This is a genomic window from Rothia nasimurium (genome assembly GCF_928391935.1).
Taxonomy (GTDB): Bacteria; Actinomycetota; Actinomycetes; order Actinomycetales; family Micrococcaceae; genus Rothia; species Rothia nasimurium_D.
In genome coordinates, this window is record NZ_CAKMTD010000009.1 from 1 (window position 1) to 87,289 (window position 87,289).

The 87,289-nt window shown below is 58.7% G+C and carries 70 protein-coding genes, 1 tRNA gene and 1 pseudogene; 44 read left to right on the top strand and 28 right to left on the bottom strand.

Features of this window, described 5'->3' with window-relative positions:
• Positions 1-269 precede the first annotated feature (269 nt).
• Entirely contained in the window at positions 270-785 is a 516-nt protein-coding gene (locus tag L7A15_RS08845; protein ID WP_237208462.1) for a DUF805 domain-containing protein, read from the bottom strand.
• A 70-nt stretch (positions 786-855) separates the two neighbouring features.
• Here L7A15_RS08845 and L7A15_RS08850 point away from each other — a divergent pair, with 70 nt between their 5' ends.
• Positions 856-1,293, top strand: coding sequence for an NAD-binding protein (locus L7A15_RS08850; protein ID WP_272879182.1), 438 nt, complete (start codon positions 856-858; stop codon positions 1,291-1,293).
• A 102-nt stretch (positions 1,294-1,395) separates the two neighbouring features.
• Here L7A15_RS08850 and L7A15_RS08855 read toward each other — a convergent pair whose 3' ends face one another.
• Positions 1,396-4,716, bottom strand: coding sequence for a type I restriction endonuclease subunit R (locus L7A15_RS08855; protein ID WP_237208460.1), 3,321 nt, complete (start codon positions 4,714-4,716; stop codon positions 1,396-1,398).
• 227 nt (positions 4,717-4,943) lie between these two features.
• Here L7A15_RS08855 and L7A15_RS08860 point away from each other — a divergent pair, with 227 nt between their 5' ends.
• Complete coding sequence (locus L7A15_RS08860; protein WP_237208459.1) at positions 4,944-5,840, top strand: type IV toxin-antitoxin system AbiEi family antitoxin domain-containing protein; 897 nt, start codon at positions 4,944-4,946, stop codon at positions 5,838-5,840.
• Positions 5,841-5,923: 83 nt separating this feature from the next.
• Here L7A15_RS08860 and L7A15_RS08865 read toward each other — a convergent pair whose 3' ends face one another.
• Positions 5,924-6,328, bottom strand: coding sequence for a hypothetical protein (locus L7A15_RS08865; protein WP_237208458.1), 405 nt, complete (start codon positions 6,326-6,328; stop codon positions 5,924-5,926).
• Positions 6,329-6,641: 313 nt separating this feature from the next.
• Here L7A15_RS08865 and L7A15_RS08870 point away from each other — a divergent pair, with 313 nt between their 5' ends.
• The 3 genes from L7A15_RS08870 (at position 6,642) to L7A15_RS08880 (ending at position 9,692) form a co-directional block, all read left to right on the top strand.
• Positions 6,642-7,703 carry an ImmA/IrrE family metallo-endopeptidase gene (locus tag L7A15_RS08870; protein ID WP_237208457.1) on the top strand — a complete coding sequence of 354 codons (1,062 nt, stop codon included), beginning with the start codon at positions 6,642-6,644 and terminating at the stop codon, positions 7,701-7,703.
• On the top strand, positions 7,703-8,179 hold the full coding sequence (locus tag L7A15_RS08875; RefSeq protein ID WP_237208456.1) for a DUF4411 family protein: 477 nt from the start codon (positions 7,703-7,705) through the stop codon (positions 8,177-8,179). The genes L7A15_RS08870 and L7A15_RS08875 overlap by 1 nt, the downstream gene beginning before the upstream one ends.
• A gap of 208 nt (positions 8,180-8,387) precedes the next feature.
• On the top strand, positions 8,388-9,692 hold the full coding sequence (locus L7A15_RS08880) for a hypothetical protein (protein WP_237208455.1): 1,305 nt from the start codon (positions 8,388-8,390) through the stop codon (positions 9,690-9,692).
• Between the two features lie 50 nt (positions 9,693-9,742).
• On the opposite strand, the gene L7A15_RS08885 is transcribed toward L7A15_RS08880, so the two are convergent.
• The 8 genes from L7A15_RS08885 to L7A15_RS08920 form a co-directional block, all read right to left on the bottom strand.
• The gene (locus tag L7A15_RS08885) at positions 9,743-11,680 is read right to left on the bottom strand and encodes an ATP-binding protein (protein ID WP_237208454.1); all 1,938 of its coding nucleotides are present in this window, start codon (positions 11,678-11,680) and stop codon (positions 9,743-9,745) included.
• Positions 11,670-12,746, bottom strand: a complete 1,077-nt coding sequence (locus L7A15_RS08890) for an SIR2 family protein (RefSeq protein ID WP_237208453.1) — start codon at positions 12,744-12,746, stop codon at positions 11,670-11,672. The genes L7A15_RS08885 and L7A15_RS08890 overlap by 11 nt, the downstream gene beginning before the upstream one ends.
• A gap of 2 nt (positions 12,747-12,748) precedes the next feature.
• Entirely contained in the window at positions 12,749-13,870 is a 1,122-nt protein-coding gene (locus L7A15_RS08895; RefSeq protein ID WP_237208452.1) for a restriction endonuclease subunit S, read from the bottom strand.
• Between the two features lie 2 nt (positions 13,871-13,872).
• Positions 13,873-15,582, bottom strand: coding sequence for a type I restriction-modification system subunit M (locus L7A15_RS08900; RefSeq protein WP_237208451.1), 1,710 nt, complete (start codon positions 15,580-15,582; stop codon positions 13,873-13,875).
• A gap of 105 nt (positions 15,583-15,687) precedes the next feature.
• Positions 15,688-17,808: a hypothetical protein gene (locus tag L7A15_RS08905; protein ID WP_237212437.1), complete on the bottom strand. Its 2,121-nt coding sequence runs from the start codon at positions 17,806-17,808 to the stop codon at positions 15,688-15,690.
• Positions 17,809-17,858: 50 nt separating this feature from the next.
• Entirely contained in the window at positions 17,859-19,562 is a 1,704-nt protein-coding gene (locus L7A15_RS08910) for a DUF5635 domain-containing protein (protein ID WP_237208449.1), read from the bottom strand.
• Between the two features lie 338 nt (positions 19,563-19,900).
• A complete protein-coding gene (locus L7A15_RS08915) occupies positions 19,901-20,389 on the bottom strand; it encodes a hypothetical protein (RefSeq protein WP_237208448.1) in 489 nt (162 codons plus the stop codon).
• A gap of 41 nt (positions 20,390-20,430) precedes the next feature.
• Positions 20,431-21,669: an MFS transporter gene (locus tag L7A15_RS08920; protein WP_237208447.1), complete on the bottom strand. Its 1,239-nt coding sequence runs from the start codon at positions 21,667-21,669 to the stop codon at positions 20,431-20,433.
• A gap of 274 nt (positions 21,670-21,943) precedes the next feature.
• Here L7A15_RS08920 and L7A15_RS08925 point away from each other — a divergent pair, with 274 nt between their 5' ends.
• Entirely contained in the window at positions 21,944-22,705 is a 762-nt protein-coding gene (locus L7A15_RS08925; protein WP_237208446.1) for a LamB/YcsF family protein, read from the top strand.
• 95 nt (positions 22,706-22,800) lie between these two features.
• Here L7A15_RS08925 and L7A15_RS08930 read toward each other — a convergent pair whose 3' ends face one another.
• Positions 22,801-23,340: a DUF559 domain-containing protein gene (locus tag L7A15_RS08930; protein ID WP_237208445.1), complete on the bottom strand. Its 540-nt coding sequence runs from the start codon at positions 23,338-23,340 to the stop codon at positions 22,801-22,803.
• Positions 23,341-24,143: 803 nt separating this feature from the next.
• Between L7A15_RS08930 and L7A15_RS08935 the strand changes: the two genes are divergently transcribed.
• The 3 genes from L7A15_RS08935 (at position 24,144) to L7A15_RS08945 (ending at position 28,685) form a co-directional block, all read left to right on the top strand.
• Entirely contained in the window at positions 24,144-25,898 is a 1,755-nt protein-coding gene (locus L7A15_RS08935) for an urea amidolyase family protein (RefSeq protein WP_237208444.1), read from the top strand.
• An 8-nt stretch (positions 25,899-25,906) separates the two neighbouring features.
• Positions 25,907-27,661, top strand: a complete 1,755-nt coding sequence (locus L7A15_RS08940; protein WP_237208443.1) for an acetyl/propionyl/methylcrotonyl-CoA carboxylase subunit alpha — start codon at positions 25,907-25,909, stop codon at positions 27,659-27,661.
• A 292-nt stretch (positions 27,662-27,953) separates the two neighbouring features.
• Positions 27,954-28,685 carry a GntR family transcriptional regulator gene (locus L7A15_RS08945; protein ID WP_237208442.1) on the top strand — a complete coding sequence of 244 codons (732 nt, stop codon included), beginning with the start codon at positions 27,954-27,956 and terminating at the stop codon, positions 28,683-28,685.
• Between the two features lie 92 nt (positions 28,686-28,777).
• On the opposite strand, the gene L7A15_RS08950 is transcribed toward L7A15_RS08945, so the two are convergent.
• Positions 28,778-30,007, bottom strand: a complete 1,230-nt coding sequence (locus L7A15_RS08950; protein WP_237208441.1) for an NRAMP family divalent metal transporter — start codon at positions 30,005-30,007, stop codon at positions 28,778-28,780.
• Positions 30,008-30,239: 232 nt separating this feature from the next.
• Positions 30,240-33,083: a choice-of-anchor M domain-containing protein gene (locus L7A15_RS08955; protein WP_237208440.1), complete on the bottom strand. Its 2,844-nt coding sequence runs from the start codon at positions 33,081-33,083 to the stop codon at positions 30,240-30,242.
• A 166-nt stretch (positions 33,084-33,249) separates the two neighbouring features.
• Between L7A15_RS08955 and L7A15_RS08960 the strand changes: the two genes are divergently transcribed.
• From L7A15_RS08960 to L7A15_RS08990, 7 genes are all read left to right on the top strand, one after another.
• Positions 33,250-35,358 carry a TIGR03773 family transporter-associated surface protein gene (locus L7A15_RS08960; RefSeq protein WP_237208439.1) on the top strand — a complete coding sequence of 703 codons (2,109 nt, stop codon included), beginning with the start codon at positions 33,250-33,252 and terminating at the stop codon, positions 35,356-35,358.
• A 3-nt stretch (positions 35,359-35,361) separates the two neighbouring features.
• A complete protein-coding gene (locus tag L7A15_RS08965; RefSeq protein ID WP_237208438.1) occupies positions 35,362-36,975 on the top strand; it encodes an anchored repeat ABC transporter, substrate-binding protein in 1,614 nt (537 codons plus the stop codon).
• Positions 36,976-36,980: 5 nt separating this feature from the next.
• A complete protein-coding gene (locus L7A15_RS08970) occupies positions 36,981-38,033 on the top strand; it encodes a choice-of-anchor M domain-containing protein (protein WP_237201421.1) in 1,053 nt (350 codons plus the stop codon).
• Positions 38,033-38,767, top strand: a complete 735-nt coding sequence (locus L7A15_RS08975; protein ID WP_237201420.1) for an anchored repeat-type ABC transporter ATP-binding subunit — start codon at positions 38,033-38,035, stop codon at positions 38,765-38,767. Before L7A15_RS08970 ends, L7A15_RS08975 begins: the two co-directional genes overlap by 1 nt.
• Positions 38,764-39,621: an anchored repeat-type ABC transporter permease subunit gene (locus tag L7A15_RS08980; RefSeq protein WP_237201419.1), complete on the top strand. Its 858-nt coding sequence runs from the start codon at positions 38,764-38,766 to the stop codon at positions 39,619-39,621. The genes L7A15_RS08975 and L7A15_RS08980 overlap by 4 nt, the downstream gene beginning before the upstream one ends.
• A gap of 206 nt (positions 39,622-39,827) precedes the next feature.
• Complete coding sequence (locus L7A15_RS08985; RefSeq protein WP_237201418.1) at positions 39,828-40,148, top strand: putative quinol monooxygenase; 321 nt, start codon at positions 39,828-39,830, stop codon at positions 40,146-40,148.
• A gap of 183 nt (positions 40,149-40,331) precedes the next feature.
• Entirely contained in the window at positions 40,332-41,165 is an 834-nt protein-coding gene (locus L7A15_RS08990; RefSeq protein ID WP_237208436.1) for an NUDIX hydrolase, read from the top strand.
• 105 nt (positions 41,166-41,270) lie between these two features.
• On the opposite strand, the gene L7A15_RS08995 is transcribed toward L7A15_RS08990, so the two are convergent.
• From L7A15_RS08995 to L7A15_RS09010, 4 genes are all read right to left on the bottom strand, one after another.
• Entirely contained in the window at positions 41,271-42,386 is a 1,116-nt protein-coding gene (locus L7A15_RS08995; protein WP_237208435.1) for a thermonuclease family protein, read from the bottom strand.
• A gap of 190 nt (positions 42,387-42,576) precedes the next feature.
• Complete coding sequence (locus L7A15_RS09000) at positions 42,577-43,209, bottom strand: superoxide dismutase (protein WP_135012588.1); 633 nt, start codon at positions 43,207-43,209, stop codon at positions 42,577-42,579.
• Between the two features lie 699 nt (positions 43,210-43,908).
• Entirely contained in the window at positions 43,909-45,222 is a 1,314-nt protein-coding gene (locus tag L7A15_RS09005; protein ID WP_237208434.1) for a polysaccharide deacetylase family protein, read from the bottom strand.
• A gap of 135 nt (positions 45,223-45,357) precedes the next feature.
• On the bottom strand, positions 45,358-45,888 hold the full coding sequence (locus L7A15_RS09010; RefSeq protein WP_237188782.1) for a MarR family winged helix-turn-helix transcriptional regulator: 531 nt from the start codon (positions 45,886-45,888) through the stop codon (positions 45,358-45,360).
• A 366-nt stretch (positions 45,889-46,254) separates the two neighbouring features.
• Between L7A15_RS09010 and nhaA (L7A15_RS09015) the strand changes: the two genes are divergently transcribed.
• From nhaA (L7A15_RS09015) to L7A15_RS09055, 9 genes are all read left to right on the top strand, one after another.
• The gene (gene nhaA / locus L7A15_RS09015; RefSeq protein ID WP_237188781.1) at positions 46,255-47,604 is read left to right on the top strand and encodes a Na+/H+ antiporter NhaA; all 1,350 of its coding nucleotides are present in this window, start codon (positions 46,255-46,257) and stop codon (positions 47,602-47,604) included.
• Positions 47,605-47,819: 215 nt separating this feature from the next.
• On the top strand, positions 47,820-49,178 hold the full coding sequence (gene nhaA / locus L7A15_RS09020; protein WP_237208433.1) for a Na+/H+ antiporter NhaA: 1,359 nt from the start codon (positions 47,820-47,822) through the stop codon (positions 49,176-49,178).
• Between the two features lie 304 nt (positions 49,179-49,482).
• Positions 49,483-51,033, top strand: a complete 1,551-nt coding sequence (locus tag L7A15_RS09025) for an alanine/glycine:cation symporter family protein (protein WP_237208432.1) — start codon at positions 49,483-49,485, stop codon at positions 51,031-51,033.
• Between the two features lie 235 nt (positions 51,034-51,268).
• Complete coding sequence (locus L7A15_RS09030; RefSeq protein ID WP_237208431.1) at positions 51,269-52,771, top strand: APC family permease; 1,503 nt, start codon at positions 51,269-51,271, stop codon at positions 52,769-52,771.
• 473 nt (positions 52,772-53,244) lie between these two features.
• Positions 53,245-53,718 (top strand): hypothetical protein, encoded by a 474-nt coding sequence (locus L7A15_RS09035; RefSeq protein ID WP_237208430.1) that lies wholly within the window; start codon positions 53,245-53,247, stop codon positions 53,716-53,718.
• Between the two features lie 161 nt (positions 53,719-53,879).
• Positions 53,880-56,303 carry a 5'-nucleotidase C-terminal domain-containing protein gene (locus L7A15_RS09040; protein ID WP_237208429.1) on the top strand — a complete coding sequence of 808 codons (2,424 nt, stop codon included), beginning with the start codon at positions 53,880-53,882 and terminating at the stop codon, positions 56,301-56,303.
• Between the two features lie 103 nt (positions 56,304-56,406).
• Entirely contained in the window at positions 56,407-56,700 is a 294-nt protein-coding gene (locus L7A15_RS09045; RefSeq protein WP_237201405.1) for a PLDc N-terminal domain-containing protein, read from the top strand.
• 37 nt (positions 56,701-56,737) lie between these two features.
• Positions 56,738-57,814, top strand: coding sequence for an NAD(P)-dependent alcohol dehydrogenase (locus tag L7A15_RS09050; RefSeq protein WP_237208428.1), 1,077 nt, complete (start codon positions 56,738-56,740; stop codon positions 57,812-57,814).
• A gap of 142 nt (positions 57,815-57,956) precedes the next feature.
• On the top strand, positions 57,957-58,886 hold the full coding sequence (locus L7A15_RS09055) for a DUF808 domain-containing protein (RefSeq protein WP_237208427.1): 930 nt from the start codon (positions 57,957-57,959) through the stop codon (positions 58,884-58,886).
• 85 nt (positions 58,887-58,971) lie between these two features.
• Here L7A15_RS09055 and L7A15_RS09060 read toward each other — a convergent pair whose 3' ends face one another.
• The 3 genes from L7A15_RS09060 to L7A15_RS09070 all read right to left on the bottom strand — a co-directional run bounded on the left by L7A15_RS09060 (position 58,972) and on the right by L7A15_RS09070 (position 63,437).
• A complete protein-coding gene (locus L7A15_RS09060; RefSeq protein WP_237208426.1) occupies positions 58,972-61,266 on the bottom strand; it encodes an exo-alpha-sialidase in 2,295 nt (764 codons plus the stop codon).
• Positions 61,267-61,638: 372 nt separating this feature from the next.
• Positions 61,639-62,784, bottom strand: a complete 1,146-nt coding sequence (locus L7A15_RS09065; protein ID WP_237212439.1) for a tyrosine-type recombinase/integrase — start codon at positions 62,782-62,784, stop codon at positions 61,639-61,641.
• Between the two features lie 2 nt (positions 62,785-62,786).
• Positions 62,787-63,437 carry a helix-turn-helix domain-containing protein gene (locus L7A15_RS09070; RefSeq protein WP_237212441.1) on the bottom strand — a complete coding sequence of 217 codons (651 nt, stop codon included), beginning with the start codon at positions 63,435-63,437 and terminating at the stop codon, positions 62,787-62,789.
• Between the two features lie 99 nt (positions 63,438-63,536).
• On the opposite strand from L7A15_RS09070, the gene L7A15_RS09075 reads away from it, so the two are divergent.
• The 9 genes and pseudogenes from L7A15_RS09075 (at position 63,537) to L7A15_RS09110 (ending at position 68,832) form a co-directional block, all read left to right on the top strand.
• Positions 63,537-63,773, top strand: a complete 237-nt coding sequence (locus L7A15_RS09075; RefSeq protein WP_237212443.1) for a helix-turn-helix transcriptional regulator — start codon at positions 63,537-63,539, stop codon at positions 63,771-63,773.
• A gap of 117 nt (positions 63,774-63,890) precedes the next feature.
• Complete coding sequence (locus L7A15_RS09080) at positions 63,891-64,169, top strand: hypothetical protein (RefSeq protein ID WP_237212445.1); 279 nt, start codon at positions 63,891-63,893, stop codon at positions 64,167-64,169.
• A complete protein-coding gene (locus tag L7A15_RS09085) occupies positions 64,169-64,441 on the top strand; it encodes a hypothetical protein (RefSeq protein WP_237212447.1) in 273 nt (90 codons plus the stop codon). The genes L7A15_RS09080 and L7A15_RS09085 overlap by 1 nt, the downstream gene beginning before the upstream one ends.
• Positions 64,442-64,457: 16 nt before the next feature.
• Complete coding sequence (locus L7A15_RS09090; protein WP_237212449.1) at positions 64,458-64,817, top strand: hypothetical protein; 360 nt, start codon at positions 64,458-64,460, stop codon at positions 64,815-64,817.
• A 59-nt stretch (positions 64,818-64,876) separates the two neighbouring features.
• A complete protein-coding gene (locus L7A15_RS09095; protein WP_237212451.1) occupies positions 64,877-65,596 on the top strand; it encodes a hypothetical protein in 720 nt (239 codons plus the stop codon).
• A 335-nt stretch (positions 65,597-65,931) separates the two neighbouring features.
• On the top strand, positions 65,932-66,387 hold the full coding sequence (locus L7A15_RS09100) for a hypothetical protein (protein ID WP_237212453.1): 456 nt from the start codon (positions 65,932-65,934) through the stop codon (positions 66,385-66,387).
• A gap of 191 nt (positions 66,388-66,578) precedes the next feature.
• Positions 66,579-66,755, top strand: a pseudogene (locus L7A15_RS10800) (helix-turn-helix domain-containing protein); the annotation flags it as partial.
• Between the two features lie 24 nt (positions 66,756-66,779).
• Positions 66,780-67,271: a hypothetical protein gene (locus tag L7A15_RS09105; protein WP_237212456.1), complete on the top strand. Its 492-nt coding sequence runs from the start codon at positions 66,780-66,782 to the stop codon at positions 67,269-67,271.
• Between the two features lie 1,003 nt (positions 67,272-68,274).
• Positions 68,275-68,832, top strand: a complete 558-nt coding sequence (locus L7A15_RS09110; RefSeq protein ID WP_237212459.1) for a hypothetical protein — start codon at positions 68,275-68,277, stop codon at positions 68,830-68,832.
• A 2,195-nt stretch (positions 68,833-71,027) separates the two neighbouring features.
• Here the strand turns inward: L7A15_RS09110 and L7A15_RS09115 are convergent.
• Positions 71,028-71,111 (bottom strand) — tRNA-Leu (locus L7A15_RS09115).
• A gap of 335 nt (positions 71,112-71,446) precedes the next feature.
• Between L7A15_RS09115 and L7A15_RS09120 the strand changes: the two genes are divergently transcribed.
• Genes L7A15_RS09120 through pknB form a run of 7 tightly spaced genes read left to right on the top strand, consistent with a single transcriptional unit; the run spans position 71,447 to position 81,234 of the window.
• Positions 71,447-72,259, top strand: coding sequence for an FhaA domain-containing protein (locus L7A15_RS09120; protein ID WP_237208425.1), 813 nt, complete (start codon positions 71,447-71,449; stop codon positions 72,257-72,259).
• A 3-nt stretch (positions 72,260-72,262) separates the two neighbouring features.
• Positions 72,263-72,748: an FHA domain-containing protein FhaB/FipA gene (locus tag L7A15_RS09125; protein WP_237188762.1), complete on the top strand. Its 486-nt coding sequence runs from the start codon at positions 72,263-72,265 to the stop codon at positions 72,746-72,748.
• 3 nt (positions 72,749-72,751) lie between these two features.
• Positions 72,752-74,506 carry a PP2C family protein-serine/threonine phosphatase gene (locus L7A15_RS09130; RefSeq protein ID WP_237208424.1) on the top strand — a complete coding sequence of 585 codons (1,755 nt, stop codon included), beginning with the start codon at positions 72,752-72,754 and terminating at the stop codon, positions 74,504-74,506.
• Positions 74,503-75,945, top strand: a complete 1,443-nt coding sequence (locus L7A15_RS09135; RefSeq protein WP_237208423.1) for an FtsW/RodA/SpoVE family cell cycle protein — start codon at positions 74,503-74,505, stop codon at positions 75,943-75,945. The genes L7A15_RS09130 and L7A15_RS09135 overlap by 4 nt, the downstream gene beginning before the upstream one ends.
• On the top strand, positions 75,938-77,380 hold the full coding sequence (locus L7A15_RS09140; RefSeq protein ID WP_237208422.1) for a peptidoglycan D,D-transpeptidase FtsI family protein: 1,443 nt from the start codon (positions 75,938-75,940) through the stop codon (positions 77,378-77,380). The genes L7A15_RS09135 and L7A15_RS09140 overlap by 8 nt, the downstream gene beginning before the upstream one ends.
• On the top strand, positions 77,377-79,134 hold the full coding sequence (locus L7A15_RS09145) for a protein kinase domain-containing protein (protein ID WP_237208421.1): 1,758 nt from the start codon (positions 77,377-77,379) through the stop codon (positions 79,132-79,134). The genes L7A15_RS09140 and L7A15_RS09145 overlap by 4 nt, the downstream gene beginning before the upstream one ends.
• 30 nt (positions 79,135-79,164) lie before the next feature.
• Positions 79,165-81,234, top strand: coding sequence for a Stk1 family PASTA domain-containing Ser/Thr kinase (gene pknB, locus L7A15_RS09150; RefSeq protein WP_237212461.1), 2,070 nt, complete (start codon positions 79,165-79,167; stop codon positions 81,232-81,234).
• A 119-nt stretch (positions 81,235-81,353) separates the two neighbouring features.
• On the opposite strand, the gene L7A15_RS09155 is transcribed toward pknB, so the two are convergent.
• The 3 genes from L7A15_RS09155 to L7A15_RS09165 are packed head-to-tail and all read right to left on the bottom strand — an operon-like array spanning position 81,354 to position 82,996.
• Positions 81,354-81,995 carry an aminodeoxychorismate/anthranilate synthase component II gene (locus tag L7A15_RS09155; RefSeq protein ID WP_237208419.1) on the bottom strand — a complete coding sequence of 214 codons (642 nt, stop codon included), beginning with the start codon at positions 81,993-81,995 and terminating at the stop codon, positions 81,354-81,356.
• A gap of 10 nt (positions 81,996-82,005) precedes the next feature.
• A complete protein-coding gene (locus tag L7A15_RS09160) occupies positions 82,006-82,167 on the bottom strand; it encodes a hypothetical protein (RefSeq protein ID WP_237189906.1) in 162 nt (53 codons plus the stop codon).
• Positions 82,168-82,192: 25 nt separating this feature from the next.
• On the bottom strand, positions 82,193-82,996 hold the full coding sequence (locus L7A15_RS09165; RefSeq protein WP_237201395.1) for a class E sortase: 804 nt from the start codon (positions 82,994-82,996) through the stop codon (positions 82,193-82,195).
• A 141-nt stretch (positions 82,997-83,137) separates the two neighbouring features.
• On the opposite strand from L7A15_RS09165, the gene L7A15_RS09170 reads away from it, so the two are divergent.
• A complete protein-coding gene (locus L7A15_RS09170) occupies positions 83,138-83,413 on the top strand; it encodes a cell division protein CrgA (RefSeq protein ID WP_237189670.1) in 276 nt (91 codons plus the stop codon).
• A 13-nt stretch (positions 83,414-83,426) separates the two neighbouring features.
• Positions 83,427-83,612: a hypothetical protein gene (locus L7A15_RS09175; RefSeq protein ID WP_237208418.1), complete on the top strand. Its 186-nt coding sequence runs from the start codon at positions 83,427-83,429 to the stop codon at positions 83,610-83,612.
• Positions 83,613-83,711: 99 nt separating this feature from the next.
• Here the strand turns inward: L7A15_RS09175 and L7A15_RS09180 are convergent, their stop codons facing one another.
• Both L7A15_RS09180 and L7A15_RS09185 read right to left on the bottom strand, forming a co-directional pair.
• A complete protein-coding gene (locus L7A15_RS09180) occupies positions 83,712-84,251 on the bottom strand; it encodes a YceI family protein (protein ID WP_237189677.1) in 540 nt (179 codons plus the stop codon).
• 122 nt (positions 84,252-84,373) lie between these two features.
• Positions 84,374-85,288 (bottom strand): LysR family transcriptional regulator ArgP, encoded by a 915-nt coding sequence (locus L7A15_RS09185; RefSeq protein WP_237208417.1) that lies wholly within the window; start codon positions 85,286-85,288, stop codon positions 84,374-84,376.
• A gap of 70 nt (positions 85,289-85,358) precedes the next feature.
• On the opposite strand from L7A15_RS09185, the gene L7A15_RS09190 reads away from it, so the two are divergent.
• Positions 85,359-85,982: a LysE/ArgO family amino acid transporter gene (locus tag L7A15_RS09190; protein ID WP_237208416.1), complete on the top strand. Its 624-nt coding sequence runs from the start codon at positions 85,359-85,361 to the stop codon at positions 85,980-85,982.
• 321 nt (positions 85,983-86,303) lie between these two features.
• On the opposite strand, the gene L7A15_RS10695 is transcribed toward L7A15_RS09190, so the two are convergent.
• Positions 86,304-87,289: MucBP domain-containing protein (locus L7A15_RS10695; RefSeq protein WP_272879361.1), on the bottom strand; the 986-nt coding region annotated here is incomplete at its 5' end.

The window sequence follows — 87,289 nt, forward strand, 5'->3', positions numbered from 1 at the left end:
GGGGGGGGGGGGGGGCTGGGGGGGGGGGGGGGGTGGGGGGGGTTCTCGCTCATGGCTATACCTTTCACAGGGGAAATGTGATGTATGTTATCCACCAGTGTAGTGATAAAGACCCCATTTGGAGCCGATTGGGTGGGCAAATTCTGACAAATTCATACCAGGGTATGAGCATGCCTCCCCCTTAAGTTCGAGCGCCCACCTTTCTTTCGAAAATCTGCACATTGTACGGGCGTTCGAAAGAGAGGTGGGCACTTGGCGGGGTGGGCTCCCTAGCGGTCGAAGCGGGCCCCCTTGGGGTTTGAGGGCAGGACGCAGGCGGCCAGGGTTCCGACGCCACCGAGGACGGGGACGGCGTTGAGCCAGAGCCAGTGGCCGGAGAGGTTGATGTCGTGCATGCGACGCACCCACAGGGACATGCTGGGGGCGCTGACTGCCAGCATGAGGGGTGCTGACGCGGCGAGGGCAGTGAGTTCAGCGCGTTTCAGGTGCTTCTTGCGGGCCGCTTTTTGTTCTGGGGTTTCTTCTTCCCCGGGTTGGGGGGAGTCTACCAGGGGGTAGATGGTCATGAGTTTGCCGGGGCGGGTGTAGGCCTCGGGGTGTTTTGCCTTGTCGTAGTGGCGGGCGGCGAGGTCGCAGGCCACAGCGGCCGCGCCGAAGATGAGGGTGGGCCACCAGAACTCGCTGCGGGAGGCCCGTCCGGAGTAGTCAAAGGTCTGGGCGAACATGCGACGGGTAGCCTCCAGGGGCCCTGCGGGGACAGGGCCGGGGGTACGGGGATCAGTCATGGCAACCTCCTAGGTTTAGTTTGTGCTTGGCACCACATTATCAGGGTCAGGACGCCCGTCCCACCCCCCGGTGCCGGGGGTTGGGGCCAAGCCGGGGCGGGGCGTCCTGGGGGCTCGTATGACCGGCAGCGGCTTCGGGGGATCAACAATTGCTTTGGTTCGAGAGAAATCCGGTGGATCTATCGCTGCAGCTGGTGAAGCTCTTGCACTTGCAGATTCCATGGGCCTGGATGTTGAGCAGTGCCACCAGGTACTCAACACAGGGGCAGCTCACTCCTTCATGTTCAATGACCGCGGAACCCGAATGGTCACCGAAGATTTCGACAATGTACGCTCAGCCCTTGATATTTTCGTTAAGGATATGGGTCTGGTGACCGATGCGGCCCGTCAGGTCGCTCAGCCTGTTCCCCTAGCCTCTGCTGCCGAACAACTTTATGTACGCGGACGCCGTGAGGGTCTGGGACGCAAAGATGACTCCATTGTCTATCAGCTGCTCAAAGACCAGTAGCCGGCATTTTTGCCCCACCTTTTAACGAGAGAAAGCGAGCCCCTTCGGCTCGCTTTTCTCAAACACACACACATTTCTCGCGGCCCTCACGGGCGGGAGGGTCTATTCGCTCTGCTTTCTGCTTCTTTCCTCCGCGATGATTTCCATTTGTTCTAGGACGCGGCGGCGAGCTTCGTCTTGACCTTCCGGCGGATACTTGTGCTTGCGAAGCAGGCGTTTGACAACCTTGCGCAGTTTGGCACGCTGAGTGGGCTGAGAGAGCCAGTCCCGGTGCGAGCCCTGGATGGCTTTTGCGATTCCCCGGGCGATATCTGCTAGGGCGTCTGCAGAATATTCCAGTTCAGCTCGGTCGCAAGCTTCGAGGGTGTCGTAGAAAATCATTTCATCGTAGGTAAGCCCCAGCTCCTCGCCGCGCATTGCTTCTTGCTTAAGCTCTTTACCCAGTTCGATGATGTGCTCCATAATTTCGATGAAGCTTAGCTGCGAGTTGTTGTATTTTGTGACGAGGTCCTGCAGTTTTTCGCCGTAGTAGGCCTGGCGGGTCTGGTTGTGCCCAACGGTGTCTCGCATTTGTCGTTGCATTGCCTTACGCAATGCTTCCAGGGCTAACGGTTCACTGGAATTTTCGGCTGCCTGACGGGCGAAGTCTAAGTTGAGTTCATTAAGATCAGGGGCGGGAATTCCTGCGAGCTGGTGGAGGTCTTTCACTTCACCGGTTTCGATGAGTCCTTCGGTGTAGTTTTCTAGCAGGCGCTTGATGTCTTCGGGCACAGGCAGGCCACGGCTAGCCCGGTCTTCGGCTAGGTTCTTGGCTGCGGCTACGCGTACTTCTTCGAAGAACTGCACATAGACCGTTTTCTGTTTAAGTTCTTTGACTTTGTCGTTTTCATGGGTAGAAGCAACAAAGTTGTACAGCCTAGTGAGCTGGGCACTGCGTTCTACAAACTTGCTGTAGATGCTCTTCTCTGTTTTTTGGGGACGGTGTGGTGCTCCGTCAATAGAGTCCGAATCCTTAACGACGGGTTCGGTTACCTGGCGGTTGCTGAGCAGGAATCCCATAACCATGCGCAGGGCTGCAATACGGTCTGCTGGGCTAGGGCGATGGCTACCTTCACCGAGAATTTTCTCTTTCCAGCCCTGTACAGGTTGCAGCAGGTATTCAATTTCGGTGATGAGGTTGAGAGCGTTTTCCGCAGCGGTTTGCATATCGTGCTCACCGGGTGCACCTACAGTATGGCTACTCGCATAGATGCCAAGGGCCTCACGCAAATTATCGATAATGGGCGCGTAACCAACGAGCAGGGCTTCCTGTTTTTCTTTGTAGGTTCGGTTGACGCGGGCAAGGGCCTGCATGAGCAGGGCGCCCTTGAGAGGGCGGTCAAGGTACATGGTGTGGAGTGCTGGTGCGTCAAACCCTGTGAGGAGCATTGACTGCACGATGATGAGCTCGAGCGGGTCATTGGGATTCTTCAGACGGGCCTGGAGCGTCTTTGACGCCTGGCCGTTACGGGCAAATCGGGCAATCTCTTCTTCGTCTGAGGCGGATCCGGTGTAGAGCACCTGGATTTTTCCGTCGTTGATACCGGTTCCCGCCCAGTCTGGGCGGAGCTCAATGATGTGGTCATAGAGGTCAGCACAAACCTGCCTAGTCACACCAACGATCATGCCTTTACCGGGTACTCCGATGAGCTGCTTCATGGAACCACTGCGGGTTTCCCAGTGTTCTACGAGGTCGGCAGCTAGTTTCTTGAGGCGGTTTGGTGAACCGTACATGGTGTTCATGCGGAGCACCGCCTGTTCGGTCTTCCTGCGCTCTGCTTCGTCGAGTTCTTCAGTCATGCGCTCGGCAACATCGTTGATGTTTTCGATGGTTTCGCCGTCTGGCAGTTCGAGGGGGATATAGCGGGACTCGTATTTGACGGGTACGGTGGCACCGTCTTTGACCGCGCGGGTGAGGTCGTAGATATCGATGTAGTCACCAAAGACTGCTTGGGTGTTGGTTTCTAGCTTTTCGATGGGGGTGCCGGTGAAGGCGATGAAGCTGGCTTTGGGTAGCGCGTCGCGGATGTTGCGGGCAAAACCGTCGAGATTGTCGTAGTGGGAGCGGTGTGCTTCGTCCACCATGATGATGATGTTTGAGCGGTCTGAGAGCATTTGGTGGCTGAGACCGGCGTCTTTTTCGTCTTTGGTTTTGGCGAATTTTTGGAGGGTGGTGAAGTAGATGCCACCCTGCTGACGTCCCTGCAGTTCGCTGCGGAGTTCAGCGATACTTTCAATTTCATAGGGGGTTTCTGGCAAGAAATCTAGGGTGGATGAGAAGGTATTAAAAAGCTGGTCGTCGAGATCGGTGCGGTCGGTAACGACGATGGTGGTGGGGTTGTTGAGGTGTTGGTGGCGCATGACGATGTTGTCATAGAAGACCATTTCAAGGGATTTACCTGATCCCTGGGTATGCCAGACAACGCCGATTTGGCGGTTGCCGGTGACTGCTCGCATGGTTTCGGTGACAGCGCGGCTTACGGCGAAGTATTGGTGGGGTTTGGCGATGATTTTGGTGGTTTGGACGCCACCCTGTTCGTTGGGAACGCTGGTGAACACAATGTAGTTGTTGAGCAGGTCAAGGAAGCGTTCTTGGTTGGCAACACCGAAGAGGAGGGCCTCGAGGGCGGTTTGGGATTCGTAGTCTGAGAGGTCTGGTGCTTCTGCGGTGAAGTCGATGAGTTTTCCGTCGTCGTCCACGTTCCAGACGGACATGTGAGTGTAGGGGGTGAAGGGGGTTCCGTAGCGGGCGGTGATGCCGTCGCTGATGATGGTGAGGACGTTGTAACGGAAGGCTAGGGGGAAGTCGTGCAGGTATTGGTTGATTTGGTTGTGGGCGCCGCGGAGGTCTGCGTTGGGGTCGCCTGCGCGTTTGAGTTCGATGATGCCGACGGGTAGGCCGTTGCAGTAGAGCACGATGTCGAAGCGGCGTTTTTTGTCGAGGGTTTTGAGGGTGACTTGTTGGACGGCGAGCCAGCGGTTTTCGTCGGGGTTGCGGCTGATGATGCGTACGGTGGGGTTGTATTCGCTGCCGTCGTGGCGTTTGATGGTGAGGCCTTTGTAGCCTGCGGTGATGTATTTGTGGGCTTCGCGGTTTTCGGCTTTGGGGTCAGCTGACGCGGCGGTGAGGACGTTTTCGGCGACGGTTCGTACGTCTTCTGGGGTGAGTTCGGGGTTGAGGCGGGCGATGGCTTCGCGGAGCATGCCGGGGATTTCGAGGGCGTCGTTTTTCTCGCGGAGGTGCTCGTAGGGGAGCTTGCCGTTGATGTCGTCCTCGCCTCTGGCGTTAGGGGCGATTTGTGCGCCCTTGAGGGGTTGCCAGCTGAGTTCGCCAAGGATTTCGAGGGCGAAGCTTTCCCATTCCGATTCGTCGATGAATGCCATGGTGCTGTTCCTTTGCTAGGGGGTCTTATCTGTTCTTAGCTTATGCAGGGGAAACGGTTGGGAGAAGTATGGCAGTGATAATGGGGCGTATCAGCTGGGTGATTCTTGAGATTTCTAGCTAGCTTCGCCATCTTCTTCTACTTCAATTGTTCTGCTTTTCGGAACAATTGAAGTAGTAGCTAAGCATTTTCTACTTCATTTGTTTCTATATATGCAACAATTGAAGTATGTCTTTTGATGATCTTCGCGGTCTGGCGAGTAACCAGTTTGGTCTTTTTACTACGGCACAGGCAACCAAGCTTGAAGTTGGTCGCTCAAAGCTTCACAGCATGCTTCAGAAGAATGAGCTTCGGCTGGTGCGTCGGGGTGTTTATGCGTTTGATATTTTTGCGCCTGATGCCAATGAGGAGCTACGGGCTGCGTGGCTTTCGCTTGATCCCAGCAAAACGGTTGCTGAGAGGCTGCGGGATGATCAATGCGCGGTAGTGGCGACAACGTCAGCCGCTTACCTTCATGGTCTTGGCAATTTCATGACTTATTCCCATGAGTTTTTTGTGCCCATTCGCAAGCAGTCGAGGGCTGAAGATGTACACATTAGGAAGCGAGTTCTTCCCTCATCAGATGTTGAGGTAGTTGAAGGACTGAAGGTAACTTCAGTAACCCGCACTGCTCTAGATTTGCTGGCTGATGGCGAGGAGATTGAGCATATCAGTGACTTTCTTGCCGATGCAACGCGCAAGAAGAAGAGCGTTGATTGGAAGAGAATCAAGGGAGAAAGCGCCAAGTACCAGAAGGTCTATGGTCTAACTGGAGAGAAGATTTTCAATCAGCTATCAGATATTCAAGGTGTTTCGCTGGACGACCGGATAGCGTACCGCGCTGCCATCAATAGCGCGACTGATTATGAGTGGCTTACACCCTTTCAAGAACAGATAAGCAATACTTTGCGAGAGCTTGATTTCTTACCTAGTGTTCAGACGACTATCTCAAGTAGCTTTGCCCCGCTTAGGGAAGAGGTTCAAAAAATACTGCGAGATGCCTTGGAACCCACGCTGGCTGAGATAAGGAAAATACAGGCAATCAGCACCACTCGAGAGGAAGCTAAAGATGAGCAGTCCGACTAGGAACTACGCTAGAGACTCGGCAGGTTCCTTGATGAGTGTCTCGAGGATTTGGTGGCTTTCTGGACGCTCTTCTATTATTGGTGTCACCGGACCGTCTGGCCAAGGTTTTTTGCGAGGTTGAGCAGGGTCAGAGCCTTAAAATGAACCGCGGGGCTCTTAGAGAGGTAGAGCACTTTGCCGGCGCTGAAATTAGAGCTGGACGCTACCGCTACCCTGTCGTAGACGAGGGAGAGTTCTGCGGCTCGCTCATAGTGTGTTGCTGAGGTTCGGTATTCACCGAGTAGGTCTTTGAAGTGCCCCAGACTCAAGTACTTGAAGGCGAGTGCCTTATCTGAGGGGTTGGCTTCTTCGGAAACGACTGGGAGAAGTGTGACAGTGATAATGGGGCGTATTAGATGCTCCCTTGATGTTTGGGCGGGCACCCGCTGCACCCCCTTCCAGCAGCAATAAACTGAAAGATTGTACAGTGACTGTACAATCTTTTGCACACTCACTGTACAATCTTTTGGGCTTCCAACCGCTTGCCAAGGAGCGTGTTCTGAACTCTCAGTCGTGCCCAGTGCGAGGTATTCATCGCGCTATGGTTCAGCTAGCGTTGGAACCGCAGGTGGCTTATCTCTATAGAACCGGCGCCGGGAACATGCCATGCTTTTCTTCACTTTTGTGTAGCGCGGGTTTACATCAATAGATTAAATTTAGAGAGTACAGTCCCCTCATACCGCTAAGAGGTCTAGTCTCAAGCTACCTCGGTCATGTCTATAGGGGGCGTTTTCTGAAGCAGTTTTTGTGAGGGGGTGCAGTGTGAGCGTTCGGGTCCCGGTGAAACCCGCTTTGATTTCTTGGGCTTTGGAACAAGCTAGTGTTGAGCCTGGTGATTTGCGACTGGGCGACAAGGTGGTGGGTTGGCTTGAAGGCTCATTGCAGCCGACTTTAAAGCAGCTACAGGATTTTGCGAAGAGCACTCATGTTCCCTTTGGCTACTTGATGATGAGTGAGCCACCAGCACTTGAGAAGCCTCTGCCTGATTTTCGCAGGCGTGATGGGCGCAGTAGCCGTTATTCTCAGGAACTAACCGATGAGATTTACGCACAGCAGCGTAAGCAGGTTTGGTTCCGCGATTATGCGCTCGATCAGGGTCTGGACATTGTGGATTGGGTTGGTAGTGCCAGCTTAAGTGACGCACCTGAGACTGTGGCAATGCGTTTACGTGAGCAGTGGAATTTTTCTACTGCCAGCAAGGCACAGAGCTATGTTGAGTCTCGCAAGGAGGTTTTTACTTTCCTTGAGAATCAGGGTGTTCTTGTAAGCGTGGCTGGCTATTTTGGCTCCACCCGTAGGCCTTTTGATCCCCAAGAGTTCAGTGGCTTTTCTCTTTCTGATGAGTACGCTCCGCTTATTTTTGTGAATGGCAAAGAGTCTCATGCTGCTCAGGTTTTCACGATGTTCCATGAAGTGGGGCATTTGGTTCTGGGTCAGTCTGGTGTGTCTGATGATGCCGAAGAGAGCGGAAGCTCGAATCGTTCTGAGCGCTGGTGTGATGAGTTTGCGTCGGCCTTTCTCATGCCCGCAGGTGAGGTGAGCAGGCTTGCTCCGCTCTCCTTGAGTGAGGATGCGGTGTTGCCTGTGGCTTACCCTGAGTTTGAGGCTCGGGCTTTCGAGGTTCTGCGGCAGAATACCGAGAAGAGGTCTTCTGGTGGCAAGTTTTATGAGTTGCACCCTTTTGTAGTGGGACCACGTTTTGCGCGCGCTGTTTATCGTGACGCTCGTAGCGGTAGAACTTCGTATCCTGATGCTCACCGACTCTTAGGTATTAAGCAGACGAGTACTTTTGAGAACTTTGCTCATGAAGTAGGTGCTTGGTGATGTTCCTGGTAGATACCAATATTTTGGTTGAGGCTTACCGTCGCTACTATGCTTTTGACCTTGTGCCGAGCTTCTGGGAGTTCCTGGATCGGAATTTTGATGCTGGGAACCTGGTAAGTATTAAACCTGTGTTGGATGAGCTCAAGGAGGGCAACGATGCTCTGACTGAGTGGGCAAAGAACAGTTCTCGTTTCTTCAGGGATATTGCTGATGGTGCAACCATTCAGGCGATGAGTAAGGTTGCGGACTGGGTAAAGCAGCAAGGTTATAGGCAGTCAGCGGTAGATGAGTTTTTGGGAATTGCTGATTACTTTCTAGTGGCCTACGCTGCAGCGCATGGTTTGACGGTTTTGACTCATGAACTGCCGAGCCCTGAGTCTAAGAAGCGCATTCTGATTCCAGATGTTTGCCGTGCTTTCGGTGTAGATTACGCTGATACATTCACGATGATGCGTATTCTCGAAGCCCGCTTCTAACCCTTCGAACGGTTAATAGCTTCTACCTTTTCACCTCACGCCACTTTAAGTGGCAGTCAAACTGACGGGGGTCACCCCCTCATCTTATTGATTAAGTCATACTTTCATTGGCAACCTCAGCTACTCTTTCTTTGAAGCTCTTTTGGTGCATAAATAACAAATCAATTCGTAGCCTACGCAGCTACCGCGTGTTGAGGAGATTCCCTTGGTGAAAAGAAAGTTAGAACCTGGTTTTCAGGCTTTTGGGCATGTCTATGGTATAGCTGATGTTGTGCTTCCCGGGCATTATGAAATTGATACCGAGGGAAAGGCGCTACTTACCATTTTGGAAATAAGTGGCGATTTATCTTCTATAGTCAGGGAAGGTATAGAGGTAGCTACACCTGAGCTCTTGCAATTTAGAGGTCTTGATTTGTCAGCCGCTTTTTCTGAGCTGCGCTCCATAGGTCGTGCGATTAATTTTAGTAGTCGGAACACGGAGCTGAGGTTTACAGTTGGCAGAACGGTGGCAACATCCGCAGACTTGAGCTACGAAGAAGTCAATGGCGTTTCCTCAACTTTGGAAGGCTTTCCTGGCTGGGCAGAGGTTACGGCAATTGAGCAGAATCTTATTCTGTCAGACGATGGTACAGAACCTCCTACTGTATGTCTGAAGGCTCAGGCGAAAGATTTAGTGGATATTGGCACCAGGTTCAACGTATCTGCAACTACTGGATTTACGGCTCCTAAGCTAGATCCTTACCAGCTGGAGTACGTGTATAGAAACCGCACAGCTCTTCGTACTGAAACTTCTGAGTTGGTGACTTGGAATGAGCATATGCAGGTCCATCGTATGATGCAGGATTTGCTGTGCTTGGTTTATAACTATCCGTGTGAGCTAAGTTTGTCGGATGCTTACAGAAAAGATGACCAGCCAGAGTTGGACACCGTGAGCGAGGAAGTCTATCTGTGGCATGAGGTGCACTATAAAAATTTTGGACGTACTAGGCATGTTGAGCCCCGTAAAGATTTCAGTAAGGCTAAGCCTCTGTTTTTGTTATCTGATACTGCTGATGGCGCAGTTGCGACTTGGCTGGACGAGTTTGAGAAGTGGTCACGCCCTACATGGATTGCTGTTGAAACTATTTTTCAGCCCTATCTGGCAGCAGAGAGCCGTTTGATACAGATAGGTGTTGCTCTTGAGGCGCTGGGCTATGCGATTTGGCTTTATGAAGAGAACGGCGGTGTTATGCCGGCAGGCAGGAGACCAAGTGCCAGTGGGTACTTTAGGCGTGTTGCTGAAAAGTTGCCGTTCTCTGACCTCGATATTTCTAGCGAACGGACAGCGAAGGATTGGGCTGAAGCTTTTAACGAAACCTACATAGGCTGTAAGCATGCAGACAACCCCCTACCTGATGGGCTAGAAGCTCACCGCAGAGCTGAGCAGGGGCTAGCTGTTATCAGGGGGTGGCTAGCCAAAAAGTTAGATATCTCAGATGAAATACTCATCATGAACAAAAATTCCCTGATTTGAACAATATGCTCCTGAAAAATCAGGAGCACACTGTCTTATAGTGATCCTCATCAGTCAAAGTCAAAGTCAAAGGTTTCGCCTTCACTCTTGAGGCTCCAAATATAGCTACCGCCTTCCTCAACCTGAACCAGACATAAATCATCAGATTCTGGACGAATTTCGCTATGTGGAATTTTCACAAACACAGGAACAGGAATACCGTTACCAGCAATTAAGACCTCACCCTTACCCAAGGAAGGTATCTTTGCAAAAGCACCCCTATCCATAGTTGGAACAGAATTTTGTATAGCCTGCAAATCTTTATCATTCACTAACCGGTGAATAAAATTATTATGTAGCTGGCTAATAATAGTTGTCGAAATATCAAAAGGCCGCTGTGAAGCCAGAGTTATAAAGAAACCGAATTTTCGCCCTTCCTTTATAATCTCTTCAAAGACATACAACCTGTAATCCTGAAGTGCATCACCAGAACCAGAGTCAGCAGAACTTAAAATATTATGAGCCTCATCTATAATGAGATGTGTTGAGGAATCATGACTTGAACATCTATCTTTCTGCATCTGATAGTACATTCGAGAAAGCAACATAGGTACAAGTCTTTTCATCTCAAGATTAGCATTTTTAAGAGATACTATATATAAACCATTAGACTCGTCTATAGAATCTACAATTTTAATAGATTTAGATAAATCTCTTGTTGTAGATTCCATACGTAAGAATAAAGGATTCAAAAATTCCAGATTTCCTGATTTGAAATATCGCTGGTAACTCTTTTGAAATTCTGCAATCATAAAGAATCTCTCAAGAGGTTCTGGAGTTTCTAAATATTTTACCACTAATTTTTGGGATAATCTATTGAACCCAGTAGCTTCCCAAAAACTCGGGTTGGATGTATCAATCAGACTTTCCAATTGATAGGTGTAATTTTTATTTCCATAGCTGACTTTAAAACTCAGGTTTTCAAAATTAAATTGACCAGTTTCAAATGGTAAATACTTCCGAACAGAAGAAAACCATTCTGAAACCAAGTCAAGCTTATTTTCTCCACTTTTAAGAACATACCGTGTAGAACCAGATATAAACGACTCTATTTTTTTAAATTCTTCACTCCCAGTTTTCTCATCATCTGAAATATCTCTTAATATTCTCAGACACTCTTCAGTTTCATTAAATATCTCTATTGTTTTTACTAAAAATGGAGCCTGAACTCCAGAACGAGCACTAAAAAGTTTAATCAATGTTGTAGAATCAAAGAAAAAATTGCTTGATACCTCTACCTTGCCGCCAGAGTCATGGTAGGAATTAATTTGTACTGTATTTTTTGAACCATCCTCCACATTAAATGAATTATTAGCAGTATATTCACCATTAAAATCAATAAGAATAACCCTACTTTTTTTAAGCACAGAATATTTTTCTAAAAGCTTCAGATAAAGATAATGTAGCGTATTCGATTTTCCAGAACCAGTGTTTCCAAAAATTCCGATATGAGATGCGAAAATTTTATTGATATCTATCTTTACCGGCAATCCTTCCAAAAGGCTCTCACCAATTTCCAATGAAGATTTTTCATCAGAAGATGTAACGCCGTAAATTAAATCAAGTTCCTGCTGCGTAGTAGCATGGACTTCATTGCCAACCATTGGAACATATTTACTTGTAACACTAAATTTTCCATCGAGAATAACACCTTTAGTCTTAAGCTGAATAACCCTATTAATGCTATTTGGATTATACCTGTTATCAAACTCTTTATTATTAATAGAGTTTTGCTGATCTGATACTTTTTCAGAAAAAACAGAAGCAATAATTTTTACATCATATTGAAAAATAGTGACATAAGAACCCACTTTTGGTCCCGGAAGAATGTCACCGTTCCAAATCATTTGTGGATCATTTGTCAAATTATAAAGACCGATAGTAGCGATGTCTGATTCAACACCGGTAACAACACCCAACCTGGGGCCCTTTGAAATATCAACTAACATGATAATCTCCAATTTTAAAGATGACGTTATTCAGACGCTCTAAATCTAGACCATCACTCGAATTAGGGTTATCTAAAATATCTTCCGGCCCAAGAATCTTTAGATTTTTTACGCCTTCTTTTGCTTTAAGATTATTCTTAATTTTTTGCTTGTCAGAATTTGAATAGCTAAAAACATAAACCATTATTTGAGGATTACTCAATGCCCTCTGAACCATTTTTGCAATATGTTTATCACCAAACGAAAAACCAAAAACAATAAGAACAGACTCAGGTTTAGAAAGTTCCACCTGAAAAACTCGAAGCATTTCATAGTAATGGTTTTGAACATAGGTGTTCTCATCTTCATGACCATCTGGAGGTACTACCACAGGCTCACCGACGATTTTATTCCTAATAAATATATCTGAGTCTTCGGCTCCATTACCAAACTCCCAATTCACAGACCCATGTGGCTTAAGAATAGATATAGAAGGTATTTCTTCATTGATACTTATACTATCAAACTGATTTTTATATGAAATACTTCTGTCAAAGTTATAACTATCAAGCTTTCTATCAAAGTATCCGTTTGCCCCATCGTTAAAAAACAAATTAGGGTTCTTATGAATACTTGATTCTACAGCTTTTTCAATAAATAAATCATAATTAGTAGTAAATATATTTATATTTTTGCGTGAGTTTCTGGAGTTAGATTTATTTAATATAGATACCACATTACTAATAAATTCCTCATAGTGGGAAGATACTGATTCAATATTGTTTTTCAAAGCTGCAGGAACTTCATATTTTCCAGCTGAAGTTTCTGATTCTCTAATATCACCCTGAAATTCATCTTCTGTAGATGTAAATAATTCAGGTCTTATAGTTATCCAAGAAACATTTTTTACATGGTCTCTTAAAGCATCAGTATTATAGGTCTTTCCGGTAACATGCTTTTCTTCTTCTGATAGCTCAAAGGAACTCATCAATTTTATTGCGGGTAGTGAGGCTCCTGAACCAATTAAAAAATTAACACGTTTTCGCACCAGTAGTTGTTTGATTTCTTCAACAATTTTTTTAGTCATTTTTATCCAATCAGCTTGCGGATTAACAGATTTCGGGTCTTTGCCAGCGCTAGGTTTTCCTGAGTCAGACTAAGAATAAACTGCTCAATGTCCTCGAACTCCTCAAAGTTATCCAAAACCGGAACTTGAAGGTTTTGCACCTGCTTGCGGTTAATAGAGCTAAATACTGTACCTTCACCCTCATACGGAGACCAAAGACTAGGTATGTTCTTCAACAGATAGAACAGCTGGGCAGTATTGCCGTTCTTAGCTCGAATAGCAGCAACACCACGACCCACGCAGCATTCTTCGTCAGTACGGTTTAAGTCTCCAACAGGAGCTCGAACACTCAGCAAGATATCTCCTGGCTCCGCGACGCGAGTCGGAGCAGAAGTAAACACACGCGGGGTCGGATAACGAAAACCAAAATCTCGGCGACCCTGATAAAAAATCAGACCTTCGCTGTCTTCGTTAAGAGTTGCACCAGCCGGTGATTGCCCCATCACAACTTCGGCAACCTCAGATAGTTGGCAGGTCTCAGAAGCATCATTTATTTTCTGAAGGATTAATGCATTGCCCAACTCATCCAGAGAATTCAGCAAAGCATTATTCGCCTCAATCTTGTCATCTAAAGACCCCAAGACTTCAGCGATTTTGTCTTGCTGTACTCTCGGTGGAATCTGAACCTCAAGGCTTTCTAGAAGCTTTTTACTCACAATAGGGGTAGCACTACCAGACGCCATCGATATAAGAGCGTCGCGACAAGTGCTGAGTTTATAGTAAAGATATAGACCATTAGTATCTGTTTTGGCGATAACGCTGTTAATCTGCTGATTAGTTACAGTGGGCTCTTTAATCCAGGAAATCTTCCCGATAGTTGCACCAATACAGGTGAGAGCTGCCGCCCCCGCAGGAACCATTTTCTTCGCAAAACCTTCAGCTCCTTCCTCAGAAAGGAAACGCTCAGTAGCAGAAAGACGAACACCAAATTGCTGGTCACTTGGGGTAAGGAAAGGAACCTCCTCTCCCCAATACTCAGGATTACTTTTTGAGGGAGTTCCGCCAGTAACGACTCGTGCAATATCTCCGAGCTTCTGCACAGTCCAGCCAGCTTTGACCTGCTCTTCTGTCAGCTCCAGCGCCATCCCTACTTCACCTCGCCCTCTGCAACCTCAGCTGCGGCGTCCTGCCCCAGCCCATCGTCCTCGCTATCAGCAGGCACCGGCGGCAAATCCAAACCCGCCAGATTCTTCTGCACCACCTCAGCAAGACGCTGCGACTCCGCAAATTGCACACTCAACTTCTCACGCAAACGAGCAATACGAACCTCCACCGGCTCGCCATCCTCAACTACAGCCGCAGAACCCACAAAACGTCCCGGAGTCAAAGCCCAATCTTCAGCCTCAACATCCTTCACAGATACCGACCGGGTGAAACCAGCAACATCCTCGTACTCACCCGTATTCAGCTCCGAATCAGTACCGCGCCAGCGATGCCAAGTACCCGCAATCTTCGCAACGTCCTCATCAGAAAACACCCGAGTCGTCCGGTCCACCATATGGCCCATATCGCGGGCATCAATCATCAAAATCTCGCCCTTGCGGTCATTCTTGCCGCGCTTACCAGCACCCTTATCCTTGGCAAGAACCCACACACACACCGGAATCGCAGTACCCAAGAAGAGATTGGCAGGCAGGGCAATCATCGCCGCCACGGCGTCCCCCCGCACCATCTCCTCACGAATAGTATTCTCACCACCCGTATTAGAGCTCATCGAACCATTCGCCAGCACCACAGCCGCAGAACCGCCCGCATTCAACTTGCTCCAAATATGCTGCAACCAGGCATAATTCGCATTACGCACCGGCGGAACACCAAAATTCCAGCGCGGATCATCAGTACGACGGTCCCAATCCTTCAAGTTAAAAGGCGGGTTAGCCAGCACATAGTCAAAATTCGTGCCCGCATGCTTATCCTCGGTGAAGGTATCAGCCCAACGATCACCCAACTCACCAAAAATACCGTGAATCGCAAGATTCAAACGCGCAAGGCGCCAGGTTTGATCATTAAGCTCCTGACCATAAACCATCAGAGCAGGCTCATAGCCCTTCTCCTGCTTAAAGTAGGCACCGTGCTGCTCCACAAACTTCTCAGACTGCACAAACATGCCACCTGAACCACAGCAGGGGTCATAGAGCTTGCCATCCACCGGCTCCAAAATATCAACCAACGTTCGCACCACAGACCTCGGAGTATAAAACTCGCCACCACGCTGGCCCTGCTTGGCCGCAAACTTCCCCAAGAAGTACTCGTAAACCTCACCCAACACGTCCTGAGAAGAACGGCCAGTCTGCTCACGAATACCCTTAAAATCAGCGTTAGAGAACAAATCAATCAAGCCAGCAAGACGGCGCTGATCCACATTCTCCTTGTTATAAATCTCGCTCAGCGCACCACGCAAACGATCATTCTGCTCCATAATCTCGCGCATGGCCGCATCCAGCACCTCACCAATACTGTCAGTCTTAGCAAAGTTAGTGATGTAACCCCAGCGAGCCTTCTCAGGCACAAAATAGACACCCTCACTATAGAAAGAATCAGGATCCTGAAGGGAGACCTCTAGCTCTTCGTCGAGCGCTTCCCCCTCATAGCCATCATCGATCAGCTCCTGCTTAATCTGCTGTGCACAAGCGTCAAAACTATCGCTCACGTACTTAAGGAAAATCAGGCCCAGCACAAAGTTCATGTAGTCCGCCGCGTTCATCGAACCACGCAACTTATCGGCGGCAGCCCACATCATATCGCGCAGTTCCTCAGGGGTAGAGGCAGAGGACTTAGCCTTCTTCACAGTAGCCATCACATTTCACCTTTCGTTAAAAGCTTTGGTGCAAGACTACCAGCCCCGAATTTACCTACGCATCAACATGCAGTGATACGGAAGCGTATCAATAAAAATTATCCTTTATGAAAATTTGAGTGACCCCTCAGCCAATCCCTCAAAAGTATCCTTCTCAAGAGACTCCAAAGCCAGCAACTGCTCCCGCAAAAACAGCTTCTGCTCTCGCACCTTCTTCAACTGCTGGTCCAACCGATCCACCTGCTCATTAGATACATCGCTCAACACAGCGTTCAACAGATCATCCGAAATACGCGCTCTCAGCCAGCTCACCTTTGAAACCCCATCCCGCACCTGAATATCAAGCGCAGCCTGCACTAACCCAGCAAAAACATCCAAACGAAAATCAGGCTGCACCCTACCCGGCAAGTTCCGCCTCACAATAAAAACCGGAGATTTAGCCACCATCAGACCACCATGAACCGCAAAAACAACCGGTTGAGGGCCCTCATACACCAAGAGATCACCATCCTGTGCAATCTCCAAATTCAGCACATCCATTGCACTCAAAGCATCATAGTCAGCAGGTAAAACACCCATCTGGCTGTAATGCTCCATAGCCTCAACATCAACAACCCGAATAGTACCCTCGCCAGAAGAACCCACAGCAAGCTCAGCCAGCTTCTGCGCAGTCACGCCAGCAACACGCTTCAACCTACCGTCCTCACGAGCACCCCCAAGCGTCCTCGGCGAGACACCAGAAACAGAACCTACCCGCCATTCCAAAGAAAACGAAGGGTAGGAAGCACTGTTAACACACTCAACAGCCCGCTCAATATCCGGCACTACTTGCGAAACGTCAAAGGCCCGTAATTGAAACTCTGCCACAGCGTCAAAACCAGACTCCCTAATGTCCTCCCACCGTGCACGCGCGCCGTTCACTAGGCGATGCTCGCCAGAAACACTCCAGACCGCTGATTGGCGGCTCTCCACCACTAAAGACTCAATATCATGCAGAGCCTCTTCCCGGGCTTCCCCCTGGAAGGCATCGAACTTTTCAGCAAGATCAATCAAACCAACAAGAGGCTTCTGCCCAGAACCTCCCCTCCTGCGATTCTCAAAAACACCTATCATCAGCCGAGCACCCGACTCGTTCACTAACTGCCTCTGACCACAATTCACCAAAGCCAGCAAATGCCCAGCCTCCAGCACAGCCTGACGCGGTAAATTATCGTCCGCTCTGAAAGCCGAACCCAGAACCTCAGACCTCCCCAGCACCACAACAGGAACGCCAAGGGGAGCGTCCAACAATAGATCCTCAATTTCAGACCACTGCTGCAGATCATCAACCGCAGATTTGGCCAGGGGTAACACCGCAATAATCAAAGCGGGCTCCCGCCCAGGCCTACCATTCTCAGGCACCAGCAGGAGCTCTTCATCTGCCAAAAAATTCAGAACCCTAGCAAAATCACTGTCCCCAGCTATCCCTGTACTGGAAAGGTGCAGATTCCGCCGGGTGTCCTGGGTCAGTTCCATACTCTGTGCCGCCTGCACAGTCAAAGCCGAGTCCACACCAGAAGCAAAATGCAACCTCACGTCACCAGCAAAACGTGCACTGATACTCCGTAAGAATTCACCCAACTCAACAGAAAACTGCTCGCCCAGCTTCTGGCGAGCCATCACCAAAGAAGAGAAAAGTTGCACGCCTCCCAACACATCTCTAGAGAACCGAGCCAGTGCATACGCAAGGCACATCAAAAGAGCTAAATCTTCTGAATCAACTTTCAGCATAAAAGGCCGTATATTCCCCGCAGTAAAGGGCGAGGCCTCCGCATAGCGGCGGAGCAGGGCTACTGGGCGTTCCTCTGCGATAGGCTCAACCACACGGAAAACCAACACCAAAGTTGCTAACGACTGAATGAGATGCTGCAACTCAAGGTTCTTCTCAAGAGCCGGTGCCACGCTACCCTCAACAGCAGCCTGTACCAACATCTCATCAAAAGATCGCTTTGCCTGCTTACGGTTCGAAGCCCATACAACAAAATCAAAAGCATCATAGAGTGTCTCACGTGATGCAAGTCCCTGCTCTACAGAACGCGGAAAATCGTTATGCCGTAAAGCCCAAGTAGAAATTACTGGCCGTTTCACACCAGCAACCCGAGCCGCCTGCGACGCATTCAATCTCAAACCGGAAAAAAGAGAACGAAGCTGCCCCATATTATGCTGCTCAACAGTGCTAAATGTCATGCATCGATTCTACTCATGGGGGGGTCAGACAGGCCCCAACAGAAAACTAACTACTCGTAACGCGTCGTCCGCCCCTGGCCAACAAGCACCATGGTGCCTTCTTCGCGAAGCTCCTCGAGAACTGACTTAGCGGTACCAACAGCAACCCGGCACATTTCGGCCATATCACCGGATGTAACAGCACCAAAGTTCTCTCGCCAGTCCAAGGCAACTCGCTTCATCTTCCCCCTGTCCTTCAATAGGTATGGAACTAGAGGAGAGAAATCTCTTCCTACGTTACCGGCAAGGAACCGCCCAACCTTCTTACCCAGAATCCAGGTCTCCTTGTAGGCCTGAATCAACGGTTCCCCTTCAAAGGTGCTTTGCAAAGTAGCCCTCAATGCCAGCTCCCCCTCTGCTTCAGAACACTGAAGTGCCTCAGCAACCGACGCAACCGAAACAAAAGCATGCCGCATCAACAGGTCAAGCACCATTGTCACCTTAAGGTCATACCGTCTCGGTTCGGGGAGGATAGACTCAAATAATTCCAGCACAGCCATGGTGGGCTGCCCGCCAATCAGCAGGCACTCCACATATGCGCCTTCAACGTCATAGATCTCAGGGCGCCTCAAACCCAGCATCATCATGGACTGGTACATACGGTCCACGCCCACGCCCTGTTTTTCAACCAAGCCAATAGCGCGAAATAGGTCAGAGAGAGCCGGGTAACGGGCTTCCCGATTACTCAAAACATTGCTTGCATTCACAGACCCAAAAAACCCACCAGGACTTCTCACAAGCAAAGAAAAGTCAAGGTCAACCCATCGAATCTCCGTGGGCTCAGATCTATTCCAATCTCGATGAACCACCCCGTTAAGTAACGCCTCACGCACAGCAGACTGAGGAATGCGTCTATACCCTTGACGCATAAGACCCACGGTCAATTCCGTTTGGGTATTGAAATTTTTAATGGTTTCCTCAATAAAATTGATTTGCTCAAGGAGAGAGTACCCAAGGGGTGCCTCAACTCGATTGAGGATAGACCCACCGGTCACATCGAAGGCAGTGAAGTTAAGATAGCTTCTCTCTGCAGCACACAATAAAAGTCGACCAGCCTCCGAGAGATAACCGTCTGAGCGAAGCGCACCAATCTTCCGCAAAATTTGATCGAGGCTCTCGGCATCTTCGCTGCCCAGAAGACTCCTTAGAAGACGCTCTGTACCCGTACCTACGTCCTGAGGGCCAGCTGCGCTTTTCTCTGCCATGGTATCTACAGTTCGTGTGGAATCAATATACTGCCACCATTCCGCACGATCGATGGGGCTACAACTGTCGCCCACCCTCCAACGGAGTCTATCTCTGGTATCCGCAACAGGCTCACGCGCCTGAGCAACATATATAACAAGCAAACGAATACCAGAAATAGTATGCACAACGATATCCGGAGCTACCTGAACCGCATTGTTGATGCGCTGACGCAACCAATCAACATCAAGTTCAGTGCCAATTAGCTTGCCAGTTCCATCTTCCACCCCCAGTATGAGTGCACCACCACCAGGTGAATTTGCAAGACAGGCCACTTCATCAGCTAACTTTGTTGCTGCCTCAGGGTTCTCAGCATTACCTGGAAGTATTTCTCGGCCATTACGGCGTCCTGCTTCTTCCTTGAAATCAATAGTCTGGCTCTCCCGGGTCTTTGTTAGATACCCCTGCTGGTAAGATGCAAAGATACCTTCGACAGCTTCCTCTAGCTGAATACGGGCTGAGTGTTTCATGCCTGCCTCCGTGTAAGGTTCTCAAGTTTCTATCAGTTTAAGCCTACTTATAAGAATTTTGATAGATTGAAGGGGTATCTAATCTATCAAAATTTCGTCAACCTGGGAAATTTTGACAGATTAACAGACTGACTAATCTGTCAAAATTTCACAAAGGTGGAATATTTTGACAGATTAGCCACCGCTCCCCACACCCACCCCACAAACCACCCAGTTTTCCAATGGAGCCACGGAACCTGTTGTGTAGGCCCAAACTTTAACAAGAGAAAGCGAGCCAGTCGGCTCGCTTTTCTCAAACACACACACATTTCTCGCGGCCCTCACGGGCGGGGGAAACCCTATGCGAAGAAAGACTTCCCCTTCTGCACCTGCGAAGCCTCAAGAATAGCCGCCTGCTGCTCCGGAGTATAGGTAGCATCAACAGTCCGAATGGCCTCACCCAGGTCGTAGGCGTCCTGCTCGGCCAGCAGCTGGGCAGAATCAGCCAGCACATCAGCTACCCGGGCCTTCAAATCAGCCGCACTCGCCAAGCCGTCCTCCTGCAGCACCAACTGCTCACCGGCGTCCGCACCGGTCTCAGAGCCCGGCTCCGCGGCGTCCTCAAGCTCAAAGAGGGCGAAGCCGTAGCGGCGTTCGTCCCCGATATAAAAAATGTTGAGGAGCAGAGTAAAGACGCGGCCGGTCAGATCGATGTAGGTCTTCTCAAGTTCGGCGGTCTCCAGCCACAGGCCATCAACCTCAGCCGGGGCGTCGTACTCAAAGTCATAGCCGAAATCGGTAGCCAGGGCGTGGGCCAGAGGGCCAATACCGTAGTCGGGGCGAGCCATAGGGGTTCCTTAGAGTAGTAGGGTGGACGGACGCCGGGCGGCTAGTCCATATCACGGCAGGCGGTTTCAGGTACCGCAGCGCGTGTGAAGGTAATCAAGCCGACGCCGATGACGGCAAAGACCGCAAACGTCATACCCAAGCCAAGGGCGGCCACCATCTGCGGAAAGAACAGGGAAACCGTAAAGTTAGCGATCCAGGAGACAAAGGTAGCTACACCCATGCCAGCACCACGCACGCGGGCCGGGAAGACTTCACTCATCAACACCCAGGTCACCGGAGATACAGCACCCTGCTGGAAAACCAAGAAAATGATAGAGATAAGGAGGGTAGCCCAGGGGCGGGCGGCGGCATCAAGCACCTGTGACGTTATCGCCAGCATAGCCAGGGAGAAGGTGGTGCCCACCAAGCCGACGGTCAGCACCAGGCGACGAGGGAAGCGTCCTACAAACCAGAGGCCCACGGCAGCCCCCAGCACCGACAGCACACCGTTTGAAATATTGGCGGTCAGAGCAGCATCGGTAGAAAAACCCGCCTCGCGCAGCACCTGGGTGCCGTAGTACATCAGGGCATTGACGCCGGTTGCCTGCTGCACGATACCAATAGCCGCAGCCAGCAGCAGGGTGGTGCGAAGGGCCGGGTCGCGCCAGAGCAGCTTCAGGGCACCACGCTCGGCAGCAGCTTCCCGCTTGTAGCCCGGCGACTCGGGCACCAAGAACATACCCACAAAAAGCACCAGCGCAGGAATAATCGAGATAGCGAACATAACCCGCCAAATCATCACCTGATGAGCAAAAATATTGCCAATCATCGCATTGACCACGTAGGCGGTGAGCTGACCAAAAACAATCATGAACTGGTTGCGGGTGACAATCGCCCCGCGACGGTTAGCAGGAGAAATCTCCGCCAGATAAATCGGCACAACCGCCGAGGCAGCACCAACCGCTAAACCCACCAGCACACGGAAGACAATAAAAATGCCCAGGTTAGGGGCAGCGGTAAGCCCCAGGGAGCTGGCCGCAAAAACCAAAGCCAGCACGAAGAGCACGCGACGGCGTCCGAACCGGTCAATCAGCTGCCCGGCAAGGAGCGCACCAAAAGCCGCACCCAGGGTCAACGCGGACGTCGCCACCCCCTCCGCCGCAGGTGACAGAGTAAAGTCCTGCTGCAAGAAGGGAAGGGCGCCGTTAATAATTCCGGTGTCATAGCCGAAGAGAAAGCCGCCCACCGAGATAATCCAAGTGTAGAGAGTGACCCTGCGGGGGTCGGTAGCGTATGTCATGCGCACTCCTTTGTAGACCTCAGCAATTCTAGCCCCCATCGCTCCGCCAGAACACACCAGGCAAATGCGTCCTACCCCTTAAACTGAGAAAAGCGAGCCCTTTGGCTCGCGTTTCTCAATCACATACATTGTTTGGTGCGGCCCTCACGGGCGGCTTCATCAGCTCTGGGTAGCTATCCCAGCGGCTGATATATCCAGTATGGTCCGCCTACCTTTGCGGCTACCTATGCCAAGCTATGCGTAAGCTGTGGGTCTGTGCGGGTACCCTGGTGCTATGACTACACGCGTACTTGACCTCAATTCTGATTCTGGGGAGTCCTTTGGCTCCTGGACCATGGGCGACGACGCTGCAATGATGCAGATCGTCTCGTCAGCCAACATTGCCTGCGGCTTCCACGCCGGTGACCCGTCAGTGGCGCGGTCGACGGTGCGGGCTGCCCGCGAGAACGGCGTCACCGTCGGCGCCCACGTTTCCTACCCCGACCTGGGTGGCTTCGGCCGCCGCTTCATGGACATGACCGCCACCGAACTCACCGACTCGGTGATTTACCAGGCCGGGGCCCTGCAAGCCATCGCCCGCATTGAGGGCACCGAGGTACGCTACTGCAAGCCCCACGGCGGGCTCTATAACGCGATCGTCCACCATACCGTACAGGCCCAGGCAGTGGCCCAAGCCCTGCATGAGCTGGGGGATCTGCCGATTCTCTGCCTACCCGGCTCGGAGGTAGCCCGCGCCGCCGACGCCCTGGGCGTCCCCGTCTTCTACGAGGCTTTTGCCGACCGCGGCTACACCCCCGAAGGCACCCTAGTCTCCCGGCGTGAACCCGGCGCCGTCATCCATGATCCACAGGCGGTGGCCGAGCGCGTCGTCCGCATGGCCGTGGACGGGGAGGTCGTGGCAGTAGACGGCTCAGTAGTTCCCCTGCAGGCCGCTAGCGTCTGCGTCCACGGTGATACCCCCGGCGCCGTCGCCATTGCCGCCCAGGTGCGTGTAGCCCTTGAGGACGCCGGGGTCCAGCTCCGCGCCTTCGCCTAGGTAGGCGGGAGGCGGCGTCCTACCCCCACTGCCCTGCCGAATGCGACGTGTTTTCCCGAGCGGGTGTTGCTTTAACGCCCGCCTGGGAATTCAAGTCACATTCGACGACGCGGGCCTTCACAAATTCCAGCCCTCGCCAACTTTGCACGCAGACGCTCAGGGTGCACCACAATGTCTTCCCATAAAGCACGCACCACGGTATACCCCATGCTCTCTAATTCGTGCTGACGACGGCGCTCGTTCTGGACCACGTCCTCTACAGCCTCACCAAAAGTACCCGCATACTTGACCTTGCCATCAACTTCCAAAATGACCCGCTCTTTCTCCCACAAAAAGTCAGGTCTCAAAGTTCTTCCACCAACCCATAAAGGCACCTGCTCCGCAGGCGGCACAAGACCCCACATCAGAATCCAATACCGAGCAACAGTCTCCAGCGGTGACTCCGCCTTCGCACTCATCAAACGAGCCACCTCACGCGCAGTACAAACACCACGGCCGCTTAACTCCCTCAAGCACTGGGCTAAAACCTCATAATCCACCAGTCGGCAATGCAAAAAGTAATCGGCAATGCAGAGGGCATCAATGATCGGAAGCGTCCGTGCACAATCGATAACCGTCTGCAGCGGCGACGTCACACGGGCTCCCCGATGGAACACTGCACTGTCGCATTCCTTCTGCCGGTTGCGGCTGACCTGCACCCGCCCCCGAGATTTGACTGAATCGTGCGGATGGCTCACCCATATTTTGTGCGGTAACCGCAGCACAGGGGCACCCCACCAGAGAGCAGCAGACACATGGCTCAACACATACCCCCGATTTGTTTTCATGAAAGCCACATGCCCGGCTAGACACCTATCGGTATTGCTCAGTGAGTCCCATAAAGCTGTCTTTATATAGGCATTATGACCGATTTTAAAGAGTTCTCCCCTGGTGTACTCACGGCTTACACCGGAAGTGCTCTTACCCAGGTGTCTAAGCTCAACCGAAGTTTTGACAGTCTCAAACAAGTGTTCCATGGGTTAAAAATGCCCTATATAGTGCGCTTCTACTAGCCGTTTTCTACCATCTGTGGATAACTTTGAAGCCTAACTGCGGAGGTTTGCTCAGGGCGAGAAGTATGACGTCAGTGCGTCAAAGTTTTCCACAAAGATAGAGCCGCTGAACAGCGTCTGTCCCGGCACAGAGCATTCCAAAAATGGCTTCACCACCGAATGTGACTCATCTTCCCGAAGGGACGTTAGAACAACACCCGCTCGGGAAAACAAGTCACATTCGCCAAAGGGAACAGCTATAGCAAGAGCGCAGCTTGCGTGCGCCCCGCCACATCTGCCAAAATTGTTGAACAATCATAGGGGGAAGGGCGTATGCCAGGCTCCAGCCCGGCACCGGGCTACATGAGGCTCCGTCGCCACCCAAGAAGCTAGCAGAGAGGGGCGCTATGACCACCGCACATCCAGGCCGCGGGCTCACCAGGATTTACACCGCCAAGCCCTTTGGTGCCCTCGCCGTCCTGGTCGACTGCCGCACCCTGGAAAACGCCCTCTACCTGCACGAACACCTCAAGCAGAACCCGGCCGCAGGGCAGACTGAGCTGGTCCCGGCGGCCCAAACCGTGCTCGTCCGCTTTGACGACCCCACCCTGGCGGCGACCTTTCTGCAGGCCCCCCACTTCCCTGAGGCGTCCGGTGGGGTTCGCACACATGGCCGCACCGTCACTATTCCGGTCGTTTACGACGGCCAGGATCTTGCCGACGTCGCCACCCACCTGGGCATGAGCGAGCAGGCGGTCATTTACGCCCACACGACCGGCCACTGGTCGGTTGCTTTTGCGGGCTTCGCCCCGGGCTTCTTTTACCTGCACCGGCACGATAATGTGCTGGACGTTCCGCGCCGCCCTACCCCGCGCACTTCGGTTCCTGCCGGGGCGGTGGGTCTGGCCGGTGATTTTTCGGGTATTTACCCGCGTACCTCCCCCGGCGGTTGGCAACTCATTGGCCACACGAATGCGCCCCTCTGGGACCTCAGCCAGAACCCGCCCGCCCTGCTAGAGCCCGGTATGCAGGTGCAGTTTGAGGCAGTGCGTGAGCTGATTTCTGCAGGTCAGGCAGGGGTTCAGGACGCCCCCGCCCCGGCCCAGCAGCCCCAGGCAGGTTCGCGTCCGGTCGGATCGCACCCGATTGACTCCGAGCAGGCGGACGGCCCCGCCCCGGCTCCCTGCCAGGTGCTGGAGGTTAACAGCCCCGGCCTGCTGACCCTCTTCCAGGATTCGGGCCGGGCTGGTCTGACCCACTGGGGTGTCTCTCCTTCCGGCCCGGCCGACCGGGAGGCAGCAGCCGAAGCTAACCGTTTGGTCGGTAATTCGGCGGAGGATACCGTGCTTGAGAACCTGGCTGGCGGGCTGAAACTAACCGCCCTGGCCGATGTTGAGCTGGCCCTGACCGGGGCAGATACCCCGGCTACTCTCACTGACCCCGCCCAGGAGCCCCCACTCAACCTGGCCGTTCGCCCCTCAACCCCCTTTGCCCTGATGCCCGGGCAGACCCTGACCCTGGGGGCACCGGCCCGGGGCTTGCGGTCCTACCTGGCCCTGCGCGGCGGGTTTGCTGCCCCGCATGAGGCCACCAGCGCCTCCCGCGATACCCTGGCGGGGCTAGGCCCGAAGCCGCTGGCTCCCGGCGATCGCCTGGTGCGGGCCCGGGCCAGCTCGGCCGTCGTCGCCCACCCGGCGCCCGTCCTGCCGCTACCTGAGCCGGGCACAGTACTGGAGGTCCGCGCCCTGCCCGGCCCCCGCGACGACTGGTTTACGCCCGAGTCTCTGGGCCGTTTTGCCGAGGTGACCTGGGAGGTTTCCCAGTCCAGTGACCGCATTGGGGTCAGGCTCCTGCTGGCAGATACCCCAGCCGACGGGGGCGCAGGCACCCCGCCCACTAACATCCAGCCCACCGACGTCCTCACCCGGGCCGTGACCCGGGAGCTGCCCAGCGAAGGCATGGTGGCCGGGGCAGTCCAGGTGCCGCCGAGCGGTGAGCCCGTGGTCTTCCTGGCCGACCACCCGGTCACCGGCGGCTACCCCGTGATTGCCACGGTTCACCCGGCTGACCTGCGCCTGCTCGCCCAGGCCCCGCCCGGAACCCGCCTGCGCTTCACCCTGCTACCCCCACACCAGACCACCCCTACCCCGACCGAAAAGTGAGCCCCCACATGCGTAAAGTTCTCGTTGCCAACCGTGGCGAAATTGCCGTCCGTATTATTGGCGCCTGCGCCGCCCAGGGTATCGCGTCGGTGGCGGTCTACGCCGATTCGGACGCCGAGGCCCTGCACACCGCCCTGGCCGATGAGGCCTACGCCCTGGAGGGCACCGGCCCGGCCGAAACCTACCTGGATATGGAGAAAGTCCTGGCGGTTGCGGTGGCCTCGGGGGCTACCGATGTTCACCCCGGCTACGGTTTTTTGGCGGAGAACGCTGATTTTGCCCGGGCAGTAATGGCCGCTGGTCTAACCTGGATTGGCCCTGCCCCCGAAACTATCGAGGCCCTGGGCGATAAGGTTAAGGCCCGCGAGCTGGCCCAGTCGGTGGGTGCCCCGCTGGCGCCGGGGTCGGACGGCCCTGTGGCCTCCCCCGAGGAGGCCCGTGCCTTTGCTCAGGAGCACGGCTTGCCCTCTATTATTAAGGCCGCCCACGGTGGTGGCGGGCGCGGTATGCGTATCGTGCGGGAGCTGGGCGAGGTGGAGGACGCCTTCATCTCGGCTTCGCGGGAGGCTGTAGCTGCTTTCGGCAACGGGGAGTGCTTCATTGAGCGTTTCCTAGAGAAGCCCCGCCACGTGGAGGCCCAGGTGGCAGCTGATTCCTACGGCAATGTGGTGGTGGTGGGAACCCGCGATTGCTCTCTGCAGCGTCGTAATCAGAAGCTGATTGAGGAGGCTCCTGCCCCCTTCCTCACCGAAGAGCAGCGGGCTCAGATTGAGCGGGCGTCCGCTGAGATTTTCCGGGCTGCCGGGTACGTGGGTGTGGGTACTGCCGAGTTTATGGTGGCCCTTGATGGCACCATTTCCTTCCTGGAGGTCAACACCCGCATTCAGGTGGAGCACCCGGTCACTGAGGAAGTCACCGGCGTTGACCTGGTAGCCATGCAGCTTGATATCGCAGCGGGCAAGCCCCTGCCCTTTACCGAGACTCCTGAGCCGGTTGGCCATGCCTTTGAGTTCCGCATCAATGCCGAGGATCCGGCTCGGGGCTTCCTGCCCGCAGCTGGCCGTCTTGAGTCCATCACCGTGCCCTCTGGCCCCGGAATCCGCTGGGACGCCGGGGTGCGTCCGGGCTCTGTGGTCAGCGGTGAGTTTGACTCTATGCTGGCTAAGCTGATTGTCACCGGCCCGACCCGCGAGGTGGCCCTGCGCCGGGCCCGCTTCGCCCTGGCCCAGATGGATATCGCCGGGGTGGCGACCGTCCTGCCCTTTGACCGACAGGTGCTTGAGGCCCCGGCCTTTACCGCCGAGAACGGGGACTTTGGGGTCTACACGACCTGGATTGAGGATTCTTTCCTGGCGTCCGAACCTGCCCAGGGCTACCGTCAGCCCCTGCTGCCGGTGGGTGCCAGTGTCTTCCCGGGCACCGGCGTCACCCGCTTCACCCTGGAAATTGACGGCACCCCGCACAGGGTGGGTCTGCCCGATTCAGTGTTTGCTTCTTTGGGGTCGGGCGCGGACGCCGTCGCCCCAGCCAGCGGGCAGGGGCAGGCGGGTGCCGGGCAGGTTCTGGCGCCTATGGGCGGGGCCCTGCTCAAGTACACCGTTGCTGTGGGCGATGAGGTAGCCTCCGGTGACCAGGTGGCCCTACTGGAGGCCATGAAGACTGAGGTTCCGGTGCTAGCTGAAACTGCCGGTACCGTTGCTGAGCTCCCCGCCCAGGCAGGCGAGCGCCTGACCGCAGGCCAGGTGCTGGTGGTTTTTGAGTAGGATTTCGACAAAAACGAGTGCACGGGGGTAATCAGTGTATTGACACCCCACCCTTGAATTTAGCGCTACTTTTCGAGATACTGTAAGCAGTAGAGTTAGCCCTGGTGCTTATAGCATCACAGCAACTCGACCCCCACTGTGGCTACGGCAGGTGGGGGTCACCTTTTTAAAATTCATACACTCGAGCTATGTCGCTCAGATACTTCTCAAAATAGTGAGCTGTCATATCGCTATGGGTTCGGGCACGCCGGTAAGCCATACATATAGCCTCAGAGACAAGATAACAATTTGTGTGGCTCACGCCCTTTTTGAGATTGTCACAACTACACTTGAAACGGTGAACCCCGAGACCACTACCATTGACCTCGCCCCTTCTCTGGCTGAGATTGCCCGCACCCGGCCGAGTCATGCCCAGACCACTGATTGGGCGGCGGATACCCTGCGTACCGCGATGGACGCCGGGGCCCTGACCCCCGGGTCTAAGCTCACTGAGGAGCACCTGGCGGGCACCCTGGGTGTTTCCCGGAATACCCTGCGGGCGGCCTTTACCCTCTTGGAGGCCCAGAACCTGGTGGAGCGTATCCCTAACCGGGGGGTGTTTGTGGCTAAGCCCGGCCCGGAACAGGTTGCCGATTTATTTATTGAGCGCTGGGCAATTCAGGCGGCTGCCCTGGATATTGCACCGGCAGGCCCTATCCCCCAGGCCCACCGGGCCCTGGCGCGGGCTCAGGAGGCCCGGGTGCGCGGGTCGGTGACGGGTATGGCGAGCGCTAACCAGGATTTTCACCGGGCCCTGGTTGATCATGCCGGATCTGCCCGCCTGACTCAGGCGATGTCACGGATCCTGGCCGAAATGCGTCTGCTCTTCTTTTCTCAGGTGACGGTGCCGGGTTTCCACGCCCCCTATGTGGAGCGCAACGCCCACCTCCTTGCCCTCATTGAATCTGGCCAGAAGGAGGCCGCCCGCGCCTACCTGCGGGAGTACCTGGTGGAGTCCCGCAACTACTTCACGCAAGGGTTTTAAAGCGTCAAGGACGCCCCCGCCCCGCCTTTCGTGGTGAAAGGTGGGGCGGGTGCGTCCTTGTGTACTACCGGTCTAGGTGGCAGGGGCGGGGTTTAGCCGGCCCAGAGGGCGGCGATACCGCTGAGGGACTTGTAGCCCAGGTAGATGGTGAGCAGCCAGGAGATCCAGCCGATGGCGATGAGCCAGACGGGGTAGGCGTAACCCTTGAGCAGGGTCTTGGCGCGGAAGGTTGCCACAAACAGCAGAACCGCAAAACCGACCGGCAGGATCAGACCGTTGACGGCACCGGCAACGATCAGCAAGGTGGCGGGGGCCTTACCGGCGATAACGAAGACGATGGTTGAGACGACGATGAAGCCGATGGTCAGGGCGTTTTTGACGGTCACGGAGGTCTTGGAGGAGGTCAGGAAGGACACCGAGGTGAAGGCGGCGCCGATAACGGAGGAGATCGCTGCGCCCCAGAGGATGAGGCCGAAGAGGCGGGTGCCCATTTCACCGGCGGCGACGCCGAAGGCCTGGCCTGCGATGGACTTTTCGGTGTCGAAGGCGTAGCCGGTGGCTACCACGCCGAGGATGGCGAGGAAGAGGAGGAAGCGCATGATACCGGTGATGATAATGCCGGTGACGGAGGAGCGGGAGATGTCCTTGACGTATTCGGTGCCTGAGATTCCGGCGTCGAGCATGCGGTGGGCACCGGCGTAGGTGATGTAGCCGCCCACGGTGCCGCCAACCAGGGTGGTAATAACAGTGAAGTTCACTTCACTGGGAATGACGGTATTTTTGAGGGCTTCACCGACGGGCGGGTTGGAGACAATCGCGACGTAGAGGGTTGCCAGGATCATGACGGCGCCGAGGGCGACAACAATGCGGTCCAGGGCTACACCGGCTCGTTTGGAGAGGAAGACGCCGATGGCCAGGACGGCGGTGACGATACCGCCGGTGGTGGCGTCCAGGCCGAGCATGGAGTTCAGACCCAGGCCACCGCCTGCGACGTTGCCGACGTTGAAGACGAAGCCGCCGAGGGCGACGAGGACGGCGAGGAAGATTCCGAGGCCGGGTAGGACGGAGTTGGCGAGTTCTTGGGCTTTCATGCCGGAGACGCCGATGACGCGCCAGACGTTGAGCTGGACGGCGATGTCGATGAGGATGGAGACCAGGATGGCGAAGGCGAAGGCTGCGCCCATCTGGTAGGTGAATTGGCCGGTCTGGGTGATGAAGCCGGGGCCGATGGCGCTGGTGGCCATGAGGAAGAGGGCGCCGAGGAGGGCGGTGCGGCGGCCTTTCTCGGCCTGTTCCTTGGGGATGATGAGGGCGTCAGCCATGTGTGTTACTCCCTGTCTCTGGAGGACGCTACGGGCGGCCGACCCTCTTGAGGGGGCGCCGGTGCGTTCTAGGTCATAGAGATAGATTACACAATTGTTGAACAATCGCAAGATGTTTCTCAAGCCCTGCCCCCGAGAGGCCCTCAAAGACAGGACCGCCCGGCAGTCAACTCAGGATACTTCCGGGGCCTAACTGCCGGGCGGTAGATTCACCCGCACGGGGTTGTGGGGCCTAGCGCTGGCGGCGGCGCAGGGTCAGGACGCCAGCCGTCAGGGCTGCGAGTCCAGCTAGGCCAAGACCGGCCACCTGGGCACCGGTGGAGGCAAGCACCCCGCCACTTGCAGCAGGCTGGCTACCTGCAGGCTGGGCGGCAGGCTGGAAGCCCTGCTGGGTTCCGGCACCACCGTTCGGGGTATCCGCCTGGACGCCGGGGGTTGCGGACTGGCTTGCCCCTGAAGTGGCGCCGGGGGTGGGATCAGGCTGGCTGCTGGTGCTAGGGGCAGGGGCCGGCTGGGGCGCAAAGACGGGCAGGCTGCTGGGGTCGGCACTCGGCACAGGGCTGGGCTGACCGGTCGGCTCGACGCTGGGTTCAACACTGGGTTCTACAGTCGGTTCAACACTGGGTTCGACGCTGGGCTCCACAGTCGGCTCGGCACTAGGTTCGACGCTGGGCTCAACAGTCGGTTCAGCACTGGGTTCTACAGTCGGCTCAACAGTCGGTTCAGGGCTGGGCTCTGCAACTGCGGTGAGGCAGTCGTCGATGGCCTGCTGGCCGACGGCAAATACGGTCTGCTGGGTTTCGCTGCGGGCGGTAGTGCCGTCCGGCAGCGGGGCGCTGTAGTAGACGTCGAAGGCGTAGGTGCCGGGGGTGGTGAAGACCCAGTTGGCGTGGGCGTGGGTGGCGAAGTCAATGCTGATGGCGGTCTTGGCCTGCTCTAGGGCGGCCCCGCCGACGGCGTGGAGGGTCACTGCACCTGCGAAGTCCTGTTCGTAGACCCCGTAGGAGGCCCCCTGGGGCAGGGTCTTGGGGACCAGGTGCAGGGTGACGGGCCCGGTCAGCTGGCTGTAGTCGACGTCCTGGGTGTTCCAGCCGGGCCAGATGATTCCGGGTTGCTGGGTTTGGGGCAGGCCGTAGAATTCGCTTCCTGCTGGGCCGAGGAAGTCTAGTTCGGGGGCCATGAGCTGGGGGGTGCGGGTGAAGCGGGCTGCCTCGGCCACCCCGAAAGCGACCTCGTTGAGGGAGCGTTCGGTGGTGTCGGTGGTGATTTGTCGGGTTTCGTCCTTGAGGGCCAGGGCCAGGGCACCCCCGGCGAGGGTGGCCTTGATGTCGACGTGCCCGTCGGTGAGCAGGTAGCGGCCGGCCAGGTCAGGGGCCTGGCACTGCTGGGCGGGCAGGGCCGGGGACGGGGCCGGGGTCGGCTCGATGCTGGGGGCCGGGCTGGGCTCCGGTGAAGGAGTCGGGCTGGGTTCAGGGCTCGGTTCCGGGCTAGGCTCGGGGCTGGGGGTCGGCTGCTGGACGGGCTCGGTAAGGGTCAGGCTGTCTGCTGTGGTGTAGCCCTGCCCGGGCTGGTATTCGCTGGTGACGGTATGCCGGGCGGTGCGGGCGTCCATGTCAGGGTGGGGGGTGATAGCCAGGATCAGGTGGTGGTTTTTGAGCCAGCTGGCGGCGCTGAGGTAGCAGCTGGCGGTCCCGTTATCGACGAAGGTGTAGCAGTTGGCTGAGCCTGAGGCTGAGTCTGCGTTGCGGTACATGCCTGCGTGGAGGTAGGCCCTGACGGTGGGGTCGGCGAACTTAACCTGGACCAGGTTGTAGCCTTCCTTGTCGGAGGGGGCGACGCTGACGGTGTAGTCGCCGCTGGTTAGCTGGTGGTGGCCGGTGGGCAGGACGGTGTTGCGGGGGTCGTTGACGGGGGTAGGCCAGGTGCCTTCCCCTGCAGCTGAGCGGACGGAGACGGTCCCGCCGGTCGTGTAGGTGAGGGCGGGGGTGACCCACTTGGCGGCTGTGGCGCCGGGGGCTGCGGCGGCGCCGTCCGGAATGAAGACGCCCTGGATCTGGGAATCTAGGGAACCTAGCATTTCTGACCAGGTGGCCTTGCCGCCCTCAACGCGCACGTCGGTGAGGAAGTAGCCCTGGTTGTAGAGGGTGAGGGTGCCGGAGACGTCGGTGCGGCCGGCGTCGAAGCTGATGTCGGTGAGGTGCTGGTCGCCGTCCTTTTCGTGGACGGCCTTGGGGGCCAGGGTCAGGCTGTAGTTTTCCCTGGTGAGGGGGGTGGTGAGGGCCTTGTTATAGGTGTCAATCAGGGGGGCTTCGGTTGCGATCCCCTCACCGTCCACGGGGCGGCTGCCGCCCACCTGCCAGACGGCGGTGGTGGGCTTGGATTCGATGGTCTGGCCGTCAAGCCCGCGGGCGACGGTGCGGTAGGTGACCTCGTAGCGGCCGGGGCGGGAGAAGGTAGTGAAGTTGTGGGTGTGGGCGCCGGGGGTGAGCACGGCCGACTGGAAGTCGGGGTCGGTGGAGCTGAGCATACGGCGCACATCGTTGGGGAAGTAGTTGGAGCGGTAGGTGAACATCTCCATGACACCGGGGCCCTTGACGTTGAGCAAATCCAGGGTGAAGGTTCCGTCGCGGAAGTTTTCAATGGGGATGTCGGTGTCTGCCCCGAAGCCGATCCAGGCTGGGTTGTGGTTGCCGTAGGGCAGGGAGGGGGCCATGTAGAGTTGCTGGCCGGGTTCGCCCAGGAAGCGGGCGTTGGGGGAATCAGGCACGGTGAAGATGTACTGGTTGGTGGCAGATTCGCGGGCTGAGTAGCCCTTGCCGATCCAGAGGACGGACTTGTCAAAGGGGACGAGGGCGTCGTTCTTGTCACCGTGGGGCATTTTGCCGTAGAGGCTGAAGCTGTTGTTTTCCCAGACGGTTTGGGGGGCGTCGATGTGGGCTTGGGTGCCGACGATTTTGCCGTCGTCGGGGCCTGCAATTGCGGGCATGGAAGACCCGATGAGGGCGGCGATGGCGAGGGCTGAGAGGGTCAGGGCGGGGGTTTTTCGGACGCGGACGCCGGGGGCTGGTTGGTGCATGGTGTGTGCTTTCTCGGTGGTGGGGTTGGGTGGTTCGGCAGTGACCCACCCAAGGAGTTGAGAATGATTATCATTAAAGATAGAGTGGGTGCCAGAGAAAAGCAAACAGGGCACACTGCTGTGCCCTCAACACACACCTGCACGAGCACTAGAAAGTACCCCTCCTATGCAGTTTCCCCTCCGTCCCTTTTCCGTTGCCGCCCTGGCCCTAGGCCTCTCCCTGGGCCCCCTGGCCGTCAACCCCAGCGTCGCCACGGAGGCCACCCAGACCCCCGAGGCAAGCGTCACAGCAACCACCAGCCCCGAGGCTGCCCCCGTCACCGTCCTGCGTACCGAACACACTGACGCCGTCGCCCTGGCCCTGGTCAATGGCCAACTAGACCTCTTCACCTACGCCGACCTGCCCGGAGCCCCCCGCACCCGCCTGGATCCTGCCACCACCGTCTTCAACCTGGAAGATAAGGGGGAAACCCGCGTCCAGGTCCCGGCAGGCTTTGACTTCCTGGGCCAGGAGGGCCAAACCATCTGGCTGGCCCCCCAAACCCAGGTTGCAAACGTCATCTGGCCGGGCTGGAACACCGAAGATATCCGCCCCGGCTCCCTGGCTGGAGACGCCCTGACCCTAGAACTGGTGGGGGCTAAAACCCCGGACGGCGGTGCCGTCGAGGTCTTCCAATCCTCCCCCTTTGGCACCTCCCGGGTCTTCAGCTCCCGCGAGAAGCTCCCTGCCCTCACCCAGCCTGTGGGGGCCCACGTCCACGCCAACTGGGCCTTCACCGCCCTGGGCACCTACGAACTGACCTTCAAAGCCAGCGCCACCCTGGCCGACGGCACCCCCGTCTCTTCCGAGCAGACCTACACCTTTGTGGTGGGTCAGGCCCCCTCCCCGGAGGGCACCCCCGCCCCCGAAGCAAGCGAACCGGCCCCGCAAACCCCCGAGGCACCAGCCCCCACCACCCCGGCACCGAGTGAGCCCACAACCGGCGAAACAGCGCCGGGTCATTCTGAGACCGACCAGCCCGCCCCGTCAGAGCCCACCTACCCGGAGTTTGTGAACGCTCCAGCCCCGGCCGCCCCGGCCCCCACCACTCCGGCAGGCCGCGCCCCTGAAGCCCCCAGCCAGCAGGCAGGCCAGCAGCACGCAGCCCCGGCTGCCCCGGCCCCCCAGCAGCAGGTAGCAGGCGCCCCAGCAGGGTCATCAGCCCCTGCCCAGTGCCTAGCTACTGAAGAAGTCATCAAGACCGCCGACCAGGCTGCCGCTCAAGCTGCGGGCCAGGAGGCCAGCACCCCAACCGCCAACCGGGCGTCCTTCACCGAACTGCCCGCCAAGCCCCGGTTTAGCATTGTCACCGCAACCAACACCGGGTCCGACCGGGCCACCAGCGGCCACTTCGACTTTGGAGCCGTCCTGAATGGTGGGGCCCTGAGTGCCCAGGTTAAGGACGACCGCACCTCCCCCGCCGTCTGGAAGCAGCCCGGGGCCCTCACCTTCATCCTGGGTGATGCCGCCAAGACCAAACTCCCGGCAGGCATGGACCATATCGCCCCGGCAGGGAGCGAGGTCTACCTCATCGGAGCTACCCAGCAGGCCAACGTCCCCTGGGTAGGCTGGAACACCCAGAACCCCGCCCTTGTCGACCAGGCGGCAGGCCCCGTCACCCTGACCCTGAGCGACCTCCAGGGCCCGGGCCGTCTCTCCGTCTTCCTCTCGGGCAACTTCGGCGGTGCGGGCACCCCCGTCTTCAACGGGGTGGGGGACTCCTTCTCCGTACCGCTCAACACCCACCAGCACGGCAACTGGGTCTTCACCGCCCCCGGTATCTACACCGCGACCCTGACCTGGTCAGCCAAACTCAAGGACGGCTCCACCCAGACCGCCACCGGAACCCTCCGCTTTGAAGTAGGCGACGTGAGTGCCGCCCAAGCCCCCCGCGGTGACAAGGCCCAAGCCCCCGCCGCCCAGGCCCCCACCACCGCACCTGGTTCCTCCCAGGAGAACCAGCAGGGCCCCAGGCCCGGTAGCGTCGACCAGGCCACCGGCATTGTCACCCGCCCCGACGGCAGCCAGGTGCGGATCGTCGGGAAGACCGCCAGCGGCGCTGATTGCGACCTAACCGCCAGCCAGCTGGCTGAAGCCCAGCAGGCCTCTGCCCGTGGGGAGCTGGCCTACACCGGTTCCTCAGCCATCTCCGCCCTCACTCTTGGCGGCCTGCTCGCCCTGGTGGCCGGTGGCCTGGCCCTGGTAGCTGCCCGCCGCCGCACCCGGGGAGCTTAACCCGTGGCGACCCGCATCCTCAAGGGTCTAGCCACCCTCGCCTACACCCTGGTTCTGGCCGCCTGTTCTGCGGCCGGGGCCGGGGTGCCCGGCAGCTCCACCGATACGGCCGACTCCCGTTTAAAGGTGGTGACCTCAACCCCCATCCTGGCTGATTTAGCGTCAGCTGTAGCGGGCGACCGGGCCCAGGCAACCTCCCTGGTCCCGGCAGGGGCAGACCCCCACACCTACGAGCCCTCCCTGCGGGATGTGCGCGATGTTGCCTACGCTGATCTCGCCTTCACCAATGGCCTGCTGCTGGAGCAGCAAAAACTGGTTCGCACGGTGGAGTCCAATCTTCCGGCAGGGGCGGTGTCTGTAGCGGTGGCCGAAGAGATTGAAGGCTACGGGGGCACCCTAATCCCTATCGTTGAGGACGCAGCCCTGGATTCAATCTGGCTGGGCCTTCGCACCTCGGGCGCCCCCCGGGACCGCGAGCTAGCCCGGGATTCATCGGTGGTTTTCCGGGCCACCCGGGCTGAGGGCCCGGGCCAGCTAGCGGCCTTTATCACCGGCACCTTTGGGGCCGTTGAGATGGTGGCAGATTCCCAGGCGGACGGGGGCCAGGCGGCTGGTTCCCTGGGCTCAACAGAGTTGCCCCTCCAGGCACATACCCACCTGTCCTGGGCATATACCCAACCCGGTATATACCAGTTGGAGCTTGAAGCCCAGGCACTCACCCCCGATGGGCACCCCCTAGAGGGGCTCCACCCCGTCCCAGCCACCACCGTCCACTTTGCGGTCGGAACCGCCCCCGACGAGCTTGCCACCCGCCTAGAGCAAAAGACCGGCCAGCCCGTCACCATCCTGGACGCAGGCCACGCCGACCTCACCGCCCAGCTCGACACCGGCCGCCTGGTCATCCGCACAGACTCTGGTGGGCAGGTCACCGAATATGACCCGGCCACCACCGTCATTGCGGTTCCCTCCCGCACCCTGCAGGAACTGCCCGCCGGGCCCCAGTACCGCTTCCTCGGCAAGCCCGGCAGCCAAATCTACCTGCTGGCCCAGGCCGTGCTAGGCAAGCACGTCCACGGGGAAATCGACCCCCACATCTGGCACTCGGTTCCCAACGCCATGGCCGCCGCCCAGCTCATGCGTGACACCTTCACCGCCGCCGACCCGGCCGGGGCCGCCACCTACCGGGCCAACACCGCCACCCTCATGGAGGAGCTCACCCGCACCGACCAAGAGCTCCACTCCATCTACGGGCGGCTGAGCGACAGCCAGAAAAACCTCATCACCACCCACGACGGCTACCGCTACCTGGCAGCCACCTACGGGCTGACCATCGCCGGGTACGTCTCCCCCGGCGCCGGGGTAGAACCCAGCATCCAGCAGCGCGAGCGCCTGCGCCGCACCATCGACGACCTGGCAGTGCCCGCCCTCTACGGCGAGCGCGGCTCCATGGCCCGGACGCCCGTGCTCAAGCAGGTGGGCGAAGAGGTGGGGGTGCGGGTGTGCGAGCTCTACTCTGATTCCCTCGACGCCGAGGCCCCCACCTATGCCCAGATGATGGTGACTAACGCGCAGACCATCGCTACCTGCGCCGCCCCAGCTTCCACGACCAGAAAGTAATACCTATGCCTACTCTTTTCCGAACCCGTTCTGCCCTGGCCCTGGCGGCCCTCCTCTTGACTGGCCCTACCCTCCTTGCCCCCGGCCCTGCGGCCTTTGCGACGGAGGAGAATAAGAGCGCCGAAGAGCGTGCCCTGGAGCAGACCCTTTCGCCCGATGAGCCTGTGGTGACCGGCCAGCATGAGATTGCTGCCGGGCATGTGGATATGGGCCCGGCCTTTGTGGAGGGCTCCTGGGAGCTGATGTTCCGTGATGATTCGACGGCCGAGCCGGTCTGGCGTGACCCTGCTGACGTGGTGCTGCGCGGTGACGATACTGCCCTGATGGCTGTGCCGGATGATTCCCGTTATTCCTTTGTGCAGGCGGCCCCCGGGGAGCAGGTCTATGTGATTCCCCAGACCGAGATGGCCGGGGTGGTTTGGCCTGGCTGGAACACCCAGAATCCCCAGGTGGTGGAGCGCCTGGGCCGGGGTGTTACCTTTACCCTTGAGGGAGTTGAGGGCCCCGGCGGGTTCTCCATGTACCTAGAGAACGGCACCTTTGGGGCGCCGGAGGTGCTCTGGACTTCTGACACCACCGACCCGCAGGACATCTTTGTTGACCCCAATGTGCACACCCACGCCAACTGGGTCTTCACCGCCCCCGGTGCCTACTACCTGACGGTGCGTGCCCACGCTGAGCTGGCCGATGGAACTGCCGTTAGTGACACTGCCCGTCTGCTCTTTGCGGTGGGTTCTTCGGTCACCAATGAGGAGGTCTTCGCTGGGGCCGCCGCCCTGGGTTCACCCGAGAGCGCCGAGGGCGGGCAGGACGCTACCGCCCCGGCCAGCCAGGACCCTGCAGCAACCGGGGAAGCCGCTGCCCCTGCGTCCGCCCCTGCCTCTTCCGCAAGCCAGGCTGCCTCTGATTCCGGGCAGGATTCTTCCACCCTGGGCACCCTCATGGTGGTGGGTGGAATTCTCCTGGTTGCGGGTGCCGGGCTGGGGGCTGTGCTCATGACCCGCCGCTCATCGGCCGCAAAGGCCCGGGCCTTCAAGCACTCCGGCGGGGGCCAGTAGTGACCTCCCCTGTTCTTTCTGTTGACCGGCTTACGGCAGGGTACCCGGGGCGGCCCGTCCTCACCGACCTTTCCTTGACCCTAGAGGCGGGTGAGTTTGTGGGGCTTATCGGGGCCAACGGGGCTGGTAAAACCACCCTGCTACGCTCCATTTTGGGCCTTGTTCCCACCAGTGGCGGGCGTATTGAGGTGCTGGGGGCGCCCCCGGCTAAGGCCCGGGGTCGCATTGGCTATGTGCCCCAGAAGCACCTCTTCCAGTGGGACTTCCCCATTACTGTTGAGCAGGCTGTTATGAGCGGACGCACCCGCGCCATCGGCTGGTTCCGCCGCCCCCGCCAGGCCGACTGGGAGGCCGTCTACTCCGCCCTAGCCCGCGCCGAACTGACCGGCCTCAAGGACCGGGTCGTCGGCGAACTATCCGGCGGGCAGAAGCAGCGGGTTCTTCTTGCCCGGGCCCTGGCGTCCAATCCGCAGCTGCTCCTGCTCGATGAGCCTTTTACCGGTGTGGACGCCCCCACCCAGGATCTTTTGAACACCCTCTACCGGTCCCTCACCACTGACGGGCTCACTATCCTCATGTCGACCCACGACATGATTGCCGCCCGCGCCTGGTGTACCCGCATTGTGGGCGTCCGCGGCAACCTGGCCGTAGATGCCCCCGCCCAACAACACAGCGTCGAAGAACTCTACGCCTTCCTGCACGGCCAGCATGAAGGGTGTGAGCGAGCCCTATGATCACTCCTTACGAATTCATCCAAGACCTTTTCAACCCCAACCTGGCTTTTCTGGCGCGGGCCCTGGGGGCTGTTGTGATTGCCTCGATTATTACCGGGGTGGTGGGCTGCCATGTGGTCATGCGCGGCATGGTTTTCATCGGCGACGCTGTTGCCCACTCGGTCTTTCCCGGCCTGGCGGTGGCCTTTGTGGTCGGGGGGTCCTTGGTGGTGGGCGGCCTCGTGGCCGGGGTGATCACCGCGATTCTGGTGGCAATTTTTAGCCAGAACCAGAAACTCAAGGAGGATGCGGTGATCGGTATTTTCTTTGCCGGGTCCTTTGCCCTGGGTATCACCATCATTTCCCTGGCGCCGGGGTATTCGGGGTCGGTGCAGGATTTCCTCTTCGGCTCTATTGTTGGTATTTCATCGGCGGACGTTGCCCAGGCTGCGGTGATTGCGGCGGTGCTACTTCTTGTGCTGGGCCTTTTCCATAAGGAGATTGTGGCTGTTTCCCTGGATAAGGAGAGCGCCAAGGCGGCGGGCCTGCCGGTGCTGGCCCTGGATATCCTGCTCTATGTGGTGGTGACGATTTCGGTGGTGATTTCCTTGCAGACCCTGGGTAATGTGCTGGTGCTGGCCTTGATTGTGGTTCCGGCAGCCAGTGCCCGCCTGGTCTGCCCTACCCTGGGGCGCATGATGGTTTTTGCCCCGGTCTTTGGGGCGGTGACCTCCACGGTGGGGCTGTACCTGTCCTGGGCCTTTAACCTGCCCACTGGTGGCGTTATTGTGCTGACCATGATTGCCGGGTTCCTGCTGACCTGGGCGGTCAGCCGGGTGCGGGCGGGTACCAGGCGCCCTGCCCTGGCCCCTTAAAGCCGACAAGCCCCCGTCCTTGCTTTCCCCCAGCCAGGTGGCCGGGGTGGGAAGGGGCGGGGGCAGATGGTTTAGCTCTTATGCGCGGGAGATAACGACCTTTACAGCCTTGTGGTCGGCTGCGTTGGCCTTGTAGGTGGCGGGTCAGGGTGGGCCCCGCCTATGATGGACATACACAAAAATGCATTTCTGCAAGGAGTATTCCCATGATTTTTATCGTTGTGAAGTACCAGATCAAGGACGGCGACCGCGAGGGCTTCCTCGCCGCCACCCGCGAGTTCACCGAGGCCACCCGCGCCGAGCCGGGCAACAAGTGGTTTGAATGGTCCCTAAGCGTCGAGGACCCCAACGAGGTCGTCCTGGTCGAAGCCTTTGACGACGACGCCGCAGCCGCCCACGTCAACTCCGACCACTTCGCCCAGGGCCTGGAGGCCATGCGTCCTTGGCTGACCGCCACCCCCAAGATTGTCTCCCGCGTCATTGACGGCGACGACTGGGACAAGATGGGCGAACTCCAGATCGACTAACACCGCTCACCAGTCTGTACTTAGTCCCACCGGTAGGTACCTCAGCACCTACTTTTGGGTCTAAGTACAGACTGTCGCGTTTTGTCCTGCGGACGACACCAAAGTCCGCCCAGCTAGCCGTCTAGAATAGTAGGGAGCCTTTCGGGGCAGTTTGACTTTATCTTGCACTAGACGGGGAGCCACATGACCAGCCACCACACCGGCCACGACCACCACGACGCGCACCTGGACGCCGACCACGCCTCCGTTTCCCTGGCGGTTTCCACGGTGATCCTGGCCCTGCGTCGCAAGGAGGGCCAGGCCCATCACTCCCTCTGGCTCCCCCTCGTCCGTCGCCTCCGCGAACCCTATAAGGGCCAGTGGGCCCTACCCGGTGGACCCCTCCAGCCCGACATGTCCCTCGAAGAAGCAGCTGGTTACACCCTCCAGCGGGCAACCGGGCTCGTCCCGGGCTACCTGGAACAGCTCTACGCTTTTGGCGACGTGCACCGCACCCCGGACTACAAAATCATGCGTGAGGGTGGCTCCCTGCCCGTCCCCACCGAGGAAGACACCCACGAGCGGGTAGTGTCAGTGATTTACTGGGCCTCCATTCCGCAGACCGAGGTGAACCGCACCCGCGTCCACGAGAACATCCGCTGGTTCCCCATCGACGAGCTGCCTATCCTGGCCTTTGACCACAACGAAATCGTGGAATACGCCCTCTACCGCCTGCAGAACAAGGTGGAGTACTCCCGCATTGCCCACTCCTTCCTGGGTGAAGAGTTCACCCTGGCCCAGCTGCGGGAGGTCTACGAGGCGATTCTGGGGCGCACCCTGGACCCGGCTAACTTCCGCCGCCAGATTGCAGCGTCCAAGTCCATTATCGACACCGGCCGCCGGGTTGAGGGCACCCGCCACCGCCCGCCCCGCCTCTACCGCTACAACCACTCTCAGGCTTTCGCCGACCAGGGCCCGCTGGGCATGTACCGAGAGGCAGCCTACCGGGCTGAAACTTCCCACACTGACCAGCCTTAATACCTTCTAAGTATGCACGCAGGGGCCGCTCCCACCAACCGGTGGGGCGGCCCCTCATATTTGTGCGGACGTCCGGCCCCGCCCCAGCTTGACAGGGGGACGGTTTTAGCCGTTACTGGATGATTCGCCTTGGCCGTCCCCGGGGGCAGGCTCGGCGGGGTTAGATGCCCCGGTGTCGCCCTGGCTTGGGTTGACCGATTCGCGGGTAGCTTCTTCAGTCGGGGCTGGCGGGGTCGTGGGTTCTGGCTGGGCCGACGTCGGGGCGGGGGCCTCTTCAGTGGCGGGCTGCTGCGGTTCTTCGACTACTGCCTCGTGAGGCTGTTCCTCAGCGGCGCCGTCCTGCCCCTCCCCTTCGGGCTGCTTGTTGTCTTGTTCTTGTTTCTCGCGCTCTTCGCGTTCGCGGCGTTCCTTGTCGGCTTCTTCTGCGAGGTCAAAGACTATTTTCTTGCTGTCAACAAGCCTGTTGAGGGTGTCAACCTGGTTTTTGACGGAGTGGGTTCCGGCGATGACGGCCAGGAGGGGCTCGTCAGCGTTGCCTTCGTAGCTCTTGAGTTTGTCGGTGAGTTCTCGGGCGGCGTCCAGGGGGCCTTTCAGGTCGAGGCCCTGGGCGGTGTTGAGGTCTTTGGTGATGCGGTCGAGGCGGGCAGGGATGGTGCAGTCGACGGTGCGGCTGTAGAGGCCGGCTTGTTGGTGGTCGGCTTCTGTGTGGGCTGCGCTGATGGCTTCTTGGTCGAGCCCGCTGACGGCGGTGGAGGGCACGGCGTATCCGGCGCGGGCCATCTCGGCTGCGAGGATGGACCCGTCCGCGAGGGTGACGCTGGCGGTGACCTGTATGGGGGCCTTGTCGTCGGTCTCTTCGCCGGTGCCTATGGCTGGGTCGTAGGTGAGGATGACGGGGGCTCCAACGGGCAGGAGCTTAACCATATGCCCCTTGGCTTCTGGGTACAGGCATTTTTGTTCGTCGCTACCCTCGAATTCTTGCGGGGTGATGGCACCGAGCAGGTCTACCTGGACGGTCTTGCCGTAGCGGTCGACTTCTACGGTGTTGGAGTCGACGACGCGGATGACTCGGGCGGCGTCGGTGCCTTTACTGCTGGTGGTAGTGGTGGATGTTGAGGTGGGGGTTTCGGCGGCGTCGTCGCCACCGAAGAGGCCGCAGCCGCTGAGGGCTAGGGTACCTGCCATGAGGGTGGCGACGAGGGGTGTGCGGGATGGGCGCATAGGGGGTGCTCCTTGGTTGTCTGCACATCATCATAGCCAGTTTGGGGGGCAGGGTCACAGTGTTTCGTGGTGCTTTACGGCTAGTTGTGGCGCCGAGGTGGGGTGGGTACGGCAAAGCCGGGCAGGTGCCCTGAGTGGTGTCAGGACGCCCTACCCGGCTTACGTCTGCGAGATCAGGTGGGTGTGAGGTTTATGCCTCGGGGATGATCAGGCCCTTGGTCTGGGAGACTGCGCGGTCGAAGCGGGCTGCGACGTCTTCCCAGTTAACGATGTTCCAGAAGGCCTTGACGTAGTCGCCCTTGACGTTCTGGTAGTCCAGGTAGAAGGCGTGCTCCCACATGTCCAGCTGCAGGACGGGGATCAGGGCGACGGAGATGTTGCCCTGCTGGTCGTAGAGCTGCTCGATGACGAGGCGCTTACCGACGGTGTCCCAGGCCAGGATGGCCCAGCCGGAGCCCTGGATGGTGAGGGCTACGTTTTCGAAGTGGGCGCGGAAGCCGTCGAAGGAGCCGAAGTCGTTGTCGATTGCTGCTGCCAGTTCACCGACGGGCTTGTCGCCGCCCTCGGGTGAGAGGTTCTTCCAGAAGATGGAGTGGTTGGTGTGGCCGCCGAGGTTGAAGGCGAGGTCCTTGGAGAGCTTGCCGATGTTGGCGAAGTCGCCCTTTTCGCGGGCTTCTTCCATCTTTTCGAGGGCAGTGTTGGCGCCGCCGACGTAGGTGGCGTGGTGCTTGGAGTGGTGCAGCTCCATGATGCGGGCTGAGATGTGGGGTTCAAGTGCTGCGTAGTCGTAGTCGAGTTCCGGCAGAACGTACTTTTCTGACATGGTTAGTCCTTTCGTTGAAGGCCCCGTCTTCGGGTCTTTCTGGGTTTAACTCTACACACTGGGGCGCATCAGGTCACGGGAGGTTACCTGATAAGTCCCCTTGTTTTGCCACGGGCAAAACGGGGTGGGTGGGTAGGGTCAGGACGCCCCCGCCCCGGGTTATGCACAGCTTTCCACTTAAACCTTGGGAAAGTTATCCACAGGTGGGGATAAATCTGGGGATATTCGAATTACACGGGTGGGAGTTTCGAGTCTAGCCCCTGGTGTGCCCCCGATAATGAAGCTCTTTTCGATGGGGAGGTTCGAAAATACACGGGTGTTGTTCGAAAATAACACGGGTGTCACTTATCCACCGCTGTGGATAAAACCTGTGGATAAGCCCCTTTAAAGGGGGTAATCCACCTATCTTGAAGCTCTTTTCAGGCAGTTTACCCACACCCACCCCATCTTTTCCCCGCTTTAAGTGGAAATTGTTCACAGAGTTATCCACAGGTGAGGATAAACCCGCAGTCAGCCCCACCGCCGAAGCCCTTGAAAGCCGAGTATGGGCGTCCTGACCCCCCATTTTGACCGCCAGATAAGCCCACATGCGCTCATGCACCGCTTTTGGCACCTGTCTTTAAAAGAAACAGGACTTATCCACGCTGTGGATAAGTCCTGTGCATAACTCCTGTGTATCGCCCCAAGAAGACTCAGGTCTTAATGGGAGTGCTTCTGGTGGCCCCTCAGGCTGGGACGGTTGTAATCCACCACCTGGGTAACGTCCATGAACTCGTTCAAGAGGGTTTCCTTGCCGTCCAGGGCGTACTTGAAGCGGATGCCATCCAAATTGATGCGGGCCTGGCGGTGGTATTCAGGGTAGAGCTGGGCCCAACCGATCGTGGAGGCATCCACGTTAAAGAAGGTGTTGAAACCGTAGCTTGAGAGGGTCTGCCACTTAGGGCCTTCGTACTTGCCCAGCCCTGCAATGTCTGACCCGAAGGGGTAAATCAGCAGGTTGGTGTCACCGACGATAGGGCGGACCTCGGCGTCCCACTTGCGGGCGTCCTCAGCAAGGTCTGCGGGGGTGATTTCACCGTAGGCGGGGTGACCCCAGGAGTGGGAGGCGATGCGCCAGCCGTCGGCCTTGAGGGCGTCAGCGACCTCGGTTGCTTTCTGAATATCAGCTTCACGGGTCTTGGAATCGGGGTATTCGAGGGCGCTGGTGCGGTAGCCGAAGACCCCGTTGTAGCCGGTCACTGCCAGAATCCCCTTAGACCCCTTGTAGGAGAAGTCGGGGTTTTCTGCAACGAACCGGTCAACGATGGGAACCATATCGAAGTCGCCGACTTCCTCGCGGCCGTCGGGGTGCTTGTAGGTGGCCTTAACCTCGCCGTTCTCATTGAGGGTGAGGTTGGTGGCGAAGCCGTCCCCTTCCATGAATTCGTAGTAGTTGGGGTCGTCCTGGGAGAGCACGAGGGGCTTCTTACCGGCGGGCAGGTAGATGTCCTGGTAGGTCATGACCCCGTTGACGGGGGCTGAAATGTATTCGGGGTTGATGAGGACGTAGCCCCTAGCGTGCAGCTGTTCGAGGATTGCTTCGAACTCTTCGACGCTGACCATGTAGTCGTCGTAACCGGCTTCGGTGTATTCGCCGTCGTAGGCAAGAGAGGTATCGACGATGAGGGAGTGGACGAAGACGTGGGCGATCTTTGAGTTGTCTTCCCAGAGGACGGCGGAGTCCTTGGCTTTCTGGATGGTGGCGCGGGCGGTGTCGACGGCTTCGCCGGTGAGACCGTCTAGCTTTTTGAGGGCGCCGGTGTAGTCGTAGGAGGCGGCTAGGGCGTTTGCTTCTTCGACGGCGATGTCTTCGGGGCTGCGGGTGGGGGTGGGGCTTGCGCTGGCCGTAGCGTCGGGGGGTGAGGTCTCGGAGGCCGTATTAGCGGGGGCGCCGCACCCTGCCAGGACGGCGAGGGTGAGGGTTGATAGGGCAAGGGCTGTGGTGGTGCGGGCAGCAAAAGCTCGGAGTTTCATAGATGGTACCTGGTGGTTAAGTGCAAAGTGTGTCCTACCAGGCTACTAAAATGCTACAGGCTTAGCTATGTTGTTTTGCAGGGTGGGCCCGCGCAGGGAGATGTTTTATCCCCTGCCTTACCCAGGCAGGGCGTCCTATGAAGAGGTAGCGGGGGCGTCGTCTTCGAGGGTGGCGTGGGAGACGGTGATGATGGAGCTGGGTTTGTCACCGAGCACGGATTCGCCAATTTTGGCCAGGGAAGTGACCTGGCGGGTGTTGAGGTGGTCGAAGATGATGTTGCGGACGGCTTCGACGTGGCCGGGGGCGGCTTCTTGGACCTTTTCGAGACCGGCGGGGAGCAGGTGGCAGATGGAGACGCGGCGGTCCTTGGCCCAGACGGAGCGTTCAACATATTCGTCTTGTTCGAGGCGGGTGACGACGCGGGAGAGACGCGGCAGGAGGGTGTTGGTTTGGCGAGCCAGCTCTGTCATGGTGAGCTTCTGCTCGGGGGCTTCGGAGAGCATGGCGAGCACCATGTATTCGACGAAGCTGAGGTTTGAGTCCCTGTTGAGCTGGCCTTCAAGCTGGCCGGGCAGGTTGAACATGATGGATGAGATGAAGAGCCAGGCTTCGCGTTCGGTTTCGTTCAGCCAGCGGGGTTCGGAATGTGCGGGGGTGGGGCTCATGGTGTGTGCTCGTGGTTCTCTATGGGACTAGGTTCGAGGATAGGAGTGGTGAAAGCCTGTGCGACGGGCTCCTTCTCCACCTCCCTATTCTATGCCCTTGAGAAGTTGATATGTAAATAGTTTCCGTCCTACCTGTTGAGAATGTCGGGAACATGCCCCCTTGGGCCCACCTGTACTAGAATTCCACCCCACCCATTTGATAAGCTGGGTTACTAAGGTGTGCCGGGAAGTCTGGTCGGCCCGCCAACCCAACCCCGCATCTACCGGCTGGCACCGGGTAGCCGACGCGAGCGCGTCCGGCCCCTCAGCCCCCATGCGGTCAGGCGGGTGGCGGTTACGCAAGAAACACGACCCCGAAGGCCTCGAATGTCCTCAAACAACACCGTCCTGTCGCGCGGATCCTACAAGGAATCCCAGCGCATCTCCGAAATCCTTTCCAAGGAATCAACCGGTGGCATCATCCTGCTAGTTGCTACGGTTGCCGCCCTCATCTTCGCCAACTCAGCTGCCGCCGAGCACTACTTCGGCCTGCGCGACACCTACCTGGGAACCTACATCGGCGATCTGAAGCTGAAACTTTCCATCGGGCATTGGGCTGCGGACGGCCTACTGGCGGTTTTCTTCTTCCTGGTAGGGCTTGAGCTGAAGAAGGAATTTGTTGAGGGTGACCTGCGGAATCCCGGCAAGGCCCTGGTGCCTATTGTGGCTGCCGCTGGTGGCGTGGCCCTGCCCGCGATTATTTACACCGTCGTGAACCTTTCCGGGAGTGCTGAGGCCCGCGGGGGCTGGGCTATCCCCGCAGCTACCGACATTGCCTTCGCGGTGGCCGTCCTCGCCGTCATTGGCTCCCACCTGCCCAGCGCCCTACGCACCTTCTTGCTGACCCTGGCTGTGGTTGATGACCTAATCGCGATTACCATCATTGCCCTCTTCTACACCACTGATTTGAAGGTCGGCTACCTGGCGCTCTCCCTTATCCCGATTGCCCTCTACGCCCTGGTGGCCCGCAAGGGGGAGAAGCTCTTCCACCTCTCCCCCGCCGCGGCCTGGTTCATCCTGCTGCCTATTGGTTTTGTGGTTTGGGCCTTGTTCCTTAACTCCGGTATTCACGCCACTATCGCGGGCGTCATTCTGGCCTTTATGATTCCAGTGCGTAAGAATAAGCGCACTGAGGCAGCTGATGCCCACCACGGCCTGGCTGAGGTCATGGAGCACCGGATCCGTCCTTTCTCTGCCGGTTTCTGCGTGCCCGTTTTTGCTTTCTTCTCAGCCGGTGTTGCTATCGGCGGTGTCCAGGGCTTTATTGACGCGGTGACTGAGCCGATTGCTTACGGCATTATTGCGGCGCTTATTTTCGGCAAGATGATCGGCATTACTGCTTCTACCTGGCTGGTGACCCGTCTGCGTCACGCCAATCTTGACCCTGATATTAAGTGGATTGACGTTGTGGGTGTGGCCACCCTGGCCGGTATCGGTTTCACGGTTTCCCTGCTGATTGCTGAGCTGTCTTTCGGCCTGGGGTCTGATTACAATGACGCGGCTAAGGTTGCTATTTTGACGGCGTCGGTGAGTGCGGCGCTGCTGGGTGCTGTGATTCTCTCGGTCCGCAATAAGCACTACAAGGCTGTTGCTCTCAAGGAATCTGTGGACGAGAACGCCGACGGGATCCCCGACGTCTTCACGGACAATACGGACGCACCCCGCCCCGGCGTCTAGCGTCCCCGGCAGGTACCATTTAAATCGGAAAAACCCACCTGACTGGTGGGTTTTTCCGATTTAAATGGTACCTACTCCTTTTGCTGGCCGGACGGACGTCAGCGGCACCCTTCCGCATACCAGGTGAGATAAGCAGGGCTAAAGCAAATCTAAAGGAGCATAATGGGAACTAAAGAAGAGAAAACACTCGACCTCTACAACCTATAAGGAGGGGCATGTCCACCGAGCCTCACCAGGAAGCCCTCTTTTCCCGCGGATCCTACGCTGAAACCAGCCGCATATCAGAAATTATGCGAAAGGAATCAGTTGGTGGTTTCATCCTGCTCGTCGCCACCGTAGCAGCCATCGTCCTAGCTAACACCCAGGCGGCCCACTTCTACGAGGGTATTCGAGATACCGAACTCGGGTTCAACATCCCTGGCTTTAGCCACCTGATGATGAACGTCCACCTCTGGGCGGCCGACGGTCTGCTCACCCTCTTTTTCTTCCTCACAGGCCTGGAGCTGAAGAAAGAATTCGTGGTGGGCGACCTACGCGACCCCGGCAAGGCCATTGTGCCTGTCGCAGCTGCTTTCGGCGGCGCCATGACCCCGGCCATCATCTACTTCGCCATCAACCACGGCAACGAAACAGCAGTCCACGGCTGGGCTATCCCCGCCGCCACCGATATCGCCTTTGCGGTGGCCGTCCTGGCCGGTGTTGGCACCTTCCTACCCGCCGCCCTGCGCACCTTCCTGCTCACCCTGGCCGTCGTCGATGACCTGATTGCCATCGTCATTATCGCCCTCTTCTACACCAGCAACTTCCACGCCTGGTACCTCATCTTCTCAATTATTCCCATTGGGCTATATTTCTGGTTGACCCACAAGCACGAACGTTTCTTCCACGAGAAAAAATGGGCCGCCTGGGTCATCCTGCTGCCCCTGGGCCTCATCACCTGGGCCCTCTTCCTCGAATCCGGTATCCACGCCACTATCGCCGGCGTCATTCTGGGCTTCTGCGTGCCCGTCCGCATGACAGCCCAGGCCAAGCAGGCCGACGCCCACGCCTCCCTCGCCGAGACCCTGGAACACCGCCTGCGTCCGCTCTCTACCGGCTTCTGCGTCCCCGTCTTTGCCTTCTTCTCCGCTGGCGTCGCCATCGGCGGCTGGGACGGCCTCAAGACAGCCCTCGCCGACTCGGTTGCTATCGGCATTATGGTCGGCCTGGTGCTGGGCAAGACCATCGGCATTACCGGCACCACCTGGCTCATCACCCGCTTCCGCGGCGTCAACCTTGACCCTGACATCAAGTGGATCGACGTCATCGGCCTGGCTGTCACCGGCGGTATCGGCTTCACCGTCTCCATGCTGGTTGCCGAGCTCTCCTTTGAAACCGGCTCCCTGCACACCGAAGACGCCAAAATCGGCATTATGATCGGTTCCCTACTGGCAGCGATTCTCGGCGCAATCATCCTCTCCGCCCGCAATAAGCACTACAAGGCTGTTGCCATCAAGGAATCTGTGGACGAGAACGCCGACGGGATCCCCGACGTCTTCACCGACAACACGGACGCACCCCGCCCCGGCATCTAACGTCCGCCCCCCGCTCCCGGAAAGGACCATTTAAATCGGAAAAACCCACCTGACTGGTGGGTTTTTCCGATTTAGATGGTACCTATCCCCTTAAAGCAGCCAAGAAAATCAAAATCACAGTGCCTAAACTTTGCACCACAGCAACCAAGCTGTGACAATTACCCCTATGTGTTCACCGCCCCCATACCGGTGACCCCACGCCCCATCTGCCTACCGTGCCGCAGACCAGGGGCCCACCAAGCGCAGCCGACACCCACCCCCAACCCCGGGAATCGACCTGCCCTTTCAACGATTTGGAGCACGCATGGATTTTCTGCTCAACGCAGTGCACTGGATTAACGAATCCACCGCCGGGGCAACCGAGATCGTCACCGGCATCTCAGACTTCCTCTGGGCCAACTTCCTCATGTACGCCCTGGTAGCCGTAGGCCTAGGCATCACCATCGCCACCCGCGGCGTCCAGTTCCGCCTCATCGGCGAAATGTTCCGCACCCTCAAGGACCCGGCAGGCACCGAGTACAACGGCAAGAAGAGCATCTCCGCCTTCCGCGCCTTCACCGTCTCCGCCGCCTCCCGCGTCGGCGTCGGCAACATCGTTGGCGTCGCCATGGCCATCACCATGGGCGGCCCCGGCGCCGTCTTCTGGATGTGGGTTATCGCCTCCGTCGGCGCCGCATCCGCCTTCGCAGAATCCCTGCTCGGCCAGCTCTACAAGCGCAAGGGTGAAGACTCCTACATCGGCGGCCCCGCCTACTACATGTCACGCGGCCTGAACGCCCGCTGGCTAGGCCTCATCTTCGTCGCCTTCATCGTCATCACCTACGCCTTCGTCTTCGTCGCCGTACAAACCAACGCTATCGTCGGCGCAACCGCCACCTCCTTCGGCATTGACGCCTCAGACCCCAGCGCCATGGGCTTCCGCGTCGCCATCGGCGTTGTCATCGCAGTGATTTCAGCCTTCATCATCTTCGGCGGCATCCGCACCATCTCCTCCGTCACCGAAATCATGGTGCCCTTCATGGCCGTGCTCTACCTGATCCTGGGCCTGATTATCGTCGTCATGAACCTGGGTGCTATCCCCGGCGTCCTGGCAGACATCTTCGCAGGTGCCTTCGGCATCCGTGAATTCGTCACCGGTACCCTGATCGGCGTCATCACCCAGGGTATGCGCCGCGGCCTGCTCTCCAACGAGGCAGGTATGGGTACCGCCCCCAACGCCGGTGCGACTGCGTCCGTCTCCCACCCCGCCAAGCAGGGCTTCGTGCAGGCTCTGGGTGTCTACTTCGACACCATGCTGGTCTGCTCCGTTACCGCCTTCATCGTGCTGGTAGCCGGCGACGTCCCCTACGGCGACAAGAGCTCCGCAGGTACCCTCACCCAGGTTGCGCTCTCAAGCCAGCTGGGCCCCTGGGCGGTTCACTTCCTGACCGTAGCTATCGCCCTCTTCGCCTTCTCCTCCATCATCGGCAACTACTACTACGGTGAGTCCAACATCCGGTTCGTCACCGAGAAGCACCTGCCCATGAACATCTTCCGCGCCATCGTGATCCTGTTCGTGTTCTTCGGTGCTATTGCCTCCATCGACCTGCTGTGGAACCTGGCCGACCTACTCAACGGCGGCATGGTCATCGTCAACCTGGCAGCTGTCTGCCTGCTCATGCCGCAGGTGATGAAGGTGCTCCGCAACTACGAGGCCCAGCGCAAGGCCGGCCTCGAACCGGTTTTCCAGGCCGCCGACCTACCCGAAATCAAGAACCTGGACGCCTGGGACGGCACCGACGAGCTGACCCAGCGCTCCTACTGGGAGGATTTCGACCGCGAGCAGGCTGAAAAGCGTGCCGCCCGCGGTAAGTAACCCCTACCCTTCAGGTAGAAATACTTCCAGGACGCCCCCGCCCCGGCTTCTCACAGTCAGGGCGGGGGCGTCCTTTTTCATGCAGAGGAAAGGCAGGCCTATACTGAAAGCTGTTCTTAACCACCACCCGAGGTGCTCTAGCTGCCCCCTGCCACTCAATCTGCGCCCCCCTCCCCTGGGCCGGGGCGCCGAAGGGGCGCGAGCGCCTCACCGCAGAGGATGATCTTTAGCGACAATGACCAACGACTTCCGCCACAAAGGCCTCGCCGAAGGGCGCCTGGGGCTGGCTTCTTCAACCGTCATCGGGGTAGCGTCAACCGCCCCCATGTATTCACTGGCTGCCTCAATCGGCTTTATTGTCATAGCCGTGGGCTACCAAGCCCCTATCGCCCTGATTTTGGGTTTTATTCCTATGTTGTTGACGGCCCTCTCCTATAAGGAGTTGAATGAGGCGGTGCCGGATTCGGGTACGGTCTTCACCTGGGGCGCTAAGGCTTTTGGGCCGAAGACCGGCTGGATTTCTGGCTGGGGCGTTATTGTGGCGGGTGTGATTGCTATGGCTAATCAGACCCAGATTGCGGCGATCTATTTCTGGTTGCTGCTGGGGCAGGACGACCTGGCCCACAACAAGCACGTTATTGTGGCAACCGGGGTTCTGGTGATTGCCCTAACCACCTGGATTTCCTACCGCAATATTGAGGCTGGTTCGCTAACCCAATGGCTGCTGGTCGGTATTCAGTACGTGGCGATTGTGCTGCTGGCGCTGGGCGTTTTTAACTCCCTGGCGTCGGGGGCTGTAACCGGCTTTGAGTTTGAGGCCAGCTGGTTTAACCCCTTTGAGGCGAGTTTTGACGGCATGATTCAGGCCGTGCTGATTGCTATTTTCATCTACTGGGGCTGGGATACCTGCCTGGCGATTGCCGAGGAAACCAAGGATCCGCACCGCACCCCGGGCCGCGCGGCCGTCCTTTCTAGCTCTATTTTGGTGGTCACCTATGTGTTTGTGACCGTGGTGGCCCTAATGTATGCAGGTGCCGGTTCGGGTGGGATTGGCCTGGCTAATCCCGATAATTCGGACGACGTCTTCACCCCCTTTAAGGACGCCGCCTTGGGCTCCTGGGGTTGGGTTATTATTCTGGCGGTGGCTGTGTCTGCCCTGGCGACCTGCCAGACTACGATCCTGCCGTCCTCCCGCGGTATTTTCGCTATGGCGATTTATAAGTCAATCCCGGCTAAGTTTGGCGACGTTCACCCCAAGTTCAAGACCCCTAGGACCTCCACTGTTTATATGGGTGTCTGCTCGGCTCTTTTCTACGCGGGCATGACCTATATCAGCGAAAATATGCTGGCCGATACGATTGAGGCGGCCAGTGTGGCTGTGGCCCTGTACTACGCGGTGACGTCCTTCGCCTGCATCAAGTACTACCGGGGCGATATTTTCACGAGCGCCCGCAATGTGGTGTTCCGCCTTGTCATTCCGGCAACGGGCGGTATTATGATGACCGCTATTTTGGTTATTTCGCTCTACAACATGGCTGACCCTGAGTACGGTTACACCCAGATGCTGGGCACCAGTGGTGTCTTTGTGACGGCGGTGGCCTCCTTCGTGATTGGCTTCGGCCTGATGGCCCTGCTGATGGGGCAGAAGGAGTTCAAGCCCTTCTTCCGGGGGGAGACTCTGAACATGGATACCCGGGTGAAGGTTCCTGAGTCTGCCGACTTGGACGAACTGGCCTAGTCTAGTTTTTTCCAACAATTTTCTGAATATTCATTCAAAGAACCCCACCTCCCTGTTTATGCAGGTCAAGGTGGGGTTCTTCGCGAAAGGGTGAGATGACATGCCCAAATACCCAGCCCTGGAGCTGCTCTCGCATAGAAATTTCTCAGCCTAAACTGGCATACTATACAGAGCAGGTGCAACAAAGTTTGGGTTGTTGGCCTGCGATTTTCAGAGTATGAGTGTGTTTCAATTTTTATTTCGTCTCTGATAGCTACCCGCAGGGGTGTGGGTAGCGTTTTGAAATGGAGGTAGGCCCCCTGGGAAGGGCCGGCCTCCATTTCGCTTTTAACAGCCCCGGCGCTTATGTGCCGGAAACCTTCATATGTGTGGGCTTTGCCGTTACATATGAAGGTTTCCGGAACATGTTCCGGATATGCCGGTTGTGTGGGGCGGGTACAGTAGAGGGGTATACCCGGCGTCCGAGGAGAATCATGGCTATCGACCCCCAGAACACCCAGATCAAGGAAACCGCTTTTGCCCTGGCCCGTAAGTTCGGGTGGGCCCTCGAATACAACGGCGGTTTAGAGCTTGACGGGGAGTTCCTCGACGACGCCGACCTCTCGCTAGAGCGCACAGAGGACGGGGTGCAGGTCGAGTACGTCCTCAACATCAGCTACGCAGACACCACCGCCTACGGCTACACCCTAACCCGGGAGGCCTCAGCGGCCCCTCAGTTTGGTGGCACGTTCAGCGCCGGGAACGCCTTGGGCACCCTGGGGCAGGACGGCGCCGCCCCGGCCCCGGCACCTGCCGGGAGTTCATTTGGGTTGGGTTCCTTCTCCACCGGGGGGCTGCCGGGTGAAAACGCGGTGACCCTGGCTGAAAAGTACTACATCACCACCCTGGCTGACCTCATTGAGGCAGTAGAAGCCAAGCTGACCGCCGTCCTGAATGTAGGTAGTTAGCCCCAGAAGTAGGTGTCTCAGCACCTACCGGTGGGACTAAGTACCGCCCCTTACCGGCGGGAATCTTTCACCTCAAAGTCACTGTAAAGAAAGCCAAGGGCCACCCTGACGGGATATTCTGGTGTGTGGAACGCCCCATCAGTACACACGAAAGAACGAGCATGACCACTCCCCTGTCACGCCGTCTTGCGGGTATTACCGCAACCGGTGCCACCGTCCTGGCTCTCGTCGTCGCCCCTATTCCCGGGGCTGGCGCAGCCGGGTCCACCACGCTGACCCTCCTGAACATCAATGACTTCCACGGCCGCATTTCATCCAGCATTGCTATGGGCCTGGCTAACACCATTCAAACTGAACGCGCTGCTGCCCCCGGTGGGTCTTTGCTGTTGTCAGCGGGCGATAACGTCGGTGCTTCCCTGTATGTCTCAAGTGTGCAGAAGGACGCCCCCACCCTGGCTTACCTGAACGCTTTGGGGTTGGCTGCGAGCGCCGTCGGTAACCATGAGTTCGATGCTGGTTTGGACGACCTGACCAACCGCATTATTCCTGGCTCTTCTTTCGCTTACCTGGGTGCGAACGTCGTCAAGGCTGACGGCACCCCGGCCCTGCAGCCCTATTACACCACTGAGGTTGACGGTGTCACCGTTGCTGTGATTGGTGCCGTGACCACCGAAACCCCGCAGCTGACTGATCCCTCCCAGCTGGCGTCAGTAACTTTCACCGATCCGGTGGAGGCTGTGAATAAGTACGCCGCGCAGCTGTCTGATGGTGACGCTACCAATGGTGAAGCTGATGTGATTATCGCTGAGTACCACGAGGGTGTTGATACGGCGAATCCGGCCTCTGATGCGCTTGTCAGCAAGACCAGTGCCGCTGTTGACGTGATTTTCACCGGCCACACCCACGCTGAGTACACCCTGGACGGCGCTGTTCCCGGCCAGCCCGGCAAGACCCGCCCGGTTGTGCAGACCGGTAACTACGGTAATAACCTGGGTAAGGTGCAGTTGACCGTGGACGCAAACGGTGAGGTTACTGCCTACACCTCGTCTCTGGTGCCCCGTATGAGTGCCCCGACCGATGAGCAGATTGCGGCTGATCCCGTGTTGGCTAAGGTTAACACCATCGTTAACGATGCTAATGCGTATGCAACTGAGCAGGGTTCTGTTGTGGTTGGTGAGATTACCGGCCCTATTACTACTGGTTGGGATTCTGCGAAGGAGTCCCAGGGTGGTTTCGATAACCGTAATTTTGAGTCCACCTTGGGCCACCTGGTGGCTGACATGTACCTGGCTGCAGCTAATTCAACCGGCCGTACTCCTGCTGATATTGGTATTGTGAACCCCGGTGGTCTGCGCGATGAGCTGCCTGGTGGCCTGCGCACCAGCCTCGATTTGGCGGCTAATAAAAACGTGCGGGTAATGGATATCGTCAACACCGCCCCCTTCGCTAATAACCTGTGGACTACTGAACTGACCGGTGCCCAGCTTAAGGCTGTTTTGGAGGAGCAGTGGCAGGTTACTTCAAGCGGTGAGATTGCTTCCCGCCCCTACCTACAGCTGGGGTTCTCGTCGAATGTCACCTACACCTACACTGGTTCTGCTGATGCTGAGGGTCACGCTACCCGGGGCTCTAATATCAGGGACGTCTTCGTGAACGGCAAGAAGGTCGCTGATACCGATACCTTCACGGTGGCGATTCCTAGCTTCCTGCTGGGTGGTGGCGATAATTTCGGCACCCTGGCTCAGGGCGCTAACGCTAAGGACACCGCCCTGGTTGATTCCGACGCTTTCATCACTTATTTCCGTGATGCCCAGGTGGTTAAGCCTAACTACGCCAAGCAGGCGGTGCGGGTTGCTGATTTGGCTCCGTCCTACGATGTGAACGGCACCTTGGCTTTCACCCTGTCTGATTTGAACGTCAAGAGCTTCGGCGCTCCTGCCTTGGCTTCTCTGACCGTGAAGGTTGGCGAGGTTGAGGTTGGCACCGTTGAGGTGAAGGACGGCGTGGCTGCGGTTTCTCTGGACCTGGCTGGTCAGGGTATTGCTAACGGCCAGCATGAGATTACTCTGGTTGATCCTAGCGGTAACACTGGCACTGTTGTTCGTCTGAGCGCTGAGTTCACCGGTGCTGCTGCGACTGCTGAGCCTACTGCAACACCGACTGCTGAGCCCACTGCGGCTCCTTCTGCTGAGCCGACTGTTGAGCCTTCAGCGGGTGCGACTGCCGAGCCTACTGGTGCCCCGTCTGAGTCTGCGGTAGCTGCCCCTAGCGCGTCCGCTACCCCCTTTGAGTACAAGAACTGTGCGGCTGTCTGGGAGGATTTGGGCCGACCCATTAAGTCTGATGAGAAGGGCTTCCATCAGGGCCTGGACGCTAATAACAATGGTGTGGGTTGCGAGTCTGATCCCAACTACACCAATAAGGCTGAGGATGGCAGCAAGATTTCTGCTTCCTCTGGCTCTTCTACCCGTGGCCCCCTTCACCTGGCTGAGACCGGTACTGCTATAGGTGTGGTTGCTGGTGCCGGTGCGCTGGCCCTGGTTGCTGGTGGCCTGGCCTTGGTTGCCCGTCGCCGCAAGGCATAGCCGGTAGCGCATATAGGCTAGTTAGCTCATTGTTAGAGGGCGGGTGCCCCTCCTGTGCTGGAGGGGCACCCGCCCTTGTTCGTCCTCGCTTAGGATGGTAGGTATGACTTTTCTTTTCTCGGGTTCAGTGGCTTCGGACGCAGCTGTCCTCCTTGCTGAGGCGGGACAGGCGGGTGGGGCGTCGACGTCCTTGTTTGGCTGGTTTTTTTACCCGGTGCTTTTCGTGTCCTTGGGTTTGGCCCTGTACTGTGTGTTGACGATTCACCGTCAGGCCCACCTGACTGAGGTTCAGAAGCTCAAGTGGCTGCTGTTTACGCTTTTTGTGCCGGTGGTGGGCCCGGTGGCCTACTGGCTGCGACTGCGGGCTGACCGCAAGGAGCGATCAGGCGTAGAGTAGGGGGTACACAGACCCCTATGAACCCGAGGAGAAACCAGTGAGCTACACCGTCAAGGCCCTGCAGAAGTTTGGCCCCGACCAGCATTTCAAGGTCACTGAGATTGAGCGCCGTGACCCGCGTGAAGATGATGTGGTGATTAAGATTGAGGCGGCAGGTATCTGCCATTCTGATCTTCACACGATTCATAACGAGTGGGGCCCGGCTAAGTTCCCCCTGGCGGTGGGCCATGAGATTGCGGGCACGGTGGAGGCTGTTGGCTCGGCTGTCACCAAGTTCGCTGTGGGTGACCGCGTGGGTGTTGGCTGCCTGGTCAATTCCTGCCGGGAGTGTGAGCAGTGCGCCGCCGGTTTTGAGAATAACTGCCTGAACGGGGCGGTGGGCACCTACAATTCCCTGGACCGTGACGGCACCGTCACCCAGGGCGGGTACTCGCAGAAAATTACCGTCAATGAGAACTTTGTGGTGCGGATTCCGGACGCCTTGGAGTTTGATGTGGCCGCTCCCCTGCTGTGCGCCGGTATCACCACCTACTCGCCCCTGGCCCGCTGGGGCGTGAAGCCCGGTATGAAGGTAGCCGTCATGGGCCTGGGCGGCCTGGGGCACATGGGCGTGCAGATCGCTGCCGCCATGGGCGCTGAGGTCACGGTGCTTTCCCGCAGCCTAAAGAAGGCGGACGCCGCCGCCCAGCTGGGTGCCGTCCGCACCCTGGCCACCACCGAGGAGGGCTTCTTTGAGGCCCACCGGGGTGAGTTTGACCTGATCCTCAATACTATTTCAGCCCCGATTGACCTGGATTCTTACCTGACCCTGCTCAAGCCCCGAGGGATTCTCTCCGTGGTGGGCCTGCCCCCGGAGGCCCTGGAGATCCACATGAACCGTCTGATTGGTGGCGGTAAGGTCCTGACCGGTAACAACATCGGCGGTATTCCCGAGACCCAGGAGATGCTGGACTTCTGCGCTGAGCACGGCATTGCGGCAGTCATTGAAAAGATTGGGGTGGACGAGGTGGACGCCGCCTACGAGCGTGTTGTGGCCGGGGACGTCCAGTTCCGCGTGGTCATTGATACCTCAACCTTCGACACCGCCGAGGTCACCGCCGAGGTCACCGCCTAAGCCGCCCCGGCCCCCGTCCTCACCTCCCTGAGCCCCGCCTTAGACCCCGCCTGCCAAAGTGTGCGCGGGGTCTACGCGCCAGAGAGGGGCGGGGGCAGTATTCTTAGGAAGAAACACAACCCTTTTCCTTGAGGAGATTTCTATGGCCGGTGGTTTAGCGGCTCTACTGGATGACGTTGCGGCTCTAGCCAAGCTGGCAGCGGCAAGTACTGATGATATTGCGGCTGCGGCAGGCCGGGCGAGCGTCAAGGCTGCCGGTGTGGTCGTGGACGACGCTGCCGTCACCCCCCAGTATGTTCAGGGTATTGAGCCCAAGCGGGAACTTCCCATCATTAAGAAAATTGCGGTGGGCTCCCTGCGGAATAAGCTGCTTTTCATCCTGCCGGCGGCCCTGCTGCTGAGCCAGTACCTGCCCTGGATGCTGACCCCCCTGCTCATGCTGGGCGGCACCTACCTCTGCTTTGAGGGGGCCGAGAAGGTCCTGGAGCTGTTCTCCAAGAACAAGCACGAGGAGCATGACACCCCGGCTGTGATTGAGGGTGAGGACGCCGAGAAGAAGGTAGTCTCTGGGGCTGTTCGTACCGACTTCATTTTGAGTGCCGAAATCATGGTGATTGCCCTGAATGAGGTTGCCTCTGAGGGTTTCTGGTCGCGGGCTATCATCCTGGCCGTGGTGGGTATCGGTATCACCGTGCTGGTGTACGGGGCTGTGGGCCTGCTGGTCAAGATGGATGATATTGGCCTGGCGATGGCCCGTCGGGAATCTGCCGGGGCTCAGAAGTTCGGCCTGGGCTTGGTCAAGGCCATGCCTGTGGTGATGAACGTGATTTCTGTGGTGGGTACTTTCGCCATGCTCTGGGTGGGTGGCCACATTATTCTGGTGGGCCTGTATGACATGCACTGGTGGACTGCACCGTACGCCTTTGTTCACCATCTGGAGCACTATGTTGAGCACCTGGGTGGTTTTGTGACCTGGCTGGTCAATACCTTCTGCTCTATGGTGGTGGGCCTGATTTGGGGTGGCGTTATTGCAACCGCTGTTCATTTCCTGCCCGGCAAGAAGCACCACTAGGTTTTTCTGGTCTGAGGACGCACGCCGCCCCTCTCCTTGTGAGAGGGGCGGCGTTTTTCGTGGGCTGGTTGCTGGCCAGCCGGGGTTAGGGCAGGGGGATTCTTTGCCCCTCAAGGGTGACGCGCACCGGGGTTCCTGAGCCGCTGGTTTCAAAGGTGGCTGAGGGCTGGAAGTAGCCGCGGTCGAGGTCGGCCTGGGTGATGGTGTGGGTGGCGGTACGGCAGGTGTAGCGGGCCCCGGCGGCCAGCCCGCGCCAGCGGCAGTTGGGGGAGGACGTCGTGAAGAAGCCGGTTTCAAGGCTTCCCTCTACCGGGGTGACTGTGAAGGCTCTAGAGCCGGTGTTGGCGATGGTGAAGCTGTAGCTGATCCGGTCACCGGGTGCGTAGTTAGTGGCGGGGTTGGTGTGGTAACCGGTGACGGTGATGGGGCCGGTAACCTCTTTGAGTTTGATGGGTTCACCCTCGTAGGTGCTTGTTCCGACCTTGGTGCGGTCCAGGGTGGATACTGCCTCCATTATCAAGCGGGGGTAGAAGTAGCCGCGGTCGAGGTCGGCCTGGGTGATGGTGTGGGTGGCGGTGCGGCAGGTGTAGCGGGCCCCGGAGTCCAGTCCGCGCCAGCGGCAGTTGGCGGTGCTGGTGGTGAGGAAGCCGGTGTCGAAGGTGCTCTCGCGAGGGATGACGTCCACGGTTTCGCCGGTCGTGTTAGTGACGCGGAAGGTGTAGGTAAGCTTGTCGCCGACCCGGTAGGGGTTGGTGGTGATGTTGCGGGCGGGGGCGGTGCCATCGCTGATGGTGACGGCGAAGGGGACGTCCTGGCTCGTGCGGGTTGCGGGGATCAGGGCGCGGGATTGTTTGCCGTCGGTGGCGGTGAAGACTGCTTCAGCTTCCCCCTGGGTCATGGTTGAGCTGGCGCTGACCTGGATTTTAACGGTGGCGCTGCTGCCCGGGGCGATGGTGGGGACGGGAACGGTCGGTGCGGTGAAGCCTGCGGCGTCGTTGATGGTGAGGGTGCCGCTGATGGGGGTGGCTTCTTGGTTGGTGATGGTGACGGGCACGGTTTGGGTGCTCTGGTTGGCCCCGTAGCTGATGGCGGGGGCTGTCATGGGGGCGCAGACGGTGTTGAGCCAGGTGGTGTCGAAGGTGGCGTAGCGGATGTCTGCCCCATAGTTGACCTCGTAGAGGACGCCGTAGCGTCCGTTGCCGAGGGCGGTTCCGCTGGAGTAGGCTGCGGTGCCGCTGCGGATTTGGCGGATTCCGGGCCAGGTTTCCCCGTTGTCGCAGGAGACGCGGGCGGTGAGGTTGACGCGGTCGGTGTTGGCCTTGTTGTTGGTGTTGGTGAAGATGAGTTTTTTGGCGTCGGCGCTTCCGGCGGGGGCGTCGGGGTACATGCGGAAGATGGAGGCGTTGTTTTTGGGGTCGGCGAGTTCGGTGTCGAGGGTTACCGGGCCGTAGGTGACGCCGCCGTCGGTGGAGATGGCGGTTTTGCGGGCTCCTGAGAAGGTGGCATCGCGGGAGTTGAGCATGACCCGGCCGTCGGAGAGCTCTACGACCTTGTTTTCGTCCATTTTTGTGCCGGTGTAGGCGCCGCGTTTCCAGGTGGTGCCGTGGTCGTCGGAGTAGAGGGCGTAGGCCTGGGTGGTTTCGGTGCCGTCGGCCTGTTTGACCCTGCCGGTGAACTGCTGGATCAGGCGGCCCTTGTGGGTGCCGTAGCGTAGCTGGATTCCTTCGCCGGAGGTGGCAAACATGCCGCGGACGTCCCCGGGTTGGGGGTTGGTTTTGTTGCTGCCGGGTTTGGCGATGGGGGTGATGTCGCGGGGGGCGCTCCAGGTGAGGCCGCCGTCGGTGGATTGGGTGATGACGGCACCGATGATGGTGCGGTCGGTGGCGGTGGAGTTGCCGTAGGTGCTGCTGACGTATCCGGCGTCCTGGGAGTAGACCAGGAAGGCGAAGAGGGTGCCGGTTTCACGGTCGTAGACGAAGGAGGGGTCTGAGTAGCCGTATCGGGGGCTGGTGGCGGTGGCTAGCTGGCCGCGGGCAATGTAGGTGACGGGCCCCCAGGTAGCGCCATTGTCGGTGGAGCGGCGCATGACGACGGAGTTGGGGTTGGGGGCGTCGATGGCCCCGTTGGGGCGGGAGTCCCAGGCGGCCACGAGGACGCCCTTACCGAGGTTGGTCAGGGCTGGGATCCGGTTGCTTTTGGCCCCGTCGATGAGCTGGTTGGCGATGTTTTGTTCGGTGTAGCTGCCGGGGGCGCTGGTGGCGTTCAGGACGGGGGCGGGGGCAGCGTCTGCCTCGGGCAGGACGGTGAGGCCGAGGGTAGCTAGGGGGAGGGCTACCAGTAGGGCTGCTGCTTTTTTCAAAGAGGTGTATGAAGTTTTCATGTGTGTGTTTCCTGGTGGGGGCGGTTGTGGGGGCAACCGTTTGTGTCCGGTCAACAAGCCTACCCCGCCCCGGCTGGGCCGTCCACATGCCGGCCAGCACCTGCTCGCCCAAGAACATCTCCCGGGGTGGGACACACTTTTTGTCCTATAACCCGGTATTTACGTGGCGGGGCCGTTTTCAGGCACGAAAAAACCCGCCCCCTCTAGCTCTCACTAGGGGAAACGGGTTTTTCTCCACTGTGCGCAAGGGGGGACTTGAACCCCTGTAAGCCCCCTAGTCAGACCCCAATAAACTGCCCTGACTAGGAATAATGATTGCAAGGGTTTACACAAAATTACTGCATTTTGGTGCCTATTTTTGTCAGATTTTTGTCAAGAAAGACCAAGGCCACCCGGGGCCGCAGCCGCCCTATAAGCCGCGTCCATAGCGTCCGCCACGCTATCCACCTGTTCCTCGAACAAGTCCGCGTACACATCAAGGGTCATAGCCGCAGACTTGTGCCCCAACATTCTTTGAACCAGGGGCACCGGCGCACCCGAAGCCACCGCGAAAGACGCAGCAGAGTGCCGCAAATCGTGCGGGGTAATCTTCTTCTCAACACCTGCCGCAGCCAGAGCGCGGACGAACCAGCCGTTATAACTGTGGGGGTGCTTTAGATACCCGCCGCCGTGCTTATGGGTGAACACACTAGCCTCTCCCACCTTGTCCTTACACGCTGCCCGCAGATGGGGGGCAATGAATTGGGGGAATGGCACCAGCCGCGCTTTACCGCTTTTAGGGGCCTTATCCTCGTAGCGTCCACCGTCCTCAACTAGGTTGCGTTCAATACTCAACCGGCACCGCTCGAAGTCCACATGTTTTACCTGTAGCCCCACAGCTTCGCCCCACCGTATGCCGGTATAGGCCAGCACATAGACGAGTTCAGGATACTCAGCATGTTTTGCAAGGGCCGCTACTTCCTCATGGGTTAGGTAGACGTTTCGCCGTGGCTGTTTTCGCGGGAGCTTCACACCCCGGGCCGGGTTGGTGAGTAGTCGCTTGTCTTTCACCGCGTCATCTAGAACCCCGGCCAGAATCTCATGACACCGTATCGTGATAGACGCGCCCACCGCTGGCCGCCCGGTTGTCGTGGTGCCGTTTTGCAGGTCTGATACCCACATCTCAACCTCTGTAGGGAGGATAGTTTTTAGGACGCGATCACCCCACACGGGGGCCACATGAATACGCCACGCTGATTCTAGTTTGCGGTAGGAGCTAGCGGCGAGCGCAGTTTCTTTTTTACTCAGCCACGCCGGGGCCAGTTCGCCTACCTTGGCGCGGGAGTCTGAGGGGGTCACATACTCGTTGCGAGAAACGGCGACCTCAACACCGCTCATGAACTGTTGGGCTTCTGCCTTGGTCTTGAACCCTGCCTTGCTCGTCCACTTGTCTTTGTCGTTCTTGTAGTAGACGCGCCACCGGGTGCGCTGCCGCTCTGTGCCTTTCCCCTCTGCTAGGTATTTATGAATCGAAGCCATGATTACACCTCTGGCCCCTCATGCGAGTTTGTTTCTGAAACAAGAGGGGGAAACAGCTGGCTATCACGCCCCACAGCACGAACGCCCCATAGCAGTTCTAGCAGTTCCGCCTCTGTTATCTGGGATATGTCATCAAGGTTCACTGCGCCGCTATCTACAAGCGCGTAGTTCTCGCCCGCTTCAAACCAACGCCGCCCCGCCTGGGCAAGAACCTCAGAAATCTCATGGCTTTTCAGTGAAAGCGCTGTAAGGGTAGGTACTTTTAATCTGGAGTCTCTGGCAGACGTATACAAATATCTCGCCGCCCAATATGCGCTTAGATACTCATGCAGGCCGTTTGAAATCTCGTTAGCTCTAGAGGTTAAGACTAGTAAGGCGTTTTCCAAGTCCTCAACATAGCCACTTTCGTAGAAAGCTCCCTGCAAGCGGGTTACGTTAATACCAAAAAGCTGAGACAGCATAACCGCTTCATCAAATTTGAGAGAGCGCTTGCCCTCTTCTATCCGCTTTATTGTCATTGCATGAAAAGCGCTCCCGTCCCCACCGGCCACGTCATTTAGCCGCCTGGCAAGCTCATTCTGCGACCAGTCTTTTGACTGCCTTAAAGCTCGTATGCGCTCACCTGTTCGTGCTGCAAAATCTTCCCTATCCATACCACCAGGTTACAACCTCTTGCACACAATGCAAACGTCATGTATGTTGTGAATAGATACAGAATGTTATGGACTTTGTAACATGAGGTGAAAGCAATTATGGCCCACAACCCGAACACCCCAAACCTGGACACCCCTGCCCTTGCTCAACGCCTAGGGGTAACAGTTTCAGCAATCACCACTCGCCGCAGCAAGGGCGGCGACTTGCCCCCGTCATTCAAGGTGGGCCGCAATATCCGCTATCGGCTCGAAGATGTAGAGCGCTGGGAGCGGGAACAGGTAGAGAAAGAAACCGCCCGCCGTGCCGCAGCAGCCCAGCAGACGGCCACCGCTTAAAAGAATTGCCCCGACCGCTCACCAAAGAGCAGCCGGGGCAGGAAGAAAAAGACCGCGCTACCAGCTCGACCAAAAGCGAGCGCGGCAACCAGAAACACGAAAGGAAGAAAGCCCGTCATGCCTAGCGTTACTCAGTCTATCACCGGCCCGCACATCTTCACCGGCCTACTTGAAGAGCCACCCGGCCCGCGCCGTCTGTTGCACTACTACAGCCCTAAAGCGCCGTTTGCCCCGGCCCTTTGTGGTGAGAGCGCCCCGGCTGGTAGCTGGGCTTCTGTCCCGAACGGTGACGCTGTGACCGTGGCCGGTTATCCGCTCTATGAGGTGTGCCCCGCCTGTCAGGTGCGCTTCTCTGCCCTGACCTCTGGCTCTATTCAGGACGGGGGCGCTCGATAATGCCCGCCGTTGCACATCTAGCCGCGCTCGCAGACCCCCCGGCTCAACAGTCCCGCCGTAAAAGGCCCACCCGCAGGGCAGACACCGCCCGGTTCTACTCCCCCGACCAGCTGCACGAACTCACCGGAATACCAAAGGGCACCCTAGCCCAGTGGCGACACAAAAAGTTCATGTTCGACTACCACCGCATAGGGAGCCACGTTCTCTACGACCGGGAGCATGTGGAGCAGGTTCTAGCCCAGCACATCATCACCGCTAACGCCGACTACTAGAAAGGACACCCGGCCTATGACCCTTACCCGTGATACTCCCACCAGCACCGCAGCCGACACCTATGCGGCCCGCTGGTTCCGCGAAATGAAAATAGCCGCCCTAGAAAAGTTGCTCAGTGGCGAACCTCTGACAGCTGACCACCTGCACACCGTGGGCTTAGAGCCGCCCAGCCGCTTTTATTGGGGCGCGGTGATGAAGCAACCAGAGATAAGGGCCGTAGCTCGCCCAGCTTTTGCGGGTTGGGTGCAGTCCCCTCGCACTGGTGGGACGGTGCGGGTGTGGGAGCTGAAACCCGGCAAGAGCCAGGACGCGGCCCAGATACTCAAGGCCCTGAAAGAGTCCCGCACCGCAGGCGAGCAGGCGAACGCCGTATAAGTCGCCTAGGCCCAGTTGGACGAACCCGAAGCCAGCAACTAATTAAGGAGAACCCCAAAATGACCACCACAGCCCTGACCCCTGACACCCTCGACAACCTAACCGCGCTCGCAGGCACCGAACCCACAACCAGCTACCTTGCTTATGAGGTTCACCCGGACGGCGGCGTGTTTATCCCGCAGCAGATAGCCCTAGAGGTGCCGCGCCCCCTCTTTGAGTCCCTAGCCCTGAATATCCACCGGGGCACCCTCGAAGCCCGGCCCGCAGCAGAAGAGAGCGACTACTACGAGCAGTACACCCTAGCCGCCGATAAGGTACCGGGGAACTTTGAAAGCGAGCTGCACCATGACCGGGACACCAACACTGTGACCGCAACCTACACCGTTCATGCGCCTATGTACCTGACCGGGGAGGCGGTGAGCGAGTACCTGAAAATGCTTCATCAGGTGATTGACCGTATGGACGCGCTGACAGACCGTGACCGCCCGGTGAACGCAGCGGCTCACCTGCTGGAAGCTGCCGACCGTATCGAAGAGTACGCCGTCAAAACAGACTCAGAGAACTGGGCAGATGTTGCCGCGCACCTGTTCGCCCAGTACCTCGTTATCTTCTCAGCCCGGGAGTACGAGTGCGATTACACCCCTGTGGAGCACCTGGAGGACGCGTTGTTATCTGAGGACGATTACACGGCCTTAGAGGACGCGGGGGTTATCGCGCCGGGGCGTGATGATTCGGGAAACCTCTCGTCCTACCACCTGAGCTTGTTCGCCGGGGACTAACCGCCCGGCCCCAATAAGAGATGTGCCCCGTCCCCTGTAGCGTCTGGACAACGAAAACTACAGCAGGGGCCGGGGCAGAAGATATACACGAAAGCCAGCGAGAGCCGACACCGGCCCCAACTGGATAAAGGCCCCACCCCCTGTATGAGCCTGGAAAACTGAAGCAGGGGCCGGGGCAAGGATATACACGAAAGCCAGCGAGCGCCGACACCGGCCCCAACTGGATAAAGGCCCCACCCCCTGCACGGTCTGGAAAACTAACGCAGGGGCCGGGGCGGTAAATATACACGAAAGCCAGCGAGCGCCCCCCTCAACCAGTAAGGAGAAAACCCACCATGACCACCACCGAACACCCTGCCCCCTTGCCTGCGGGCTACCGCCTGAAAAATGCCAGTCCCGCAGCAGAGGACGCGCTTCATGTAGCTAATCACTGGGAATCTGATTATCTCACCGCTTGGATCTACCGTTCCCCTTACTCACCAGCAGGTGCGCCTACCACTGACATGGCCTATATCGACATAGCTGCCGACGAGTACACCCTCGAAGAGGTACGCGCCCTTGTCGATGAACTCACCAGCTGGTTGCACGCCGTAGAGTCAGGCGAACGCTACCCAGAGATACGCGGCTATGACCCCGCCCAGGTTATCCACCTAACCCGCCCCACCCCTAGAGCGCCCTTATGTGGTGCTGTGCTACCTGCTGATTACCGCATAAACCGCGCCGCCCCCGTGTGCCCTAGCTGCCAGGATATGCACGCCCCTGCCCCAACAGGCCAGCCCACCAACGCCTAACCCCCACTTGTTGCCCCCCCTTGCCCTCATTGGCCCGTTTGTTGTGGGGGCGCTCGCCGCCCGGTGGTCAGCAAGGGCGCGGCTGGAATGATTGAACTGAGAGAACGGATAAGGCCCCCATGTACAGAGAGCAAGTTCTGGAGAAGTACGAGAAAGACCCAAACGAAGTAATCTTCAGTCCCTATTACCGCATGACGCTTGCTCGGGCTGTGCGCTCACTGACCGGCGTTGAAAAGACGGTGCTCAGTTTCATTGTTGAGTCAAGCGACCCATATAAAGGCGGGGCTAGTTGGCTCTCACAGAGCAAAATAGCAAGGGAGATAGGGGCAAGCCGTGCCACGGTGAACAGTGCTTATAAAAAGTTCCTTGCACGGGGTCTTATTAGCGACAGTATGGGCGATTTAGCTGAGATGTATCGTCAAGCGCCAACCCGTGGGGAATCATCATCAACATGTTTGGTCTATCTGAACTTCTACGCCTTGATAGAGCAGAGTGCCCCCGACTGGTGCGAGATACCCGCCGCCCCTGCTGTGCTTACTGACCCGGTAGCAGATAATGGAGCAGACGATACAGTGTACTCAGGTGAGGTTATCGACCCGACCCCGCAGCCACCCGCCGCCCCTGCTGGTCTTGGTGCCACCCAACCGGCTCTAACTGCCCCGCCCCTAGCTCACCTACGCACTACCCCCGCAGACGAAGAGCAAGCCGGGAGCACTCAGCCCGCCCCTGCTGCTCACCTGGCCCTTGCAGGCCCCACCAGCACGGCGAGCGCCACCAAGGAAAGCCCCACACGTTCGAAGTGGGCAAGCCAGAATGAGGAAGAGAACAGGCAACAGCAGCTTGCCCGGTTAGAAGAGATAATGAAAGCGGAGCAGTCCGCCTAGCCCCCCCTTTTTTTCGTGCTCTCTGGTGGATAAAGCGCCCCTGCTGGTGACGGTGTGGGGCGCTTTGTGCTGCCCTCTTATGGCTGGCCGGTGTGCCCATACCCGCCGGGCACCAGTACGCCGCCTAGCACCTGCGCCCACCAGTTACCCGCGCCCTCGTTTACAGGTTCTCAGGTATGCCGCCGCGCTCGCTGCCCGGCGTTGGTGGGGCTATCATCTGGTGTCAGGTTTTGCGCTACACTTTCGCCCGATGTGTCAGCAAAAACCCGCGCCCCTGTATTGAAACAAGACAGGGGGGTGTATTGAAATTAGACACCCCCTGTACTGAAATTAGACACCCCCTGTATCGGTTCGATACACCCCCTGTACTGAAATTAGACACCCCCGCCATTTTGAGAGGTGTCAGTTTTGCACCCTGTATTGAAACGAGACACCCCCTGTATCGGTTCGATACACCCCCTGTACTGAAATTAGACACCCCCTGTATCGAAACAAGACAGGGGGGTGTATTGAAACGATACACAATAGAGAAAGATTAAAGAGAAGAGAAAGAGAAGAGAAAGAACATCTGATAGAGCCGCCCGCAAGCGGTCGGGCACAACCGGCGGCGAGCAAGCGCACCACCGGCCAGCACCGCAGCAGCTACCGCGCCTACCGGCCAGCACCACACGCCCCACTTCCACAACGAAAGGGCCTTAGACGATGAAGAGCGCCACCAGCTCCACATCTACCGGCCAGCACCGCACACCCTGGCTTATCGAACGCACAGACACCGGCCCACAGCTACCCCGCACCTCTCGACCAGTCACCAGCACCGCAGAGGGGAACCGTATGGACACCACACCCACCAGCAGCACAGACCCGGAATTTAACGCCGCCCTAGAGAAAGTCCTTGAAGAGCTGGCCGGGGTAAACGCTATCCTTGCCGACCAGTAGAGCCACCTAGCCCAGCCGGTACCATGACCGGAACACAAGACCGCCCACCCCTGTTAATCTGGGAACCATGAGCACCACCAGCCAGCAGACCCCACCGGCCCCGGCTCTGACCGATACCGAACTAACCCACCTCGCTACCGCCCTGACCGGCTACACCACCAGCGCCCACCCTGCCTACCGCGCCGCAGCTGCCCGTACCGCTCTAGACGCTCTAGCTTCTATCAAGGCCCACATCTGGGAGTCAGCAGCAGCCCACCTAGAATGTACGCAGCACCTCGAAGCCGCCGCCCTCTTATGGAGCGCCCAACCCTACTACGCACCCCGCCACACACCCGCCACCCTAGAACAGATAAGAGCTGTGTTAGCCCACCACCAGCCAGCACCGGCCCCGCAGCAGGATAAGACCACCACCCTACGCGCTGCCCTGGACACCCTCACCAATACGCCCTTAGAGTCCATTACCGCAGCTATCCAACTGACCGATAGTGACCGCGCCGCGCTCGCCGCCCTTGCCGCTGCCCGCCTTGATACTTGCCCTGTCTGTGCTGACCTCGTACCAGAGAATAGCCCTGGCCCGTTCTGCTCCATCTTCTGCCAGCAGCAACACGGCGACACCAGCGCCTAACCCTACCCCGGGGGGGTGCCCCCCCTCCCCCACCTGTCACCCCCTACGGGTATAGTGACATCCCCTCACAGGTGTTTCTAACGCGTCTCACAGTCTCACACGCCAGCCCCAGCGCCCCGCCTACGAGCCAGAATTAACGCCCACAGCCCCGAACACAACACCCACGGGTGAACGAACCACCCACCCTATTCCAGTCCCGCAGAAGAGCACGCAGCACCGGGAGCCGAAAGCCAACACACAGGCGGCGAGCGCCACCCACCACCAGCCCAGTACCGGGAACCGTGGGCACCGGCCCAACACCAGCAGCCCGCACCCCTCGACCTCATAAGCACCCACCACCGCCACCGGGTAACCCCGCACCTCTGGATACCGCAGCAAACCAACCGGCCCCGCAGCCTACACGCTACCCTCGCCCGTACGCCCAGCAGCACTAACCCGCCGCCTATGCGCCCCACCCCGCACGCCGTGCCCGCGCTCGCCGCCCGCTGCACACTCGCACCCGTGCCCGGCGCTCACTGGCCCCGCCACCCTGGCCGCAGCCCTCGACACCGTGACAAGCTCACCAGCCCCGCCGCTACACCAGCCACACCGGCCAGCAACCCCGCCCGTGCTGACCTCGCAGCACCTCGACACCTACCGGCGACAGTCCCGCGCCTGTCCACCGCACCGCGTACCGCCCGGCGCACTCTGACACCACCAGCCAGCCACCCGAACCAAATTCAGGGAACACAGGGCAAACAAAAAGACCCCCAAAAGCGGGGGCCTATGCTGGCAACGTTCTGGTAACCAGCCCGTTGTAACTGCAACGATACAGGCCGCACTATAGGTTAATCAACCACTTACCACCCACCACACCGTAAGCCAGCCCGCCCCCTCGACATCGCACCAACCCCACAGGCCACACCGTCCACATCAGCTACACCAGCCAGCAGCCCCCGCCCGCGCTCGCCGCCCGCTGCACACTCGCACCCGTGCCCGGCGCTCACTGGCCCCGCCACCCTGGCCGCAGCCCTCAACACTGCAACAAGCCCACCAACCTCACCGCCCGCACACGCCTACGGCCCAGCACTGCCACCCCCACCAAGCCCGCAGCCCTAGACGTTACCCGCCTCATCTATGCCAACTACACAGCAGAAGATAGCCCCGACCCCTTGGCCCATGCACCCGCGCCCCACCTCGCACACCTTGCCCGCGCTCGCCGCCCGCTGCACACTCGCACCTGTGCCCGGCGCTCACTGGCCCCGTCACCCTGGCCGCAGCCCTCGATACCGCAGCAACCCTACAGGCCACACCGTCCACATCAGCTACACCGGCCAGCAATCCGGCCCGCACTGACCTCGCAGCAGAAGATAACCCCGGCCCCCATTCTGTGCTTCATCTACTGCCATCAGATAAGCCCACCAGCCGCGCACCCCATACATGAAGCAAAATTAACCCCCACAGCCCCGAACACAACACCCACAGATAAACGGGACACCCGGGGTATTCAGACCCCGCATAAGAGCACGCAGCACCGGGAGCCGGGAGCCAGCACGCAGGCGGCGAGCGCTCCACTGAATACCCTTACCTGCCGCCGGGCCTAGCACCCCCAGGGGGGCGGTAAAATCTCTAGCACCGCAGCCCGTGGACACTACCCGGGGCGTTCCTATCCTCTCCCCCCGCTCTCTTACCCGGGGGTCGCGCATGCGCGATTATAGTGCATACTTATGCGATTTATGCAGATTTACCCAACAGGCTACTGGCCACACGCCCCACCGCAGCCAGCCACCCACACCGCCCAGCAACCCGCACCCCCTGACCTCATGGACACCCACCACCCCAAGGGGCAACCTGCTACCGGGCACACCCCAAGCCGACCCCGCCACCGGCCACCGGCCACCGGCACCCCGTAGCCGTCCACTGACACCATAGGCCCAGCAGTATTAGGCACCAATACCACCGGCCAACTACCCCGCCATTTATCCGCGTCCGCCCCACCTCGCACACCGTGCCCGCGCTCGCTGACACTCTCCCAGCCCCGGCCCGCACCTCGAAGCCCTGCCCGCAACGTCACGCAGCAGCCACGCAAACTAGCCACCCGCACCGGTACGTTGCTCAACATCTTTTTGTCAGATTTTTGTCAAGCAACCTTTTTCAGACACGAAAAAACCCGCCCCCTCTAGCTCTCACTAAGGGAAACGGGTTTTTCTTCGCTGTGCGCAAGGGGGGACTTGAACCCCCACGATCTTGCGATCACTGGCACCTGAAGCCAGCGCGTCTGCCAATTCCGCCACTTGCGCATTATTCATTTTTTTACGTTGCTGAATGAGCAACGAAGATTACTATACACACACCGTAAAGGGTTTGTCCAACCGAGCCGAAGTGTCTCCCATCACTTTATGCAGTCAGGGTGGGTAGGGGCCCTCACTCAGTCCTGCATTTTCTGGGGTTACCGGGAGGTCTTTACCAGGTTTTCTAAGGGAGTTTTTACGGTTATCCACTAGACTAGAACCTTAGGCTACCGGCAGACCATGCCCGGGAGCCTGGCATTCACACCGCCGCAGATAGAGGGCGTTCGTGACATGCCACCAGACTTTGATGCTAGTCCAGGGTTTTGATGATGAAGGAGGCAGGCATGGGGTTCATCAACAGGCTAGAGCAGGGCCTCGAAAAAGCTGTGCGTAGCACCTTCAGTAAGTCCGGCACCTTCGAGCCGGTTGATATCGCCAACCGTATCCGCACTGAGATGGACGATAAGGCCTACGCTGTTGCGTCCGGTCGTACCCTGGCCCCCAATGTTTTTACCGTTGAATTTTCGGCCCCTGACTTCCACCGCGCCCAGCAGTGGGGGGTGCCTCTCGCTGAGGAGCTGTGCGACGTCGTCGTCCGCCATGGCCGCGCCCAGGGCTACTCCCTGCGGGGCACTGTGCGCGTCACCTTCGCTGTCGCACACGATCTTGAGCCTGGCGATTTTATCGTCACGGGTTCCCTCGTCAAGCTGCAGGGCCCTGAGGACGCTGCCGCCCCGGCCCCTTACGCCCCGGCAGCAGGCGGGCACCCGGGCTCCGCGACGGATTCCCTGCCGACCCGCATTACCCGTCCGGCGCGGCCTGCTGCCGCCCCGGCCCCTCCCTATCAGGCACCGCAGCAGCCCAAGCCGCAGGTCGTCCTCGACATCAACGGCGAGCGCGTGATGGTGCGGTCCCTGCCGGTGACCCTGGGCCGGGGGTCTAATGCTGATATCACCCTGGATGATTCTGGGGTGTCCCGCCGTCACCTTGAAATTGTGGAGCAGGATGGCACCTACCTGGCTGTTGATCTCGGCTCAACGAACGGTTCTTACGTCAATGGCCAGCGGCTCCATGGCCGGGCTGAAATTAAGAGTGGAACTGTCCTTGAGATGGGGAGTGCCCGTATCGTGTTCCGACTGATGGTTCGAAAGGGGTAGCCTGTGGCCTCTGAGATTACTGTAACGGTGTTGCGCTTTGCGTTTTTGATGTTGCTGTGGCTTTTTGTCTTTATGGTGCTGGCTTCGGCTCGTCGTGATCTTGGTATCGGCCGTAATGTGCGTACTGCCCCCTATCAGGCTGAGGCTTCTCTTGCTCCGCCGACTCCGGCGCATCCGGCTCCGGCTCCCCTGCCTGCGCGGGCGTCGCAGCTCATGATTGTTGAGGGTGCCCAGGCGGGTGCTGTCATGCGTCTGGGGGATGACCCGGTTTTTATTGGCCGGGCCACCGATATTGAGGTTTCCCTTCAGGATGATTACGCCTCGGGCCGTCATGCCCGTCTTTTCCCGCAGGGTTCCCGGTGGTTCCTTGAGGATCTCGGTTCGACGAACGGTACTTTTGTGGACGAAAACCGTCTGACCCGGGCCACCCCGGTTGAGGTGGGTCAGCCCTTCCGTGTGGGCCGCACCGTCTTGCAGCTGAAGGCCTAGTGCATGAATATTGCTTTTCGTTTTGCTGCCCGCTCTGATGTGGGTAGGGTGCGCTCAAAAAATGATGATTCTGGTTATGCGGGCCATTACCTGGCGGTAGTTGCTGACGGCATGGGTGGTCATGTGGGTGGCGACGTTGCGTCGGCGACGACCGTGCTTGATTTGACGCCGCTTGACCGCACTGGTTTCGATGGTCATGCCAGTATTTATCTGGCTGATGAGATTGTGAATGCCAACCTCATTATGAATGAGTTGGTGGGGCTTAATCCGCGTCTGGCTGGTATGGGTACGACCTGCACTGCCCTGCTGGTGGATGGCGACCGGATTGAGTTGGCCCATATTGGTGATTCCCGCGCTTACCGCCTGCGGGATGGGGTTTTTGAGCAGATTACTACTGATCATACCTTTGTGCAGCGCCTCTTGCAGGAGGGGCGGATTTCCCCTGAGGAGGCTGAGGCCCACCCCCATAAGAATGTGATTATGCGGGTCTTGGGGGACGTTGATGCTTCCCCTGAGTTGGAGTTACGCACCCTGGATGCTGTGGTGGGTGAGAAGTGGGTTTTGAGCTCTGACGGTTTGGACGCCGTGGTTCAGGTCAGTGAGATCGAGGCTGTGATGCGCTCGACCGGTGACCTGCAGCAGGTTGTCGATATTTTGACTGAGATGACCTTGGAGCGGGGGGCCCCTGATAACGTCACTGTTGTGGCCCTGTCTGTTATTGAGGCTGATTCCCTGTCTGCTGCTATTACCGCCCCCCAGCCTATTATTCCCGTGCGTAAGTACGGTGAGGATGGCAAGTTTGTGGGGGTGTGGCCTTCTGAGGTTGAGGGTCAGGACGCTGCCCCTGAGGGTGAGCGTGAGGGGGGTGCCCCGGCAGAGCCTGCTGATCAGGAAGGGCATCATTTCCCCTGGCGACGCCGCCTGCCCCAGCACGCTAAGGTGCGTCATGCCCTGCGCCATGGGAAGTGGCGGGGTGAGTCTTTTAGCGACGGTGTTCTGAACACGATGACTGTTCGGGCTGGTGTTGATTCGAGCCCTCACCCTGCTGATGGGGAGGGTGAGGATTCTGAGCCGACGCCGGCGTCCGTCCTGCGTCAAGAGCTTGCTGAGCGGCCTCACGCCCTGGTGGGTTCAGCGGTGAATGCTACCCAGACCGGCATGATTCCTGCTGTGACTGCCCGTACAGCCCAGACTCTGGCGACCCTTCCGGCGACCCCGGCTGAGAATACTCTCGAACCGGCTGAGCTTCCTGAAGAGTACCGGGTGGCTCTCAGTAGCCAGGTGCCTCCGTCGCCGCACCGCTGGCCCATGCGGGTGTTTGTGGCGGCTTTGACCTTGAGCGTGGCGGCGGCCTCTATGATGAGCCTGATTTCTTGGGGTAAGTCCCAGTATTTTGTGGGTGTTGAGAATGACCGGGTGACTGTTTATAACGGTTTGAACCAGCATATTGGGCCTGTTCACCTGCATACCGTGGTGGAGCAGACGGACATTGAGGCTGCTGATTTGCCGGAGTTCTCCCAGTCCCTGCTGCGTAGCACCTTGCGGGCGGGGAGTATGGAGGAGGCCCAGCAGATTGTGCAGAACCTCAGGGAGCAGCTTCCTGAGCAGGGGGCTGAGGGGCAGGACGGTAGCGTCCAGCCCGGCAGTGTTTCCACTGCTAGCCCCACGTCGTCGGCCAGCCCGTCGGCCAGCCCGGCCCCGTCCGCTGGTCCTACCCATTCTTCGTCCCCGGCAACCGAGCAAGGAGGTAACCCATGAGTCCCTCTCAGACGACCGAGCTACCCCGCTCCCGCCGTATTACCGAGCTGCTGCTGATCCTGGTGGCCCTCGCCCTGGGCCCTTCTGCCATGTACCTGGTAGACCCTGAAACCGCGATTGAAAACGGGTTCTGGTTGCAGGCCCTGGTGGTTCAGGGTGTGTGCGCCCTCCTCTTGCACGGTGTGATGTATGCGCGGGCCCGGTATGCCGATCCCTTTATCTTGCCGATTGCTCTGGCCCTCAACGGTATTGGCCTGGCCATGATTTACCGGATTGATTTGACCACCACCGCGAACGCTGGTGGGGCTCAGCTCATGTGGACCGGCCTGGCCATGGTTGCTGCTACGGTGGTGCTTTTCTTCTTGCGTGACCACCGGGTTCTACGCCGGGTTATTTATATATCGCTCGTGGCATCTATTGTCCTCCTGCTCCTGCCGCTCCTGCCCTTTGTCGGGGTGGAGATCAATGGTGCCCGCATCTGGATTTCACTGGGTGGCCGCACCTTCCAGCCTGGTGAAATCGCTAAAATCACCCTGGCTATATTCTTCGCTGGCTATCTTTCAACCCACCGGGATCTCATCATGCTGGCGGGTAAGAAGATTGGGCCCGTCCGCCTGCCCCGCTTCAAAGACCTGGCCCCCATGTTCATCGCCTGGTTCGTCTCCCTGGCGGTCCTGGTCTTCCAGCGTGACCTAGGGTCAGCCATCCTCTTCTTCGGCATCTTCCTGGCCATGCTCTTCCTGGCTACCGGTAGCCTGACCTGGGTAGCCCTCGGCCTGCTCTTTGTAAGTGCTGGCGGCGTCCTGGCCTACAACTACATCTCCCACGTCTACTACCGCATCAACTCCTGGGTTCATGCCTTTGACCCTGAAATCTACAACCAGCCCCTCGGCGGCTCGGGCCAGATTGTGCAGGGCCTCTTTGGCCTGGCCTCCGGCGGCCTGTTCGGACGCGGGTGGGGCAACGGCCGTCCGGATCTAGTCTCATATTCCAATTCAGACATGATTATCACCGCCCTGGGTGAAGAACTGGGCCTGCTGGGCCTGAGTGCCATCCTCATGCTCTACCTCCTGCTCGTTTCCCGCGGCTTCCGCGCCGCCCTGGGCACCCGGGATGCCTTCGGCAAACTCCTCGCCGCCGGCTTCTCCGCCCTCATGGTGATCCAGCTCTTCGTCGTCATCGGCGGCGTCACCCGCCTGATCCCCCTCACCGGCCTCACCACCCCCTTCATGTCAGCAGGTGGCTCATCCCTCCTCTCCAACTGGGTTATTGTCGCAATCCTGCTCGCTATCTCCCACACGGCCCGGGCCCCCCACGTCGTCGAAGAATTCGACGTCACCGACAGCATCGACGCCGACGGCTACGAAGCCGAAGGGGCAACGTCCGTCATTTCCCGACTCACCGAAACCAACCGGGCAGGAGGTGCCACCCGTGAATAGGGCCATCCGCAGAGCCTGGATTGCTGCAGCCTGTGTCTTCGTGATGCTGCTCGGCACCCTCACCTACATCCAGTTCTTTGACGCAAAAAATCTCCAGGCCAACTCATGGAACTCCCGCACCCTCTACGAAAGCTACGGATCCCAACGCGGCTCCATCGTCGTCGACGGGGTCGAAATCGCGTCCTCCGTCGAATCCAACAACGGTTACGCCTTCCAGCGCCACTACTCCCAGCCCTACCTCTACGCTGGGATTACCGGCTACTTCTCGTCCATCTACGGGGCTACCGGCCTGGAATCCGTCATGAACGACCAGCTCTCTGGCAACTCTGACGCCCAGTTCTACGACCGCCTTGCCCAAATGTTTACCGGCAACACGGCCCAGGGTGCCAGCGTCGAACTCACCATCAACGGGCAGCTCCAGCAGCTGGCCTACAGCCTCCTGGAAGGTCACAAGGGTGCCATCGTCGCCCTCAACCCCAAAACCGGTGAGATTCTGGCTATGGCCTCCACCCCCTCCTACGACCCCAACGAGCTGTCGTCCCACAACACCGAGTCCGTCCTGGGCCGCTACGAGGCCCTCAACAGCGACCCCAACCGGCCGCTCTTTAACCGGGCTATCGCAGGTGATACCTACGCCCCCGGCTCAACCTTCAAAATCATTGACGCTGTAGCCGCCCTCGAATCCGGCAAGTACAACGCCGACTCGGTAATCCCCAACCCCCAGAACCTTCCCCTACCCAACTCCGGTAGCGTCCTGCCCAACTACATCGGCGGCCAGTGCTCCACCCGCACGTCCGCCACCATCGAGTGGGCCCTGGCGCAGTCCTGCAATACCCCCTTCGCGCAGATTGCTATGGACCTGGGTGAAGAAACCATCGCCCAGACAGCCAGCAACTTCGGCTACGGGCAAGACCTTCAGATTCCCCTGACCGTGTCGCAGTCGGTCTTCCCGACCAACATGGAAGACAGCCAGCTAGCACAGGCGTCTATTGGTCAGTACGATGTGAAGACCACCCCTTTGCAGGTTGCCATGATGAGCGCAGCAATCGCTAACGACGGCGTGCAGATGAAGCCCAACCTGGTGCGGTCGGTCAAGTCGCACAACCTGAGCTCCCTCTACGAGTTCTCGGCTGAAGAGCTGAGGCGTTCTACCTCCGCAGAGATCGCCCATCAGGTGAGGGATTGGATGGTAACCGGTGTCAACGAAGGTATCGCCTCGCGAGCAGCGATCCCGGGAATACAGGTGGCCGGTAAAACCGGCACAGCAGAGATTGGTGATTCAGGATTAAACAACTCCTGGTTCACAGGTTTTGCACCAGCAGACGACCCGCAAGTAGCTATCGCGGTAGTCTATGAAGGTGTAGACGTTACGACAGGGGCGCAGCTTGCTGCTCCCGCAGCTAAACAACTTTTTGAGGCGGTGTTGAACAAGTGAGGCCTTCAGTAGATGTGACCCTTGGCGGTCGCTACACCCTGACCGAACGTATCGCAATTGGCGGTATGGGTGAGGTCTGGAAGGCGCGCGATAAGGTCCTGGGCCGTACCGTCGCCGTAAAGATTCTGAAAGAGGAATATACCGGCGACCCCGGCTTCCTGGAACGTTTCCGCGCCGAAGCCCGCCACACCGCCCTGCTCAGCCACCCCGGCGTCGCCAACGTCTTTGACTACGGTGAAGAGGACGGCTCTGCCTACCTGGTGATGGAACTCGTCCCCGGTGAGCCGCTCTCCAACATCATCGAGCGTGACAAGCAGCTCCCGGCTGACCGCATCCTCAATATCATGGCGCAATCCGCCCGCGCCCTGGCTGCGGCCCACGCCCAGGGGCTGGTTCACCGTGACGTCAAGCCCGGCAACCTGATTATCACCCCGGACGAGCGGGTGAAGGTCACCGACTTCGGTATTGCCCGCCTGGCCGATCAGGTTCCCCTGACAGCCACCGGCCAGGTCATGGGTACCGCCCAGTACCTGGCCCCCGAGCAGGCTACCGGCCAGCAGGCTACCCCGTCCTCAGATATGTACTCTCTGGGTATCATCGGCTACGAGTGCCTAGCCGGTAAGCGCCCCTTCACCGGCGAATCCCAGATCGCCATCGCCCTGGCGCAGGTCAACGACCCGCCGCCGCCTCTCCCCAAGGACGTCCCCGCCCCCGCAGCGGCACTGATTATGTGCCTGCTCTCCAAGGACCCGGCAGACCGGCCCAGCACCGCAACGGCCCTGGCCTCAGCAATCGATGCGATCCGCCGCCGCGACCTCCCTGCTGCCCTCAAGGCCGTCCCCTCCCTCAGCAACTTCCTGCCCCAGGGGGCAGACACCGCCGCAACTGCGGCTATCACCGCCCCCACCACGGTGACCCCAGCGGCCTCCCGCTTCGGCTCCGGGGCCAGGTTCGAGCCCGAACCCACCACGGCCCGCGTCCCCAACGCAGCACCCCCCGCCGCCTACCCGGCCTCGCCGACCCCCCAGAAGAAGAAAAACCCCTGGGGTTGGGTCTCCCTCGTGCTCGCCCTGCTCCTGATTGCAGCCGTCGCCTGGTTTATTCTGACCGGTAATACCCGCAAGGCAGAGAACACCTCCCCCAGCCCGACCGCCTCCGGCACCGTCTCCACGGTGAGCTCACCGCCCACCACCGAAGCCGTCGCCGAGGAAACCGAAACCACCGCCAAACGGGTCGATATCCGCTCCTCCCAGTTCGAAGGCCGCCCCCTGGATGAGGTCGTCAACGAACTCACCAGCCTGGGCCTCTCCCCCCGCACCTCCGGGGTATCCTCAGACCAGCCGATCGACACCGTCCTCTCCGTTTCCCCCACCGGAAGCCTAGAAGTGGGCGAAACCATTACCGTTCAATACTCAACTGGACCCAAATCTGTGACTCTACCCAGTAATCTGGAGGGTACAGACTCTGAAGAAGCCATCCAAGCGATTACCGCCCTCGGCGTCAACGTGCAGATTCACTTTGAAGAAAGCAACAGCGCCACCGAGGGAACTATTCTGCGGACTTCACCTACCTCAGGCTCGCGGGTTGAGGTAGGAAGCAGCGTTGATGTCTACGTGGCCAGGGCCCCCCGACAGGAGCCTGCGCCATCATCGGCACCAGCCAGCAGCGCTGCCGCCAGTGAAGAACCGGCTCCTGAAACAGAAACCACGCCAGCCCCAGCCTCAAGTCCGAGTGCTGAAGAAACCGGCAACTAATTACTCCACCGACTCATGATGGGTGAATACATGGACCAGCAGGTTCCTGAAACTATCGATCAGCGTTACGCAGTCGGAGCTGTTATCGGCTCCGGCGCTATGGCGACCGTCTACGAGGCTACTGACACCCGACTGGGTCGCAAGGTAGCTCTCAAGGTGCTCCGCGCCGAGCACGCCCAAGATGCTATCTTTCGTGCCCGTTTCCAGCGCGAAGCTGAATCAGTAGCGGCCCTCAACCACCGCTCCATCGTTGGTGTCTACGACACCGGCTCCTTCGATATTCAGGCGGGAAGCACTAACGTTTCAGTACCCTTCATGGTCATGGAACTCGTCCAGGGAACAACCCTGCGCGAGGCCCTGGACAAGGGCCAGGTCACCCAGGATGACGCTATCTCCTACGGCGTTCAGATTCTTGAAGCCCTGGATTACAGCCACAGTGCAGGCATTATCCACCGCGATATCAAGCCCGCCAATGTGATGATCCTGGACCAGTCCGCTGAGGATAAGCAGCACGGCGAAGCCACCCAGATTAAGGTCATGGACTTCGGTATTGCCCGCGCCGCTGAAGAAGCTGGCGAGGACATCACCAAAGCGAACACCGTCATGGGCACCGCCCGTTACATCTCCCCTGAGCAGGCCCGGGGGGAGAACGTCGACGCCCGGAGTGACGTCTACTCGGCCGCTTGCGTTATCTACGAGATGATCGCGGGCCGTTCCCCCTTCGACGCTGCAACCAACGTTGAGCTTGCTGGTAAGCACCTGAGCGAGACCCCCCAGGCCCCCAGCGTCTTTGCTGCTGAAGCTGTGGCGCCTGCCCTGGACGCGGCCGTCCTGAAGGGCCTGGCTAAGAACCCTGCTGACCGCTACCAGAGCGCCGGGCAGTTTGCCACCGCCCTGAAGAATGCTGGCGACGGCATGTACGCAGGTCAGAACGATGATTTGACTGAAGCGACCACCGCTTTTGCAGTAGCTGGACTTGCCTCAGCTGGGGGCAACCGGGAAACCGAAGAAGCCAACATTGGCAGCTTCTTTGACTCGGCCCAGTCCGAATACACCGATGAAGAACTCTACGGCTACGGCTACGGCTACGGCCAGGACGCCGACATGGCCCGCAAAAAGCGCCGCCGCAGCGCCTGGGGCAAGGCCCTCACCACCATGCTGATCCTGCTCCTGGCAGCCTTCGGCGTCGGTTCTGTGCTCTACTACCAGGCCGAGCTTAACAGGGTCCCCACCCACATCGTGCCCGCCGTCCAGGGCATGTCCAAGGACGAAGCTGAGACTGAGCTCCGCAACCGCAACTTCCTCCTCAAGTACCAGGAAGAGTTCTCAGACGACGTCCCCAAGGGTTCAGTTGTTAAGACCTCCCCTGCCACCGGCATTGAGGCTGAAGAAGGTACCGAGATTATCGTGACCCTGTCGTCTGGTCCGTCCGTCCTGACCATCCCCAATAATCTGGAAGGCCAGTCAGAGCAGTACGTCCGTGAGGCCCTCACAGCCGCTGGTTTCGTGCCCGGTCGCACCACCAGCGTCAATAACCCGACTGTTCCCTCCGGCATGGTTGTCAGCGTCAACCCCGGCCCCGGCCAGAAGGTCGATGCAGGGTCAACCGTTGACATCATCCTGTCCAACGGTAAGGTTGAGGTTCCCAACCTGGTTGGTTTGAACCGTGATGCTGCGATTGCCGCCCTGACCGCGTCAGATACCCTGCTGAACACCAATATCGAGACTGTTACTACCGCTTCAGAGCCTGCTGGCACCGTGATCTCTCAGAGCATCCCCGCTGGCACCCAGGCTGCACAGGGTAGCACCGTGACGATCCGGGTGGCTGTTGCTCCGGTATCCACCCAGGCCCCGAGCACTACCCGGACCCAGGCTCCGGCTCCTACCCAGGCCCCGGCCCCTACCCAGGCCGCTGAGCCGACCCAGGCTCCGGCCCCCGTCCAGACCCAGGCGGCTGAGCCGACCCAGGCTCCTACCCAGGCTCCGGCTCCTACCCAGGCTCCTTCATCTGACGCCAATAACAACGCAGCGGCTACGACAACTACAGATACCGCTCCGGCTAACGCTGAACCGGCTGCTGCTTCGTCTACCGGCCAGTAGCACTTTCCGGCTATAGAAAATGCCGTCTCTTCCTTGTGGGAAGGGACGGCATTTTTTGTGGGCTGGCCCGCTTGGCCCTGTGGGCTGGCCCGGCTGGCCCGGCTAGTCTGGCCCGGGGTTTATTTCCCGGCGTCGATGAGTGGGGAGAGGGTGGTTCCGAGGGCTGCGGCGCCTTCTAGGCCTACTTCTTCGAGCCAGTTGCCGAGCATGAGGTAGCCGCCTTCAGTGAGCACGGATTCGGGGTGGAATTGGACGCCGTGCATGGGGGCGGTTTTGTGTTTGAGGCCCATGATGATGTCGTTGTCGGTGCGGGAGGTGACTTCGAGTTCTGCCGGGAGGGTGTCGGGCTCAACCGCGAGGGAGTGGTAGCGGGTGGCGGTGAAGGGGCTGGGCAGGTTTTTGAAGACGGAGTCGTTGGTGTGGACCAGCTGGGAGGTTTTGCCGTGCATGAGTTCGGGGGCGTGGCTGACGAGGCCGCCGAAGGCTTCTGCGATGGCCTGGTGGCCGAGGCAGACGCCGAGGAGGGGTTTGTGGGTGGTGGCGGCCCAGCGGATGGTGTCGATGATGACGCCGGCGTCGGCGGGGGCGCCGGGGCCGGGTGAGATGAGGACGCCGTCGTGGTCGGCGGCGAGTTCTAGGGTTTGGTCGAGGGTGAGTTCGTCGTTGCGGATGACGGTGGTTTCTGCGCCGAGCTGTTGGAGGTAGCCGACGAGGGTGAAGACGAAGCTGTCGTAGTTGTCGATGACGAGGATCTTGGTCATGGTGGTGTCCTTATTGCCCGATGGTGACGTCGGTGTTGAAGGGGCTGTATTCCTCAAAGTAGGGGAAGACGAATTCCATGAGGAGGTATACAGTTGCTGCGATGAGCAGGAGGGAGATGATGATTCGTACCCAGAGGGGGCCTGGGAGGTGGCGGAAGATCCACGCGTACATGTTGGGTCCTTTGCTGGTTCTGGGTTTAGGAGGCAGATGCTAGGTGGGCGATTTCTGCGGGGGCACCGGCTTCGTTGGGTTGCCAGCCGACGAATTCGGCGTGGACGATGTAGCGTTCGGTGTCGCCGTAGCGGGGGTGGCAGCTGGTGAGGGTGAGGAGGCGGCGGGTGGCTTCTTCGAGGGGGGCTTCGGGGGCGTCGGGGTTGGGGGCGATGACTTCTACCTGGGTGGGGAGGACGATTTTGTGTTCGTAGACGCGGTAGGTGAAGAAGCCTTCTTTGGTTTGGATGTAGATGTTGTCGCCGGCTTGGAGTTCGTCGATGCGGTCGAGTACAGCGCCGTTGGTTTGGCGGTGGCCTGCGAGCGCGAAGTTGCCTTTTTCGCCGGGCATTTGGGTGTCGGGGTAGTGTCCGAGGCCGAGGGTGTCGAGGACGTCGGTGCCGACTCCTTCTGCGAGGGGGCGGTAGTAGTTTTCGCCGAGGCGGGGGATGTAGACGATGCCGTAGGCTTGGCCGTAGGCGGGAGGTGTGACTACGGGTGGGTTCTGGGGGTCGTAGTCGGGGACGACGGGGGCTGTGTTGTTGTCTTGGTTGTTGGTGGCGGGTGCCGCTGCGGGGACTTTGAATTCTTGGATGAGGCTGTCGACGGCGGCTTTTTGGGTGTTGTTGGCGGCGATGTTGGTCCACCAGAGTTGCCAGACGACGAAGAGGAGTAGGACGATGCCGACGGTTATGAGGAGTTCACCGAAAACACCTACAGCGATGTTGAAATAGTTTTTGCGGCCGGGTGTGGTTGGGGTTCCGGTTGCCGGGAGGGTGGTTGCTGTCAAAAGGTATTCCTCGGTCTGTTGGGTGGAGTGTGCGGTATCTGTACTTTTAAATGTTAGAACTTTATTGGCTATAACGGCTAAAATCGTATCTGACCATTTACTAAGAACTGCCGGGGCGTTGTCTGCTCCACTGGAGGAATTGTGGCTGATTCAAAGTCGATCCGTGATGAGGATCTTAGCGAGGAGGAGCTGCGCCGGGTGGCTGAGGCTATGTATAGCGATGATGATTTCGCTTCGCCGACGCCGCTGTGGTACCGGGTGCTGATGTTTGCGCTGATGCTTCTGGGTGTTGCGTGGATTATTACTTTCTATATTTCCCAGTCTTTGTTCCCGATTCCTGCGATTGGTAACTGGAATATCGCGATTGGTGTCGGTTTGATGATGGCTGGCTTGGTGATGACAACTCGCTGGCAGTAGCTGGTGGTTTGTTATGTCTGAGCGGAAGCCTGAGACGACGAATCCGTCGAATCTAGCGCCGGTTGATCCGTATGAGAAGTTTGAGGATCGGGCCGATATTAAGCATGCTCGTTTTGAGACGAAGTTGCGCCGTTGGGCCTTGTTTGGGTTTGTTGCGGCTGTAGCGATTTATTTTGTCTGGCAGGCTTTTGCTGGCTAGTTGAGGTATTGATATAAGTCTGGCCCCCATCTACTTGAGGTAGGTGGGGGCCAGCTTGTATCGCACCGGGTTTCCGGCAGTGGTGCCGGACGTTTTGGGTTAGGCTTCGGGGGCGGTGAAGGCTACGTCGAGGTTGATGACGACCTTGTCGGAGACCATGACGCCGCCGGCTTCGATGGCTGCGTTCCAGGTGATGCCGAAGTCTTTGCGGGAGATGGTGGCGGTGAGGGAGGCGCCTGCGCGGGTTGCGCCGAAGGCGTCGACGACGGCGCCGGTGAATTCGCCGTTGAAGGTGACGGGGCGGGTTTCACCCTTGATGGTGAGGTTGCCTGCTACGGTGAGGTCTTCGCCGTCGAGTTCGAAGCTGGTGGATTCGAAGGTCATCTCGGGGTGGGTGTCGGCGTCGAAGAAGTCGCCGCTGCGGAGGTGGCCGTCGCGGTCTGCGTTGTTGGTGCTGACGGAGGCGATCTGGGCGGTTGCCTTGACGGTGGAGTCGGCGATGTTTTCGGCGATGACGAGCTGGGCGTCTACCTGTTCGAAGGTGCCGCGGACCTTGGTGATGCCTGCGTGGCGGACGGTGAAGCCTACTTCTGAGTGGGCTGCATCGTAGTTCCAGGTGCCGGTGGTGAGTTCTGCCATGATGGTGCCTTTCGAGCGGTTGGTTTCGTTTTCAACAGTTATTACTTTACGAGTAAAGTTTTCAAAAGGCAAGCTCCTGGGTAAAAAATTTTACACAGAAAATTTTTTGGCCCCTCTAGCCCCTATCTCAGTACCCCCTCCCCTGCCGCAGCGGCGTAAACCCGCTCGCTGAGGCGGGTGAGGACGGGGGAGCTGAGGTTCCAGTGCTGCCAGTAGAGGGGTACGTCCACCGGGTCGGTAGCCAGTTCCACCAGGTCGCCGGAGGTCAGGGCGTCGTGGGCCTGCACCTCGGGCAGGATCCCCCAGGCGATTCCGTCCAGGACGGCCCGGGCATAGTCTGGGGAGCTGGGCAGGTAGATGGTGGGCGAGGAGCTCCACAGGTCAGGATCCACCCCGAATCGTTCCAACAGTAGGCCCCGGGCGGAGGCCAGGCCGAAGTCCTTGCGGTCAAATTCCACTACGGGGGCGAGCGCCAGCTGTTCGGCGGTGACCTGGGGGTAGTCGGGGAAGTAGCGGGCCAGGTAATCACGGGAGGCCACTACCCGGTAGCGGATGTCGCCTAGCTTCTCTACAGAACAGCCTGCGATGGGTTCAGGCTGGGAGGTCAGGGCGGCCATAACCTCGCCGGAGCGGAGCAGGGCGGACGAGTGATACTCAGCCTCTCGACGCACGTCGCAGAAGATGCGGTCATGAGCTGCCAGCTCAGCAACAGCCGAGAGGAACCAGGTGGCGAGGGAGTCAGCATTGACGGCCACAGCCACGTTTTGGCCTCCCCCTCCCCCGCCGAGTTCGCGTTCCATTTCGGCGTGGAGGAATTCGCTTTGGCGGGCGATGCGGAGGACGCTCTGGCCCGATTCTGTGGGGGCGACGGGGTTGGTGCGTTTGATGAGGACCCGTCCGGCGATCTGCTCCATGGCCTTGATGCGTTGGGAGATGGCTGAGGCGCTGACGCCTAGGATGTCGGCGGCGGCGTCGAAGGTGCCGTATTCGATGACGGTGACGAAGGTTTGGAGCTGGTCGGTGGTAAAGCGAATCATAAGTTTATCTTATGCTATTGAAGTTTCATTAGATAGCTTTATTTTATCTGGTCACCTACGATAGTCTCTCGTGACTACAGCAGAGATCCTCCCCCACGTCCTTTTTGGTATTGGCACCTCGCTCTCCCTCATCGTGGCGATTGGCGCCCAGAATGCCTATGTGCTCAAGCAGGGCATTATTGGCAAGTTCATCTGGCCTATCGCTATCTTCTGTATTCTCTCTGACGCCTTCCTGATTGGCCTGGGCGTCCTCGGAATCGGGGCCCTGGTGGATTCCGCCGCCTGGGTTCTTGAGATCCTGCGCTGGGGTGGGGGTGCCTTCCTGGTGATTTATGGTTCCATGGCTGCCAAGCGGGCCCTGCGTCCGTCGGCTATGAAGGTCAGCAGTAAGGACAGCGGCCCGCAGACCCTGGGCAAGGCCCTGCTGATTGCTGCTGCCATGACCTACCTGAACCCCCACACCTACCTTGATACTTTTGTGCTGATTGGGGGCATTGCTGCCCAGCAGGGGGAATACCGGTGGCTTTTTTATGCGGGGACGGTCGCCGGTAGCCTGATTTGGTTTACCCTGCTGGCCTCCTGTAGCCGCTTTTTGCGTCCTATTTTCGCTAACCCCCGGGCCTGGCGCGTCCTTGACGCCGGTATTGCCGCCCTCATGTTCTTCTTGGCCTACAAGGTCATGTTTGGCCACTAGGGGTAAGCCTCCGTCTTTCGTGAGGATGCAGAACTGCCCCCATCCTGACCCGTAGCGGGTTGGGATGGGGGCAGTTTTGTGTTGGTGCTGAGGCAGCGGGCTGGGCAGGAGCCGGGGTGGTGGGCTGTTCCGGAACGGTAGGCTCACCGGGAGTGGTGGGTTCAGGCCCCGGGCTCAGGGGGAGCTGTTGGAGCAGGGTGGGTGTTGCGGGTGTAAGGGTGGGTGTGGTGGGTGTAGGAAGGCCCCCTTCCCGAGTGATCGGGAAGGGGGCCTTCTCTATTTACCTGACCCGGTGTGGGTTAGGTGGTTGCCGTAGCTGTCTTAGGCTGCCTTGCGGCGGCGGACGACGACTACTGCACCTGCTACCAGCATGAGGGCGCCGAGGCCTGCGAGCAGAGCTACGTCTGCACCGGTGTTGGCCAGGCTACCGCCGGTCTTGCTGCCCTTGACGGGTGCAGGAGCGGGGGTCTGCTTGGGGGCAGGGGTGTTGCCGCCGGTGGTGCCGGGGGCAACGGGCTGAGCAGGCTTGGTGGGCTCACCGGGGGTGGTGGGCTCAGCAGGCTTGGAAGGCTCAGCCGGGGTGGTGGGCTCAGCAGGAACGCTGGGCTCAGCCGGGGTGGTGGGCTCACCGGGAGTGGTGGGCTCAGCCGGGGTGGTGGGCTCAGCCGGGGTGGTGGGCTCAGCCGGGGTGGTGGGCTCACCAGGGGTGGAGGGATCTACCGGCGGTTCAGTAGGTTCAGTCGGCTTGACAGGAACGTACGGAATCGGGGTGTCCACACCGGGGGTCTCAGGTACCGGGGGTACGTAGCCCTTGTTCGGGTCCTCAGGGTCAACGGGCTTCAGGGGCTCGTTGGTCTTGGGGTCGACAGGGGTGTAGCCGGGTACGTGAGGAACGACCTTGCCGGGAGTGTTAGGATCTACCGGCTGGTTGGGGTTGGTCGGATCGAAGGGGTAGGGGATCTTGGGCAGGTCTTCGGTGGGTACACCGGGGATCTGCGGGATCCAGTTTGCGACCTTCTGGTAAACGTAGGTTACCTCGGTGTCGCCTTCGACGACGGTGCCGTTTTCATTGCCCTTGGTCTTTGAGGGGACCAGGACGTAGCGTGAGCCGTCCTCGGCAATGAATTCGGTGATCTTCTTGTCGGTGGTGTCGTAGGGAGTGCCTACGGGTGCACCGGAGAGATCGGTTACGGTCTTGGGACCGATGGGGTTGCCGTTTTCGTCAACGTAGTTAACGATGACGTTACCGGTCTTGGGTTCCTCAACGGGCTTTTCAACCTTCTTGAGGATGTAGGTAACGGTGGTCT

Bases quoted from the DNA above. Each gene is read 5' to 3' on its own strand.
- L7A15_RS08845 (WP_237208462.1), bottom strand. From the start codon at position 785: ATGACTGATCCCCGTACCCCCGGCCCTGTCCCCGCAGGGCCCCTGGAG.
- L7A15_RS08855 (WP_237208460.1), bottom strand. From the start codon at position 4,716: ATGGCATTCATCGACGAATCGGAATGGGAAAGCTTCGCCCTCGAAATC.
- L7A15_RS08860 (WP_237208459.1), top strand. From the start codon at position 4,944: ATGTCTTTTGATGATCTTCGCGGTCTGGCGAGTAACCAGTTTGGTCTT.
- L7A15_RS08875 (WP_237208456.1), top strand. From the start codon at position 7,703: ATGTTCCTGGTAGATACCAATATTTTGGTTGAGGCTTACCGTCGCTAC.
- L7A15_RS08885 (WP_237208454.1), bottom strand. From the start codon at position 11,680: ATGTTAGTTGATATTTCAAAGGGCCCCAGGTTGGGTGTTGTTACCGGT.
- L7A15_RS08890 (WP_237208453.1), bottom strand. From the start codon at position 12,746: ATGACTAAAAAAATTGTTGAAGAAATCAAACAACTACTGGTGCGAAAA.
- L7A15_RS08895 (WP_237208452.1), bottom strand. From the start codon at position 13,870: ATGGCGCTGGAGCTGACAGAAGAGCAGGTCAAAGCTGGCTGGACTGTG.
- L7A15_RS08900 (WP_237208451.1), bottom strand. From the start codon at position 15,582: ATGGCTACTGTGAAGAAGGCTAAGTCCTCTGCCTCTACCCCTGAGGAA.
- L7A15_RS08905 (WP_237212437.1), bottom strand. From the start codon at position 17,808: ATGACATTTAGCACTGTTGAGCAGCATAATATGGGGCAGCTTCGTTCT.
- L7A15_RS08910 (WP_237208449.1), bottom strand. From the start codon at position 19,562: ATGAAACACTCAGCCCGTATTCAGCTAGAGGAAGCTGTCGAAGGTATC.
- L7A15_RS08915 (WP_237208448.1), bottom strand. From the start codon at position 20,389: ATGGCTCGCCCCGACTACGGTATTGGCCCTCTGGCCCACGCCCTGGCT.
- L7A15_RS08920 (WP_237208447.1), bottom strand. From the start codon at position 21,669: ATGACATACGCTACCGACCCCCGCAGGGTCACTCTCTACACTTGGATT.
- L7A15_RS08925 (WP_237208446.1), top strand. From the start codon at position 21,944: ATGACTACACGCGTACTTGACCTCAATTCTGATTCTGGGGAGTCCTTT.
- L7A15_RS08935 (WP_237208444.1), top strand. From the start codon at position 24,144: ATGACCACCGCACATCCAGGCCGCGGGCTCACCAGGATTTACACCGCC.
- L7A15_RS08940 (WP_237208443.1), top strand. From the start codon at position 25,907: ATGCGTAAAGTTCTCGTTGCCAACCGTGGCGAAATTGCCGTCCGTATT.
- L7A15_RS08950 (WP_237208441.1), bottom strand. From the start codon at position 30,007: ATGGCTGACGCCCTCATCATCCCCAAGGAACAGGCCGAGAAAGGCCGC.
- L7A15_RS08955 (WP_237208440.1), bottom strand. From the start codon at position 33,083: ATGCACCAACCAGCCCCCGGCGTCCGCGTCCGAAAAACCCCCGCCCTG.
- L7A15_RS08960 (WP_237208439.1), top strand. From the start codon at position 33,250: ATGCAGTTTCCCCTCCGTCCCTTTTCCGTTGCCGCCCTGGCCCTAGGC.
- L7A15_RS08970 (WP_237201421.1), top strand. From the start codon at position 36,981: ATGCCTACTCTTTTCCGAACCCGTTCTGCCCTGGCCCTGGCGGCCCTC.
- L7A15_RS08980 (WP_237201419.1), top strand. From the start codon at position 38,764: ATGATCACTCCTTACGAATTCATCCAAGACCTTTTCAACCCCAACCTG.
- L7A15_RS08985 (WP_237201418.1), top strand. From the start codon at position 39,828: ATGATTTTTATCGTTGTGAAGTACCAGATCAAGGACGGCGACCGCGAG.
- L7A15_RS08990 (WP_237208436.1), top strand. From the start codon at position 40,332: ATGACCAGCCACCACACCGGCCACGACCACCACGACGCGCACCTGGAC.
- L7A15_RS08995 (WP_237208435.1), bottom strand. From the start codon at position 42,386: ATGCGCCCATCCCGCACACCCCTCGTCGCCACCCTCATGGCAGGTACC.
- L7A15_RS09000 (WP_135012588.1), bottom strand. From the start codon at position 43,209: ATGTCAGAAAAGTACGTTCTGCCGGAACTCGACTACGACTACGCAGCA.
- L7A15_RS09005 (WP_237208434.1), bottom strand. From the start codon at position 45,222: ATGAAACTCCGAGCTTTTGCTGCCCGCACCACCACAGCCCTTGCCCTA.
- L7A15_RS09010 (WP_237188782.1), bottom strand. From the start codon at position 45,888: ATGAGCCCCACCCCCGCACATTCCGAACCCCGCTGGCTGAACGAAACC.
- nhaA (WP_237188781.1), top strand. From the start codon at position 46,255: ATGTCCTCAAACAACACCGTCCTGTCGCGCGGATCCTACAAGGAATCC.
- nhaA (WP_237208433.1), top strand. From the start codon at position 47,820: ATGTCCACCGAGCCTCACCAGGAAGCCCTCTTTTCCCGCGGATCCTAC.
- L7A15_RS09025 (WP_237208432.1), top strand. From the start codon at position 49,483: ATGGATTTTCTGCTCAACGCAGTGCACTGGATTAACGAATCCACCGCC.
- L7A15_RS09030 (WP_237208431.1), top strand. From the start codon at position 51,269: ATGACCAACGACTTCCGCCACAAAGGCCTCGCCGAAGGGCGCCTGGGG.
- L7A15_RS09035 (WP_237208430.1), top strand. From the start codon at position 53,245: ATGGCTATCGACCCCCAGAACACCCAGATCAAGGAAACCGCTTTTGCC.
- L7A15_RS09040 (WP_237208429.1), top strand. From the start codon at position 53,880: ATGACCACTCCCCTGTCACGCCGTCTTGCGGGTATTACCGCAACCGGT.
- L7A15_RS09045 (WP_237201405.1), top strand. From the start codon at position 56,407: ATGACTTTTCTTTTCTCGGGTTCAGTGGCTTCGGACGCAGCTGTCCTC.
- L7A15_RS09055 (WP_237208427.1), top strand. From the start codon at position 57,957: ATGGCCGGTGGTTTAGCGGCTCTACTGGATGACGTTGCGGCTCTAGCC.
- L7A15_RS09060 (WP_237208426.1), bottom strand. From the start codon at position 61,266: ATGAAAACTTCATACACCTCTTTGAAAAAAGCAGCAGCCCTACTGGTA.
- L7A15_RS09065 (WP_237212439.1), bottom strand. From the start codon at position 62,784: ATGGCTTCGATTCATAAATACCTAGCAGAGGGGAAAGGCACAGAGCGG.
- L7A15_RS09070 (WP_237212441.1), bottom strand. From the start codon at position 63,437: ATGGATAGGGAAGATTTTGCAGCACGAACAGGTGAGCGCATACGAGCT.
- L7A15_RS09075 (WP_237212443.1), top strand. From the start codon at position 63,537: ATGGCCCACAACCCGAACACCCCAAACCTGGACACCCCTGCCCTTGCT.
- L7A15_RS09080 (WP_237212445.1), top strand. From the start codon at position 63,891: ATGCCTAGCGTTACTCAGTCTATCACCGGCCCGCACATCTTCACCGGC.
- L7A15_RS09085 (WP_237212447.1), top strand. From the start codon at position 64,169: ATGCCCGCCGTTGCACATCTAGCCGCGCTCGCAGACCCCCCGGCTCAA.
- L7A15_RS09090 (WP_237212449.1), top strand. From the start codon at position 64,458: ATGACCCTTACCCGTGATACTCCCACCAGCACCGCAGCCGACACCTAT.
- L7A15_RS09095 (WP_237212451.1), top strand. From the start codon at position 64,877: ATGACCACCACAGCCCTGACCCCTGACACCCTCGACAACCTAACCGCG.
- L7A15_RS09100 (WP_237212453.1), top strand. From the start codon at position 65,932: ATGACCACCACCGAACACCCTGCCCCCTTGCCTGCGGGCTACCGCCTG.
- L7A15_RS09105 (WP_237212456.1), top strand. From the start codon at position 66,780: ATGGGCGATTTAGCTGAGATGTATCGTCAAGCGCCAACCCGTGGGGAA.
- L7A15_RS09110 (WP_237212459.1), top strand. From the start codon at position 68,275: ATGAGCACCACCAGCCAGCAGACCCCACCGGCCCCGGCTCTGACCGAT.
- L7A15_RS09120 (WP_237208425.1), top strand. From the start codon at position 71,447: ATGGGGTTCATCAACAGGCTAGAGCAGGGCCTCGAAAAAGCTGTGCGT.
- L7A15_RS09130 (WP_237208424.1), top strand. From the start codon at position 72,752: ATGAATATTGCTTTTCGTTTTGCTGCCCGCTCTGATGTGGGTAGGGTG.
- L7A15_RS09135 (WP_237208423.1), top strand. From the start codon at position 74,503: ATGAGTCCCTCTCAGACGACCGAGCTACCCCGCTCCCGCCGTATTACC.
- pknB (WP_237212461.1), top strand. From the start codon at position 79,165: ATGGACCAGCAGGTTCCTGAAACTATCGATCAGCGTTACGCAGTCGGA.
- L7A15_RS09155 (WP_237208419.1), bottom strand. From the start codon at position 81,995: ATGACCAAGATCCTCGTCATCGACAACTACGACAGCTTCGTCTTCACC.
- L7A15_RS09160 (WP_237189906.1), bottom strand. From the start codon at position 82,167: ATGTACGCGTGGATCTTCCGCCACCTCCCAGGCCCCCTCTGGGTACGA.
- L7A15_RS09175 (WP_237208418.1), top strand. From the start codon at position 83,427: ATGTCTGAGCGGAAGCCTGAGACGACGAATCCGTCGAATCTAGCGCCG.
- L7A15_RS09180 (WP_237189677.1), bottom strand. From the start codon at position 84,251: ATGGCAGAACTCACCACCGGCACCTGGAACTACGATGCAGCCCACTCA.
- L7A15_RS09185 (WP_237208417.1), bottom strand. From the start codon at position 85,288: ATGATTCGCTTTACCACCGACCAGCTCCAAACCTTCGTCACCGTCATC.